Annotated in this window: 95 protein-coding genes and 2 tRNA genes (1 of these 97 only partly in view); 21 read left to right on the forward strand and 76 right to left on the reverse strand. The window is 40.3% G+C overall.

The window, feature by feature from the left end:
* Both obgE and B5D29_RS01825 read right to left on the reverse strand, forming a co-directional pair.
* Positions 1–693, reverse strand: the 5' portion of a protein-coding gene (gene obgE, locus B5D29_RS01820; RefSeq protein WP_078767870.1) for a GTPase ObgE. The gene continues 582 nt to the left of window position 1, outside the view; the window shows 693 of its 1,275 coding nt (coding positions 1–693); it begins with the start codon at positions 691–693; its stop codon lies off the left edge, out of view.
* Positions 694–849: 156 nt separating this feature from the next.
* Positions 850–1,197 carry a DUF5301 domain-containing protein gene (locus B5D29_RS01825; RefSeq protein WP_242941719.1) on the reverse strand — a complete coding sequence of 116 codons (348 nt, stop codon included), beginning with the start codon at positions 1,195–1,197 and terminating at the stop codon, positions 850–852.
* 993 nt (positions 1,198–2,190) lie between these two features.
* Here B5D29_RS01825 and B5D29_RS01830 point away from each other — a divergent pair.
* Complete coding sequence (locus B5D29_RS01830) at positions 2,191–3,651, forward strand: Lsa family ABC-F type ribosomal protection protein (RefSeq protein WP_078767871.1); 1,461 nt, start codon at positions 2,191–2,193, stop codon at positions 3,649–3,651.
* A 236-nt stretch (positions 3,652–3,887) separates the two neighbouring features.
* On the opposite strand, the gene B5D29_RS08825 is transcribed toward B5D29_RS01830, so the two are convergent.
* The 6 genes from B5D29_RS08825 to B5D29_RS01855 form a co-directional block, all read right to left on the reverse strand.
* Complete coding sequence (locus B5D29_RS08825; protein WP_278286410.1) at positions 3,888–4,013, reverse strand: hypothetical protein; 126 nt, start codon at positions 4,011–4,013, stop codon at positions 3,888–3,890.
* Between the two features lie 359 nt (positions 4,014–4,372).
* Positions 4,373–4,449 (reverse strand) — tRNA-Arg (locus tag B5D29_RS01835).
* A 262-nt stretch (positions 4,450–4,711) separates the two neighbouring features.
* Positions 4,712–4,996 carry a 50S ribosomal protein L27 gene (gene rpmA / locus B5D29_RS01840; RefSeq protein ID WP_078767872.1) on the reverse strand — a complete coding sequence of 95 codons (285 nt, stop codon included), beginning with the start codon at positions 4,994–4,996 and terminating at the stop codon, positions 4,712–4,714.
* Positions 4,997–4,998: 2 nt separating this feature from the next.
* A complete protein-coding gene (locus tag B5D29_RS01845) occupies positions 4,999–5,316 on the reverse strand; it encodes a ribosomal-processing cysteine protease Prp (RefSeq protein ID WP_078767873.1) in 318 nt (105 codons plus the stop codon).
* Between the two features lie 12 nt (positions 5,317–5,328).
* Positions 5,329–5,637 (reverse strand): 50S ribosomal protein L21, encoded by a 309-nt coding sequence (rplU, locus tag B5D29_RS01850; RefSeq protein WP_078767874.1) that lies wholly within the window; start codon positions 5,635–5,637, stop codon positions 5,329–5,331.
* Between the two features lie 244 nt (positions 5,638–5,881).
* A tRNA-Val gene (locus B5D29_RS01855) sits at positions 5,882–5,957 on the reverse strand.
* Between the two features lie 122 nt (positions 5,958–6,079).
* On the opposite strand from B5D29_RS01855, the gene B5D29_RS01860 reads away from it, so the two are divergent.
* The 4 genes from B5D29_RS01860 to B5D29_RS01875 are packed head-to-tail and all read left to right on the forward strand — an operon-like array spanning position 6,080 to position 8,673.
* On the forward strand, positions 6,080–6,844 hold the full coding sequence (locus tag B5D29_RS01860) for a type III pantothenate kinase (RefSeq protein WP_242941720.1): 765 nt from the start codon (positions 6,080–6,082) through the stop codon (positions 6,842–6,844).
* A 25-nt stretch (positions 6,845–6,869) separates the two neighbouring features.
* A complete protein-coding gene (locus B5D29_RS01865; protein WP_078767876.1) occupies positions 6,870–8,138 on the forward strand; it encodes an O-acetylhomoserine aminocarboxypropyltransferase/cysteine synthase family protein in 1,269 nt (422 codons plus the stop codon).
* Positions 8,139–8,155: 17 nt separating this feature from the next.
* The gene (locus tag B5D29_RS01870; protein ID WP_078767877.1) at positions 8,156–8,407 is read left to right on the forward strand and encodes a kinase to dihydroxyacetone kinase; all 252 of its coding nucleotides are present in this window, start codon (positions 8,156–8,158) and stop codon (positions 8,405–8,407) included.
* Positions 8,407–8,673: a PqqD family protein gene (locus tag B5D29_RS01875; protein ID WP_078767878.1), complete on the forward strand. Its 267-nt coding sequence runs from the start codon at positions 8,407–8,409 to the stop codon at positions 8,671–8,673. The genes B5D29_RS01870 and B5D29_RS01875 overlap by 1 nt, the downstream gene beginning before the upstream one ends.
* Positions 8,674–8,717: 44 nt before the next feature.
* Here B5D29_RS01875 and B5D29_RS01880 read toward each other — a convergent pair whose 3' ends face one another.
* The 7 genes from B5D29_RS01880 to hrcA form a co-directional block, all read right to left on the reverse strand.
* Positions 8,718–9,341 (reverse strand): CHAP domain-containing protein, encoded by a 624-nt coding sequence (locus tag B5D29_RS01880; protein ID WP_078767879.1) that lies wholly within the window; start codon positions 9,339–9,341, stop codon positions 8,718–8,720.
* Positions 9,335–9,541: a hypothetical protein gene (locus B5D29_RS01885; protein ID WP_078767880.1), complete on the reverse strand. Its 207-nt coding sequence runs from the start codon at positions 9,539–9,541 to the stop codon at positions 9,335–9,337. Before B5D29_RS01885 ends, B5D29_RS01880 begins: the two co-directional genes overlap by 7 nt.
* A 46-nt stretch (positions 9,542–9,587) precedes the next feature.
* Entirely contained in the window at positions 9,588–9,890 is a 303-nt protein-coding gene (locus B5D29_RS01890; protein ID WP_078767881.1) for a hypothetical protein, read from the reverse strand.
* A gap of 193 nt (positions 9,891–10,083) precedes the next feature.
* Positions 10,084–11,241 carry a molecular chaperone DnaJ gene (dnaJ, locus tag B5D29_RS01895; RefSeq protein WP_078767882.1) on the reverse strand — a complete coding sequence of 386 codons (1,158 nt, stop codon included), beginning with the start codon at positions 11,239–11,241 and terminating at the stop codon, positions 10,084–10,086.
* Positions 11,242–11,312: 71 nt separating this feature from the next.
* On the reverse strand, positions 11,313–13,160 hold the full coding sequence (dnaK, locus tag B5D29_RS01900) for a molecular chaperone DnaK (RefSeq protein ID WP_078767883.1): 1,848 nt from the start codon (positions 13,158–13,160) through the stop codon (positions 11,313–11,315).
* Positions 13,161–13,205: 45 nt separating this feature from the next.
* Complete coding sequence (grpE, locus tag B5D29_RS01905; protein ID WP_078767884.1) at positions 13,206–13,739, reverse strand: nucleotide exchange factor GrpE; 534 nt, start codon at positions 13,737–13,739, stop codon at positions 13,206–13,208.
* The gene (hrcA, locus tag B5D29_RS01910) at positions 13,732–14,769 is read right to left on the reverse strand and encodes a heat-inducible transcriptional repressor HrcA (RefSeq protein ID WP_078767885.1); all 1,038 of its coding nucleotides are present in this window, start codon (positions 14,767–14,769) and stop codon (positions 13,732–13,734) included. Before hrcA ends, grpE begins: the two co-directional genes overlap by 8 nt.
* Before the next feature lie 232 nt (positions 14,770–15,001).
* Here hrcA and B5D29_RS01915 point away from each other — a divergent pair, with 232 nt between their 5' ends.
* Positions 15,002–16,903, forward strand: coding sequence for an alpha-glucosidase (locus tag B5D29_RS01915; protein WP_242941721.1), 1,902 nt, complete (start codon positions 15,002–15,004; stop codon positions 16,901–16,903).
* A gap of 42 nt (positions 16,904–16,945) precedes the next feature.
* Here B5D29_RS01915 and B5D29_RS01920 read toward each other — a convergent pair whose 3' ends face one another.
* The 7 genes from B5D29_RS01920 to B5D29_RS01950 form a co-directional block, all read right to left on the reverse strand.
* The gene (locus tag B5D29_RS01920; RefSeq protein WP_159443375.1) at positions 16,946–17,662 is read right to left on the reverse strand and encodes a radical SAM protein; all 717 of its coding nucleotides are present in this window, start codon (positions 17,660–17,662) and stop codon (positions 16,946–16,948) included.
* The gene (locus tag B5D29_RS01925; RefSeq protein WP_078767887.1) at positions 17,655–18,215 is read right to left on the reverse strand and encodes a prolyl-tRNA synthetase associated domain-containing protein; all 561 of its coding nucleotides are present in this window, start codon (positions 18,213–18,215) and stop codon (positions 17,655–17,657) included. The genes B5D29_RS01920 and B5D29_RS01925 overlap by 8 nt, the downstream gene beginning before the upstream one ends.
* A 127-nt stretch (positions 18,216–18,342) precedes the next feature.
* Positions 18,343–20,574, reverse strand: a complete 2,232-nt coding sequence (gene pflB, locus B5D29_RS01930) for a formate C-acetyltransferase (protein ID WP_078767888.1) — start codon at positions 20,572–20,574, stop codon at positions 18,343–18,345.
* Positions 20,575–20,607: 33 nt separating this feature from the next.
* The gene (locus B5D29_RS01935; RefSeq protein ID WP_078767889.1) at positions 20,608–20,988 is read right to left on the reverse strand and encodes a DUF134 domain-containing protein; all 381 of its coding nucleotides are present in this window, start codon (positions 20,986–20,988) and stop codon (positions 20,608–20,610) included.
* Between the two features lie 423 nt (positions 20,989–21,411).
* Positions 21,412–21,657 (reverse strand): hypothetical protein, encoded by a 246-nt coding sequence (locus B5D29_RS01940; protein WP_078767890.1) that lies wholly within the window; start codon positions 21,655–21,657, stop codon positions 21,412–21,414.
* The gene (locus B5D29_RS01945; RefSeq protein ID WP_078767891.1) at positions 21,657–22,259 is read right to left on the reverse strand and encodes a cytidylate kinase-like family protein; all 603 of its coding nucleotides are present in this window, start codon (positions 22,257–22,259) and stop codon (positions 21,657–21,659) included. The genes B5D29_RS01940 and B5D29_RS01945 overlap by 1 nt, the downstream gene beginning before the upstream one ends.
* A 23-nt stretch (positions 22,260–22,282) precedes the next feature.
* Positions 22,283–22,864 (reverse strand): LOG family protein, encoded by a 582-nt coding sequence (locus B5D29_RS01950; RefSeq protein WP_078767892.1) that lies wholly within the window; start codon positions 22,862–22,864, stop codon positions 22,283–22,285.
* Positions 22,865–23,045: 181 nt separating this feature from the next.
* On the opposite strand from B5D29_RS01950, the gene galT reads away from it, so the two are divergent.
* Genes galT through B5D29_RS01965 form a run of 3 tightly spaced genes read left to right on the forward strand, consistent with a single transcriptional unit; the run spans position 23,046 to position 26,625 of the window.
* The gene (gene galT, locus B5D29_RS01955) at positions 23,046–24,533 is read left to right on the forward strand and encodes a UDP-glucose--hexose-1-phosphate uridylyltransferase (protein WP_078767893.1); all 1,488 of its coding nucleotides are present in this window, start codon (positions 23,046–23,048) and stop codon (positions 24,531–24,533) included.
* The gene (locus tag B5D29_RS01960) at positions 24,534–25,331 is read left to right on the forward strand and encodes a histidinol-phosphatase (protein WP_078767894.1); all 798 of its coding nucleotides are present in this window, start codon (positions 24,534–24,536) and stop codon (positions 25,329–25,331) included.
* On the forward strand, positions 25,318–26,625 hold the full coding sequence (locus B5D29_RS01965; protein ID WP_078767895.1) for a glycoside hydrolase family 27 protein: 1,308 nt from the start codon (positions 25,318–25,320) through the stop codon (positions 26,623–26,625). Before B5D29_RS01960 ends, B5D29_RS01965 begins: the two co-directional genes overlap by 14 nt.
* Positions 26,626–26,681: 56 nt before the next feature.
* Here the strand turns inward: B5D29_RS01965 and B5D29_RS01970 are convergent, their stop codons facing one another.
* The 17 genes from B5D29_RS01970 to B5D29_RS02050 all read right to left on the reverse strand — a co-directional run bounded on the left by B5D29_RS01970 (position 26,682) and on the right by B5D29_RS02050 (position 38,154).
* A complete protein-coding gene (locus B5D29_RS01970; RefSeq protein WP_078767896.1) occupies positions 26,682–28,034 on the reverse strand; it encodes a M28 family metallopeptidase in 1,353 nt (450 codons plus the stop codon).
* A 125-nt stretch (positions 28,035–28,159) separates the two neighbouring features.
* The gene (locus tag B5D29_RS01975; protein WP_078767897.1) at positions 28,160–28,633 is read right to left on the reverse strand and encodes a hypothetical protein; all 474 of its coding nucleotides are present in this window, start codon (positions 28,631–28,633) and stop codon (positions 28,160–28,162) included.
* A gap of 4 nt (positions 28,634–28,637) precedes the next feature.
* On the reverse strand, positions 28,638–29,051 hold the full coding sequence (locus B5D29_RS01980) for a hypothetical protein (protein ID WP_078767898.1): 414 nt from the start codon (positions 29,049–29,051) through the stop codon (positions 28,638–28,640).
* A complete protein-coding gene (locus B5D29_RS01985) occupies positions 29,035–29,835 on the reverse strand; it encodes a baseplate J/gp47 family protein (RefSeq protein ID WP_078767899.1) in 801 nt (266 codons plus the stop codon). The genes B5D29_RS01980 and B5D29_RS01985 overlap by 17 nt, the downstream gene beginning before the upstream one ends.
* Positions 29,828–30,094, reverse strand: a complete 267-nt coding sequence (locus tag B5D29_RS01990; protein ID WP_078767900.1) for a hypothetical protein — start codon at positions 30,092–30,094, stop codon at positions 29,828–29,830. The genes B5D29_RS01985 and B5D29_RS01990 overlap by 8 nt, the downstream gene beginning before the upstream one ends.
* Positions 30,087–30,440 (reverse strand): hypothetical protein, encoded by a 354-nt coding sequence (locus tag B5D29_RS01995; RefSeq protein WP_078767901.1) that lies wholly within the window; start codon positions 30,438–30,440, stop codon positions 30,087–30,089. The genes B5D29_RS01990 and B5D29_RS01995 overlap by 8 nt, the downstream gene beginning before the upstream one ends.
* Complete coding sequence (locus B5D29_RS02000; RefSeq protein WP_078767902.1) at positions 30,427–31,380, reverse strand: hypothetical protein; 954 nt, start codon at positions 31,378–31,380, stop codon at positions 30,427–30,429. The genes B5D29_RS01995 and B5D29_RS02000 overlap by 14 nt, the downstream gene beginning before the upstream one ends.
* Complete coding sequence (locus B5D29_RS02005) at positions 31,368–31,874, reverse strand: hypothetical protein (protein ID WP_143406712.1); 507 nt, start codon at positions 31,872–31,874, stop codon at positions 31,368–31,370. The genes B5D29_RS02000 and B5D29_RS02005 overlap by 13 nt, the downstream gene beginning before the upstream one ends.
* A gap of 111 nt (positions 31,875–31,985) precedes the next feature.
* Positions 31,986–32,390: a hypothetical protein gene (locus B5D29_RS02010; protein ID WP_078767904.1), complete on the reverse strand. Its 405-nt coding sequence runs from the start codon at positions 32,388–32,390 to the stop codon at positions 31,986–31,988.
* Complete coding sequence (locus tag B5D29_RS02015; RefSeq protein ID WP_078767905.1) at positions 32,377–32,739, reverse strand: hypothetical protein; 363 nt, start codon at positions 32,737–32,739, stop codon at positions 32,377–32,379. Before B5D29_RS02015 ends, B5D29_RS02010 begins: the two co-directional genes overlap by 14 nt.
* A gap of 2 nt (positions 32,740–32,741) precedes the next feature.
* Complete coding sequence (locus B5D29_RS02020; RefSeq protein ID WP_078767906.1) at positions 32,742–33,092, reverse strand: hypothetical protein; 351 nt, start codon at positions 33,090–33,092, stop codon at positions 32,742–32,744.
* Positions 33,093–33,094: 2 nt separating this feature from the next.
* Complete coding sequence (locus B5D29_RS02025) at positions 33,095–34,093, reverse strand: hypothetical protein (protein ID WP_078767907.1); 999 nt, start codon at positions 34,091–34,093, stop codon at positions 33,095–33,097.
* Positions 34,094–34,110: 17 nt separating this feature from the next.
* Positions 34,111–34,464 carry a hypothetical protein gene (locus B5D29_RS02030; RefSeq protein ID WP_078767908.1) on the reverse strand — a complete coding sequence of 118 codons (354 nt, stop codon included), beginning with the start codon at positions 34,462–34,464 and terminating at the stop codon, positions 34,111–34,113.
* 11 nt (positions 34,465–34,475) lie between these two features.
* Positions 34,476–35,432: a hypothetical protein gene (locus B5D29_RS02035; RefSeq protein ID WP_078767909.1), complete on the reverse strand. Its 957-nt coding sequence runs from the start codon at positions 35,430–35,432 to the stop codon at positions 34,476–34,478.
* Entirely contained in the window at positions 35,429–36,580 is a 1,152-nt protein-coding gene (locus B5D29_RS02040) for a hypothetical protein (protein ID WP_078767910.1), read from the reverse strand. Before B5D29_RS02040 ends, B5D29_RS02035 begins: the two co-directional genes overlap by 4 nt.
* Before the next feature lie 4 nt (positions 36,581–36,584).
* Positions 36,585–37,838, reverse strand: coding sequence for a PBSX family phage terminase large subunit (locus B5D29_RS02045; RefSeq protein WP_078767911.1), 1,254 nt, complete (start codon positions 37,836–37,838; stop codon positions 36,585–36,587).
* A complete protein-coding gene (locus B5D29_RS02050; RefSeq protein ID WP_143406713.1) occupies positions 37,831–38,154 on the reverse strand; it encodes a hypothetical protein in 324 nt (107 codons plus the stop codon). The genes B5D29_RS02045 and B5D29_RS02050 overlap by 8 nt, the downstream gene beginning before the upstream one ends.
* Positions 38,155–38,440: 286 nt before the next feature.
* Between B5D29_RS02050 and B5D29_RS02055 the strand changes: the two genes are divergently transcribed.
* Complete coding sequence (locus B5D29_RS02055; protein ID WP_078767912.1) at positions 38,441–38,752, forward strand: hypothetical protein; 312 nt, start codon at positions 38,441–38,443, stop codon at positions 38,750–38,752.
* A gap of 54 nt (positions 38,753–38,806) precedes the next feature.
* Here B5D29_RS02055 and B5D29_RS02060 read toward each other — a convergent pair whose 3' ends face one another.
* From B5D29_RS02060 to B5D29_RS02075, 4 genes are all read right to left on the reverse strand, one after another.
* Positions 38,807–39,775 carry an ATP-binding protein gene (locus B5D29_RS02060; RefSeq protein ID WP_078767913.1) on the reverse strand — a complete coding sequence of 323 codons (969 nt, stop codon included), beginning with the start codon at positions 39,773–39,775 and terminating at the stop codon, positions 38,807–38,809.
* A 9-nt stretch (positions 39,776–39,784) separates the two neighbouring features.
* A complete protein-coding gene (locus tag B5D29_RS02065; RefSeq protein ID WP_078767914.1) occupies positions 39,785–40,792 on the reverse strand; it encodes a DnaD domain protein in 1,008 nt (335 codons plus the stop codon).
* Between the two features lie 119 nt (positions 40,793–40,911).
* Positions 40,912–41,790, reverse strand: a complete 879-nt coding sequence (locus tag B5D29_RS02070) for a glycerophosphodiester phosphodiesterase family protein (protein ID WP_078767915.1) — start codon at positions 41,788–41,790, stop codon at positions 40,912–40,914.
* On the reverse strand, positions 41,783–42,565 hold the full coding sequence (locus B5D29_RS02075) for a nitroreductase family protein (RefSeq protein ID WP_078767916.1): 783 nt from the start codon (positions 42,563–42,565) through the stop codon (positions 41,783–41,785). Before B5D29_RS02075 ends, B5D29_RS02070 begins: the two co-directional genes overlap by 8 nt.
* 149 nt (positions 42,566–42,714) lie before the next feature.
* Here B5D29_RS02075 and B5D29_RS02080 point away from each other — a divergent pair, with 149 nt between their 5' ends.
* The 4 genes from B5D29_RS02080 to B5D29_RS02095 all read left to right on the forward strand — a co-directional run bounded on the left by B5D29_RS02080 (position 42,715) and on the right by B5D29_RS02095 (position 44,432).
* Entirely contained in the window at positions 42,715–42,984 is a 270-nt protein-coding gene (locus B5D29_RS02080; protein WP_078767917.1) for a hypothetical protein, read from the forward strand.
* A gap of 72 nt (positions 42,985–43,056) precedes the next feature.
* Positions 43,057–43,899 (forward strand): patatin-like phospholipase family protein, encoded by an 843-nt coding sequence (locus B5D29_RS02085; protein ID WP_078767918.1) that lies wholly within the window; start codon positions 43,057–43,059, stop codon positions 43,897–43,899.
* Between the two features lie 10 nt (positions 43,900–43,909).
* Complete coding sequence (locus B5D29_RS02090; protein ID WP_078767919.1) at positions 43,910–44,263, forward strand: NifB/NifX family molybdenum-iron cluster-binding protein; 354 nt, start codon at positions 43,910–43,912, stop codon at positions 44,261–44,263.
* Positions 44,264–44,273: 10 nt separating this feature from the next.
* Positions 44,274–44,432 carry a YitT family protein gene (locus B5D29_RS02095; RefSeq protein ID WP_242941722.1) on the forward strand — a complete coding sequence of 53 codons (159 nt, stop codon included), beginning with the start codon at positions 44,274–44,276 and terminating at the stop codon, positions 44,430–44,432.
* A gap of 119 nt (positions 44,433–44,551) precedes the next feature.
* On the opposite strand, the gene B5D29_RS02100 is transcribed toward B5D29_RS02095, so the two are convergent.
* Positions 44,552–45,094, reverse strand: coding sequence for a QueT transporter family protein (locus tag B5D29_RS02100; protein ID WP_078767920.1), 543 nt, complete (start codon positions 45,092–45,094; stop codon positions 44,552–44,554).
* Positions 45,095–45,442: 348 nt separating this feature from the next.
* Here B5D29_RS02100 and B5D29_RS02105 point away from each other — a divergent pair, with 348 nt between their 5' ends.
* The gene (locus tag B5D29_RS02105) at positions 45,443–46,672 is read left to right on the forward strand and encodes an ATP-binding protein (RefSeq protein ID WP_078767921.1); all 1,230 of its coding nucleotides are present in this window, start codon (positions 45,443–45,445) and stop codon (positions 46,670–46,672) included.
* 296 nt (positions 46,673–46,968) lie between these two features.
* On the opposite strand, the gene thrH is transcribed toward B5D29_RS02105, so the two are convergent.
* Entirely contained in the window at positions 46,969–47,568 is a 600-nt protein-coding gene (gene thrH, locus B5D29_RS02110; protein ID WP_078767922.1) for a bifunctional phosphoserine phosphatase/homoserine phosphotransferase ThrH, read from the reverse strand.
* A 22-nt stretch (positions 47,569–47,590) separates the two neighbouring features.
* Positions 47,591–50,230 carry a glycosyl hydrolase family 95 catalytic domain-containing protein gene (locus B5D29_RS02115; protein WP_078767923.1) on the reverse strand — a complete coding sequence of 880 codons (2,640 nt, stop codon included), beginning with the start codon at positions 50,228–50,230 and terminating at the stop codon, positions 47,591–47,593.
* A 124-nt stretch (positions 50,231–50,354) separates the two neighbouring features.
* Between B5D29_RS02115 and B5D29_RS02120 the strand changes: the two genes are divergently transcribed.
* Positions 50,355–50,696 (forward strand): hypothetical protein, encoded by a 342-nt coding sequence (locus B5D29_RS02120; protein ID WP_078767924.1) that lies wholly within the window; start codon positions 50,355–50,357, stop codon positions 50,694–50,696.
* 283 nt (positions 50,697–50,979) lie between these two features.
* Here B5D29_RS02120 and hpf read toward each other — a convergent pair whose 3' ends face one another.
* Positions 50,980–51,528 carry a ribosome hibernation-promoting factor, HPF/YfiA family gene (gene hpf, locus B5D29_RS02125; protein ID WP_078767925.1) on the reverse strand — a complete coding sequence of 183 codons (549 nt, stop codon included), beginning with the start codon at positions 51,526–51,528 and terminating at the stop codon, positions 50,980–50,982.
* Between the two features lie 171 nt (positions 51,529–51,699).
* On the opposite strand from hpf, the gene B5D29_RS02130 reads away from it, so the two are divergent.
* On the forward strand, positions 51,700–52,890 hold the full coding sequence (locus B5D29_RS02130; RefSeq protein WP_078767926.1) for an MFS transporter: 1,191 nt from the start codon (positions 51,700–51,702) through the stop codon (positions 52,888–52,890).
* Between the two features lie 193 nt (positions 52,891–53,083).
* Here B5D29_RS02130 and B5D29_RS02135 read toward each other — a convergent pair whose 3' ends face one another.
* The 19 genes from B5D29_RS02135 to B5D29_RS02225 form a co-directional block, all read right to left on the reverse strand.
* Positions 53,084–54,613, reverse strand: coding sequence for an oligosaccharide flippase family protein (locus B5D29_RS02135; RefSeq protein ID WP_078767927.1), 1,530 nt, complete (start codon positions 54,611–54,613; stop codon positions 53,084–53,086).
* 14 nt (positions 54,614–54,627) lie between these two features.
* Positions 54,628–55,872 (reverse strand): hypothetical protein, encoded by a 1,245-nt coding sequence (locus B5D29_RS02140; protein ID WP_078767928.1) that lies wholly within the window; start codon positions 55,870–55,872, stop codon positions 54,628–54,630.
* Positions 55,872–56,852: a polysaccharide pyruvyl transferase family protein gene (locus tag B5D29_RS02145; RefSeq protein ID WP_078767929.1), complete on the reverse strand. Its 981-nt coding sequence runs from the start codon at positions 56,850–56,852 to the stop codon at positions 55,872–55,874. Before B5D29_RS02145 ends, B5D29_RS02140 begins: the two co-directional genes overlap by 1 nt.
* 51 nt (positions 56,853–56,903) lie before the next feature.
* Positions 56,904–57,620, reverse strand: coding sequence for a glycosyltransferase family 32 protein (locus tag B5D29_RS02150; RefSeq protein WP_078767930.1), 717 nt, complete (start codon positions 57,618–57,620; stop codon positions 56,904–56,906).
* Between the two features lies 1 nt (position 57,621).
* Entirely contained in the window at positions 57,622–58,818 is a 1,197-nt protein-coding gene (locus B5D29_RS02155) for a glycosyltransferase (protein ID WP_078767931.1), read from the reverse strand.
* A 3-nt stretch (positions 58,819–58,821) separates the two neighbouring features.
* Positions 58,822–59,727: a glycosyltransferase family 2 protein gene (locus B5D29_RS02160; protein WP_078767932.1), complete on the reverse strand. Its 906-nt coding sequence runs from the start codon at positions 59,725–59,727 to the stop codon at positions 58,822–58,824.
* Positions 59,724–60,821 (reverse strand): glycosyltransferase family 1 protein, encoded by a 1,098-nt coding sequence (locus tag B5D29_RS02165; protein WP_078767933.1) that lies wholly within the window; start codon positions 60,819–60,821, stop codon positions 59,724–59,726. The genes B5D29_RS02160 and B5D29_RS02165 overlap by 4 nt, the downstream gene beginning before the upstream one ends.
* Before the next feature lie 10 nt (positions 60,822–60,831).
* Complete coding sequence (locus B5D29_RS02170; protein WP_078767934.1) at positions 60,832–61,950, reverse strand: EpsG family protein; 1,119 nt, start codon at positions 61,948–61,950, stop codon at positions 60,832–60,834.
* Positions 61,951–61,962: 12 nt separating this feature from the next.
* Complete coding sequence (locus B5D29_RS02175) at positions 61,963–63,051, reverse strand: glycosyltransferase family 4 protein (protein ID WP_078767935.1); 1,089 nt, start codon at positions 63,049–63,051, stop codon at positions 61,963–61,965.
* A gap of 158 nt (positions 63,052–63,209) precedes the next feature.
* Positions 63,210–63,977 carry an SDR family NAD(P)-dependent oxidoreductase gene (locus tag B5D29_RS02180; protein WP_078767936.1) on the reverse strand — a complete coding sequence of 256 codons (768 nt, stop codon included), beginning with the start codon at positions 63,975–63,977 and terminating at the stop codon, positions 63,210–63,212.
* 1 nt (position 63,978) lies between these two features.
* Positions 63,979–65,265: an ATP-grasp domain-containing protein gene (locus tag B5D29_RS02185; protein WP_078767937.1), complete on the reverse strand. Its 1,287-nt coding sequence runs from the start codon at positions 65,263–65,265 to the stop codon at positions 63,979–63,981.
* Between the two features lie 17 nt (positions 65,266–65,282).
* The gene (locus B5D29_RS02190; RefSeq protein WP_078767938.1) at positions 65,283–66,053 is read right to left on the reverse strand and encodes an MBL fold metallo-hydrolase; all 771 of its coding nucleotides are present in this window, start codon (positions 66,051–66,053) and stop codon (positions 65,283–65,285) included.
* Entirely contained in the window at positions 66,053–66,679 is a 627-nt protein-coding gene (locus B5D29_RS02195; RefSeq protein ID WP_078767939.1) for a sugar transferase, read from the reverse strand. Before B5D29_RS02195 ends, B5D29_RS02190 begins: the two co-directional genes overlap by 1 nt.
* Before the next feature lie 3 nt (positions 66,680–66,682).
* Positions 66,683–67,924, reverse strand: coding sequence for a DegT/DnrJ/EryC1/StrS family aminotransferase (locus tag B5D29_RS02200; protein WP_078767940.1), 1,242 nt, complete (start codon positions 67,922–67,924; stop codon positions 66,683–66,685).
* A 17-nt stretch (positions 67,925–67,941) separates the two neighbouring features.
* Entirely contained in the window at positions 67,942–69,888 is a 1,947-nt protein-coding gene (locus B5D29_RS02205; protein ID WP_200803067.1) for a polysaccharide biosynthesis protein, read from the reverse strand.
* 446 nt (positions 69,889–70,334) lie between these two features.
* Entirely contained in the window at positions 70,335–71,360 is a 1,026-nt protein-coding gene (spoVAD, locus tag B5D29_RS02210) for a stage V sporulation protein AD (protein ID WP_078767942.1), read from the reverse strand.
* 61 nt (positions 71,361–71,421) lie between these two features.
* The gene (rlmH, locus tag B5D29_RS02215; RefSeq protein ID WP_078767963.1) at positions 71,422–71,901 is read right to left on the reverse strand and encodes a 23S rRNA (pseudouridine(1915)-N(3))-methyltransferase RlmH; all 480 of its coding nucleotides are present in this window, start codon (positions 71,899–71,901) and stop codon (positions 71,422–71,424) included.
* On the reverse strand, positions 71,901–72,686 hold the full coding sequence (locus B5D29_RS02220; protein WP_078767943.1) for an MBL fold metallo-hydrolase: 786 nt from the start codon (positions 72,684–72,686) through the stop codon (positions 71,901–71,903). The genes rlmH and B5D29_RS02220 overlap by 1 nt, the downstream gene beginning before the upstream one ends.
* A 53-nt stretch (positions 72,687–72,739) precedes the next feature.
* Positions 72,740–74,026: a UDP-N-acetylglucosamine 1-carboxyvinyltransferase gene (locus B5D29_RS02225; RefSeq protein ID WP_078767944.1), complete on the reverse strand. Its 1,287-nt coding sequence runs from the start codon at positions 74,024–74,026 to the stop codon at positions 72,740–72,742.
* Between the two features lie 471 nt (positions 74,027–74,497).
* Between B5D29_RS02225 and dusB the strand changes: the two genes are divergently transcribed.
* The 3 genes from dusB to trmL are packed head-to-tail and all read left to right on the forward strand — an operon-like array spanning position 74,498 to position 77,062.
* A complete protein-coding gene (gene dusB / locus B5D29_RS02230; protein WP_078767945.1) occupies positions 74,498–75,463 on the forward strand; it encodes a tRNA dihydrouridine synthase DusB in 966 nt (321 codons plus the stop codon).
* On the forward strand, positions 75,460–76,578 hold the full coding sequence (nagA, locus tag B5D29_RS02235) for an N-acetylglucosamine-6-phosphate deacetylase (protein ID WP_078767946.1): 1,119 nt from the start codon (positions 75,460–75,462) through the stop codon (positions 76,576–76,578). Before dusB ends, nagA begins: the two co-directional genes overlap by 4 nt.
* The gene (trmL, locus tag B5D29_RS02240) at positions 76,562–77,062 is read left to right on the forward strand and encodes a tRNA (uridine(34)/cytosine(34)/5-carboxymethylaminomethyluridine(34)-2'-O)-methyltransferase TrmL (RefSeq protein ID WP_078767947.1); all 501 of its coding nucleotides are present in this window, start codon (positions 76,562–76,564) and stop codon (positions 77,060–77,062) included. The genes nagA and trmL overlap by 17 nt, the downstream gene beginning before the upstream one ends.
* Positions 77,063–77,154: 92 nt before the next feature.
* Here the strand turns inward: trmL and B5D29_RS02245 are convergent, their stop codons facing one another.
* From B5D29_RS02245 to hprK, 10 genes are all read right to left on the reverse strand, one after another.
* Positions 77,155–79,551: an alpha-L-arabinofuranosidase C-terminal domain-containing protein gene (locus tag B5D29_RS02245; protein ID WP_078767948.1), complete on the reverse strand. Its 2,397-nt coding sequence runs from the start codon at positions 79,549–79,551 to the stop codon at positions 77,155–77,157.
* Positions 79,552–79,643: 92 nt separating this feature from the next.
* Positions 79,644–81,566: a GH25 family lysozyme gene (locus tag B5D29_RS02250; protein ID WP_078767949.1), complete on the reverse strand. Its 1,923-nt coding sequence runs from the start codon at positions 81,564–81,566 to the stop codon at positions 79,644–79,646.
* A 39-nt stretch (positions 81,567–81,605) separates the two neighbouring features.
* Entirely contained in the window at positions 81,606–82,409 is an 804-nt protein-coding gene (locus B5D29_RS02255; protein WP_078767950.1) for a glycoside hydrolase family 25 protein, read from the reverse strand.
* Positions 82,410–82,522: 113 nt separating this feature from the next.
* Entirely contained in the window at positions 82,523–83,488 is a 966-nt protein-coding gene (pfkA, locus tag B5D29_RS02260; protein WP_078767951.1) for a 6-phosphofructokinase, read from the reverse strand.
* A gap of 125 nt (positions 83,489–83,613) precedes the next feature.
* Positions 83,614–87,036 (reverse strand): DNA polymerase III subunit alpha, encoded by a 3,423-nt coding sequence (locus tag B5D29_RS02265; RefSeq protein ID WP_078767952.1) that lies wholly within the window; start codon positions 87,034–87,036, stop codon positions 83,614–83,616.
* Between the two features lie 15 nt (positions 87,037–87,051).
* Positions 87,052–87,945, reverse strand: coding sequence for a DNA-binding protein WhiA (gene whiA, locus B5D29_RS02270; protein ID WP_078767953.1), 894 nt, complete (start codon positions 87,943–87,945; stop codon positions 87,052–87,054).
* 16 nt (positions 87,946–87,961) lie between these two features.
* The gene (rapZ, locus tag B5D29_RS02275) at positions 87,962–88,825 is read right to left on the reverse strand and encodes an RNase adapter RapZ (protein ID WP_078767954.1); all 864 of its coding nucleotides are present in this window, start codon (positions 88,823–88,825) and stop codon (positions 87,962–87,964) included.
* 26 nt (positions 88,826–88,851) lie between these two features.
* The gene (murB, locus tag B5D29_RS02280) at positions 88,852–89,751 is read right to left on the reverse strand and encodes a UDP-N-acetylmuramate dehydrogenase (RefSeq protein ID WP_078767955.1); all 900 of its coding nucleotides are present in this window, start codon (positions 89,749–89,751) and stop codon (positions 88,852–88,854) included.
* A gap of 21 nt (positions 89,752–89,772) precedes the next feature.
* A complete protein-coding gene (locus tag B5D29_RS02285; protein WP_078767956.1) occupies positions 89,773–90,717 on the reverse strand; it encodes an ROK family protein in 945 nt (314 codons plus the stop codon).
* A 38-nt stretch (positions 90,718–90,755) separates the two neighbouring features.
* Positions 90,756–91,721, reverse strand: a complete 966-nt coding sequence (gene hprK, locus B5D29_RS02290; protein ID WP_078767957.1) for an HPr(Ser) kinase/phosphatase — start codon at positions 91,719–91,721, stop codon at positions 90,756–90,758.
* 202 nt (positions 91,722–91,923) lie between these two features.
* Here hprK and B5D29_RS08560 point away from each other — a divergent pair.
* The coding region (locus B5D29_RS08560) for a transposase (RefSeq protein WP_143406705.1) at positions 91,924–92,144 on the forward strand (221 nt) is incomplete at its 3' end.

Genomic DNA, 92,144 nt, shown 5'->3' on the forward strand with positions numbered 1-92,144 from the left:
GCGCAGGAACTGATGACCCAAACCAACGCCCTCACTTGCACCCTCGATAAGTCCCGGAATATCGGCAAGAACAAAGCTGTTGCCCTCGCCCATACTTACAACGCCGAGATTCGGCACAAGAGTTGTGAAGTGGTAATCGCCGATTTTCGGCTTCGCCTGTGAAACAACAGAAATAAGACTACTTTTGCCGACTGACGGATAGCCGACAAGACCGACATCCGCAAGAAGTTTAAGTTCAAGGCTAACTTCCCACTCCTCGCCCGGAACACCCGGTTTTGCAAAACGAGGAACCTGACGGGTTGAAGTTGCAAAGTGCATATTGCCCCATCCGCCTTTTCCGCCTTTTGCGGCAACAAAACGCTCCGTTTTGCTCATATCCGCCATAACAGCCTTGCTGTTTGCTTCACGGATGATTGTGCCACGAGGCACTTTGATTTCGAGGTCTTGACCTTTTTTGCCGTTGCAACGACCGCCTTTTCCGCCCTCGCCGTTTGGTGCAGAATACTTTCGCTTATATCTGAAGTCGGCAAGAGTTGCAAGATTGTCGTCAACTACAAAAACAACATCTCCGCCCTTTCCGCCGTCACCGCCGTCAGGACCGCCTGCCGCAACATATTTTTCTCTGTGAAAGGCAACCGCACCGGCACCGCCGTCGCCGCCTTTGATTTTTATTTTCGCAATATCTACAAACATATTATCACCATTTTAATAATGGGCTGTCAATTATGACAACCCCAAAGTTCATGTTCATATATCATTATCATCGGTATCATTATACCAAATATTTTTTATATTATAACAAACACCCACCCCGATTTCAAGGCTTTTGTACCGCAAAAGTATCAAACATCAATAAAGTTCCCAAAACATTTTGTATAAATCACTGTCAATAATATAAATCCCGTTATACGGCTGTTCAATATAGAATTTGCCTTTATCCTTATACACAAAAACAGTAGTCTTTTCTGTTTGGGAATTAATTTCAATCCTTATATAATCATTAACATGAGGGGAATCCTGAACGCTCTCCCTATTCGTTTGTTTGGAATCGGAAAGACCGCTTATCACTTCATCAATCCAAGTTTTATCCGAAGAGTTCACCGTGTTTTCACCGTCAATTACATCAACAGAAACAACATCACTGCTTTGAGGCAATATAATAGGATTTGCTTTTTTACCGCAAGCAAATAAAGTCAATATTCAAGCAACGCAGATTATTACAGAAAAACATTTTTTCATAAATACATTTTCCTTTACTGATTTTCTTTATTATAACATAAAAAAATAAAAATCTGTCAAAGAATTTATAAAGAATTTTTACAATATAAATTGATTAACTCAAACTTTAAACAAACAAAAAAGCCGAGGGTCTTAAAAATTTAAGACTTTCGGCTTTTGGCATCCCCGACCGGAATCGAACCGATGGCCTACTGCTTAGGAGAAGCCCCCGAGGGGCATTTTTGACTCCCTGCAAATCCCCGAAAAACCTTGATTTTACTGGCTTTTCCGAGGTTTTGCTGTCAATAAATTCTCGTCCAAAACCTGCTAATTTTTCGTGGTTTTTTGCCTTCCTTTTAGCAAGGTATTAGCAAATGCAAAGAAATATGGGAATATGAGTTGTATTTATACCGCCGTATTTCAAATTATTTGATGTCAATAGACGGCGGGTAGAAATATTCATAATTTTGGTGTATAATAGGAAATTAAGAGAAAGACAAATTTGAATTTTACGGTCAGTAAGGAATGAGTAAAGTTATATGATTGTATTATAAGCGATTTGTTAAATTTTTATAACCACTTGTATTTGCCTGCAATTTATGGTATAATGTTTTAGAATTTAGAAAGAGGTGGAAAGATGATTAACTTTTCTTGCAAATAAAATCAAAATATGCGGTAGTGCTATACTTTGGCATTATTGTGTCTATTGCAAGAAAGTTATATGTCTATCTTACTCAATATAGTGCTGTTGCCACTTTTGCTTAGTGGTGTTATTATGCTATGACGAGCTGCAAGGATAAACTTTCTTGCGGCTCTTATTTTGTTTTGGAGGTGCTTTATGAATAGTGCAGATCAGATAGTTACACATGATTCACTCCGTATAGTGTCGGTTCCTTTTGGTGAAATCTATACGGAGTAAACATTCACCGAACCGACTTTATATCGTATGACAGGCAAAGGAGGATAATATTTATGTCAATGATTAAAATTGAAAACCTTACGTTTTCATATCCGACAAGTTATGATAATGTTTTTGAAAATGTCAGTTTCCAGGTTGATACCGATTGGAAGCTTGGTTTTGTGGGCAGAAACGGACGAGGTAAAACAACCTTTCTGAATCTTCTGCTTGGGAAATATGAGTATAGCGGAAAAATCCTATCATCCGTACAGTTTGATTATTTTCCTTATCCCGTTTCAGATAAGAATCGTATTACAGAGGATATATTGCAGGAGGTTTGCCCACTTGCGGAAGAATGGGAACTTATGCGAGAACTTTCTTATCTTGATGTTGATGTCGATGTGCTTTGGCGACCTTTTGAAACACTTTCCAACGGAGAGCAGACAAAGGTTTTGCTTGCCGCTCTTTTTCTTAATGAAGGGCATTTCCTACTGATTGATGAACCTACCAACCATTTGGATGCCAAAGCGAGAAAAAGTGTGGCGACATATCTGAAAAAGAAAAAGGGATTCATCTTAGTTTCTCACGATCGTCGCTTTCTTGACGATTGTGTTGACCATATTCTATCGATTAACCGAGCGAATATCGAAGTGCAAAGAGGAAACTTTTCATCATGGATGTCAAATTTTGAGCGACAGCAAGAATTTGAACTGGCTCAGAACGAACGTTTGCAAAAGGACATCAGACGATTACAGCAGTCGGCAAAACGCTCTGCAGTATGGTCTGAACGTGTAGAAGCTTCCAAAATTGGGGCAGGAGATAAAGGTTATGTCGGTCATAAAGCCGCCAAAATGATGAAGCGTTCAAAATCTATAGAAGCGAGACAACAACAGACAATCGAACAAAAATCAGCATTGCTGAAAAATGTGGAAACCGCAGAAGCACTCAAGATACAACCGCTTAATTACCATACAGATTTGATTGCATCATTATCGAATGTAGTAGTTTATTATGATGGCATTTCAGTTTGTGAACCCGTTTCGTTTGAAATAAGACAGGGAGAACGCATTGTGCTTGATGGAAAGAACGGCAGTGGCAAAAGTAGCCTGTTAAAGTTGGTAGTCGGGCAGTCCATAGATTATACGGGTACAGTAACACTTGGCTCTGGGCTTGTAATTTCTTATGTGCCACAGGATACATCGTATTTATGTGGAACCCTTTCCGAGTTTGCAGAAGAAAACAACCTTGATGAAAGTTTGTTCAAGGCAATTCTTAGGAAAATGGACTTTGAGCGTGTACAGTTTGAAAAGGATATTAAAGACTTTTCTGGCGGGCAAAAGAAGAAAGTCCTAATTGCGAAAAGCCTTTGTGAAAAGGCACACTTGTATGTATGGGATGAACCGCTCAACTTTATTGATGTGTACTCACGTATGCAGATTGAACAACTCATAACGGAGTTTGCCCCGACCATGCTCCTGGTAGAACATGACAGTGTTTTTCGAGATACTGTGGCAAGTAAAATTGTGAATATCTAAATTGGTTCTTCCGCAATTTTACGTTTTTCGCTTTAATAAAAATGGAGAATGCTGATTTACACTGGCATTCCAGTATTGAAAAATTACAAAATACGGATAATTGCGTAAGAACCTCTAAATTAAAATAATTGTATGGGTTAATTCCAGCTTTACAGAGACTCAAATTCCAGTTTGTCGGATTTACTCTAAAATTAGCAAAGACCGCTTACAAAAGTGTAGGCGGTCTTTATTCGTGTTCAGATATATTTGATTTTGAACTTTCTTTTCTTGGCTGAAAGCACCTTGCAAAGAATATCATCTACTGCGTCCGTGTATCTGCCTTGTGCTATCAGGCTGTTCTTCAAACGGATAAGTGATTGCAACACTTTACCGCAATTATATAATAATAAAGGACATAGAGGTAGTGTGCGATTGTCGCTTGACCACCCCTAAATGAACGAATTAACAGGGTAACAACCGCCTTGTCCATTAGCAAAAATTTTTTCCGTTTTTTTCTTCAATTAGCAGAGAGGGCATTTTCATTAGCAAAATAGCGAAAATCCTGCTAATTTTTATTAGCAAGCCGTCCACCTGAAAGGCGGACGACATTAGTTCTAATTTCCATTAGCTGACGGTGAATTTGCTAATGAAAATCCGTGAATTTCTCGATTTTTCTCTTTTTCCGTAAAAATGAAAAAACGCCGGAAACCCTTGATTTTACTGGGTTTTCCGGCGGAGTTTTTGGCGTTCCCGAGGTGATTCGAACACCCGACCTACCGCTTAGGAGGCGGTCGCTCTATCCAGCTGAGCTACGGAAACATCTTTAAAATCTATTCAATTATAGGTACAAACTTACTCAATGTCAATCGCCTTTGCCCGAAAGGCGGTCGTTATAACATATTCTTAGGAGGCAGTCGCTCTATCCTACTGAGCTACGGAGACATATTTTGCAAGAAAACGAAATTCAATTCGTTTTGTCATTATCTTTGCGACAATTTTAATTATAATTATATTCTGCCCGATTGTCAACCGAGCAAACAAAAAACATCCGCAATCCTGCGACTGCGGATGAATCTGTCAATTACTGCTCAACTGGGTAAACAGAAACCTTTTTTCTGTCCTTGCCCATTCTTTCGAATCTAACTGTACCGTCTACGAGAGCAAAAAGTGTGTCGTCCTTGCCGATACCTACATTAGTACCAGGGTGGATGTGTGTGCCTCTTTGACGATAAAGGATGTTGCCTGCAAGTACGAACTGACCGTCAGCTCTCTTTGCGCCCAAACGCTTTGATTCGCTGTCTCTGCCGTTCTTTGTAGAACCCATACCTTTTTTATGAGCAAAAAGTTGTACATTAAGCTTAAGCATAATTACACCTCCGATATAGTTACTTTTATGTTTTGAGGATAATCTTTTTGGAGTTCCGTCATATGAAGAACCAAACCGTTGAGAATATCCTGCGCCTTTTCCGGTGATGACTTGATGCGCAATGACATATATCCGTCGGAAGCAGAAGCACGGGCATCAAGTTTGATAACATCCGTGATTGTGTTTGCCGTGAGATAACATGCACTGCTGATGAATGCACACAAAACATCATTGCCCTCGTCGGCAAATCCGGTGTGACCTTTGCATTCAAATCCTGTAAGCATATCACCGCTTTTGAAAAATTCTATTCTGTTAATCATTAAATCAAACAATTAAGCGTTAATCTTTGTGATCTCAACCTTTGTGTAAGGCTGTCTGTGACCCATCTTGCGCTTTTCGTTCTTCTTTGGCTTGTAGGTGAAAACAGTGATTTTCTTGCCCTTGCCGTTCTTAACAACTGTTGCGTCAACAGTAGCCTTTGCGCAATCCTTGCCTGCCTTAAGACCCTTGTCTGTACCAACTGCAAGAACCTGATCGAAAGTGATTTTTGCTTCTGCTTCTGCATCGAGCTTTTCGATGTAAAGAACATCACCTTCAGATACCTTGTACTGCTTTCCGCCTGTTACGATAACTGCGTACATAGTAATAACTCTCCTTCATAAGTCTCGCTACGATAGGCGAACGCACCGAGGTGTATTTCTTACTGCCCATAATATGCGGCTTAATTATTATAGCAGAATAAAGTAAAATGTCAAGAGGTAAATTGAATAATTTATTTATAGGCGAACACAGTTCGCCCCTACGGTGTCGAAACCTTCCCAAGGTTCGAGCACCTAAATCACTCAATAAAAAAACATAGACACTCAAAAGAGTGTCTATGTTTTTTGGTGGAAACAACAGGGCTCGAACCTGTGACCCTCTGCTTGTAAGGCAGATGCTCTCCCAGCTGAGCTATGCTTCCGTGGTCAACGACATTTATTATAGCATAAATTTTTCATTTGTCAATAGAAATTTAATAATTTTTTATTTTACAAAGCGAAACATATATGATAATATATATTAGATACAATTTAAAGTGAGGTAATGACTATGTTACTTGCAGTTGATGTGGGCAATACCAACATCGTGCTTGGCGTTATTGACGGTGAGGAACTTGTCAGTTCAGGCAGGGTTTCCACCAATATATACGAAACAGAAGACGAATGTGCAATGAAGATATATTCTTTTTTGAATTTGCACAACAACATACAAATTGACGGTGCAATCATTTCTTCGGTTGTTCCGGCACTTGTTACCACGCTGAAAAAAGCAATCTACACCGTTTGCAAGGTGAATGCAATAGTTGTCGGTCCCGGAATAAAGACAGGACTTTCGATAAAAATTGATGACCCGGCACAGCTTGGTGCAGACCTTGTTGTGGGTGCGGTTGCGGCAAAAGAAAAATATCCGCAGCCGACAATCATCTTTGACTTGGGCACTGCAACCACAGGCTCGGTGCTCGACAAAGACGGCAACTTCTTGGGCGGAACAATCACAACAGGCGTGAAAACATCCATCAACGCATTAACAGCAGGTGCAGCTTTGCTTCCGCAGATTGACATAGCAGCACCGAAAAAAATCATCGGCACAAATTCAATCGAGAGTATGCAATCGGGATGCGTCATCGGCACAGCGTGTATGATTGACGGACTCATTGACAAATTTGAGCAAGAACTCGGCGAAAAGGCAACGGTTGTTGTCACAGGCGGTCTTGGCAAATCAATAGCAAAAAATTGCAGTCACGATATGATAATTGATGAAAATCTTTTGATTGACGGACTGCGAATTATATATAACAAAAACAAATAATTTCTTTTTAGAGAGGACAATTAAAATGAAGCTTGATACTATTTGTGTGCAAGGCACATACAAACCAAAAAACGGTGAACCACGAGTTATACCGATTGTTCAATCAACAACATTCAAATACGACAGCAGTGCCGAGATGGGCGACCTTTTCGATTTGAAAAAGAGCGGATATTTTTATTCACGACTTCAAAACCCAACCTGCGACAATGTTGCCTCAAAAATAGCGGCTCTTGAGGGCGGTGTGGCAGGAATGCTCACAAGCTCGGGTCAGGCAGCAAACTTCTATGCAGTGTTCAACATTGCACAGGCAGGCGACCACATTGTGTCATCATCTGCAATCTACGGCGGAACATTCAATCTTTTCAATGTCACAATGAGAAAGCTCGGAATTGATTTCACATTCGTTTCACCAACCGCAACAGAGGAAGAACTCCAAGCTGCCATCAAGCCAAACACAAAGGCAATTTTCGGCGAAACAATTTCTAACCCAAGCCTTGATATTTTGGACATCGAAACATTTGCAAAGGTTGCTCACAAGAACGGAATTCCGCTCATCGTTGACAACACATTTGCAACACCTATCAACTGCCGTGTATTTGATTTCGGCGTTGACATTGTTACACATTCAACAACAAAATATATGGAAGGTCACGCATCAACAATCGGCGGTGCAATCGTTGACAGCGGTAATTTTGACTGGACTCAAAACGACAAATATCCGGGACTCACAACTCCTGACGACAGCTACCACGGTGTTGTTTATACCGACACATTCGGCAAAGGCGCATACATCACAAAAGCAACCGTTCAGCTTATGAGAGATTTGGGTTCTGTTCAATCACCAAACGAAGCATTCCTTTTGAATGTCGGTCTTGAATCATTGCATTTGAGAATTCAAAGACATTGCGAAAACGCAAAAAAGGTTGCAGAGTATCTTGAAAATCATCCAAAAATCGAATGGGTTAAGTGTTCAATGCTTCCAAGCGACAGCCAATACGCACTTGCTCAAAAATATATGCCAAACGGCACTTGCGGTGTTGTTTCATTCGGCGTTAAGGGTGGCAGAAATGCGGCAACAACATTTATGGACAGCCTTGAATTGGCAGCCGTTGTTACCCATGTTGCAGATGCAAGAACATGTTGCCTGCACCCTGCATCAACAACTCACCGTCAGTTGACAGACGAGCAACTTGCAGAATGCGGTGTTACACCTGACTTGGTAAGATTTTCCTGCGGTATCGAAGCTGCAGAGGACATCATCGCAGACATCGAGCAAGCACTCAACAAAATTTAACCAAAGGAGATTTTACAATGCTTGAATACAGATACGACACTCAGCTTCTCATCGAGGGCACAGACCTTGACGAGGACGTAATCAACGATTACTTTGTGGAGCACTTCAAGGGCGACTGCCTCATCGCAGTCGGTGACGAGGATTTAATCAAAATCCACTACCACACCAACGAGCCGTGGAAAGTTTTGGAATATTGCAGAAGTCTTGGCGAAATCTACGATATTGTTATCGAAGATATGGACAGACAAGAGAGAGGGCTTAAAGGCTGATGAAAATTAAAAAAGGCTTCACCGTGCGAAACATTGCAGGCTCGGACATTGTTGTTCCAGTTGGCAATGCAGAAAAAATATTCAACGGAATGATTACCCTCAACGAAAGCGGAGCGTTTTTTTGGAACGCATTGCTCAAAGACACCACCGTTGACGAAGTCGTAAAAAAGGTTACTTCCGAATACGATGTTGACGAAGAAAGAGCAAAAGCCGATGTTGAAAAATTCATTGAACAACTCCGAGAAAACAACCTCATAGAAGAATAAGCAAAACAAGTAAGCCCCACCGATTCTATTCGGTGGGGCTATTTTTACGGCTTAATTAATTTTCCTTTTTTGAGTAACGCAAGCATTTTTTCATTTTGTTCGGGTGTACCCTTATAATCTTTGATTTTATTCTTAACGGCAATCTTTTTTCGATAATCAAAATCGCTTTTTGCACCAATCGCCTCCAAAGCATCAACTATGCTCAGACTGTCACCCTTATAGCTCTTAAAGCATTTTACCGTGCTTTTCTTCTTTTTAGGTCGAAGAACACCCAAAAACGAAGTGTAGCTATGCTTGACAAGGGTCATCGGTTCGTGCTTTGCTCTTGGAAAATTTTGGTCGTAAGAATAAAAATACGAGGTTGTTCCCTCGCCCGTCGCAACAGAAATGTGACCGTTTCCGCTTCTTGATGTGAACACGCAAAGGTCGCCCTTTTTCGGAACAAACTCCGCCGTGTTGTCAATCCATTTAAAGTTCTTTGTGAGGTACTCACTCGTTTTGCGTTTGTTGTAATATTCAATTGCATTGCCTATGCTTTCAGGCTTCACCCCGAGAACATTCTTGATATAATGCTTTGCAAGGTCAACACACTGAACTCCGTAAACGCCGTCATAATCAATGCTTTTACCGAGATTTTGGCTCACCCATTTTTCAAATGTCATCAACATTCGCCCTCTTTCTTTTCAAGGTTCATCACAGCGGAAATCCCTGCGGACACCGCCGCAATGAGCAAACCTGTTACTGCAGATTTTACGCTCACCTTGTCATCGGTAAAATTGATATACATCACATTGACCGTGATATAAGCAAGCGCAGACTGAATAAAAGTTCGCCCTGCTCGTTTTAATGTTGTCTTTGTACAAGTCATATTTGTCCTCCTTTAAAATAAAATTCAAGTTGTCACGGCTCATAAATCACTTGTGTGCCTGTTGGTTTAAATATTTTTGCAATTTGTTTTTGGCAATCGGTACGGAGTGGTTTGCACCGAGCTGTTCCAAGCCGTCAAGTGCGGCGGAAAGTCCGTAGCAAATAAGCTGATTTTCTTCCTTTAGCCTTGCAATAGCCTTATCCTGTGCGGTGTTTCGCTCCGACTGCATTCGAGAGTTATTTTTCAGCGAATAAATATATCCTGCAAGCGATTTGCACACACCGAAAACAGTTAAGCAAGCCGTTACCACCGCACCGACGGTTATGATAATTTGCGCCAAGCTGTTCACGCTTTCGCTCCTTTCAAATAAAGGTGCACAGCACCCTCGGGGACAGCTTCTATATTACATTACATAATATGCCCCTGCAACCAAGCGTGTTATTTTGCGGACATCTGATATTCGCTATATGCAACAACAAAAGCATAAAAACGCAAAAAAATAAGACAGAGCCAAAATCGGTTCTGTCTTTTGATTTGAAATTTTATTTTTTCTTGAATTTGTCAAAGAAGCCTTCCTTGCCCTTATTGGCAACATAGGACTTGTCAAATTCTTTAAGTAACTTCTTTTGTTCCTCGGTGAGTGACTTTGGAATATCAACAACGATATGAACATAAAGGTCGCCCCTTGAAACGCTGTTAAGTCGCTGAATACCTTTGCCCTTGAGTCTAAACACTTCGTTTGGTTGTGTTCCCGACGGAACGGAATATTCAACATCACCGTCAAGAGTTGGAATACGCACCTTAACGCCGAGGCAAGCCTCAACAATGCTGATGTGCTTTTCGTAATGAATATCGTAGCCGTCACGGATAAAGTCCTTGTGATCCTCAACAATAACACCAACTCGAAGGTCGCCCGCAGGTCCGCCGTTTATACCGGCATCGCCCAAGCCTCTTGCAGTAACAACCTGATTGTTATCAATGCCGGCAGGAATGTTGATGTCGACCTTTGTTTTTCTGCGAACCTTACCTCTGCCTGCACACTTGGTGCAAGGCTTGTCGATAATTTTACCTGTGCCGTTACAGGTTGGACAAGGTCTTGTTGAGCTGACTTGGAAAAATCCGGAGCCTTGCTGAACGGTAATATGACCGCTGCCGCCACACTGTGTACAGGTTTTTGGACTTGTGCCCTCTGCACAACCTGTGCCGTGACACTTTGAGCAATCCTCTACCTTTGACACCTCAACGGTTTTCTTGCAACCCTTTGCAGCCTCCTCAAAAGAAATGGTAACGGTTGTTTGAATATCTCTGCCTCGTTGCGGAGCATTTGGATTTCTGCCTCCGCCAAATCCGCCGAAGCCTCCGCTGCCTCCGAAGAAACTACTGAAAATATCGCCGAGGTCTATATCGCCGTCAAAGCCGAAGCCACCTGCTCCGCCGCCGTATCCGCCTTGGCTTGCCGCATAATTAGGGTCAACGCCGGCAAAGCCGAATTGGTCGTACTTTGCTCTTTTATCTGCATCGGACAAAACAGAGTAAGCCTCGTTACATTCCTTGAATTTTTCAGCTGCTGATGGGTCGTCCTTGTTCAAATCGGGATGATATTTTTTTGCAGCCTGACGAAACGCTTTTTTGATTTCGTCATTTGTTGCGCCCTTTTGTACACCGAGCACCTCATAGTAATCTCTTTTTTGTTCAGGCATAAATTGATTGCCCTCCTATTATATCACAGAATGGGTGACCGAAGCCACCCCGTCCTGCTTATTGATTTTTATTAGTTGTCGTCAACCTCTGTATAATCAGCGTCTGTGTAGCCTGCGTTGCCACCCTGCTGTTGTGCATTAGGGTCTGCCTGCTGTTGAGCACCTGCCTGTGCATTTTGTGCTGCCTGTGCTGCTTCATATACCTTTTGAGAAACCTCATAGAACTTGTTTGTGAGATCCTCTTGCTTTGCCTTGATAGCGTCTGTGTCGTCGCCCTTTAATGCTTCCTTGAGGTCGTTGAGCTTTGCTTCAAGAGCGCTCTTGTCATCTGCAGAGAACTTGTCTGCATCTTCTGAAAGCATCTTTTCTGTTTGATATACCATTTGGTCTGCGTTGTTGCGGATATCAACGGCTTCTCTCTTCTTCTTATCTTCTTCTGCAAATTGCTCTGCTTCTCTTACAGCCTTCTCAATATCATCCTTTGACATATTTGAAGAAGCTGTGATAGAGATATTTTGCTCCTTGCCTGTGCCGAGATCCTTTGCACTTACATGAACAATACCGTTTTCATCAATATCAAATGTAACTTCAATCTGCGGAACACCACGACGAGCCGGCATAATACCGTCAAGGTGGAACATACCAAGAGTTTTGTTATCCTTTGCAAATTCTCTCTCACCCTGAAGAACATGAACTTCTACTGAAGTTTGGTTATCTGCGGCTGTTGAGAAAATCTGTGATTTCTTTGTAGGAATTGTTGTGTTACGCTCGATGATAACTGTGTTTACACCGCCCATTGTTTCGATACCGAGTGAAAGTGGTGTAACATCAAGAAGTACCAAGCCGTCAACATCGTTGTTGAGAACACCGCCCTGAATTGCGGCACCCATAGCAACACATTCATCAGGATTGATGCCCTTGAACGGTTCTTTACCTGAGAAGCTCTTGATTGCTTCCTGAACTGCAGGAATACGAGTTGAACCACCAACAAGGAGAATCTTGTCAAGGTCGTTCATTGAAAGACCTGAATCCTTCATTGCCTGGCGAACAGGACCCATTGTTGCTTCAACAAGGTCTGCTGTCATTTCGTTGAACTTTGCTCTTGTAAGAGTTGCTTCGAGGTGCTTTGGACCTGTTGCGTCTGCTGTGATGAACGGAAGTGAGATTTGAGCCTGAGTCATACCTGAAAGGTCAATCTTTGCCTTTTCTGCTGCTTCCTTTACACGCTGCATAGCCATCTTATCTGCTGAAAGGTCAATGCCGTTTTGTGCCTTGAAATCAGCAATAAGCCAATCCATAATTCTCTTATCGAAGTCATCACCGCCAAGGTGGTTATTACCTGCTGTTGCAAGAACTTCCTGAACACCGTCGCCCATTTCGATGATAGATACATCGAATGTACCGCCACCGAGGTCGTATACCATAACTTTTTGGTCGTCTTCCTTATCAATACCAAAAGCCAAAGCGGCAGCTGTAGGCTCGTTGATAATTCTCTTTACATCAAGGCCTGCAATCTTGCCGGCGTCCTTTGTTGCCTGACGCTGTGAGTCTGTGAAGTAAGCAGGAACTGTGATAACAGCCTCTGTTACCTTTTGACCGAGATAAGCCTCTGCATCACCCTTAAGTTTTTGAAGAATGATTGAAGAAATCTCTTGTGGAGTGTAGTCCTTGCCGTCAATGTCTACCTTGTAGTCACTGCCCATATGTCTTTTGATTGAAGAAATTGTTTTGTCCGGATTTGTGATAGCCTGACGCTTTGCAACAGCGCCTACCATTCTTTCGCCGTCCTTTGTGAATGCCACAACAGAAGGAGTTGTTCTTGCACCCTCTGCGTTAGAAATAACAACCGGTTCGCCGCCTTCGATTACTGCAACGCAGCTGTTTGTTGTACCTAAATCAATACCAATAATCTTTCCCATAATAAAATATCTCCTTTTCTGAATAATTACTAATTTGGTTTGTTATCAGTTGGCTGTCTTTACCATAGCAGGTCTGATAACTCGGTCGCCGATTTTGTATCCTTTTTGGAAAACATCGGTGATTACATTTTCTTCAAGCCCGTCATCTTCAATGTGCATCACTGCATTATGGAAGTTAGGGTCAAAGCTCTCACCGCTTTCGCCATAGGCTTCAACGCCGATTTTTGAAAGAGCCGACATCAAACCTTCAAGCGTCATCTCAACACCCTTTTTGAGCGCCTCAAAATCTTCCCCGTCTTGGTTAAGTGCTCTTTCGAGGTTATCAATAACAGGCAAAATCTCGGCAACTACATTGCCCTTTGCATTGGAATAAGTTTGTTCCTTTTCCTTTGCCGATCTCGCTCTGAAATTTGCATATTCAGCAGCCGTATAAGCAAGCTGTTTTTTCACATCTGCAAGCTGATCTTCAACGGTTGGCTCTTTTGTTTCCTCAACCTCGGTATCAACTGCCTTTTCTTCTGTTTCGGCAGAAGTGTTTTGTTCTTTATTTTCTTTTGCTTTGGTTTCTTTCTTACTCATATATTACTCCACCCTCCTTTAACAAATCAGAACAGGTTTTTACTATATAATCTATTCTCGGAAGAATAGAGCTATAATCAATTCTCAATGAGCCTATAATGCCGAGAGTTGCAAGCTGGTCATCATAATATTCAAACTTTGCAACCGCTGTGGCTGTGTTTTTAAGCTCGTATATCGGATTTTCTTCTCCGAGGAAAAGAGCGTTTTGAATTTTGCTCTTTGCAATCTGCGTGAGCATATCTTCAAGTTTTGTCTTTTCTGCAAGGAATGTAAGAAGTCCGAACACCGATTCGCCGAATTCCTCTTGCTTGAGCAAATTGTTTTGACCGTAGATTTGAAGTGTGCCCTCGCTCGCTTCTTTGCAAAGTGAGCAAAACGACGACAACACCGGAAGCATATCAAACAATCTGTCACGAAGCACAGGCGCTGTTGACTGAATGAGCGACATATTGATTTCGTTTACCGGAACACCGATAAAAAATTCCCTTGCCAGCACATAAAACAGCCGTCTGAAATTGTCATCTATCCTGCACGGCATTTGAATGACCGAGGACTTAATTTTGCCTCCGACCGTGAGCATAACGAGCATTGCCTTTTTTTCACCTGCGGGAATCAAATCAGCACCCTGCACACAATCATATTCATCCTTGACCGTTGAGAAAAACGAAGTGCATCCCGTTGCCTCTGACAAAAGTTTTGCCGCATCGGCAAGCAATCTTTCGGGGTCGGACGCGTTGACACTCAACACCTGATTTATCTTTTGCTTTTCAAACGGTGTGAGTGGCTTTGGCACAAGTAAATTGTCTACATAATATCTATAAGAAGCGTTTGTCGGAATTCTGCCGCCCGATGTGTGTCGCTGTTGCAAAAATCCAAGCTCACCGAGAGCCGCCATCTCATTTCTTATTGTAGCGGAGGAAACTGCATAAGGAAGCAACCGGCAAAGTGTTTTTGAACCCATCGGCTCGCCTGTTTGAATATAATGATTAATAATCAAATTCAATATATCCGATCTTCTGTTGCCAATCATATCCTCGCCTCCTTTTTGTTTAGCACTCTTTGTGCCCGAGTGCTAACTACATTTATTATATTATATCCCAAAAGTTCATTTGTCAACACTTTTTTTGAAAAAATTTCTAAAATTCACATTTTGTTAGCATTTTATAGTGCGAAGTGCTAATTTGCATTTTTCTTGAAATCCCATTTTGAGTGTGCTACTATAAAGATGTATAAAATTTATATATTAAAGGGGAGGTGTGGGCATGAATAAAATCACGCCAAACACAACATTAAAAGAAGCCATGGTTAACCCTATGGCAAAAGATGTTATAGAAAAACTTTTTCTCGTTTTGCGTTTGCCGACAGATTTAATCAATTCGGGGATTATGGGCAAGCTGAAATTTAAAACGCTCACAACCGCAACAGCCGGACTTCTTGACAAAAAGACCGTGCAAATGGTTTGCGATATGCTCAATCTCGAAAAAGACGAGGTTATCACCGACCAAGGTGAAATGACCGAAAAATGGTGGAAAGAAGCAATCGTTTATCAAATCTACCCTCGTTCATTTTATGACAGCAACGGTGACGGAATCGGCGACTTAAACGGTATTCGTCAAAAGCTCGACTATCTTCAGGATTTGGGCGTAAACACAATTTGGTGCAGTCCGTTTTACGACAGTCCAAACGATGACAACGGCTACGACATCCGTGACTATCAAAAAATCATGGCAGAGTTCGGCACAATGGAGGACTTTGACAAATTACTTGAGGAAATTCACGCAAGAGATATGAAACTCGTTATTGACCTTGTTGTGAACCACACTTCCGATGAGCACAAATGGTTCAAGGAAGCACTCAAGAGCAAGGACAATCCATACCACGATTACTACATATGGCGTGACGCAACCGATGCAGGCATCACTCCGCCGAACAACTGGGTTTCTCTCTTCAAAGGTTCTGCGTGGAACTACTACGAAAATCTCAACCAATGGGCACTTCACCTTTTCACCAAAAAGCAAATGGACTTGAACTGGGAAAACGAGAAAGTTCGCCAAAGCGTGTACGAAATGATGTTGTGGTGGCTTGACAAAGGCGTTGACGGTTTCAGAATGGATGTAATCAACTTCATCAGCAAGACCGAAGGACTGCCGGAAGCAAACGCATTTATGGGCATGCTCACAGGATACAAAGGCGCAGAATACTATTTCTACGGTCCACGCTTGCACGAATTCTTGCACGAGATGAGAGAAAAAACATTCGGCAACTACGATGTTTACACCGTTGGTGAATGTGGCGGTGCGGGAATCGAGATGGACAAAATGCTCACCGCAGATTTCAGAGGCGAGCTTGATACCGTATTTAACTTTGACTTCTTAATCAACCAAGGTCACACTGCATACGACCCTTACGAGCAGGATATGTACAAAGTTATGGAAAACTTTGAAACATTCCAAACAGAGTACACAAATCACTGCTGGCCAACTGTTTTCTTTGAAAATCACGACAATCCAAGAGTCGTTTCAAGAACCGACAGGTCGGGTGCGTACCGTGATGAAATCGCCAAGGTTTGTGCACTTATCGAAATGACTTTGCGTGGAACACCGTACATTTATCAAGGTCAGGAACTCGCAATGGCGAATGTGGAATTTGACTCAATCGAAGAAATGAACGATGTGCAGTCAATCAATTTCTACAAAGACGCAATCAGAAAAGGCAAGAACAGAGAAAAATATTTCAAACTTGCTTCAATCGGTTCAAGGGATAATGCAAGAACTCCGTTCCAATGGAGCGACAGCAAAAACGCAGGTTTTACAACAGGCAAGCCGTGGCTCAAAATCAACAACGACTACAGAGTTTACAACGCAGAGGACGAAGCAAGCCGTGATGACAGCGTGCTCAGTTTCTTCAAAAAAGCAATCAAGCTCCGCAAAGACACAAAGGCACTTGTTTACGGTGATTTCATCCCTGCAACAACAAACAAAGCACCTGTTTACTGCTATTTCAGAGAATACGAGGGCGAAAAATATTACATCGAACTCAATCTCGGCAAAACTCCGCAGCCAAGACCGACAGGCATTTACAATTACGACTTAATTCTTTCCACAAACGAAAACAAAACCGACATTTTGAAGCCGTTTGAGGGCAACATTTACAAGGTAAAATAAACGAAAACCGCCATGGTGCAAACGCATTATGGCGGTTTTATTTTAGTTGGAGTTTTTGATTTTTTCGTTCAAATAATTTTGCAATTCATTAAGTCTGCCCTTATCAAGCGCTTTATAATCTTTCAACGGATTTTCGATTCCGCTTTCCTCATACTTGAAAAAGCCCATTGTGTGGAACGCAAGCAATTCGTATTTTTCAAACTTGAACTGCTTTGTGTATTCCGCATACGCATCCATATCCGCCTCGGTATCGTTTATACCCGGCACAACAACGGTGCGAAGCCACAATCTCTTGCCTTTTTCGGAAGCGTATCTGCCTATTGCCTCGGGAAGCGCAAAATTGCCCTTTGTCCATTTTTTGTATGTTTCAGGCTCATAAAACTTAATGTCAAGGATAATCATATCAGCATTGTCAATCGCAGTTTTGACCTCATCCGTGAGTTCAACAGAACCCGATGTGTCGAGGCAATAGCCGATTTCCTCCGTTTTGAGAAGCGGATAAATCTCGTTGATGAACCTTGCGTTCAAAAGCGGTTCGCCACCAGAAAAAGTTACGCCTCCGCCGTTCTTGAAATACGGTTTGTATCGTCTGACCTTTGCAAAAACTTCAGGCGCTTCCATATCAATTTCACCCTTGTGCCAAGTGTCGGGATTATGACAATAAGCACATCTCAACGGGCAACCCGTAAAAAATATGTCAAATCTCAATCCCTCGCCGTCAACAGCGGCAAGTGACTCAAATGAATGAATGTTAGCCATTATTTTCCTCCTCATAATCAGGCATATCTACAATTATCGGCTCGTGATGTACTGCCGGCAAAAACTTTTCAAGCACATCTTTGGTTTGCATTTTGAGTGATGAAGTGCACACGCAAGGATGACAACCGAGAGTTTCGCTTTCAACAACAGGGCGGTCGATGACAAGTTGAACACGGTTATTCTTATCGTTCATCAATCCCATAATTGAAACAGCACCCGGTTTTATATCCAAAAACTCTTCCATAAAATCAGGAGTGGCAAACGAAAGTCTTGAGCAACCGAGTTGTTTTGTGATGTCCTTTGTTTTAAACACCTTGTCGCCCGGCATCATAAGCATATAAAAATCGGTCTTTTGACGATTGCATAAAAACAGATTTTTGCAAATGATTGTGCCCAAAATCTTATCAATTTCGTTGCACTTTTCCATAGTATTTGCTTCTTCGTGGTCGGTGCGATAATACTCTATTCCGAGTTCATCCAAGAGGTCGTAAACCCTGATTTCTTTTTCTTCTCTGCCCGTCACATCGGCAGGTCTGCCCTTTTGTAATTCCATAACATTCTCCGCAATTTTTATATTGGATATATAATAGCACAATTTAGATTTAAAATAAAGTCCCTGTAACGAAACAGGGACTTTTTTCGGCACGTTTTAAGCCATTTATCAAGATTTTGTCAAGATTTTACATTGACTGGTGGAATGTACGAGCAATAACCTCTTCTTGCTTATCTCTTGTGAGCTTGTTGAAGTTTACTGCGTAACCCGATACACGAATTGTAAGTGATGGGTAAAGAGTTGGGTCTTCCATAGCAGCAATAAGCTTTTCACGGTTCAAAACATTTACATTGAGGTGATGAGCATCCTGCTCGAAGTAACCGTCAAGCATTGTTGTGAGGTGCTCAATTCTGTCATCTTCATCAGTACCGAGTGCATCAGGAGTGATTGAGAATGTGTTTGAAATACCGTCCTGGCAGCAAGCATAGTTGAGCTTTGCAACAGAGTTAAGAGAAGCCAAAGCACCTTCGCAATCTCTGCCGTGCATTGGGTTTGCACCCGGAGCAAACGGTTCGCCTGCTTTTCTGCCGTCAGGAGTTGAGCCTGTCTTTCTGCCGTACATAACATTTGATGTGATTGTAAGGATTGACAATGTGTGTCTTGCGCCACGATAGCAAGGAGTCTTGCAAAGTTCGTGATAGAAATATTCGATAAGGTCCTTACCGATAAGGTCAGCTCTGTCATCATCGTTACCATATTTAGGGAACTTGCCCTCTACCTTAAAGTCGGTGATAATGCCACGGTCGTCCTTTACAGGAGTAACCTTTGCATACTTAATAGCTGAAAGTGAGTCGATAGCAACAGAGAAACCTGAAACACCGAAAGCCATAAGTCTTTCAACATCTGTGTCGTGAAGAGACATCATAAGTCTTTCATAAGCATACTTGTCGTGCATATAGTGGATGATGTTCATTGTGTTTACATACAAACGAGCCATCCAAGAAAGATACTTCTTGTAAGCGGCATAAACTTCATCATAAGAAAGTTCTTTTTCTTCAAATACTTCGCCTACAGGTGCGATTTGGTGACCTTCAATTTCGTCCTTACCGCCGTTGAGAGCCATAAGAAGAACCTTTGCAAGGTTACATCTTGCACCGAAGAACTGCATTTGCTTACCTGTCTTCATAGCAGATACGCAGCAAGCGATTGAATAGTCATCGCCATACATTCTTCTCATAACATCGTCGTTTTCGTACTGAATTGAGTCTGTATCAATAGAAACCTGAGCACAGAACTTCTTGAAGCCTTCAGGAAGTCTGTCTGACCACAATACTGTGATGTTTGGTTCTGCTGATGAGCCAAGGTTGTAAAGAGTTTGAAGTACACGGAAGGAAGTCTTTGAAACCATATGCTTGCCTTCGCCTGTAACGCCTGCCAAAGCCATTGTTACCCAAACAGGGTCGCCTGCAAAGAGGTCGTTGTATTCAGGTGTACGAAGGTGACGAACTAATCTGAGTTTTACAACAAGGTCGTCAATAAGTTCCTGAGCGTGAACTTCATCAAGAACGCCCTCTTCAATATCTCTCTGAATATAAATATCAATAAATTCAGCGATTCTGCCGATTGAGTTAGCCGCACCGTTTTGTTCCTTGATTGCACCAAGGTAACCGAAGTAGAGCCACTGGATAGCTTCCTTTGCTGTTGTAGCAGGCTTTGAAATATCATAGCCGTAACGAAGAGCCAAGCCTTTAAGCTGATTCATAAAGTCGAGTTGCTTTGAAAGGTCCTCAAGATTGTGGATTGTATCCTCATCAAGAACTTCTTTTTCGCCCATCTTTTTCTTGTCGAGTTTCTTCTGCTCGATAAGGTAATCCATACCGTAAAGAGCAATACGGCGATAGTCACCGATGATTCTGCCACGAGCGTAAGCATCAGGAAGACCTGTAAGGATACCTGCATGACGAGCGGCCTTCATTGTGTCTGTATATGCACGGAATACGCCTGTGTTGTGAGTTGTTCTGTATGTGAACTCATCCTTGATTTTTTCTGAAAGCTCATAGCCGTAAGCGTTACAAGCCTGAACTGTGTTTCTGAGACCTGCAAAAGGTGAAACGCCTCTTTTAAGAGGAGCATCTGTCTGCAAACCTACAATAATATCTGTATCTTTGTCAACTACATAACCTGCGTCGTGAGAAAGAATTGAAAGTACTCTTTCTGTATCAACATCAAGTACGCCGCCCTTTTTGTTTTCTTCGATAAGGAGCTCGTTAACTCTCTTCATTGTCTTTTCTGTTCTCTCTGTAGGGCCCTGCAAAAATGAGCTGTCGCCATCATAAGGGGTGTAGTTCATTTTGATGAAGTTTGATACATCGATTTGGTCACACCATACGCCGGTGTTGAAATTTCTCCATGCTTCCATGTTTTGTTTTCCTCCGTAAATTACTTGTTTGTATCATCGAGTCACATTGTCCTTGCACTGCGGATTTGTGCCGTGCTCGCAATTTGTGCAAGCCTTTTGACCGCACCTATGACAGCACAATGTGTAGCTTTTGCACAGTTCCACATCTCCGCCATGGATAACAAGTGACTTTCCGTTAATAATAGCATCGGCAGTTTTCAGCCTTGCCGATTCATAAATTGCAGCAATAGTTGAGCGAGCAACATCCATCTGCTTTGCACATTCCTCCTGCGAGTAGCCAAGCGTGTCCATCAATCGCATAACCTCGTATTCATCGAGCGATAAATCAACTACATCAGCATAATCACCGAAGGGTCTGAATCCCATTGTTTTAGGGTAGGCACAAATGCGTCTTGGCTTCTTTGGTCTAGCCATAAAAACACCTCCGTAACGACAATGCCTTTTTTGCTTCAATGGCATTATACCACTTTATCGACATATGTCAATAACTTTTTTCAACTTTTTTAAATTCTTACATTTGTCATAAAAAATCTTTAAATTTCGAGCAAATTTTAATTAGTTTTTAAACACGCCTGAGGCTGTTGAGAAAGTTTCTGAATTTCGTTTTCTTGCGAGTGGAAGCTGTACGATTGTACCGCCCCCGAGCAAAAAACGGAAAACGCCAAAAAAGCTGTAAGTATCAAACTTACAGCTTTTTTAAAACCCCACCGTCAACACTTCGTGTTGCCACCTCCCCTTGCGTCAATGGGAGGCATAATTCGGTTGATAATAATTGGCGTGCTTCAGGAGCTTTATCGACAGTCTTACCGCAGCATTACACTGCGGTAAATAATGTTATTAATCTACATTGTTATAAACTTCTCTGCCGAAAATTTCAATAATCGTGCCTGTGGTAAACTCTTCTTCCGATTCAACAGGGTTCATCGAATGCACCTTTGTTATGCGATATGTAAGCGCAGTAAACTCTTTGCTGCCGCCGTCTTTTAAAGCATAAACTCTCGGCACAAACAGAACAATCATCACCATTAAACACAAGGCTATAATCAGCCTCTTTTTAATTGAAATTTTGTAATTCTTTTCCATCAGAGTTCCTTTACATAATTACAGATTATGTCACAAATCTTTTCTTTATCCATTTTTGAGGTTGAGAAGCACATTGTGTAGTTTGCCGCTCTGCCCCATTTTCCGTCACCGAGGAAATTATAGTATGATGAGCGCTCTCTGTCCTTTTGTTCAATATAACGGCGAACATTGCGAGGCTTATCCTCTTCATCACTCTGCATAAAGCGTTCGATTCTGTCCTCCATATCTGCACCGATGAAGACAGAAATAACCTCAACATCCTCTTTGCCTTCAAGGATTTTGTCTGCTCTTCTGCCAACGATAACGCACGGACCTTCATCTGTTGCAGATTCAATGACTTTGCGTTGAGCCTCAAGCACTCTGCCCGAATTTACGGCACTGTCGATTGAATACGGGTCCATTACAACGGAAAAGAGGAACGAACGGGTCGGCTGTTCATCGAACATTTCAAAAATTCCGTCCTCAATACCCAAATCCCTTGACCTGTCACGCAGTTCAATCTCGTCATAATAGGCTATGCCGAGTCTTTTGGCTAGCATTTTGCCGATTTCTCTACCGCCGGAGCAAAACTCCCTGCCGATACAAATTGCATATTTTTTCATAGAACATTCCTCCTTGCTCTGTATTATTTTAAATCCTTAACTGTCAAATTGCCCATATCGTCATTTTCGATATAATCAATCATTTCGTCAAACTGCGTTTCGTCAAACACCTTGAAAAGCTGTGAGCAATTGGCTTTGATAAAATCAGTTTTGATAGAATAATTAATTGCATCAATCATATGGTCATAATATCCGTCAATGTTATAAATTGCAATCGGTTTTCTGTGTCTGCCGAGTTGCTTCAAGGTGAGCACTTCAAAGAATTCCTCAAAAGTGCCTGCACCGCCGGGAGTGATGATGAAAGCGTCTGCCAAATCTTCCATAATTCCCTTGCGTTCACGCATAGTTTCGGTGAGAGTCATTTCATCGCAATCCCAATTTACGAATTCATCAAGATTTTCCTTGAAAAACCTCGGCACAACGCCGTGGATAATTCCACCGCCTCTTTTGAAGCCTCTTGAAGCTGCGCCCATTTCTCCCGTGCTGCCTGCACCGAACACAAGGCTGTGACCGTGACGAGCCAAATATTCGCCCATATCCTCAACAGGTGTTATGTATTTTTCGTCAATGGTTTTGCTTGCTGCACCAAAAACACAAATTTTCATATATATCATCCCTTTGTTTACTATACTGATTATATGATAAGAATATCACGAAATTTCAAAAGGGTAAAGTATTTTACATAAAAATTAATAAAAAATTATATAATTTTAGTAATAATTTGTATTGCAATAGTAATTGATAACCTATATAATAATAGCGAAAAATTATGAAAGAGGTCGTATTATGAATATTAACACAGCAGTTAAATCATTGGTTAGATATGCAATTGACAACGAAATGATTGAAAAATGGGACGAAATTTGGGCAATCAACACAGTTTGCCAAGCACTCAATATAGATTCATTTGAGGACTGCGAGGCTGAAAACGCAGAGCTTGAAGACATTTTGGCTTCAATTCTTGACTATGCGGTTGAAAATGGACTTTGCGAGGACAGCGTTGTTTATCGTGACTTGTTCGACACAAAAATTATGGGACTTCTAACTCCGAGACCAAGCGAAGTGATTTCCAAATTCCAATTTTTGTACATCAGAGACAAGAAATCCGCAACAGATTACTACTACAAACTTTGCCAGGACAGCGACTACATACGCAGATACAGAATCAAAAACGACCTCAAGTGGATTACAAAAACAGAATACGGCGACATTGATATTACCATCAATCTTTCAAAACCCGAAAAAGACCCAAAGGCTATTGCGGCTGCACTCAAAATGAAGGCTACTTCATATCCGAAGTGCTTGCTTTGCAAGGAAAACGAAGGATATATGGGCAGAATCAACCACCCTGCAAGACAGAACCACCGCATCATCCCTATGACCCTTGGCGGAGAAAACTTCTTTATGCAATACTCACCGTATGTTTACTACAACGAGCACTGCATCGTTTTCAACGCAGAGCACACACCGATGAAAATCGACAAGTCTGCATTTGCAAAGCTTCTTGATTTTGTTGAAAAGTTCCCTCACTATTTTGTAGGTTCAAATGCCGACCTCCCAATCGTTGGCGGTTCAATCCTCACACACGAGCACTTCCAGGGCGGTAACTACGAATTTGCAATGGCAAAAGCTCCGATTGAAACAAAGGTTACATTCAGCGGATTTGAGGATGTTCAGGCAGGTATTGTTAAGTGGCCGATGAGTGTTATCAGAATCAAGGGCACAGACAAGGCAAGACTTGTTGAGCTTGCAGACAAGGTGCTCACAACTTGGAGAGGCTACACAGACAAGGATTCATTCATCTATGCCGAAACAGAGGGCACACCACACAACACAATCACGCCTATTGCAAGAATGAGAAACGGTCAGTTCGAACTCGACCTTGTTCTCCGCAACAACATCACAACAGAAGATTGTCCTCTCGGATACTATCATCCGCACCCTGAATACCACCACATCAAGAAAGAGAACATCGGTCTTATCGAAGTTATGGGTCTTGCTGTTTTGCCGTCAAGACTTAAGAACGAAATGGCTGTTCTCGGCAAGGCAATGGTGAACGGCGAGGACATTTCCGCAAACGAAACCATCGCTTCTCACAAAGAGTGGGCAGAGATGATTATGCAAAAATACGACATCAACGAAGATAATATTGACGACATTCTCAAAAAGGAAATCGGCATTGTATTTACCTCAATTCTCGGTCAATGCGGTGTTTATTCCCGTGACGAAGAAGGCAAGGCAGGCTTCTTGAGATTTATTGAAAGCGTAAGATAAATGTATAATTTTCACAATCACACCTACCGTTGCGGTCACGCAACGGGCAAGGACGAAGAATATGTGCTTGAGGCAATTAAAAACGGCTACGAGGTTATGGGTTTTTCCGACCACGCACCGTATTTGTTCCCAAAAGGTCACCACAGCGGATACAGAATTCAGCTTGACAAGGCGCAGGATTATGCGAACTCAATAAAGGCGCTGAAAGAGAAATACAAGAGCGTCATAGACATCAAACTCGGCTATGAGCTTGAATACTTTCCTGCTCTTTGGGACGAAGAAATCGAATACCTAAAGGGCTTTGAGTACGATTATTTAATTCTCGGTCAGCATTATACTGACAATGAGTATGAGCCTTTTGCACATTATTCAGGTCACGAAACCGATTCGGTTGCCGTTTTGGACAAATACATTTCGCAAGTCACACTCGGTGCAAAAACAGGTTGTTTCACCTACATTGCACATCCCGACCTCATCAATTTTACAGGCGACAAAGAGGTTTATCTCAAAAAAATGAGGAACTTCATCACCACATTGAAAGAGCTTGACATTCCGCTTGAATTTAACTTTTTGGGTTACACATCGCATCGCAATTATCCAAATCCCAATGTGTGGAAAATCATTGCAGAAGTCGGCAACAGGGTTGTAATCGGACTTGACGCACACAAACCAAATGTTTATTCCGACAAAGAGGACTTGCAAAAAGCAACGGAATTTCTTGCAGATTTAAATATAACGCCAATCAACCTCAACGAACTAAAATTAGTTAATTACAAGGGCGAATATGAGCAATTTTAAACAATGGGCAAAGACTGCTCCGTGTGGCTGGAACAGCTGGGACTGCTTTGGTGCAGGGGTCAACGAAGAACAATTAAGAGCAAATGCCGACTATATGGCAAAAAACCTCAAGCAATATGGCTGGGAATATGTTGTTTGCGACATTCAATGGTATGAGCCGACCGCAGACAGCAACGACTATCACAATTTTGCAGAGCTTGTCACCGATGAATACGGCAGACTTATGCCTGCCGAAAACAGATTTTCAAGCGCCAAGGACGGCAAGGGTTTCAAGCCGATTGCCGATTATGTTCACTCACTCGGACTAAAATTCGGAATCCACATTATGCGTGGAATTCCAAGACAGGCAGTTCACCAAAACCTACCTATATTAGGAAGCAAATACACGGCAAGAGATGTTGCGCATCACTTTTCCGTATGTTCGTGGAACACTGATATGTACGGTATGAAAAACTGCGAAGGCGCACAGGATTACTACAATTCCATCATCAATATGTATGCCGAGTGGGGCGTTGATTTCATCAAATGCGACGACATTGCAGTTACGGAATTCAGAAAGTGGGATAATCCATATTCTGCCGATTACGAAATTGAAATGCTCCGCAAAGCCATTGACAACTGTGGCAGAGAAATCGTGCTTTCGCTTTCTCCGGGACCGGCGCTCCGCAACAAAGCAGACCACCTTTGCAAAAATGCAAACATGTGGCGAATGACAGGCGACTTTTGGGATTTGTGGGAACATCTTTATGTTATGTTTGACAAATGCGAAGAATGGCAGGGAGTACGCAAAACAGGCAACTATCCCGACTGTGATATGCTCCCGATTGGCAGAATTTCAAAGCTGTGTTCATACCACGGCAAGCAAAACAGAATGTCAAACTTCACAAAACCTGAACACTACACCTTGATGTCACTTTGGGGAATTTTCGGCAGTCCGTTATTCATAGGCGGAAATATGCCCGAAAATGACGGCTTCACTCTTTCGCTCCTCACCAACAGCGACTATATGCAAATGCACAGAGAGGCAACAAATTCGCAGTGCGTTGAGAGAAAAGAGAAAAACAACAAGGGTTATATAATTTGGTCGGCACAAGGCAAAAATTGCAAATATCTTGCCGTTTTCAACACCGACACAAAGCCTAAAAAAATAAATGCCGACCTCACACAAATTCTTATGCCAAACACAGAATACACCGTGTACGACATTTGGCAAAAGCAAACAATCGGCACAGCAAAAAATTCACTTACATTAGAGGTTGAACCTCACGGCGCAAGGCTGATAAAGCTACAATAGCAAAACACCACGACAGTAGAAATTCCTACCGCCGTGGTGTTTTTATTTTTAATTGCTTATTTTGCTTTCTTTTGTGGGCCGTTGTATCCGTTTGTTTCTTGGAACTTTGCAATTTTGTCAATTACCGACAATACAACATCAAAGCCCTGACCTACCGTATCTTCGGAGAAGCGTTCAGGCATATCTCTCCAAGTGTGATAATAATATGTAAGCATCGGGTTTTGAGCGGCAAATGTAACCGACTTAATGCCTGCTCTTGTCATAGGAGTTGAGTCGCAACCGCCTACAGGGTTGTGAATGCAACCGTTTGTCTTTGACTGAATACCCATTTCGTTGAAAGTATCCTTGAACATCTTTTCCATATCGGTATCAAATCTAACGCCCTGCCAATCGTCTTTGATAACAACCTCAAAATAGTCCTTATCGGCAACGGAGTCGATATTGATATTCCAAGCGTTCTTTGTCATATCGTCAAAACGGTGTTCCTGCGCAAAGTACATTGAACCACGAAGTCCTGCTTCTTCCGAGCCGATGTTTGCATCAATAATACGGCAGTTCTTTGGCATCTTTTCAGGATGTTCCTTGAAATACTTGATAACAGCATAGCTGATGCCGATACCTGTTGCATTGTCCATAGCGCCACGAGATGCGTTTCTTGGATTAGGGTCGCCCCACATAACAACAAAAAGTGAACCGATAGCTGTCACAATAGGAACAAAGTTCATTGCAAACATAAGATTTTGATAAACCTGTGAAGCAAAGAACTTTTCTGTCCAAGCTGTGCCGGCAAAATCGCAAATATTTGCAACTGACATAAAGATTGAGAAAAGTGCAATAAAGAAAAAGCAAATTGCACCGAAGCCAACCTTGCCGTATGTGGCAATAAGTCCCATAACCGGTTTTGTGTCCTTATACTTATATGCGTGCTCGCTGTGACGCCAACACCAAGATGTATCTGTGTGTCCGGAAAGAATGATTGTGTAGTCATACTTGCCGTCCTCCGGTTCTAAAATACCAAGAGTGTTACGGCTGATTTCCTGTGGGAAGAACATATCAAACCAAGTTTTGTAGAAAAAACAACTCATAACAAGCCAAACGATTGTAATAATGCTCAAAGCGGCAAGTGCATGCCACAATCCGTCAAAATGACAGGCATTTGCAATGATTGCACCGATGCTTATAATAACGCCCGACCAGCCTGCATATGACAAACCGCCGATTGATGAACGAGGCGAAACCGCAAACTCTTCGGTTTTAGGTTCAATTCCGATTTCACGGAGCTTTTCGCCCATATATTCGTGAAGTTTGATTTCACCATCTGTACCCGGCAAACGAGAGCCGATTTTATGAGCTGCATGTTCAACTATGCTCATCGCTTCTCGGGCATACTTTTTGTTTTCTTCTTTCATACAAATTTACCTCCGTAGCATTTAAAAATACTATATATATTCTAACATTAATACAAAGTTTATGCAATATAAATATAAGGATGAAAAAATTTTATACTTCTTCATCCTTATCCATTCTATATATTTTATCTAAAACCTATAACAAGATAGCTTTTGTTGAGTTGGTTCAAATTCGTCATTTCAAACTTTCCTGTTGCACTTGCATTTTTTATTTCAATCTCATCTCCGTCAAGCGTCAAACCGTAGGTACTGCCGTTGATTGTTGCAAATCCAAAATAATTATAGTGCAAATTATTACTATAATCCGACAAGCCAACCGGATAATTTGTTGAAAAAACAATGCACACAGTAGGTTCAAATCCCATATTCAGTGTTATTCTTCTTGTGTCGCTGCCGTTTCCAAGATATGACGCAAAGCCAATCGGATTGCTCCACTCTTTTTTCTGCTGTGCAGTGACATGCTTTGAAATGTTCCAAATGTGCTCGCTGATAGTTTTGTCCAAAATCTCGTTATCTCTGTTAAAATCCTCCATTTTTGGCACATCCGAGCCTATCCATTGATTAAGTTCAAGGTCTCCTGTTTTGTTTGTACTGCCCATAAATTCACCTGCTTTCTGTCATTGTCCACCTGAGATCTCGATTTTCAATCCTGTCCCAAGTGAGTCCCTCATTGTCGATAAAACTCCACGGTTTGCCTGTGCCGTTTAAATAAAAATCAAACGCAAGTCCAAACCAACCGTTAAAAATTTTGCCGACCGTATCAATATCGTATTTTGAAATTATAATTTTTCTGCCGTCAAACCTATATTCAATCCCGTCAAAAGCCTGTGCAATGCTTTCGCTGTCGGGCACATTAAAAACATTCACCGCCGTTGCACCCTTAATTTTGTGCAAATATTCCGACAGCCTTTCAATTTGCTCTGAAACCGCCACGATTTCGGCAAGCACCAAATTATCAGAAGCGTCAATCTTTGCAACCGAATACAGGTGTTTCAATCGGTCAAGCACTGTTTTCATCGGCATTCCTCACTTCAAATTCAAAATTAAACAGAGTGAAAAGCGACAATACATCCCGAACTCTTTGTTCCAAATCGGTTGAAACGGTTTTATCCCTCGTTTTCAAAACGCAAACAAGCTTGGCATTTTCCCTTATGATGTCGCACCCGATTACCTCGTCAAAGGTCATAATTCTGCCCTTCAAAAATTCCACATTTACACCGTTTGCCGGATACATAAGAGCGTCCTTAATCCTCAAACGAAGTGCCTCATCGTTTTCGTCATCGCATCCGCCAATAAAACTCACACGATTTTCAACCATCGCAATACCGCTTGGCGGATTCACCATAACAGATACCTCGCCATACGAGGCATTGTATTCTTCACCGCAAAACAACGCTTCCGCCCTGACGGAAACTGCTGTTTCGCCCGTACGAATAATCCCCTGTTCAAGAGTTTTGTACTGAATATACTTATACCCCTTCTTTGAGCAAACAACACCTTCGGGAATGACAGTGTCTTTTTCTCTGACCCCATCAATCAAAAATGTAATTTCGCCAACCGCCTTGCTCGCCTTTTTTCGCACAACAGAACATTCTGTTGCAATTCGGTCAAGATATTCTCCGGTTGCCGTCATCCACGCCGATTGCCTGAGCAAATATTCGCCCGCAACATACAAATTGAACAATTCGGTTGCAATTGCCTTTAATCTTATTCCCGATTCACCATTCATATCGAGCACTTCGCCCGACTGCTCAAAATATGTTGTTTTCATATTTTCAAGTATTTCGTTATAACTAATCAAAATTCACTGTCACCGTCCTTATTTTTCCGTTCACCGTCACAACAAAGCTCACATCAAATTTGTTTTTTGCAACAGATTTGACAAACACACCGTCAAGCCCTGCAACGCTTTGCCTTGCATATGCCAAAATTTCCGCACAGGATTGCTCCATATTTATTTTTGAGCCAAAATTTTTGTCCGCATAAAACTCGCCTCGCTTGACCGCAAAGCATCTTACGGCATTTTTCAATATGTCGTCAATAACATCATTGTCATTCATTTTGTATCACTCCCCTGCTGTCAATCACCAAGCCGTTGAGAACAATGTCGCCGTTGTTTTTAAGGATAATATAAGCACCGCCGAGTGAAGAAATTTTCACCTCACCGCTTTCAATGTCCTCATCTTTGCTCAATGCCCCAAGCACTACCGCACCGTCATTTGATTCAAGCATAATGACATCCTCATCAACCGGCGGAACGCTTTTGTATCCATACGGAGCATAACTGTCAATGTTTCGCCTTGTGACTGTCGCACCCGCTTCAAGCTGATTGTCCGACAATGTAACCTTGCCTTTTTCGGCAACCTCCTTTTCCGAAGTCGCCACAATTCTTTTACTCATCCACATAGCTCATTTCCTCCAAATCCGGCACATAATTCACTTTTATCACCGTGCGTTCACCCGATGAATCAAAAATATGAGCAACACTGCTCGCAACAGCTCTGTCAAAAATATCAAAGCCCTCAACATCCGCTTTTATTTCATCACACAAATCAATTTCGGCATATCCCTGCATTGCAAGTTCCCATCCGCAATACTCTGCATTTGCAGATGAAAACACGGATTTCAACGCAGTTTCTCTTTGCCAATCGGGCACGGTAGAAATATTGCGAATTTTTCGGGCGGTTATTTTCTTATCACTCATAAGCCTGCTGACTCTGTGATAAATGTAATCGGTGGAATTACTGATTTTATAATCAATCTGCGACAAAGCATCGCCCCTGTTGATAATTCGTTTTGCAGAAATGAGCCGTTTTCTATCAAGATTCACAGTGTTTTTTGTATGCAAAAGAACAAGCTCGTTGTCAGGAGTTACCCTGATTTTTTCACCAGTAGCGGAGTACACAAAGCCATTCATTGCACCATAGAGAGATGTTCCCTTGCTCACCTGATAGCTAATATCACTATATATGCTTCCAAGATTATACTTGAATTCATCACCTGCATTTATCTCAAACAAAGCCATTGCGCTTGGAGAAGTATAAGTAAACGGCTTCGCCTCGCTGTCTGTCAAAAGGCAGGCACTTGAACGGCAATACAAAAAGCACACAATATGGCTTTTGTGCAAGGTTTCTCGCTGGGTGTCAACAAAACCGTTGAACACACATTTTCCGTCAAAAAATGCCTTTGCTCTGTACGCTTCGGGAATTGTTGTGTTATTAATAAAGGTAATCCTCAAGCTGTCGCACGGTGCATCGGCATCTCTGCACAATTCATATGATTTAAGCTGTCCGAGTTCAATCTCGCAATCGTTCAAATCATACAAGGCAAATGTCAAATCAGCCATATTTTTTCACCCTCTCTGACAGCAAAAATATCGCCAATGTCGTTGCATTTTACAATAGACTCAATCTGAACTCCCGTTCTGCTTGCAATGTCAAAAAGATTTTCGTTTTCAAGCGCATATGTATATCCCATGCTATGTTCTTCGCTTTTTGTATTGCACTCTTGCGTGAATTCAAAAGAATACTCCACCCTGTCTTTTCCGCTCGAATACGATATATCAAGCGATGTAAAGAGCATTTTTATAGGCACACTGTTTGGCAAAAATAAATAATCACTGCCCTTTTTATTGAAAACACGCACAAGTTCAAAAGCCTTGACTGCCGAATCTCCGCCGGTCAAATACCCTTTGCCCGAAACGACAACGCAACTTCTGCCGTTTTCCTTGCAAATCTGTTCGTCATAAACCGTATTGTATTTTGTTGTGCCCTTGTTCATAGAAATCTTAATATCCTTTGGATTAATATCGAAATCAAATCCCTTATAGCTCATTTTCATAAACTGCAAATCAATCACCTCTCACATTGTTGTCATATCGTCTTGAATCAAGCATAATGTAATCGCTCAACTCTTCAGCTTCATTGCGACCAATCACATCATTTTCATTTTTCATACATTACTCTCCTTTGTATAGGCAAGCGAAAATGTGAATGTCGCCTTCATTTTGTAACACTCTGCCGAAGAAGCCTTAACAATTGACGAAAGTTTAATTCCGCAAATCTTCTCGCTCATAATTGCCCTGACAATTTTTTCCATATCATCAAAAGCAATCGGAGAACCAAATTCATACGGTACAAAAAGGTCAATGTCAATCGCATATTTCCCAAAAAAGTTTTCATTATCAACACTTATACTTTCCAAATCAAGTTCACCCGGAGAAATTGCAGCAATCTTTTTGCTGATTTTTGTTTGCTTTCTTGCATAAGGACAAGCCTTTATAAAACTGATTCCCTCAAGTTCTTTTTTCGATTTTAACAAATTAAGCAAAGCGTCTGTTTCATCATCCAAATACATCCTTATCCCCCTTTACAGCCTCACGAAGCACCGCCGTATAGTAAAGAATTTCATCACCGATAACAACGGCACTCGATTTGATAAAATAATAATCCGTGCCCATAAGAGTCAAGATGTCATCTCTGCCAAAGCCTGTTACATCAAGCGTAAAAATGCCGATAATATAGTTCTTTTGATTAAATCCTATGTCTGTCGGATAAGCCTCAAATCTGACCTTATCTCTTCTCCACAGCTGTTCAGCCATCACCCTTGAGGTGATGACCGAACCGTTTTTAGTTGTAATTGTACAGCTGTGCGAATACTTTTCTATCATCGGCATAACCGCCTTTGAAAGATTGTTTAACTGCATTATTACACCTCTCTGAAATAAAAACTCTTATCCGCAACCAAATGCGAAATTGATGCACACGCATCATCAAGCAGAGCCTTTGCATTTTTCACGGCATTTCCGTTAGTTGATGAAGTGATTGAAACATCTCCCGCTTTAAAAGACGAAATTTCGCTGTCGCCCGAAGCAAGTGCAATCTGATAATTGGTCTTTGTCGCAACAAAGTATTCAAGGAGTGCCTCGTCGCTTTCGTCATATTCGTTTTCTGCAAACGGGCGCTTATTTATTTCAACAAGAGAAGAATATTTCTTCACTTCATCCTCTGTGAAATTGCCGATTGCACGCAAAATTTCAAGCACTTTTTCTGTGTTCATAATTAAACCTTCGGGTCAATTACAACGCACGCTTCATCAATAATTCTGTTAAAGCCTGCCGTAGCCGTAACTGTTGCTCTTTCGATTTGACGGTCGATAAGTTTGTCAAAGTCTGTAACAACTTCACCAAACTGAACCTTTTCCAACGCAAAGCGTTTGTCAAGTGCAAAAATTCTTTTTTCAAGGAGTTCAGACTTGCTAAACAAAAACTTTGCGCCAAACGGAGTAACAAGATTGCCTGTGCCGTGGAAGTCGTGTCCTGCCGTTGCGTCTTTGAATTCCGGAATGTTAATAATGTCAACAAAAGCCATAGGTCCGGCAATAATCGCATCAAAATTATATGGAGAAAGCAATGCATACAAATTTGCAAAGTCATTGTAACCAATCTTATCCACAGCCTCTGAAATAACATTTCGTGTATCGTCTGTGTCAATTGTTCGAATTACCTGCTCAAGCTGACAAGTATTGATATAATTACCGATTTGCTTGAGCATGATGGCAAACAAATCAAGTCGCTGTGACTTAATAGACTCATATGATGCAACAATAGTTCTACCCGATTTCTTGAGCTTGGTAAGAGAATGCTTTACCTTAATTTCCGTTTCAGGAATAAATGAGCCCTCGTTGATATAATCAATCGAACCATTTCTGTCAATTGATTTACAATAAACAGAGCGATAATCAAGCGAATCAATAATTGTGGTTGTTGCAATCATATCATCAATGATATTGTTTGTGTTGATGGCCGCCTCTACCGAACGCTTGATGTATTCCGGAAACAAGACAGCCGAATCAGATGTCTGGAAGAATTTTGAAACCGGGTCAGAATTTCCTCCCTTTACCTTAATGTCAAATCTCTTGAGCTGACGCTCATATGCGTCAAGACCCTCAAGTTCTGTACCCTTATAATTTTCACTTGGGTCAATTTCTTCAAGTGACTTTGTAAAGCCCTTTTCAGAAGTATAAAGACCCTTATCAAGTCTTAATGTATCAAATGTCACAATTTGTCCTCCTTATATTAAAGTATAATTCCCGCACGGGCGTCCGGTCTGCTAACCCAAAGAACAGTTACATACGGAGCTTCGGCATTTGCAGAATATTGAACATAGCCACGCTTGTTCATAATAAGTTTTGAGTACATTTGCAAAACTTCACCGGCGAATTTAATCTCGGCGTATCCGCTCACCTGAACTGTAAAAAACGAATCATTAACACCGACAACAATGCCCAAAAACGGCTTGCCGACGCCTGCCAAAATAACATAGCCGTTTTCATCAGCCCTTACAAAATCGCCGATTTTAATATCACAATGGCCCATATCTTCAGCCTGCATTGTGATACATTTTGTTTTAAATCCCTTATAAGAAACCATAATTTTTCCTCCTAAATTCTAAATTGCGAAAAGTCATTCGCTTTGCTCTCAACTGCCTGTGCAAGTTGAGGCTTGATTTTTGTTTTTGCTTCGCTTTTCTTCATTCCGTCACGAAAACCAATAAGTTCCTTTGCCGTCATAACAGCAGTAACGGATGAAAAAAGCTTTGAATCCATATCAGGAAATGCTGACTTAAACAAATCAACAACCTCCTTTGAAAGACTCTTTTTGTATTCCTCGCCGAGAGTCGCCTCATCCTTTAGACCCTCGATGTAGGTATTCAATCTGCTTGCTTCCGACTTTGTGAGAGTAACACCGTCACCCGAAGCAATGCTTTTGATAATATCCTGCATATTTTTCTCCTTTGCATTTTCAAAAGATTTGGTAACCCCTGCTTCTCGCTGTGCCGGAACTGCAACAAACGAGAACTCATAGGCATCTCTTGCACCACTCAAAATGTTGAAGCAGAGTTGACCGCCGTAGCTTTTGCCGGGAATATGTTCGCATCTGCCGTGGCGATTGTCCGTGTCACAAATTGAACAAACAGCCTTTTCAACACTGCAAGAAACAGAAACTTCTTTCTTTATTCCCGCATCAATCTCGGCAATAAGTTCTCTGTTTTCATCATTTTTGAGCATATACGCTCTCGCCTTAAGGGTATAGAAATCGTCGCCGTCGGCAGTTTTCTTGCCGTCAACTCTTTCAACCCAAGCGTCAAAAACTCTTGCCTTTTGATTTTCGGCTTTCATAGAATGGTCAAAAATGCCTGTTTTGCCGACAAAATATTCTGCAAGCTGATTGAGAGTGGCAACAGAAAACTTTTCAAAATCTCGGTCAATATCGTTGTTGCAAAGGTCAACATTAAAAATATAAACCTCGTCAGCCGACATTTCTCGTCTTGAGAATTGACCGATTTTTTTCATATCCTCATCATTCGGAGCACTCTTTTGAATCAAAGCATCTGTCATTGATTTACCTCCTCTGCTAATTTGTCTGCTTGAGCATTATAAAGTCGAGCCTGCGCTATTTGAATTTCGTCCTGCAAGGTTATATCCGTCCAACGAACATCAACGCTTTTGTAAACGCCAAGCGTTGCCAAATAAGTCTCACCGATTTTTTTGATAATCGGAGTGATAATTCTGCGATACGCTTTAAGTTCCGTTGTCAAAATATCCGCCTGCTGTTGGCTCATTCTTTCTGTTGTGGACCACGAAAGTCCAAACATATACGGCATAAGTCCCGTCTTTGCAATAATCTGCTCAAGCATTTGACGAACAGGAATTTCGCTGTCGAGAATTTGATTGTCTGCGCCGATTACGCTGACCTTAACATCACCGACCGCCACAAAATCCTTGACGGTTTCGGTACTGCTCATTGCGTCTTTCCACGCTCTCGCCATTTGATTGGCACGCTCCTTTGCAAATGCCTTGTCCAAACTGTCACCCTGCGGTTTGTATGTAACGGCATAACGCAAATTTCCAAGTCGTTGCCAATTTGTGCCTATTGTGTTGTAAATTTTCAGCAAAATATCCGATACAAACGGCAGTCCTCGGAGCAAACTTGTGCCCAAGATTTCTCCCGGTTCGGGATTGAGCACCGAGAACAGAATCCGCTCTTGATGTGCAAACGGCGTTTGACTGTTCATATGACCCGAGCAGAAAATTAAATCCATATCGTTGTCTGCCCTTTTTACACTCACACATCCAAGCTCACCGTTGTACAGAGCATAAAAGCCGTGCTCATCAGCTACCATTTCACCGATTGCAGTGCCATAAGTCAAAAGCTGATTCATAAAATTATCAACAAACGACTGTATTCCGCACTGGTTGCCACTGACATTGACAGAAGAAAAAAATCTGTTCATATCATCATTTAATCTGTCGTCACCGCAGTCCAATTCAAAGCCACCCATAAGACGCACGATTTTGTTAATTGCACTGTCAATAATCGGCACGCCCTCTCTGATGGAGCGATAAACCCTGTTATTTGCTTCAACAAGCGGAGTGTAGTTGCCAAGATACCTAAACGGATGGCAATTCTTGCCCGCCGTTTGAACCGAAGCAGTTGCAACGGCATCGGATGAACCATTATTTTTGTTTTTGCCGAATATACTCAAGGCTTCACATCCTTTCTACTGCAATAGAAAACGCACAGTCATCGCTCCTCATATCAAGAACGGTGTTAACAAAATACCGTATGTCGTCCATTGCGTGATCATTTTCCTTTTTAGGTGCGTCACGTTTTATGTCGTTATCCCAACGATATATCGAAAATTCCCTTATCGTGTCGGTGCAAACGGGAGATATAAATATCTCATTCTGCTTCAAAGCCATACAAACTCTGTTTATGCCGTTGAGCACATCGTTTTCAGCCTTGATGACAGTAAATTCACCGTGACGGCGCACCGTTTCAATAAACGAGGCTGCTGACGGGTCAACTATCAGAGCCGTTATAGATTTGTCCCCGACAAGCTCTTTCAGATGACCGTAATATTCCTCATCCGTCAGCTGAACACCTTTCTCTCTTGATGAATGATAATATTCATTCACCCTGTACCAGCCGTCATCACCTTTGCCCCAAAGCCCAAGCGAAAACGGATTGACAGTGCCGTAGTCACAGCTGAGATAATATTCGCTGAACGAGTCTGCCGTTTTAATATGCTTTTCAGGAGAAAACATCGGATAAACCAAACCGTCTGCGGCAACCCATTTTCCCTCAACAAAGCGTTCGTAGAACGCACCTGTGTAAAGTTTTTGGTATCGACTTTTGATTTTTGGCGAAAGTGACGGATTGTCGTCCATAGTAAAATGAAGATAAAGCATATTCTTTTCATCAGCCTTTTTAATCCACTCATTGTAAAACCAATGAAAAGGATGCTCGGGATTGCAGTTGAACCAAAATCGTGAACCCTCAAGCGAGCACCTTGCAAGCGCCTGCTCAACAAAAGAACGAGGCATCAATGCAACTTCGTCAAAAAGGACACCGCCCAAGGTCATACCCTGAATCAGAGAAGCAGAACTTTCATCCCTGCCACCAAAGATATAAAATCTGTTTTTGACGCTTCCTCTTTGAATTTCGAGCATATTCTTGCTGATTTTCTCCGTAACATTGAAGCCAAGCGATTTAAGCATCGGTATCATCGGAGTAACAACATTTCGCCTGAGCGAACTTATCGTTTTGCCACACAATGCAAATGAAGTGTCGTTGAAAGCATAAAATGCCCAAAACACAAACGACAGCGACATGCAAAGCGTTTTGCCCGACCTCACCGCACCGTCACAAATAATTCCGTTTTTGGCGCTGTATTTACTGCCTGCGCACCACCAATTAAGCGTTTGAAGCTGTTTTTGCGAAAACGGAAAAAACTTAACCATTGCCAACTTCCTCGGCGTTATTTTGCGCACTCTTTTCAAGTGCTTCATAAAAGCTCAAGCCGTTTTCCTGCCTTTCGCCGTTGTTTTCAATCAGCTTTTCAAACGCCTTTATGCGGTCAAAAAACTTGATTTCCATTCCTCCGCCCTTCGGCCGTTTTATCTCGCTCACATTGATGAGTTTCAGCTTCGGGAGTTTCTGCATAATTTCGTCTTCGCTCATAAAAAGAAGTTTCACCGCATCACAGCACGAGCCAAATGCAAGCTCGGTCAACCCCTTTTCAATTTGTTCTTCAAGCGTCATCTTTTTCTTCGCCATTTTTTCACCTCAAGTCGATATTTCGAAAGTGTTTGTTGACCTGTCGTCACAAAACCCTTTCACCTATAGGCTGAAAACGGCGTTTTTATTCACTGTTTCTGTATAATTCGCCCCAAAAATCGCAAAATAAATTTGTTTTTCATCATTTATTCAATCAAACTGTATATCCCTGCAAAACGGTAGGCATTGATTTCAAAGATTTATGAAAAATTCAATAAAATTTTGTACAAGCCTGTTGTAATGTAAAAAATCAAATGATATAATCATAAAAAAGGAGGTGACGCCCGTGAAAGAAAAAATGCAAAACCTTATCGAAAAATTCAAAAAGTTTTGCGAATGGATATGGAGCGAATGCAAAGATTGGCATACGCTTGTGCTGTTTATAATAATTGTTGTGATTATGTATACACCTGTGTGGGGCGGTTACCTCATTCACCTGATATTCAAAAAATCGTGGGGCAGTGTTATGGCAACGGCATACCTTGCTTTCTGGGCAGGTCCGTTCACTCCTTATTTTCCGCTGTGCATTGCAATCACCCTCGGCATAAAAAAGCTGTTTGAAAAAATCAAATCAAAAAGAAAAAAGACAAGTGACTGATCACTTGCCAAATAAGAAAGCCTACTTCGAACAAAGTAGGCTTTTTGCTTTATATTATAGATTTCTGATGTCGTTGCCGATAAAATAGAACGGTATGTATTCTCCTGTGAGTCGGCTTGTGATACGCTTGTCGTATTTTTCCTCAAGCCTGTCAAAGGCATAGTTTGTTGAAATAATAGTCGGCTTGCCGGTGAGCAAACGGGTGTTAACAATATTGTATATTGTTGCAATGCTGTACTGATTGTCAATCTCCGTGCCCAAATCATCAAGCACCAAAAGGTCGCAACCAAGCACCTGATTTTTTGTGTAATTAATATTATCCGTTCTGCCGAATTGTTCGCTTTGCAAATCGTCACAAATATTCTGGCTTGTGCCGTAGCACACGCTAAAGCCCTTGTTAATCACAACATTTGCAATGGCAAGGCTCAAATGAGTTTTGCCAAGTCCCGCACCGCCAAAGAAAAACAAACTCTTGCTGTTGAGCGAAAAATTCTGTGCGTACTTTCTGCAAGTGTCGAGAATTTTTTCTGCTCTTTGACGAGGAACAATCGCATTTTCCATAGGTTGCTCGCTGTAATAGCCAAGTTCGAACTTGTCAAATGTGCACTTGTCAAGCGGTGCAAAACGAGAAACCTCTTTTCGCATCAAATCTTTCAAAACCTGCTTTTGACACGAGCACATCCTGCCGTCAATGACTCCCTTATCCTCACAAGCATTGCAAACAAAATGTGGTTTCATTGCATCCTCGGGATAGCCGTTCGCCTTGAGAAGCCTTGAGCGTTCCTCCACAAGAGCCTCACTTCTTGCTCGAAGTTCCGCAAGTTTTTCATCGGTATTTTGCTTATAGAAGAAAAGCTGGCTGATTTCCAAGCCGATTTGCTGAAGTCCTGCCTGAATTTTTTTAATTTCGGGAATTTCCTCCTTGATCTGCATAGAACGCATATCCGCATCCATAACAGCGCTGTCGTGCCTTTTTTCAAGTATTCTCTTTGCCTTGTTGTACATCTCGTTTGAATAAGCCATAATTATCCTTTATATATCATAATTGTCATTGAGCATTGCACGGCGATTGATTTCATCAATGTCATAGGTTTCATCAATAGCGGATTTGTTCTTCTGCTCTTTCTTTGAATGGAATTCCTTTTCTTCCTCGGCAACAGCCTCCGGAGTAAATATGCCCTTTTTCTTCCAATTTTTGAGCACCGAATCAACATATTTCAATGTTGGCTTGTCGGTGTTCTCTTTCATAATATCGCAGGCAATGGTAATCATCTGCATATCAAAATCTTCGCTCCAACGATTAATCATTTCTCGTTGCTTTATGGTCGGATTTCTGTGCTTGATTCCGCTAACCGCCACAATCTCGCTCCACAATCTGTCTGAAGCCTCAAGCATACGCAATCTTTCATCCGCAGCCTCAAGGGTAACAATTCCCTCTTCGCTCCAATTCTTTGCCATAGTGCCGATATACGAAGTTCCGATTGCTCTGCCCTTTGCTTTTTCGGTCTTGTAATATTCCAAAATAACAAGCACCACATCACACGGAAGCCCGTAATATGTCACCATATTTATGACAAGTTCCTGCTCAATATGGCTGATTGTTCTGCCAAAAACCTCTTGTGCATGATGAATGAGTTCTGTCAACTCTCGATTATCTCTGCACATAGTAACGATGTCGCTCGGATTGAGTTTTGGCACAGGAATTGCCTCTTTAACCTTAACAGTTTTGGCTTCTTCTTTTTTTGGAGGTTCAACAACTGCCATGCTTTCCGCAGGCGGTTGAGCGTTGACAACTCCGTCACACGACAAAACGCCCTCTTCTACCCAAAACTCCAAAAAATCCGTTGCGTCAGCCTCGGTGCATCCAAGTGCTTTTGCAACATATTTGCTGTCGCACGGTGCATTGTTTGACAAAATGAGCAACAATGCCTTCAGCTGATATTCACTTGCAAGTTTTATGTAATCTGTTGCAACTTTTTTAGGCACGGCAACCATTCCGTCTTGCCAAACATTGCCGACAGGTACAATTTGATACAGCATTTTGCCCACCTCTTTTCAAATAAACATAAAAATATTTTACCAAAATTCAGCCGATTATTCAACCACAATATAAGGGGCACTCATCAAAGCGCCCCCACTATATAAATGATATATAATAATTAATATGTTATGCAATCGGTTGTAATCAAATTTACACCGAGGTCGAGCAATTTTTTCATAACTTCAGGGTCGTCAATTGTCCAAGCACCCATAAGCATACCGTCCTCAACGCACTTTTTGATTAAATATGAATCAAGGTCATAATTCTTTTCTTTGTTGCCGTTGAAATCAATTCCGCAATTTCTGATTGATTTTGCGAGTTCAATATCTTCCTCTGTAATTTCCTGAACAAGATACATCATATCGTTGTCGCAAAGTTCACGAAGTTTCTGCAAATTGCTGATTTTAAAGGAAATGAATGTCACCTTAACTTCAGGATACATATTGCAAAGTCTGATGATTTCAGGATAATATTCCTGATTGTTTTCTTCTTTAAGCTCAATAACAGCCTGCATATTGTACTTTTGGCAAATCTGCAAGAACTTCTTAAGTGTACAAATCTTAAGGTCAGGATATTGGTCAATGTTAACGCCATTGTCGGTGGTGGCATCCTTAAGTTCCTCGTATGTTGCCTTTTCAACAAACATACTTTTATCCATCATACGATATGTTGACCTGTCGTGCTGAACAACCCAAACGCCGTCTTTTGCACGATAAATGTCACATTCTGCTGCTGCATAACCTGCCTTGCCTGCCTCTCTAAAAGCCGGAGCTGTATTTTCGGGAGCAGCGGCTCTAAAGCCTCTGTGTGCTATTAAAAAAGTGTTTTCATCTGCAAAATCACTTGCCGAAGAAATAGTGTAATCTTTAACCTTGCAGTATTCGTGCAATGCAACCGCACCGCCTGTTACAACAAGAACAAGCAAAAATGCCAAAATACTCAAAATTATAATCAGCGCTTTTTTGCCCTTGCTCATTTTCTTTTTTGCTTCATTCATTGGATTTTTCCTCCTCGTCCATTTTTGGCTCAAATTTTAATCTTTGACCGTCAACAGGTTCAAAAACATTTTCAAAGCTCCATTTTCCATTTACCCCTTTTGCCATTGCACCAATGACAAAATGAAGCTTTGCAATACCAAAATCAACACTTTTGTCAGAATACGGTTCGTCAACATATCCGCTGAATTCGCCGTTTTCATATCTGAATTTTACAGGTCGTCTGTTAACCGCAGACGGTCCTTTTTCAACAAGCGAAAGTCCATAGGCATATGCCTCCGGCAACTTTTCATCGCAAACTTCAATCATATCTTGATATGATTTGCATTTTTTATGCGTTGCCTTGTACATAGTCTTTTCAACAAGAGAATACCTATCCTTTGGATAACCGATTGTTATAACGGCATACACCCTCTTTTCAGACGGAAGTTTGATTGCCTCATACACCTTGTTCTCGTTGTATGTGCCACTGACCCAACAAGTACCCAAGCCGTGATAAACACACTGAAGCACTATGCTTTCGCCAAAATATCCACAGTTCTCACGAACCTTTTGGCTGTCATCTCCGGCAACAACAATCATACTGAATTTGCCGCTGAAAATACTAAAAAACGGAGTTGCATCGTCTATAAACAAAAGGTCAAGGCCCGCTTCTTCATTTACGGCGTCAACCATTTGTTTGATTACATCCTTTATTTCCTGCGACAAATGCTTTTGCTTGTACGCTCTGCGTGAATGTCGATTTTCTATTGCTTTGATATACTGTTCATTAGTCATAGCATCACCGTGTTCATTATAACATCAAAAACAAAAAATGTATAGTGAATTTTAAACATATGAATATAAAATTAATTTAAAGATTATGCTATTGACATTATGTTTTTCAAATATTATAATGTTTATATGAAATCAAGGAGGGTTTACCTATGAAATTTAAGAAATTTGTTAAAGTTATCAGTGTGATTGCCGCTATCGTGGCGCTTGCAGCTGCTGCATATGTTGCTATCCAAAAGCTCACAGCAAAGAAAAATCCCGAGTATTTTGATGACAACGATTTCTTCGAGTGCGACAACGATATTGAAATCGTAGATGCAACAGAGGAAGCAAAGGCTGAAGAAGAAGCTCCAAAGGCTGAACCAAAGAAAAAGAACGCTCCAAAAAAGAAGACTGAAAAGAAAAAGGCTGACGCTGAATAAGCAATATTATAATAATCAGAGAGCAACGACATAGAATTGTTGCTCTTATTTTTTACTAAAAGGTGGCAGGCTATGTACAATGTAGGTTTAGTTCTTGAAGGCGGAGGCAATCGTGCAATCTACACAAGCGGTGTGCTTGATGCTTTCATTGAAAAGAACATTGAATTTCCGTATGTAATCGGAGTATCGGCAGGCAGTTGCAATGCAACATCGTTCATTGCAAAAAACTACCGCCGTCAGCATGATATAGAAATTGAATATGCAAACGACAAGCGGTATATGGGCATAAGCAATATGCTCAAAGGTCACGGCTTCTTGAACATCGACTGGATTTTCGGCGAGCTTGCATATGAGCTAAAGCCACTTAACCAAGAGGAATTTGACAAAAGCAACACTGTTCTTTGTGCTGTTGCAACAAATGCTCAAACAGGCAAGCCGGAGTATTTTTATCCTAAAAGTATGCGAAACGGCTGTGACGAGCTGAAAGCAAGTTGTTCGCTTCCGGGTGTTACAAAGGGAGTTGAAATCGGCGGAACAACATTTTTTGACGGCGGTCTTGTTGACTCTATTCCGCTTGAAAGAGCGTTTGATGACGGTTGCAAAAAAGCTGTCGTTATCCTCACACAACACAAAAGCTATGTCAAAGAGCCTATGAATCCAAAGGTGCAAAAGATATTCAAAAAATATCCAAAAATCGGCGAAGCGGCTGTGAACCGCCATATTATGTACAACACTCAACTTGAATTCGTCAAGCAATGTGAAGAAAACGGCACGGCATTTGTTATTCAACCGAACACACCGCTTCAAGCCACATCACTTGAACGAGATCTTTCAAAACTCGAGGCAATTTATCAACTCGGCTACAAGCAAGGACTTGAAAGAGCCGATGAAATCAAAAGATTTTTAGCAGAATAGAGGTATAATTATGATTATAGCAGTAACTTACGACAACGGAATGATTAATCAGCATTTCGGCAAAACACAGTATATGAAGATTTACGAAACAGACGAAAGCGGTGAAATCCAAAAGGTTCACCTTGAAAGTATGGGCAAGCACAGCCACCACGGAATCGCAGGCTACATCAAGGAAATCGGTGTAGACACCCTCATTTGCGGAGGCTTGGGACAAGGTGCTGTTGACTCGCTCGAAGCCGCAGGAATCACAATTTACGGTGGCAACACAGGCAACTGCGACTCTGCCGTTATCAAATTTTTACACGGAGAAATGAAGCAGAACAGCCAAGCTAACTGCAATCACCACCATCACCACGACTCATAAGTGACGACTGATGAAATACTTAAAGCAAATCAAAATCAAAAATATTCTTATGCTCACCGTTGCCGGAATAATCAACGCAATAGGCGTCACGATGTTTTTGGCACCCGTAAAATTATACGACAGCGGAATATCGGGCACATCAATGCTCCTCGGTCAGCTGACGCCGTAATGGATGTCGCTGTTCCTTGCCGTTCTGAACATTCCGATATTTTTGTTCGGCACAAAACAAGAAAAAAACTGACAAAAAATGCGTATGCCTGTTCGCTCCAAGCATACGCATTTTTTATTTTATTGCGGTTTTTTAATAATTGTTTTGTGAAGATTGTTTTTGATAATCACAAAATAGAGTGCTGTGCCGAGAACCGCCATAACTCCAAGCTCACCGAGGGCAACACATCCGCCCTGTGTAAGAAAGCCTACGAATTCAAACTTGCCTTCAATAAAGAAATACTCAATTTCCCACCCGATGACAACGCCGTTCCAAATTGCAGGCATAAGCATTGCAAGAAGCGGATATTTGCCGACCTTGACCTCTCTCAAAAAATACATGCAAGTAACCGAACCGAGGGTTGCAAGCGAGCCGAAAATCATATCGAGTGGCAAGCCCTGTCCGATGCTTGCAAGGTTCGAAACAACACAGCCGAGCGTAAGCCCCGGAATTGCCGCAGGAGTGAACAATGCCAAAACATTAAGCGCCTCCGACACTCTGAACTGCACAGCCATTGTTGTTGAGCCGGGCAAAATGATTGTTTGCGCATAAGTCAGCGCAGCGTACATAGCCGCAATTATTGCAGTTTGTGCAATAAAAGCATTTTTCTTTTTGATACTCATTAAATTATCTCCTTAGTTTTGTTTTTATAAGCAGCACAGCGAAAATGCCACTAATATTGCGGGTTTGTGCCAAGTACCGCAATGTTAACCCCCATATTTAACCACCATCGGCTAAATCGCTTATATAGATTAACGGTTGCTATTATAACACACTAAATGAGATTTTCAAGAGTATAATTATAAAAATTTTATTCTATTCAATAAAAAGCTATTCTAATTTCAACAAAACTGCATTCAAAACGATTTTTAACCGAGTTAAGGGGATATTTTTTATCATTTTTGCATTTTTTATCCCCTTAACTTGATTTTTTGCGTTTTATTGCATATAATTATGTTGAGGTGATTAATATGACACTTTTCAAGCGTGAAAACTATTTAAACAAAATCAGAGCTTTTTATGATGACGCGGAAATCATAAAAGTTATAACCGGTGTAAGACGATGCGGAAAATCCTCTCTTATGAAAACCATTATAGAAGAGCTGACTGCTAAAGGCGTCAAAGACGAAAATATTATCTTTTTAGATTTAGACAGCCGTGAATATAGAAAAGTTAAAACCGATGATCAGCTTGATGAATTATTGGAATCAAAATCTAAAGCTGACGGTTTGAAATATATATTTGTTGACGAAATACAAAATGTTAAGAATTTTGAAGAAGTAATAAACGCATATCGTGGTGACGGAGAATTTTCAATTTTCATTACAGGCTCTAATTCATATTTGCTCAGCGGTGAGCTTGCCACCAAATTAACAGGCAGATATATTGAATTCGAGATGTTTCCGCTTAGCTTTGAAGAATATATTGACATAAAAAAGTTTTATGGCAAACCGATTAATACCAACTTAACAATAGAACTAAGCAACTATTTGCTCGAAGGCGGTTTTCCTTTGGCAATTCAATATGACAATCTTGCGGATAAAAGAACTTATGTCAAATCTGTTATAAGTGAGATTTTCGACAAAGACATAAAAACTCGAATTAAAATTAACAATCGAGAAGCATTTATCAAAGTACGAGATTTTATAATCAACAACTACGGTGCAACTATGAGTATCACAAGCTTACAAAACGCTCTTGAGAAAGACGGCACAAAAATAAAGCGTACCACTCTTGACAGGTATATTAAGGCACTTATTGATGCAAAAATCCTATACGAATGCAAACGATTTGATATGAAATCAAAAAAATCACTTACGGGTGAGAAAAAATACTATTTGGCAGACACCTCCTTTTATTTTGCAACCAATACCGACAACAGAATTAACTACGGTCCTGCTCTTGAAAACATTGTTTACATCTATGCAAGAAGCAGAAATTACGAAGTAAGTATAGGAAAAATCGGAAAGTTGGAATGTGATTTTATTTTAAGAGACAACAACCTAAATTACGCTTATGTGCAAGTATCTTACACTATTAATGAAAGTAAAGACACCGAAGACAGAGAATACAAGCCTCTTGAAAAAATCAAAGACAATTATCCAAAATATGTGATTACAACAGATTATTTGTTACAACATCGAAACGGTATAAATCATGTTAATTTAATGGATTTTATAACCAACAAACAATCATTCTGAATTTCGTTTTCTTGCGAACTTTGCTGTACATCGTCAAAACATATTTCGTATAGAACAAAACAAAGTTTTGTAAGTATACTGCATATGTTTTTCCTCTTTCCAAAAAAACACAGATTTTTTGGAAGCCTTATATTTGCTTGTGAGCAAAAACGAAAAACACCAAAAGTACCGCAAACTCGATGTTTGCGGTACTTTTCTTTAAATAATATTATTAAATTAATAGTATTCCGAGATAGGCAAGCCTATCCTACTTAATGTGTATTAATATAATTTTGGCGTGGTTCAGGGGCTTTATCTCATAATGCTTTTTTGATTGCGTCAAGAAGTTCGCTGTATTCCTCGTAAGCAGGAATGTCGGGATAATCGTTCTTGATTGCGTCAGTTGACTTGAACAAAAATCCAGCCTTGCTTGCCTGAATCATACCGAGGTCGTTGAAGCTGTCGCCACTTGCGATAGTGTCGTATCCGATTGACTGAAGCGCCTTGACCGTTGTGAGTTTTGACTGTGGGCAACGCATCCTGAAGCCTGTGATTTCGCCGTTTTCGGCAACCTCAAGAGTGTTGCAGAAAATTGTCGGCCAATCAAGTTTTTTCATAAGAGGTGTTGCGAACTGCTCAAATGTGTCTGACAAAATGATAACCTGTGTAATACTTCTGAGTTCGTCCAAAAACTCCTTTGCGCCCGGCATAAGGTCGATTTTTGCGATAACATCCTGAATTTCTTTAAGTCCCAAGCCGTGCTCCTTTAGAATTTTGATTCTGTAATTCATCAGCTTGTCATAATCAGGCTCATCACGGGTTGTGAGTTTAAGCTCCGGAATACCTGTTTCCTCTGCAAACGCAATCCAAATTTCAGGAACAAGCACGCCCTCCATATCCAAACAAACAATGTTCATAACATATCCTCCATATATAATTTTAAAAATTAACTGTTTGTGACACTCCGGCTTTTAGGTCGAGTGTTTTTTCTGTATCTCCGTATCTAACCTTAATTTTTTGGTCAATATCGGAAGTGATTTTTGCTTCAACAATATTCGAGTCGGCATCCCAAGAAAGGCTGTCAACGGTTGCCCTTGTTCTTGCTCTGATGCCCTTGATTGTGCCCTTTTCAAACCCTGTCGGAAGTGCCGGGAGGAACTCAATCTCACCCTCGTTTGAATAAACAAGCGCCTCGTTGATAATTCCAAGATAGCCGATAGCAAAGTCTGTACAATAACAGCTTCCACGGTCGTAATCGTGATTTGTCATAAGCGAAGCATATCTTATCTTATGATTTTGAAGTTTCAAGAGTGCATCGGTAAGTGCCTCGCTGTCCTTGAGCCTTGCCGCAATGAGCGAACGGTGAACAAGCGCATGCGAAGCCTCGTTTTCACTCTCTCTGTTTGCGATAGCCTGCTCACAAGCCTTTGTGAGTTCCTCGTTATGCTGTGTTTCAAACAGAGGCCATGCACAATAAAGATGGCTCAAATGTCTGTGTTCGTTGTTTTCTTCAAAACTTGTGGTTGCCCATTCTTTGAGAGCACCTGTTTCATCATAAAGATACGGTGGCAACTTGTCCATAAGGTCTTGCCATTTTTCGAAGTTCTCCTCGGGTGCAACATCAGCCATAACAGCCTTTAGCATTTCAAGATTACTTCTGCAAGCCGAAATGTCAATAGCACAGTTTGCGTCTGACGGGCTGTCGTAATTTGACGGATTGTTTTCAGGAGAATATGACGGAACTATGCAATATGTTTCGCCGTCATTCAGCTTTGTTTTGCCTTTTTCGTAATGAATTTTGCCGTCCTTGTCGGTGTAATATTCAGGAGTCAAAAGCTGTGCCCAATAATTTGCCGACTTTGTAAGCGCAGGCAACAATATATCCTCCTCAAGCATCATATAGCCTTGCTCTTTGTATCTTGCAATATCGTCCTTATCAATCGAAAGCACGGACTTCAACTTGTTCAAATCGAACTCATCAGAAAGCGGAATTTGAATATTTCCGTAAGTTTGCAAGGTTTCGTACAAAGGCTCAAGCATCCAAGAAGTGCCTGCATTCCAATACCTGAACGGATACGGATAGCAAGTTTCTGTGATAACCGCCTTGTCGCCATCGGTGTTTACCGGTGCTTGAATAGCGTCTGTAAAGCCGTGAGTTGCTTTTGCGTTTTCCTCCCAATCAGGAAGCTGACGGAGGATGAAATATGTATATCCAATCGGAGATGACGAAAGGTTGCCTGTGTTCATAGAAGAAGTCTGCAAATTTACATTTGCGTCCATCGTGTACTTGCTTCCCCAACCTGTGTTGAACTCGCCTGTCCACATTCCGTAAAGTCTGCTGGTGGAATATCCCGAACAGCAGAGATATGCGTATCTGCCTGCATAATATGAACGCTGTGCAAGTGCGGTAGAAAGTTCTTTCTCACCCTTTTGCTCTTTCAAAAGTTCGTCATTTGATTTGTCGCTGTCCTCAAGTTCAAGAGTAACAGCATCAAACTGTGGCTGATAAATTTCAAGATGATTTTTCAAAGCCTTGTTGTAATCAAAATCTTTCTTGGTGCTGTATTTTTCCTCGATAGCCTTTGCCTGCGCCGTCAATTCGTCAACAAGTTCATAGCTGTCCTTGTCCTCAAATTCGTCAAGGCTTCCCATATCATAGGTTCTGTCGCTGATTGTGATGAGATAAATATTCTGTGCATCGCTGATTTTGATACCGCTGTTTTGACCACGGAAAATATCTTCCTTGTTCTTCTTTTCAAGCTCGATTTTTTCCTTTGTGCCGTCGGTCACAACATATGTAGTTGTGGCATATCCGCCGTTTTTCAGCTCGCTGTTTTCGTAATTTGGATAATGTGCAACAAGCGAAATTGTGTTTGCATTGATGTCAACAACCTTTTTGTATTGCATATCCACTTCGTTGCCGTCACCAAAATTCGCCATGGTCGAAAGGTCATCAAGCGTCAATGTAACATTAAGCTGTGAAGCCTCCGATGATTGCGACAACTTTGTTATAACCGCACCGTCAGCCATTGAGGTGAACGATGTCCTGTCCCAAGTGCCGTTTTCATCCGTAAATCTCACACCAACCTGCGAAGATTCAAAATCTGTGTAACGGATGTAATCTCTTGCACCTTTTCCGTCCATATAAATTCGAAGTTGACCGCCCGGATGAAAACTGTACACATCCAGGTATTCGGCATCATCGGTTATATCCTCGCCGTTAACAATGTTCTGTCTGACCGTTTCAAGTTCGCTTGCCGTGTCAGGACAGGTGCGTGGATTTTTGTTAGGCATAATAAAGTGCATATTCTGAAAAATAAATGTGTCGCTATACGGCGAACCGCTTTCAACAAATCCCTGCAAGCCGTTGCCCGAAAGCATACCCTCACGCCAAGCGTTCGGTTTATTTTTAGATTTATCTTTCAGTTCTTTATAGTCAAGACTGTAAGAAATTTTTTTGTCATCCGTAAATATTTCCTGAACAGCACTGTTTTGTGCCTGCGTTGCACCGCAACCCGCAAGGCTCACGGCAATAGCACCACTGAGCACAAGCGCCGTTATTTTCTTTAATTTCCTCACAGCAATCCCCTTTTTTCATATAATTTATATTTTATTATACCAAAGTAAAAAATGATTTTCAACCTTTACAACCGATAAATGTAATGTTACAATTATAATATAAAGTATAAAAGGAGTAATCGTTATGACACACGAACTTAAATATCAAATTATCGACAAAATCAGAGAGATGATTTCTGCACCGTACTGCTGTCAGGAACTCAAAACAAAGGCTGACGAATACCTTGTTGCCGTCGGCACAACAAGAGAGGACAAAAAGTTCAGAGAACTTGTTGACGAAATCAAGGCAGACATCCTCCCCGTTGACGCAATGGTTGAATTTATGGCTTCACAAAAATTCGACGAAGAAACCGCAAAAGAATTCCTTGCACACGCAAAAGAACTTCAGGCAAAAGGCGAAAAATTCTGCGATTGCCCTGCCTGCTCCGCCGCACAAGAAGTCCTCAAACTCATCATTTCAAAGTAAACACGCTGTAGACTGTTGAGAAAGGTTCTGAATTTTGTTTTCTTGCGAACATTGCTGTACGATGGTACCGCTTGTTCACAAAAAACAAAAAACGCCAAAAATGCTGCAAGTTTGATACTTACAGCATTTTTTTAAACCCCACCGGCAACACTTCGTGTTGCCACCTCCCCTTTTAAAAAATGGGAGGCATAATTCGGTTGATTATATTTTGGCGTGTTTCAGGAGCTTTATCGACAGTCTGAAATACGATGCCCTCACGGACATCGTATTTTTTAAGTTTGAATCAGTCACAAACGAGAACGCCGTAACCGTTTTTACGCTTGTAAACTATCTTTGTTTCGCCGTCAATGCCGATATACACAAAGAATGTGTGTCCGAGCATTTCCATCTGAACGATTGCTTCATCGTCCGTCATTGTGTTTGGTGTGATGTGCTTAACTCTGTTTACATCGACCGAATCGTAATAAACTTGGTCGAAATCGTCCATAGTAACATCTTCATCCAAATCATCAAATGCAGTTGCGATTTCATCAATTCCGCCTTTGCGTTTTTTGTCAACAAAGAAAGTCTTGAGCTTACGAAGCTTACGCTTCAAATCATCAACCGCCATATCAACAACCGGCTCAATGCGGTCTGCTCTCGCTTCACCTCTGATGAAAGAGCCGACATTTTTCACCGTAATATCACATTCGTATTCTCCACGCTCCTTGCTGAGCGTAACATCAAATGTTGCATTATCCGGCAGCATTCTTTCAATTCTCTTGAGTTCCTTTTCAATGCCGTCTTTTGCGCCCTGCTTCAAATCGAAGCCTCTTGCTGTAATGTTAATCATACTTATGCCTCCATTCGAACAATAGTGAGAGAAATATCTTTCCCCCCTATAATCATTATACCCTGTATTATGAGCTAATAAAAGTATTGTAAAATTCCTTTTTTATGATATAATAGAATTGATGTGTGTATGACAAATTCATGCATTATTTTTTTACAAAAAGGTAAAATTATGAAACAGAATTTCAAATCAACCGTCAACGCTTGTTTTTTGGCATACATAGTTCAGGCAATAGTCAACAATTTTGCGCCGTTGCTGTTTGTTACTTTTCAAAAAGAATTTGACATTCCGCTGTCGCAAATTACATTGCTGATTTCTTTCAATTTCACAATTCAGCTTTTGGTTGACTTGCTGTCGGCAAAGGCAATCGACAAAGTCGGCTACCGCACATCAATGGTTCTGGCACATTTTCTGTCGGCACTTGGTCTGGCAAGCCTTGCCGTGCTGCCGTTTGTATTACCAAGTCCGTTTGTCGGACTGCTGATTTCGGTTATGATTTACGCAGTCGGAGGCGGAATTTTGGAGGTTTTGGTCAGCCCGATAGTTGAAGCGTGCCCAACCGATAACAAGGAAAAAGCAATGAGCCTTTTGCACTCGTTCTACTGCTGGGGACATATGGCAGTCGTGCTGTTAAGCACCGTGTTTTTCAATATTTTCGGCATCGAAAATTGGCGAATTGTCGCCGTGATTTGGGCAATATTACCAATAATCAACGGCATTGTTTTTGCAAAAGTACCAATAGCAAACTTGATTGATTCGGGCGAAAAAGGTATGAGCATAAAAGAACTGTTCACATCAAAGGTGTTTATAATTCTGTTCATAATGATGGTTTGTTCAGGTGCAAGCGAGCAGGCAATTTCGCAATGGGTGTCAACTTTTGCGAAAGAGGGCTTGGGAATTTCCAAAACGGTCGGCGACCTTGCAGGACCGCTTTCGTTCGCACTGTTGATGGGCACATCACGAGCACTTTACGGCAAATTCGGCGACAAAATTTCCCAAAAGAAATTAATCCCTATTTCTTGCATTGTGTGTATCGGAGCGTATTTAGTTGTGTCACTTTCACCGATACCGGCGCTGTCGCTGATAGGTTGCTCAATCTGTGGCTTCTGCGTGGGAATTATGTGGCCGGGAACATTCTCGATTTCGTCGGCAATGCTCGCCAAAGGCGGAACGGCAATGTTTGCACTGCTCGCACTCGGCGGCGACCTCGGCTGCAGTGCAGGTCCAAGCCTTGTCGGCTTCGTGTCGTCAATGGCAAAGGATAACCTAAAAGTCGGCATCCTCGTAGCCACAATCTTCCCGATTATCCTACTGCTGAGCACAAACCTCCTCGGCAAATTCTCAACAAAAACCAAAGCCTGACTAAATTTTTATTGATTTCAAAAAATTATAGTTTATTAATTTTTCTTGGTATGTTATAATATGGGAACAAAAGGCACAGTAAATTAGGGCGTTTCAAGAAAAATTTGAGATAAAAAAGCACAACAGAATTGATTTTCTGCTGTGCTTTTTCTCTTTTTTACAACAAAATTAACTGCTCATATGCAATGAACTATTATCTTTTTAACAATCTGTGCACAACCAAATTCTTAAAATATTTAAATTCATCGTTTCTACAAAACACAATCAAAAATACAATATTGGGTAATATTGCAGTAATTATAACCATTATGATAAATTTAATTATTGTAACTCCTCCCGCAAACACAGCAGAAGAAATTAATTGCATAACTACAACAACACATGCTAATAAACTAAATCTAAATAGAAGTTTAAAATAATATGGCTTTACCGGTTTGTTAAATCCATCTCTGTGAATAACTAACGGCATATACCAGCCATTGATACATAATCTGGATATCGGAGTGGCAAATAAGACACCTGCTATCCCCAAAGGATAACTTAAACCGATAGAAAGTACAATATTTAGTCCTGCTACAACTAAAGGGAGATACTTGCCTTGTTTAAACAACCCAAGCGCAGAACGAAATGTAGACATAGTGTTTATATAGCCTTCAATAAAAAACCTAGAAAATAATGCAACAATTGCGATATTGCTTAATAAATAGTTTCCTCCTAACCAAATCTTTACAAACGGATTAGACAATGTAATTAAAGCAATAGCAGAAAACGCATAGAGCCAATAATTCATAAAATCAACTCGTTTAAACATTATGTATCCCGTTTCATCATCGCTTTCCACAAACAGATTTCCTAAACTTGCAGAAATTGCCAAAGTAACTTGCGATAAAACTGCTACAATCGCTTCCTCTATCATTATAAAATTTGATAACAATCCAACCCAATTCAATCCTACAAACGCAGAAATAATAATTGAATCAGATGTATTCAAAATTTTAAAAGATATTTTTTGAAGCATCAGTGCTTTTACATCATCGAAAATTTTCTTTTTTTCTTGTCTTGGTAATTCTTCTTTTAAATTATTAAAAATCGGATAATCCTTTTTTACTCTAACCGCAATTGCAATATTTTGAAAAATAGTGCATAACATTTGAACAATCAAATAAATCGTAAAATTCTTAAATGCTAATAATAAAACAATCTGAATAACAGTTTTTATTAAATTAAAGATAGTACTATAATTTGAAATCACAGAAGCTCTTTGGTCAGCTTGAAGCAAAGAGGACATATAAGCAAAAAACCAATATGACAATACAGAGTTAAACAAAAAAAGCAAATAATAAAAAGTCAAACCTTCAATATCAGGCTTGTTTTTTATTATCACATCTAAAAAAGGTACAATTAATAATCCTATAAAAAGAATAACTGTGCCAATTATTCGATAAACTCTTTTATACAATCTCATTATTTGAGATAATTTAGTATAATCCTTTTCAGCCAACGGTTTATACATACTATAAACCATTGCAGTGCTAAATCCCAATTCAGCTAAAGACAGCATATTAAGTATACTTGAATATAAACCATTAACACTCAAATAATCATTACTTAAACACTTTATAAATACAGTCCGAACAACAAACGCTGTTAGCATAGATAAAATCCTAAACAGCATTCCACTAACCATATTTTTAGCCGAATTTCTTAATCTGCCATCACTCATTTAATTTCCTCAAACTATATTTTAAATATTTTTCTTTTTATTATTTCCTTCCAATCTTTTTTATAATGGTTTAATATAGCGTTTCTTCTGGCTTTTTCAAGATCAATATTTAACAAATAATCACAAACATCTTTATGAGCAAGATTTTCATAATTATCCTTCATATCCTTTATAATATCATTCCAAAAAACTATATGATTACTATCTAATTCCATTGCATTTTTTATAATAAATGTTTTTAATAAATCTAAAAAATCACCTTCAAAGTAAAAACCATATTCAGACAAATCATCTGCACCTTCAGCTATCAGAGCAAGCATTGATCTAAAACATTTTTCACATTCACAACAGTTTTTTGTGTTAAATGAACATACACGCAAAAACATATCCATATCACTTTGATTATGATACTCAACTAATTTCTTAACCTTTGCCTGACGGGATAATTCATAACCATCATGAATAGTACTTATTCCTGCACACTTTATACAATTGTCAATTCTTGGATCTGAAACGCAAATTATATACTGACCAAAAGTGTATGAACTTGCAATATAGACCGTTTCTACAGAAAACTTATAAGCAGCCACCATAGCGCATCCAATAAACGCCATTGAATGTTGAAACCCAAACCACCAAGTAGTATCCTTGTCATTGCAAAACTCTTTATCAACATTCGATGAAATAATAAATCTTGCAAAATTTGATTTTACAAAATACGATTCCAATGACAAAGATGACGCTATTTTTTCAATAGCACTTACATCTGCATCATAGACCTTATTTTCTTCATCAGATTGATTTAGATACCATCCATTTGTATTAAATAAAATTGGTTTCTTATCAATAATTCTTATGGTTGTAGTAGTTGCATCCACACCTCCAGTAAACAACTGCAATGCCTGATTATTAAATACAAAAGAATTCTTTATTCTTTTTGCAGCTATTAACGTGCCACCAAAATCTATGTTTGAATGTAATTCTCTAAAAGCGGTTTTTAACGGTTGAATACAATCATAAAAATCTTCATCTATTTCATCAATCCAAATCACACAATCAACAAGCCAAGAAAACGGTAAAAGATTTAAAAGCAAAGGAACAACTAAAACAGATTTAGGAATATCGGTTACTTCAAATGTATATTCTGTAAAGAAATGATGTTCGGGTAAAAAAAACATCTCTAAACCTTTCGAGAGATTAAAGTATATGTCCACACATTTCCCATTGACCTTTATTTCTGTAATTTGAATACTTTCCATTATCTAAACTCCTCAAATTGTGCTTTCCAACGATTTATTTCATCAAAAGGCATAATAACCTTTGTTTCAAATTCACTATTTATCATTTTATCAAGTTTATCCACTTCGTCAATCATCAAGCAATTCAAATTATTACACGCATTAATTTCTTTTGCTCTTTCGTCAATAGCAATTATTATTGCCCTTTTCTTATGACGCATTGCATAAACGCCACCATGAAGCCTTGTGCCAATATAATCTAAATCAACAGTGTCAAGAATATGTTCATACGCTTCTTTTGTTGGTGAAATAAGTTCAATTTTTTCAGTATTAATAAACTTATTAAAATAATCCAAATCATTATCTCCCTGAATCCAACAATACACTTTTGAATAATTCTTTTGAACAATATCAATCATTTTTTGCTCATTTGGATTTAGCTCTGTTCTTGCAGTTAAAGTAATTACTGCCGTATCCGCTTTCTTTGTTGGAATTGTTTTGCAAAATTCCGGGGTAAGCATCCACATAGTAACACACCCGGTATTAATAGCCTTTAATCCGAGAACTTTCTCAACATATTCCTTGCTACGCTCATCACGAACACTATGATAATATTCATGATTCAATACACTTCTATACAACTTTGTAGTGTATGAATTGGTATAGTCACCGGCGCCCGCACCAACACCAACAGTAATCACACCATTCAGCGGTTTTGAATTCCATTTGTTAATATTCCATTGAGGATAATGTGTTTTCAAATCTTTAACCAAAAGATTTGATCCGCCTGCAAACTTGTAATCACAATTGCTATACATTTGGACAACTGATGAATTTCTCCAAACTGAAAAAGCATTAAAAGCCGGTAAATGTGTTGGCATATTATATACAAATGAATCTTTTAATATCGGCATTAATTCTTTTCTAACGCACTCCATTATAATCGAGTCACCCATATTTGATGTCCCTATCGATGTATCCAATAATTGAATTCTTTTCATTTTTTCTCCTAAACAGAAACAAAATAAAACAAATTTAACCAATGAAAATTTTCATTTTATAATCTTCTTTAATTTTTCAATAGTTTCTGTTCCTATTATTCTACGAATAGCTCTGTTAATCTTAAGCAATTTTGATGATTTATCACTCCAACTCGCATCATACCAATGAATTGAATATGTATTGGGTGTTTTGGTCAATTTACCTGTTAAACTGTCATACGGATTAAAATACTCTGCAGGATAAATATGAATATCACATACCGTTTGTTCACTTCCGTCCAAAAATATACCTTTTGTTTTAAACAAATCTGTTGCAACTTTCGGACATCCTATTTGATTATATGTTCCGTCATCATTTATAAAATTCCAATTTCTATAAACATCAATATGCTCTTTAAAAAACGGCATCCCTGCTTCTGCACCAAAGCCTAACCCCGACGCAACATTTTCATCATTTTCAAATCCCATATATGCCTTATTTTTAAGCAAATTGTCAAGCGGTTTAATAACCTCAACATCGGTATCCATATATATTCCGCCATACTCATAAACAATCATAAGACGAGCGACATCAGAAACGAACGCATACTTTTTTGCTTCATAAGCCTGCTCAACAAAAGGCATGCAATGAATATCAAAATTTGTTTCGTTCCACTCGATTATTTCATAATCCGGACAATACTTTTTCCAGCTGTTTATGCACTTTTGAACACTTTTTGGCTTTTCGTTTCCACCAAACCAAAAATAATGGATTTTTTTTGGAATCATATCAATCTCCAATAAGTTTGTATAACTTTTCTATTTCTTTTGAATTTGTATAATCTGTTTTCTTTGTGTTTTCAATTAATTGATTCTGTAAATCTTTATCATCTATAACTTTTACAATTCCGTCAGCACAGCCCTGATTGTCCATTGGTACTATTACTCCGTCAAAACCGTCTTGTAACTGTGATTTTGATGAAGCATAATTTGTGATAATAACCGGCTTATTAAGAATTTGTGCTTCTCTGACAGCAACACATTTTCCTTCATATCTTGAAGGCTGAACATAAATATCGCAAGCTTTTATATACGGATAAGGATTTTCTTTTTTGCCAAGAATAATAACAGTATCCTCCATATTATATTGTGCGATTTTTGATTTAATTAAATTCTCATCAGCACCGTAGCCAATTATATACCATTTGAAATCTACGCCTTTTGATTTGATAATGCTTGCAATTTCAGGAACATCATCAAAATTCTTCGCTTCACAAAATCTGCCGATAGAAAGTAATTTAATCGAATCACCGGTCATTTCATTTTTCACATTAAATAAGTCTGCTTGTTCTTCAATAAAATCTTTTGATAGAATATTTTCAATCTTTACAATTTTATTTTCAAGAGATGGAAAAGTAGACAAAAAAGCCCTTGTAACATCATCGGAAATAGAAACAATATTATCAAATTTTGACCACATTGCCAATTCAGATTTAACATCTAATTCGATTGTTGAATAATCTGTATGTATCCAGGCAATTTTTTTATCAGCATTTACTTTTTCAGAAACAATGTAGTGAGGCGTTAAAAAACTAATTGCTATATCATAATGTTCATTATTAACCTTAGGCAAATACTTAACTGTATGCTTATGGCTGTATTCAATAGCAACCGCGCTTCTATTTAAAGTGTGTTTTATATCATATAACTTTGCCTTTAATTTTCCACAAAGACGACCCAAAACAACTTTGATTTGACCCTCTTTAAGTGCCAAAACCATAGGCTTCATTATAGCACTATACTGCGAAATTTCAGGCAACAAATTAACTTGCTTGGGTATCAACGGCATCAATTCACCACTGTGTTTGAGTAAAAACAAATCGACTTCATACTTTGAATAATCTATACTATTAAGTAATCCAAGTAATGCTCTTTCTGCACCGCCGATTTCCATTGCGTGTGAAAAAATAAAAATTTTCTTTTTCATAAACTATTTAGCTTTCATTTTAAATGACGAATTTTGCTTTACTTTATATTTAATTAACATTGACAAGGCAACCCCAAAAGGAATTGCCAAAATCGTCTGAAGTTTTTTAGGCGATTTTTTAATAAATTCGTGTTCCTTTGCTATAATTGAACTCGAAACATAATGAACGCAAGTCTTAAACAAATCCAAGCCTGATTGACGCTCCATATCTGCAACTCTAAGAAAAGCAAAACCTTTCGGATTATTAAAATATTGCTTCCACATTGAAAATGATGAACCGTCCTCTTGATAGTCAACAACACAAACCGGCTCATTCATTATCAATAATTCTTTTGTTTCATCAATGATATGATACTTATATACAAGACCGACATACTTTTCTCCCTCAAACTCGGGATATGCCGGAGTTGCTTTTATTACATCTGTTCTATATATTAATTTCTTATCTCCAGAGCCGCCGTTTTTATAATATCCCATTAATGTAGTGGATTTCTTATTTGGAAGTTCCGTTCCTATGACATTACTGCTACCTTTATAAATATCAAGAGCAATAATTCCGGCATATTCATCAGAACCGTTTTTCTGCCAAAAACTAATAATTTTTTCAACCGCATCATCCGGCATATAATCATCTGAATCAATGCAAACATTTAACTCAGTATCAATATTTTCATAAGCAACATTATGGGCAGTATGCATACCGCCGTTTTTTTTATAAATATATTTAATTTCAAAGCCATTTTCTTGCTGTTGCCATGTTTTAATCAAACCCGCTGTATTGTCTGTTGAACCATCATCAACAACAAGCCAAATAAAGTCCTTACAAGTTTGTCTGCAAAGGCTTTCAAAACATTGATTAATTATATATCCCCTATTATATGCAGGAGTAAATATTGTTAATGTTTTCATTTCTGCTCCGATAATTGTAAATAAAATTTAGTTAAATAATCTACTGTTGTTTTAATATCATAACCTGATTCAATAATTTTTTGCTTAGTATTTTCCCGTTTATATGATAACATTGTTTTGATTTTTTCAGCCCATTCTTTTGGAGAATTTCCAAGGCTCATAAATTCAACATTCCCGGTAATATCAACCTCTTTAGGAATTGTGTCCGACAGCAAACATTTCAAACCTGATGCCTGAGCTTCAATTGTAGCAATCCCCAACCCTTCATAAACTGACGGGAAAACAAACACATCAAACAATTGAACAACATCATTTATATCATCTCGTAATCCAAGGAAAAAAACATCATTTTCAATATTAAGTTCTTTTGATTTACTAACTAAACAATCGTATTCTGAACCCTGTCCGGCCGAAACAAATTTTGATTTTATGCCCAAATCATTTAATTCTTTTAAAATGTCCAAAATAAAAGTTACATTTTTATTCTTATCAAGTCTGCCAATATGTCCCAAAACAAACTCATCGTTTTTAATGTTCAAATGATTCCTCAATAAATTTCTTTGATTTTCATTAAAAATATACTTTTCAGATTCTATTCCGTTATTTAATACTTTGTAACAAACTTTTTTGCCAAATAACCATTCACCGGCCTCTTTTGAACAAGCAAATTTGTAATCACAACAATTATTAAATCCAATCTTCAAAAATGATTTTACAATAGCTCTAAAACCAAATCCTTCGCTGCTGCTGTGAGAATGAGCAATAGTGATTAACCCATATTTTTTAGCGATTCTTAAGTGGATATTAGCCGAGCTATCCAAGTGACTATGAATAACTTTATATTCATTGTGTTCTTTAAAAAAACTGTTCCACCATTTTGAATATTCAAAGTGATTTATAACTCTATAATCCGGACAACGATATATTTTTCCGCCTAATGATTCTATTTCATCATCAAAAGCACATTTTTTATTTGTATGTTCGACAAAATCAAAATTAATTTTATTTCTATCAATGTTCCTATAAAGATTCATTATAAAATTTTCAATTCCGCCACGATTCATTTCGTGAACAATCATTAAAACTTTAATCATTTATACTCACTCATACAAAAAATCTAAACTCATTTAACAATATATGTTTAAGTTCATTATCTATAGGCTGATTAATAGCATTACCATAATAAAGAAACATTGTGTAACATGCAATAGCGACTACTTTCATCGGCACACGCCAATTAGGTTTAACCATATTGAACAATCTTGGCAAAGCGATTACAGGAAAAATGTAAAAATAATTCGCAAGACGGGCGAAATAGTTTGCAGTACCAAACAAAGCGATAAACATTATTTCGCCATTAAGAAACGACAAATTCAAACAAATATTATCTTGCCTGTCATATTCATAATACGGATCATTTATTTGTTTTCGAAGTATAAACGACATAACTAACGGAACTAATGTAACTAAAAGTCTAAAAGGATTAACTCCTTCTCCGCTGAACTCTTCAACAGTGTAATCTTTGCCCAAGGATTCGGTTGTTTCCAAAAGTGTACCTAACATTGGACGAAGCAAAATTCCGGCAAAGAAAAATAGAACTATCCACATAACCGTTCTTTTGTCCTGCCAAGGAAGAAAAAACATAAGCGGAACAATTAAATACATGATTGAATACGCATGGAAAGTTTCAGCTATTAATATCCAAAAAACAAACCAAAACCACTTTTTATTTATTGCCTTGTCAACCGCAAGCAAACAAAATGCAACGGCAATACACTGTTTTATTGCAGCAAGCGGAAATGTGAAAACAAGACACATAAATAAGAATATCGACATCAAAAAATCTGTTGAATACTTATGTATAAACCAAATATAAATGCTATATGTAACAATAGCGAAAACCATTAAGAAGCCATTATTAGTAAAGCCTAATGATTTCAACAAAATATTAACAATAGCAAATCCAAAATTTCCGCCAAATGTCCATTCAATATCTGAAAAATCAAAATCTGCATTTGTAGCTTCATACATATTCAGATATGTACCGGTATCATTATACTGTATTCTCAGTCCGGCAAATAGAGCCATAGCAATGACAGCTATAATCCATATAAACTTTTCTTTATAAATATAACCTGTTAATCTTTCATTTTTTCTTGAAAATCTGTCAGAAAAGAAAGCTATTGCCAAGCAAATAACAATTATAGGAATTAGTTTCCACATATATTTCTCCGCTCATAATAATTTTTCAATAGTTTTTTTAACCACTTTTTTCTTATCAAACACCTCGGCAATATGATTATGCGAGGCTTGTCCCATTTTGACCTTTTCGTCATATGGCAGTTCAATGAAACACTTTATTTTTTCGTACAAATCTTTAGCATTTTTCTTTTCAACAAGATAGCCGGTTTTGCCATCAATAACGGCTTCCAAACAACCATGAATATTGCTTGTTATAATCGGTCTGCCCATTGATGCGCACTCAAGATTTGTATTTGCCATACCCTCATGCCATGACGGAAGAACAAAACAATTGCAATCTCTAATAAATGGTCTTACATCATTTTGATAGCCATGGAATTTCAACCAACCTTCATTGATATAATTATCAATAATTTCTTTATAGTCTTCTTCATAGCTACCAAGCACATCAAGATTAAATTTATATCCGTTTTCGTAAAGTTTATGGCACGCATCAAAAAGTTCATTTACACCCTTTTCTGCCATAATTCTACCCATAAATAAAAATTTTGTAACTTCTGATTGGCTTGGATATTCAACAAAACTAAACTCTTCAAGATTGACCCCAGCACCATTTAACAAGAAAGTTTTTTCTCTGGAAACGATTCCTAAATCTACTATTGTATTTAAATTTTCAATATTTTCAAAGAAAACAACTTTGGATTTACTAAATGACATTTTATAAAGTGCAACAACAAGTTTCTTTAATAATCCATCGTTTTGGAATGCGGTTCCCAATCCTGTAATATTATTTGCATATTCAATATGAAGTAATTTAGAAGCAATTGAAGCATAAATATTTGGCTTAATTGTGTAAGTGACAACTAAATCTGGTTTTTCTTTTTTTATCAATCTTAGGTACTTAAAAAATAATAGAATATCTTTTATCGGATTAAGTCCTCTTCTGTCAATAGGCGTTTCAATCAATTTAACGCCAAGTTCTTCTAATTTTTCTACATCTACATCAAACGGTGTAAAGCAAACAACTTCAACATTCTTTTTCAAAAAATCACATAGTAATTCTTTTCTAAACCCATATAAACCACCGGAATTATTTGCCGCCACAACAATTTTCTTAACCATTATCAACTCACCAATTAACTTTTTAATAGCATCTTTTATGTAAAAAATGCTTTAAACTACATCACCTACATTGCTATTTAAAATTAAACAACTACAATTGTAACAATAGTGATTTTAACAAAACAAATCTTTTTATTATGTATTCCGTAATTATCAAATCAAATATATTCTCCTGCTGTAATTCTGAATGTCGAGCCAGTCATCATCGACGAAGAATCTGACATCAAATAAACTAACCCTTCTAAATAATCAGTTCTTTCCAGCATTCTTCCCATAGGAAGGATATCGGATGCTCTTTGTCGCAATTCAGCTTCGGACTCACCTTGTGATATTCTTAAACTAACTTCACCTTCAGTAGGTGTCCAGCCTAAAGTCAAATAATTACATCTTATTTGCTCAACAGCATAATTATGGGCAATATGCTCCATAAGAGTCAACAACACGCCTTTTGAACACGCATAAGCCGCTCTATCTTTTTGCCCACCCCATGCGTGAGCAGAGCCTGTAAGAACAATTGATCCTCCACCACTTTCACGCATATATTTAATTGCTTGCTGACAACAGAAAAAACAAGATTTGAAGTTAACATCCATAACCCAATCAAATGTGTCTTCGTCACAAGTATCAAGCGGAGAAACAGGCGTTACACCTGCATAGTTGAAAAAGCCATCAATTCTTCCAAACTTTTCGTATGCTTTATCAAAAAGATTCTTACAATCATCAATATTTAACAAATCAGTATGAACAAACAGACCATCACTACCGTAGGTACGCATAATTCTTATTGATTTTAAAGCAGATTCTTCATCTCTACCACCAATAACAACTTTTGCCCCCTGACGAGCAAATTCTTCGGATGCGGCACGTCCCACACCTTTTGTTCCACCGGATACAACTATTACTTTTCCTAATAATTTTTTATCCATATTATAATTCCAATGCCTTATCGATATCGAATCCCTTCAATATCATATTGTTACCATTTTCATCAAATACTTTAACTTTTTCGGCATACTCTTTTAATGTATCTGCAAGCTCTTGTTTACTATCACAAACAAGGTACAGTCTTGTTAACACTTGCTTTTCGTTACCAATCCACTCTTCAGGAACAGTATCACCCTCATAAAGCCTTTGAACATTTGCAACAACTCTTGGATCGTTATCCACTTCTTCAAAGCCTTCAATTTCGGCAATTTTACCTTGCTTTAACAAGAACCATTGTGTTGCAGCCCACTTACCTCTTAAATATGTATCATCTGCTTCTTCAAGATCAAGATCACCAGCTGAACCAGTAAGTGCATATCTAATAAGCATTTCTCTTTGATCAAAACCTTGAATTGCTTTAATAAGAAGATGTGGTGCTTCACCTTGAAGTCTAAAACCGGTATCATAAACATAGAATTCACCATTCTCATAAAAACCTGATAGCATAAGAATACCATCTGTGATACCAATTTCCTTAAACATACGGACAGCATTATCGTGCATACGGTCGAAATACTCACTAATATATTTTGACGGATATGTGCCACCCAAACAAACTCTACTTAACCCTGGTTGTTCGTCTGTTGTGTATCTATCATAAATACACGATGCACTGCAAACTCCATCCTTAAATGTATAATACATTCCAAGATCCGGACATTCCATATATTTTTCAACAATAAATCTTTTCTTGTTGGAAGCTTCTAAAGCCTTTTCGACAGCCGGGCGTAATTCTTCCTCGTTATAAACAACGGTCATACCAACTCCGCCACCATTATCAACCGGCTTAATCATTACTGGATACTTAATTTTATCAATATCACTTTGCTTCATTTCAGCATCTAAATAATATTCAGGAATACCATGTATTCCATAACTCTCACAAGTTGCCTTAAATACATCCTTGAATGCAAATACATCAACTATTCTTTGCGAAGCATAGCAAGGCAAGCCAAGTGCATCACAAACCTTACAGTATGACGGAACAAGAATATCAGCTACACCAACAAGTACACCGTCGACCTGCTCATCACGAGCTAATGAAATAAGACCCGGTACATCCATTCCGTCAATATCAGAGCTCTTCCAAGCATATTTTTTTGCATCATCAGTATGTCTACCACTTGCAACAATAGTTTTTATGCCCATATTATTTGCAACTCTAACAAGAGCTGAAGTCTCAGGGTTACCGCCAAGAATCAACAATTTTTTTCCTTCAAATTCTCTCATAAATATATCTCCAAATTTTATAATTCTATTTTTTCACCCATTGCCATAATAACAAAATCCTTATCTGGGCACTGTTCTGTAATTATATTGAAAAACTTCCCAGGATTTCCACCATGGGATGCAAACATTCCATAATGGCAAGGAACAGTAATTCTTGGATTTAATGCTTTGCATAAATCAACACAATCTTGTTCATTAAGATTTCCATATGCACCATTAATCGGTGCAATCATAACATCAATTGAACCAACTGATAAATATTCTTGCGTTCTGTCAAGTCTTAAGCAAGAATCACCAACTTCAAGAATTCTTTTTCCATCGACAGTTACAATAACACCAACTGCATCAGGGGCTCCTGAACCGTGATCACAATTAATGAAATCAATTGAAAAATCTCCGCATTCTTTATGATCACCTGGCTTTACATAATCAATATTTGAATTTGTAATACTTTCACTTTTTACAAGTTCTTCACAATCAACAGATGCATAAAGCTGAGTTTTGTTATTGGACATTAATTCTGGAATGGAATCTACATCATAATGATCCCAATGAGGATGAGTCGTAATAACACAATCAAAAGCAATATCAAATGGAGAAAGAATTTTTGGAAGAAGTCGTTTAAAACCAACATGACCTTCTAATCTTTCTACACATTCAGACAAATAGATATCGATTGCTAGCAACTGTCCAGATTTACTCTTGATAATATATCCAGCTTGACCAACAGAAAATAAATGTGTTTTCCCTAGTGGAGCTGTTAAAACACTAATTACAAAATCATTCATTATACATTAACCTCCTGGTTGTCTGCTTCAAGTCCCATGAATTCCTCCATAGTAGCACTTGTGTCAGAACTTATGCCCTCTCTTTTCAAAACGTTTTTAACTGTCATTATCAGAATTTTAATATCCATTATCAAGCTATAATTATCGACATATTCAACATCCATATTGAATTTGTCTTCCCAGCTAACAGTATTTCTGCCATTCACCTGTGCCCATCCGGACAGCCCCGGTCTTACTTCATGCCGTCTATGTTGATGTTCATTATATCTGGGTAAGTATTTAACCAACAAAGGTCTTGGACCGATTACTGACATATCACCTTTTATTATGTTAAACAATTCGGGTAATTCGTCAAGACTTGAAGTTCTCAAAAACTCGCCGTATTTAGTGAGCCTATCCGCATCCGGCAGTAGATTTCCATCCTTATCCTTTGCGTTAGTCATTGTACGAAACTTGATAAGCCTAAATATCTTTTCATCCTTGCCCGGTCTTTGCTGAGTGAAGAAAGGATTTCCCTTCATAACAAATGTACCAACTATTGTCAAAATCAACATAAGCGGTAATAATATCATCAATGCAAGAAATGATGAAACTATATCAAAAAATCTTTTTATGTACCTATACATAGCTTACCTCGACCAATCAAAGCAATGTTTAATTACCTCAATAATTCTATCCTGCTGTTCGGGAGTCATTTTGTTATCGCTCGGCAAGCAAAGACCTCGGTTGAAAATATCCATTCCCACATCGTTCGCTTCGCCTGCAATATACGCATTTGTTCTCGCTCTGCCGTTGCCGTCTTTTGTAACAAAACCGTTCATTCTGTAAATCGGTTGCATATGCATCGGCTTCCAGATAGGTCTTCCCTCTGCGTTAATCTTTGCAAGTTCATCAAGAATTTCGTGAGGACAAGTTTTGCCGCTCTCGCTGACATAGCAATAATCTCGCTCGCTGCGAACCTGCTTGCACATTGCGTCCTCGTCAATAATCATACAAGACAGCCAAAAATTCGGCTCGCTGTTTTTCTCGTCATAAGGATTCATCTTAACAGGCAAGTCCTTGAACGCTTCCTTATATCGCATATATATTGCCTTTTTCTGTGCAATATGCTCTTCAAGATACGGAATTTGACCACGAACAACGCCTGCTATTACATTCGACATTCTGTAATTATATCCAAGTTCCTCGTGCTGATACCACGGTGCATTTTCTCTCGACTGTGTTGACCACTTGCGAACCTTGTCGGCAGCCTCTTTGCTGTCGGTCAACAACATTCCTCCGCTTGAACCTGTGATAATTTTGTTTCCGTTGAAACTTATGCAGTTGTAAACACCGAATGTGCCTGTCTGCTGTCCTTTGTATGTAGCGCCAAGCGACTCTGCGGCGTCTTCAACAATTACTGCACCGTGCTTATTACAAACAGCCTTAATTTCGTCGATTTTTCCGGGCGTTCCGTAAAGGTGAGCCACAACAACAACCTTTACATCAGGATAAATCTCAAACGCCTTTTCAAGTGCAACAGGGTCCATATTCCAAGTGTCGTATTCTGTATCAATGAACACAGGAACACCACCCTCATAAACAACAGGGTTTACCGTTGCATCAAATGTCATATCAGAACAAAAAACCGTGTCTCCCTGTTTCACACCTGCCAACTTAACTGCAAGGTGCAAAGCCGCTGTTCCTGCGGACAAAGCAACCGCATACTTGCAACCGACCTTTTCACAAATCAGGCGTTCGGTTTCGTTGATATTTTCGCCGATGGTTGACATCCAGTTTGTTTCGTAAGCCTGCGTTATGTATTTGATTTCATCCCCGTGCATTGTCGGGGATGACAACCATATTTTTTCTTCAAAAGGTTTAATTGGCATTTCTGTATCCTCTTAAATTAAACAGTTTTTACAATATTCATTTCCATTGAGTTTAGAGCGTTCTTGTTTACCTCTTCAGGAGCCTTAAAAGTCGGAACAACTGAATGAAGTGCCTCACGAACCAAATCGTTATCGCCTTGTTCACAAGCGTTTCTTAATACCTCAAGTTTTTGTTCCATTTCTTCAAAAGAGATTGGTTCTTCTCTTTCAATAAAGATTAACTCATTATCCGTTGTATCAAGATTATTACCGCCAACCAAAAGTTCTTCATAAAGCTTCTCGCCGGGTCGAAGTCCTGTTTCGATAATCTCAATGTTTTGAACACCCGAAAGTTCAATCATATTTTTTGCAAGATCAAATATTTTCACGGGTTGCCCCATATCAAGAACGAACAGTTCCCCATTGTCAGCCATCGCTCCCGATTGAAGAACAAGTTGTGACGCTTCAGGTATCGTCATAAAGTAACGGATGATTCTCTTATCCGTTAAAGTTATTGGACCGCCGGCAGAAATTTGACGCTTGAAAAGCGGAATAACCGAACCCGCAGAGCCAAGTACATTGCCAAATCTTGTACAAGAGCATTTCAAGTTGCCACGAGTGCTATATCCCTGTACAATCATCTCGCACATTCTCTTGGTTGCACCCATAACATTTGTTGGGTTAACCGCCTTGTCGGTTGAAACCATCATAAAGCGTTCAGCACCGAATTCTTCGCAAAGTTCAAGAACAATCTTTGTTCCGAAAACATTATTCTTAACAGCTTCAAGACAATTATTTTCCATAAGCGGTACATGCTTATGGGCGGCAGCATTAATGACAATTTGAGGATGATATTTTTCAAATACCATTCGCATTGCCTGTCTGTCTGTAATAGAAGCAATTTCAACCTCTAAATCAAGTTCGTTTTTATATATCAGCTTCAGTTCTTGCTGAACATCATAAACGCCGTTTTCGTATATATCCAGAATAACAACTTGTTTAGGGTTCATTTTGGCTAATTGACGGCAAAGTTCACTTCCGATAGAACCACCGCCGCCTGTAATAAGAACCACCTTATTTTTAAAATATGCTTTTGTGTTTTCGTCTACAACTTGAATTTGTTTTCTAAACAGCAAATCTTCAATATCAAATTCACGAAGGCTCGGTTTAGCTCCGACAGTTTGCACCGTTGGATAGTCATAATTCTTTATCTTGCATCCGAATTGTTTATAGAAATCATAAAGCTCTTTTTTCCTTGCCGCAGTTGCTGACGGAATTGCAATCACGATTTCTTGAATTTTGTATTCTTTGATAATTTCAGAAATAGGCTCATTTTTTGAAATTACAGGTATGTCGTGAATTTCACGGCCGATTTTCTCATCATTAGTATCAATAAACAATCTTGGCAAATACGGTGAAGCCAAATTGTTCATTAAATCTTCCGCAAGACTTACACCGGTTTTTCCCGCACCGACTATTGCTATCTTAATTTTACTTGAATCGTCGGTTTTCTTAAGCGTTATTCCTGCAAAATTTTTAAGCAAAAATCTGAGTACTCTGCCTTTTAATGATGTTTCATTGCCGAATTTAAAGCAATAGCGATACATCATTCTCATTGCAAGAGCCAAAAGCAAATCAACGCTCATAAGAGCAACCATAATAGAAAAGGTTAATCTTTTGAACGGTGTCAATACGTCAAATATGTATTCTAACAAGATAAAAAATACGGCACCACCGGCATCGGCAATCAACAACCGAATATAGCACTGTATTCCGCCATATCTCCAAATTTGCCTATAAACATTTCCAATCAATCTGGCTACAAAGATTGAACCAAAAGCTAAAACCGAATTTGCAACTATATCTTTCCAACCAAGTGACAAAAAATTTCTATAAATAAGCAACAGTACTCCATCTGTTACCAAAAACGCAATCAAATCATAAAAGACTAACTGCCATTTTATATTTAATAATTTTTTCATCATTCTCTTTTTTGCCCAACAATCGTGGCATATTCTCCTTATGTTATTTTATATCATCTCTAACAATATCCATTCAACGCATTTTTTGTATTAAATGCGTTGAATAAACACTCCAACTTTACAAATTTTTGTTTCTTAATTTTATGCAAAATACATAGTTTATCTCATTTAAAATTATACACTATATAACATAAAATTACAATATTATTTATTATTTTTTACTGTTTAGTAAACTAAACAGAGAAGATTAGTTATTAATTTGTGCAAAATATGAAAATCAATGCCCACAAGGGGCGCACAACATAAAAAATAAATGCTCAAAAAATCAAACAAACATCGAAATACTGCGTTAAATTTACAGTGAAGGCGGTAAGCCTGCCCTGTAAATTATGCCTTGTCTTTCATCTGTCTCTTTGATTTTTGAGTGCAAAGCAGTGTGCCCCAAATGCTTATTTTTCAAGCAAAACTGCGTGTGCTATGCCCGGGATTGACTGACCCTGCTTTGTTGAGGTCGGCGACATCAGTGCTCCCGTTGCAACAAAAAGCACTTTTTTAAGCGTGCCGTTTTTGATATTTTTCATAATGTGTGAACAAAAAACGCTTGCCGAACAGCCACAACCCGAGCCTCCTGAATTCACATCCTGCTCCGCCAAATTAAAAATCATCGTTCCGCAATCTTTGTGCTGTGTTTCGATGTCAATTTCACTGTCCTCTTGCAAAAGTTCAAACAACAATTTTGAACCTGTCAGTCCTAAATCTCCCGTCAAAATCAAGTCGTAATCTTCAGGTTTTGTCTGTGTGTCGTGCAAAAAATCGGCTATCGTTCTTGCCGCTGCCGGAGCCATTGCCGCACCCATATTGTTTGCATCTTTGATGCCCAAATCCGTTATTGTTCCGATATGAACAGCAGAAATCTTCACCGCATTTTGCAAGTTTTCAGGGTCAATATTTCTTTGATTTTGCACAACCGCACAGCCTGCACCCGTGACCGTCCATTGAGCTGTCGGAGGTCGCTGACCGCCATATTCAAGCGGATAGCGAAACTGTCTTTCGCTGGACGCAAAATGGCTCGAAGCACCTGCAACGCAGATGTTTGCACCTGCCGACACAAGCATTGCCGAATTGCACAAAGTGAGCGCCATTGTTGAGCACGCACCGTACATTCCGATGAACGGCATTTCCAAATCTTTGAGTGCAAAACACGAACCTGTGCACTGGTCGAGCAAATCACCCGTCATAACAAAATCAACATCCTTGGGCGACACATTTGCACTTTCCAAAGCCCTGATTATCGCATCGTGGAGCATCGCACTTTCAGCAAGTTCAAAGCTGTCCTGCCCCATCGTTGTGTCCTCAAAAACCATATCAAAATCGTCACCGAGTGGACCTTCGCCCTCTTTTTTTCCTGCAACACCCGCCGACCCTATTATCAACGGCGGCAATTCAAAAATATATGTTTTTCCGATTTTTTTCATAAAAAAACACCTCGGTAATAGTTTTACCGAGGCATAAATTTATATTATAGAAATATGTGTTTTATTTATGGTATTTACTGTTGTTGAGTATTGAAAATGCACGATAGATTTGTTCCAAAAGGACAACACGCATAAGCTGGTGCGGAAGTGTGAGCTTGCCAAACGACAATTTCAATTTGCCAAGCGACTTGACCTCGTCCGACAGACCGAACGAACCGCCGATGATGAAGGTTATATCGCTGTTCCCTGCAACCGCCGTTGCCTCAATTTTCTTTGCAAAATCCTCGCTTGAAAACTGCGTGCCCTCAATGCACATCGGCACAATAAACGAGCCTTTCGGGATTTTTGCGATAATACGCCGACCCTCTTTTTGCTTGACATTTTCTATTTCCGACTCGCTCGGATTATCGGAGCAACGCTCCTCATTGACCTCAACAACGCTCACCTTTGAATATGTGCCGAGCCTTTTGAGATACTCCTCGCAAGCGTCACGAAGATATTTTTCCTTTAACTTGCCTACCGCAATAACCGTCACCTTAATCATAAAACTATCGGCCTTTCAAAACATTCCTCATCCGAAACACTGAGGCGAAAATCCTTGTTTTGCTCAAATCCCGCTTCGCTCAACGCACAAAGTGTTGCTTGGCGTGCAACATCGGGATTGTTGTTCTCTTTGCTCAAATGTGCCAGCACAAGCCTTGTTGTGCCGTTTTGCACAAGTTCCTTTGCAAATTCACCACACGCAAAATTTGAAAGATGTCCCTTTGCCGACAAAATTCTCTGCTTGAGCTGATAAGGATAAAAGCCGTTTTCAAGCATTGTGACCTCGTGGTTCGACTCAAGATACACCATATCCGTGCCTTTTAGTTTTTCCCTTGCGTCATCGGTCACATAACCCGTATCGGTACACACAGCGATTGACCTGCCGTTCATATTGAAGCGATAGCCAACGCACGCAACGCTGTCGTGACTGTTGACAAACGGCACGATTTCCGCTCCGCCGATTTCCATATTTTCATCAATTTTATAAAGCGGAACACCATCTTTGATTGAACCGCTCGCCTTGATTTTTTCTGCCACATCCTTGTGAGCAAACACAGGCAAATTGTGCTTCGCCGAAAAAACACGCAAGCCTCCGATATGGTCGGTGTGCTCGTGAGTGACAAAAATTCCGTCAAGTTCATCAGGTTCAACACCGATTGAACGGAGCTTTTCGTCAAGTCGCTTTGCGCTCACTCCCGCATCAACAAGAAACTTGCCGCAAGCCGAGGATATGTATATTGAATTGCCCTTACTGCCCGAAAACAGCTGACACGCTTTTGCCATTTTGCTACCCCATTACTTCAAAAAAATCCCCGTCAATGACGAGGATTATTATTTTAACCTGCGGAAGAAACTGTGTTTTCTTCCTTAACCGCAACACGCTTGATGTCTGCGCCGAGTGCCGAAAACTTTTCAACAACATCCTCGTATCCACGCTCAACATAAATCGTGTCCTCAACAGTTGTTACACCCTCTGCAACCAAGCCTGCAATAATCATTGCCGCACCTGCACGGAGGTCGGTTGCTCTGACTGTTGTGCCGTCAAGTCTCGGAACACCGACAATAACAGCCACCTTGCCGTCAACCTGAATATCCGCACCCATACGAAGAAGCTGTTGAACATACTGAAAACGATTGTCCCACACGCTCTCGGACAAAATGCTTGTGCCGTTTGCAATAGACAGAAGCACCGCCATTTGAGGCTGCATATCGGTTGGGAAGCCCGGATGAGGCATAGTTTTTACATTGCATTTTGAAAGTGCCTTAAATCTTGTTACACGAACCGCATCGTCATATTCGATAACTTCTGCACCCGCTTCTTCAAGCTTTGCAGTGATTGATTCAAGGTGCTTCGGAATTACATTCTTAACAAGCACATCACCGCCGCAAGCCGCAGCAGCAACCATATATGTGCCTGCTTCGATTTGGTCCGGAATGATTGAATATGTGCAACCGTGCATTTTTTCTACGCCACGAATTTTGATAACATCGGTGCCTGCGCCTCTTACATCCGCACCCATTGAGTTGAGGAAGTTTGCAAGGTCAACGATATGTGGCTCTTTTGCCGCATTTTCAATAACGGTGAGTCCTCTTGCCTTAACCGCCGCAAGCATAATGTTGATGGTTGCGCCGACAGACACGACATCCATATAAATAGGTGTGCCGACAAGCTTTTCTGCCTTTGCACACACAACACCGTCAATAATATCAACCTGTGCGCCGAGCATCTTGAAACCCTTGACATGCTGGTCGATAGGTCTTACACCAAAATCACAGCCACCCGGAAGCGCAACATCTGCCTTGCTGAATCTGCCAAGCATTGCACCAATCAAGTAGTAGCTTGCTCTGAAATGAGATGTAAGTTCATATGGTATACTTTGATAATTAATATTTGTAGTGTTAATATCCAAGGTGTTTTTGTTGACAACCTTAATCTCTGCACCCATTCTGTTGAGAATTTCGATAATCAGATGAACATCGCTAATTTGCGGGATATTTTCTATTCTGACAGTATCTTCTGCCAAAAGAGCCGCCGGGATAATAGCGACTGCAGCATTTTTAGCACCGCTGATATTAACTTCTCCGAACAATTCGTGTCCACCGTTAATAACAAAATTATCCACGATTTTCCCTCCGTTCATAAGGTAATAAAAAATATATAAATAAAAGTAGAAATCAAATTTATGTAGACGCAATTATGCAATATGCATAATATCGTACATATTGAATTATAACAAATTACCAATGTAATGTGAATAAAAAGTCACTGATTTTTACCAATTTGTAATCTGTTTAAGTCTAAATATATTGTTTTTTAACATTTAAAGTACAATATATAGTGTAGTCATTGATGTATATACACAATTTGCTATATTTTGTATCTCAATAAGTAACAAAAGAGTAACACATTATTACAAATATGTCAATGCCTTTTGCAAGATTTATAACGAATTGTAAAAAGTTACCAAATATTTGCAAAATCATATTTAAAAATTTGATTTTATTTGATTTTACATTATTAATATGATATATTATGAGCGTATTAATCAAGGTAATAAGTGTGAATTAAGAGATTAATTCGGATTGGAAAATTTATGAAAATCGGCGATTTAGAATTTACAAATATTGCATTTTTGGCACCGATGGCAGGAATTGCGGACAGGGCGTTCAGAGAGCTGTGCACGCAATTCGGAGCGGCATACACGGTGACGGAAATGGTGTCGTCCAAAGGTTTGACGATGGGCGACAAAAAAAGCGGAGAGCTGTTGACAATCGGCAATGAGCGTCCGTGCGGAGCACAGATTTTTGGTGACGACCCTGAAATTATGGCTCAAGCGGCGGTCAAATGTCTTGAATACAATCCAAACATAATTGACATAAATATGGGCTGTCCTGCTCCGAAAGTTGCCATGAACGGCGGAGGGGCAAGCCTGATGAAAAAGCCACAACTTGCATACGAAATCACAAAGGCGGTTGTTGAAGCGGTGGAAATTCCCGTAACCGTAAAAATCCGCAAAGGCTGGGATGACGACAACATCAACGCTGTTGAAATGGCACTTCTTGCCCAAAAAGCCGGAGCAAGTGCTGTTGCGGTGCACGGCAGAACACGGCAGCAGATGTACAGCGGAACGGTTGATTACGACATCATTGCAGAAGTAAAAAACGCACTTGACATCCCTGTTATTGCAAACGGCGACATAACCGATGAGCAGACGGCGGCGATTATGCTTGAAAAAACGAATGCCGATGCAATAATGATTGGCAGAGGTGCGCTCGGCAATCCGTGGGTATTCTCACGAATCAACGCTTATCTTTCGGAATGCAGAGTTCTTCCCGAACCGTCAACGATTGAAAAAATGAATGTTATGCTGAAGCATATTCAAAAAATAATCGAATACAAAGGCGAATACACAGCTATGCGAGAGGCTCGACACCACGCAGCGTACTACACAAAAGGTATGCGAGGCGGTGCAAAGCTCCGTGCTGAAATCAGCAAATATGAGCATTTTGAACAGCTCCAAGAGTTGTCATATCGCATAATCAAGGAGGCAAAATTATGATTCTCAAAAACTGCACATTCATCAACGAAGAATTTGAAAAAGAATTCGGCGACATAAAAATTGAAAACGGCAAAATTGCCGAAATCGGAATTTTTGACGCAGAAAATGACGAAGTTCGTGATATGACCGACTGCATCATTCTTCCGGGATTTATCGACATCCACATTCACGGCGGTGCAGGTGCGGATTTTTCTGACGGCACGACCGACAGCATTGACGCAATCAGCACATATCTTGCAAAGCACGGCGTTACTTCGTTTTGCGGAACAACAATGACTCTTTCGCACGAAAAATTGAAAGAAATAGTTAAATCGGCAAGCGGATACACCGCACCGAAGTCGAAACTTGCGGGCATAAACCTTGAAGGTCCGTACATTGCCGAAGCAAAGGCAGGCGCACAAAACAGAGAATTCATCCGCCCGGCAAGCATAAAAGAGGTTGACGAGTTGCTTTCAATCAACGACAAAATCAAGCTGATTACCATTGCTCCCGAAGCAAGCGACACGCAGGATTTTATCACAAAGGAAAAGGGAAATTTGACGATTTCTGTCGGTCACAGCTCGGCAAACGCACAGCAAACAAGGGAGGCTATTGCAAGCGGTGTTGCACACGCAACGCATCTTTACAACGCAATGACCCCTATGACACACCGTGAAGCCGGAATTGTCGGCACGGTGCTTGACAGCGACATCACGGCGGAGCTCATCTGTGACGGCGAGCACATCTGTCCTGCCGTTTTGCGAAACACATTTAAGATTTTGGGCGAGGACAGAGCCTGCGTAATCAGCGATTCAATGCGTGGTGCGGGTCTCGGAATCGGCGAATACGAGCTTGGCGGTCAGATGACCTATGTCAAGGACGGCTACAAGGTGGCAAAACTTGAGGACGGCACAATCGCCGCTTCAATCACCAATGTTTTTGACGAGTTCAAAAATTTGCTTGAATTCGGAATTGATTTCAAAACTGCACTCAAATCCTGCACAATCAACCCGGCAAAGGTTATCAAAGAGGATAAAAATATCGGTTCAATCGCAGTCGGCAAATGCGCCGATTTGATTGTCACCGATAAAAATTTCAGTATAAAAGAGGTTTACATCAATGGAACACTCGCTTAACATCGTGCTTATAGAGCCTGAAATTCCGCAGAACACAGGCAACATCGCAAGAACCTGCGCCGCAACGGGAGCAAGGCTACATCTTGTAGGTCCTATGGGCTTTCACATCACTGACAAGCAGGTGAAAAGAGCAGGTCTTGACTATTGGGACAAGCTGGACATCACATTTTACGACAGCACCGAGGAATTTTTTGAGAAAAACAAAGGCGGAACATTTTATTATTTTTCCACCAAAGCCGAGCAGGCGCACTCGGATGTTGAATATCCAAACAACTGCTACCTTGTTTTCGGCAAGGAAACAAAAGGCTTGCCCGAGGAATTGCTCAAAGCAAACCACGATTGGTGCGTGCGTATGCCGATGAGGGGCATCATCAGAAGCCTGAACCTCTCAAACGCCGTGGCAATCGGCACATACGAGGTGCTCCGCCAATGGGATTACCCCGAATTAGTCCAAAAAGGCAAACTCCACAATTTGGAATGGTAAAATAGGCGAACACAGTTCGCCCCTACGGTTTAAAATACACACCCCGAAGCGAATTCGCTTCGGGGTATGTTTTCGTATCAACAACGGCTCAATTATTCTTCATCGGTTGAGTCGTCTTTTTTCTTTTTGTTCGGCTTATTCGGTTTTTTGCCTTTAAGCACAAACTTGGAATACACAAAATATCCCGCCACGCTGCCCACAACAAAAATGGCAATAATCATAATGATAAATACAGGAATACTCATAGGAACGAATGCTTTAACCTCCGTGTTCAAATTATCGGGCAAGACATAAAAGCCGTTGCCGTTGTTTTGCTCGTAGCCGACTCTGATGACGGTTGCGCTGTACGGTGCAAGTTCCGCCTCAAATGTGCCGTCCTCAAATTCAAGTTCTGTCTGTCGAGGTGCTACGGTCTGCTTTTTTATGCTGTTGAATACCGACTTGAAATCGCTTCCGACACTTTGCTGTGACACCGCAGAAACCTCATCAAATCCGCTCAAATTGACGCTGATTTTTTCGTGATTGCCTGAAGTGTTCACAAGTTTTATATAAAGCGTGCGTGAAGTTTCGTCAATGGTTACGCTCTGAAAAACTCCGTCGCTGTCGCTGTTCAGCGTTGAATTGACATAATTTTTGCCGACATTATTTGCAAAAATAAGCTGTGTGTAATAGCTTGGCGTGTACGCCAAATCATTGCCGTCAAACCAAACAAGGCTTTGGTTTTTGCTGTTTGCACCGATTTTTGAAAAAATCGGCGAATAGCTTGCCATTTTAACAACCGAGCTGTTTTTTTCAAGACCCGTGATGAACGAAGCCTCCTGCGAAGCGTTGAACATGTTATTATTCTTCACATCGTTGCCCTTGGTGTATGCCGAACTGCGGTACTCGTCAAGGATTACCCCTACACCGCTTTGATTGTAGCTGTCATATCGGGTAACATTTTGCGAAAGCGTATTGTCTTTTAAATCAACAACCTTTTCGTTTGCAAGTCCGCTTGAATATGACGAATTAATCTTGTTCCAAGCGGTGTCAAAATCCTCTCCGTCAGACGAATAGCCTGTTGAGGCAATCACTACAATGTCGGGATATTTTTCGTTGATAATCTTCTTCAACGCATCAAAATTTCTCCAATAGGTTTCGCCGTAATTGTCACCGCCGATTTGCAAATATTTGAGATTAAACGGCTGTTCACTTCCGTTTGCACTTCGAAGAGAAGCCCAATAACCTGCGGTGCTGTCGGCATTTGCATATTCAATCAAGTCCAGAACATCCTGTGCGTAATTGATGAAATCATCCGTGCCCGGTGTGAGCGCAATGCTGTTGACATACTTGTTGAAATCGTCAACGCTCTTCACCCCAAGAGAATTTATGTACTCCGTTCTCGCCTTGACTTCGCTTTTTTTGAATCCGCACTCATTTGTGAGATAAGCCTCCCACTGTTCATCGGTCATATAAGTTTTGTCGAGAGCCTGCGAATAAGCCTCGTATTCGCCGTTTGTTTGGCAGGCAATGCCTGCACCCACCACGGCAACGGGAACTGCGTTCAAATCCCTTGCAAGCTGAAAATACTCATGATAGCCAAGCATATTTGAATTGTTTGCAAAATAACCCTTTGAACTGTTGTTATACACGCTGACCGACTGCCTGCGAAGCGCCGGCTCGCCGATAGTGTCTTTCCAATTATAACCGTCATTGTTTTCGGCTGTGCAATCGCCCGGGAACTTGAGGAATGACGGCTTCAAATTTTTGAGAGCATCAAACATATCCGCACGGAGAGAAGCATATTTCCACTCGCCGTCACCAAGACCGAAGCTGTCGTCCGGAACAAGGGTGACATAATCGATACAAATTGAACCTGTGCCGTTGAAACTGATTCCGAGTCCGCCGTTTTCGGTTGCCATTGACTTAACTTTTACGCTGACCTTTGTCCACGAATTTTTGTTTGTGCCGTTGATGTTCAGCTGAACGGGGTCGGAATTGTTCGATTTTGAATCAAAAAACACACCGATTTTGCCCTGAAAATCAACATTGAGCAGATAGCACGAAAAATAATATGTTGTGCCTTTTTTGAAGCTCATTCCTGATTTTTCGGCAACCTTTGAGCTGTAATTTCCCTTGCCGTCAAAGAGTTTTGTATAACCCTTATTGAGCATTTTTCCCGATGATTCAACCGTGATTGTTTCGTAAGTCGGATTGTTTTGATTGATAGGATTTTGGCTCGACACAACAGGCGAAACGCCGTTGAACTCCCACGCATATTCGGGATTGTCCTTGTATTCAAACGAATTGTTGTTGACCATATTTGACGACAATCCGCCGTCAACACCAAACGAAGCGTCATCAATGCTGACGCCGTACAAAGTCGGCGAAATTTCCGCACCGATGTCGCCCTTTGAGATATTGAGAGTTGAATTCGCCTTTGCAAAAACAGGACTTGCAAACGCAAAAACAAATATTATTGATAATAAAACAGAAACTACTTTTTTCATACATTTCCTCGCTAATCACATATATGGTAATTATAGCACAACATACGCAAAAAGAAAAGAGGCGAACAGGATTAACCTGTTCGCTTTATTTCTTACTTTGTTTTTACTTTTTTAGTATTACTCCACGGTGAATATACTTTTTTGCCCGAAATGGTTTTGTATGCTCTGACACGAACATAATAAGTTTTCTTTGATTGAGCGGTGGTTACAGTCTTTGAGCTATACTTTGCCTTAACAGACTTTGTCTTATAATTCTTTGAGAAATTCTTATATGTAGACCACATCACTTGATAACCCGAAGCACCTTTTACCTTGCTCCAATAAGCCTTGATTTTTTTCTTTGAAGTTGATTTTGCGGAATTCAACTTTGGCTTTGCAATTGATGTGTACTGCGAAACAACAGCACCAAACGGAGCATAAGTCTTTTCGCTGTCGTCAATTTGATAAGCACGAACCTTGAAGTTGTACTTTTTATTTGACGCAAGCCCTGTCACCTTGCAAGCGTTTGTGTTTGGATTTGTGATATTTTTATAAAGCACATACTTCTTTGATGAAGCATCGTACTTGAACACTTCATAGCCGTTTGCGGCAGTTTGCTTGTCCCAAGTGAGAGTGACAAAGTTATTTGCATATGCCGAAGCTCTTGGATTTACAGCGCCGACAGCAGTTTCAATTTTAACTGCATCACTGTATGCGCCCATATAATTTATTCCGTTTACATTTGTGTAAGCAGCAATATGAATGTTGTTTACAGAACCCGGCATAAGACCTTTTATGCTTGCTCTTTCTGAAGGATAAGTGCCGAGATTTGTCCATTTGCCGTTCTTTTGAATTTGAATAATATATCCGCTTGCACCGTTAACGGCAGACCAAGACAATTCCGCACTGTCTGTTTTTACATTTGACGGTCGAACGTCACGAACAGTATCCGGAACAATGTTGAATTTCTTTGTAAGATTCAACAATCCCTCATAAGTTCCCGCACCGAGAACATTTACGGTTGCTGTGCCGATTGATGAATTGTTTTGATATGTGGCAACATAATCAAGACCGTCAACAAGAATATTGTCACCATAAGTTACGGTGTAAGACGGAACAACCTCAGAGCCGGTGTAAACCTGATTTGGAATGTCGGAAATTTTAACAGATGACGAAATATCACCGCCATACATAAAGTTGCAATCGAATCTTTTACCTTCAATTCCAGGAATTCTGCCTGTTGAGGTGTATTGCCAAATTTTAAAGTCGCCTGTATAATCTGTGCCCTGATAATTGAATTCTTTGCTTTTCTCGGGATACTCATCGTTTACATATGGTTGGTTTACATAATGAGCAAGCCAAACATCATAGCCTGCGTTTTCTATAACCTCGTGGTCAATATTTTTTATGAGGAAAGTTTTGTTTGCATAGACCATAACATCATAGCCCGCACTTTTGATTGTGTTGCAAAATGCAAGTGTGATGTCGGTCATTTTTGTTTTATTGAGTTCACCATTTTTCCAAGCGGAATCAAGTCTGCCTGTCTTTACTCCTGCAAATTCATAGTCAAAAACAATAGGCAAATCAAGGCTGTAGCCTCTTACAATATTAAGAATATAATTAGCCTCCTGCACAGCCTCTGCGGTTGTGATTGCCTGCGAATAAATATATGCTCCGACAGGGATTCCGTAAGCCTGTGCACCTCTGATATATTCGGCAAATTTGCTGTCTCTCACAAGTGTACCTTCGTCACCGTAGCCACGATAAGCCGCACGCAAAATCGCAAATTCAACGCCTGCGTTTTTAATCTCCGACCAATCAAGTGTGCCGTTGTGATACGAAACATCAATGCCGTGTTGAATTTTCATATTTGCAAATCTATCCTGATGGGTGTAAGTTTTATAAACATACTTCCCCTTTTTCAAAGTTTCTTCCATAAAAATGCTTCCGCCTGTAAATGCCGATGCCGTAATCGGTGTGACAAGCATTGTGCCTGCAAGAAGCAATGACATAATTTTTTTAATAGATTTTTTCATTTAATCTCCCTTTTTTGCGGACATTATCCGCCGTGTGATTTATTTTTTAATGTACCAATAGTTTTCGTCTGTCTTTTTGCTAATTCCGCTGACCTTGCCTTTGTCGCTGAACTGCCACAAATCATAATCACCGCTGTAAGACACGGCACCGTTATAATCGGCAACCCATATGTAAACGGAATTTGAAAGTTCGCTCATTTTGAAATTGCTTTTGAACATAAAAGAAGAGGCATAAAGTCCGCTTTGATAGCCTGCGTCCTCAATTTCTTTGCAAAAAGTATTTATGAGCTTTACATTTTGTTTTTTATCAAGCTGTGCAGAATAGAGTCTGCCTGTGTGTTTGCCTGATGAGGACGGATATTCAAAATCATAAAAAACAGGCAAAGAAATGTCGTATTTTTTTATGACATCAAGGGTGGCTTGCGCCTCTTCCCTTGCCTCTTCTTCATTGACCGCCTGGGTGTAAAAATACACCCCGACAGGTATACCGACCTTGTTTGCACCTTTTAGGTTTTTTTCGGCATTTTTGTCGATACAGACATTGCCTTTTTCATATCCACGATAGCCGACTCTTATAATTACAAAATCGACCTCGTTTTTCAGTTTTTTCCAATTGATTTTGCCGTTGTGGTGCGAAACATCCACTCCGTAGGCGGCTTCCTTGTCTATCCCCAAAAGCGGATTTGGCAATTTTCGACCCGTGTGCGACACGGAAATTGACACCAACGCCACAATCAAAGCAAGCAAAACCGCTGTGACCGACACAATCAGCTTTTTTCGCTTTTCCTTTTGTTTTTTGGAAATGCGGGTTTTTTTTCGTTTTTTCTTTTTTGTTGCTGGCATATATGCTCCTTTGTGGAAATTATATCATAGAAAAGAACAAATTTCCACAGGAAAATTAAGACAAAAACTGCCGCAAACAAAAATGCTTACGGCAGAGCTTTTTACATTTTATGTTAGATTGATACCTCGTGAGCGATATTGTAAAGGTTCATATCAATAGTCTTTGTCATATTAAGTGCTTCAAAGATGTCATAATCAACAACATCTTCCTTTTGAGCCGCAACAACTCTGTTACCAATGTTATTCATAAGAAGCTTTACTGCATAGTTGCCCATACGGGTAGCCATAACTCTGTCCTTAACAGTCGGATAACCGCCACGCTGTGTGTGACCGAGAACAGTTGCTCTTGATTCAACGCCTGTTTCAGCCTGAATATGCTTTGCAAGTTCGTGGACATCAACTCCGCAACCCTCTGCAACAATGATGATGAAGTGCTTTTTGTCAGTTCTTTGGGTCTTTCTCATTCTCTCGATAACATGCTTTTCGATGTCAACTTCAACTTCAGGAATAAGGATTGAAGTTGCACCGCAAGCGATACCCGCATTGAGTGCAAGATAGCCTGCTCTTCTGCCCATAACTTCGATAACCGCACATCTGTCGTGAGATTCTGAAGTGTCACGAATTCTGTCTACCATATCCATAATAGTGTTAAGGCAAGTGTCGTAACCGATTGTGTAATCACAGCAAGCAATATCATTGTCGATAGTGCCCGGAACGCCTACGCAAGGAATTCCTCTTTCGCTGAGGTCACGAGCGCCACGGAATGAACCGTCACCGCCAATAACAACAACACCCTCAATGCCTTTTTCACGGCAGGTGCGTACAGCTTTACGCATACCCTCTTCTGTAGCAAATTCTGTGCTTCTTGCAGAATAAAGGATTGTACCGCCACGGTTGATAATGTCAGACACCGAACGCAAATCCATCTCTATAAAATCACCGTTGATAAGACCGTTGTAGCCTCTTACAACACCGTAAACTTTAACTCCGTTTTCACACGCTGTTCTTACAACTGCACGAATGGCAGCATTCATACCCGGTGCGTCGCCTCCGCTTGTTAAAACTGCGATAGTTTTCATAATATTTTCCTCCGTTCAAAAATACAAATATATAATTGAATTTATAGCTGATTAACAATGAGCAAAAGCCCACATAGTAAATCTATTTTACTGAATATTATATATAATGTCAAGTGTCAAAAATACTAAAATCTAACGGCAACATTGCCCTCACCTAGTATATTTTTTAAGGTTTTTACAAGATTATCGTCATATTTTACAAAATTATATGATTGAGCCTTGATGTACTTCTTTTCGTCATCAAGGTAATAATACATAGGAAAATCACCCTTGTAATCCTGCAAAATTCCTTTAACCCTTGCTATGTTTTCATCGTTTTTTGACTTGAATTTAAGGAACAGTCCCGTTCGTTTTTGCTTTGAAGCCGTACCGATTTGCGAGTTGTCAACCGTCGGTTTGACAACTGCATTGACAAGAATTTTAGGCTCTTTTTCCTCCTCGATTGACACAGTTCCCGACACCGCAACAACATTATTAGGTGTAATCATTTCGCCGTATTTTGCAAAAATTTTTGGGAACAGCACAATTTCAACCGTGCCGTACAAATCTTCAAGCGTCACAAAAGCCATACTCATATTGCTTGTGCGTGTTTGCTTGACAGAAATGCGTGTGACCGTTCCGCACAGTTTGACGCTTGAGCCGTCCTTAATCTGCGACATTTCCTTGCCTGCTTCAAGCACATCATAGGTTCGCACGCAACCTGATTTTTTCACATAACCGTCATATCTGTCCATCGGATGCCCTGACAAATACAGCCCCGTCATTTCCTTTTCCATTTGCAAAAGTTCGGATTTTGGGAACTCGTCAACTCTCGGAAGTTCAAAGTTATCGCTGAAATCATCACTTATATCGAACAGTCCGACCTGACCGTACATTGTGCGACGATATTTTGCTTCGATATTTGTAAGAATTACGGGCAATGCGCTGAGCATTTGTCTGCGATTTGCACCCAAACCGTCAAACGCACCGCATTGTATGAGAGCTTCGACTGCACGGCGGTTGAATTTTCCGCCTTGAAGCCTTGTACAAAAATCAAATATATCTTTGAATTTGCCGTTTTTTCGTTCTTTGATTATATCCTCAATGAAATCGTTGCCAAGATTTTTGATGCCCAACAGTCCGTAATTAATCACCCTGTCGCTACCTGCCGTAAAGCCTTTCATCGAGCTGTTTATATCGGGCGGAGCAAGGCGAATACCGAGCCGTTTGCACTCTGCGATATAGCGTGCCACCTTGTTGGAGTCATCCAAAACAGAGGTGAGGAGTGCCGCCATAAACCTTGACGGATGATATTTTTTGAGATAAGCACAACGATATGCCACAAGTGCATAGCACGCTGCGTGGGATTTATTAAAAGCATATGATGCAAAGTCGCTCATTTTGTCAAAAATGCCGTTTGCAACATCGCTTGAAATTCCGTTCTTTGCACAACCGTCAACAAAGGAAGCTCGCTCCTTTTCCATAACATCATGCTTCTTTTTGCTCATTGCACGGCGAACAACATCCGCCCTGCCGAAGCTGTAACCCGCAAGTTCACGAAATATCTGCATAACCTGCTCCTGATACACCATACAGCCGTAGGTATTCTTTAAAATCGGCTCAAGCATCGGTGTGTCATAGGTGATATCCTGCGGATTGTTTGAATTGTGCACAAAGGTGTCTATCTGACTTGCCGGACCCGGTCTGTAAAGCGAAGTTGCGGCAATCAAATCCTCCAAACCTGTTGGTTTCAGATTGGTCAGCATCTGCTTCATTCCCGATGATTCAAACTGGAATATTCCCTCCGTTTGACCTCGTGAAAACAGCTTATACACCTCGGCATCATCAATCGGAATTGTGTTTATATCAACTCCGCTTGCCTTTGCCGCATCATCAATCACGGTGAGTGTGCGAAGCCCCAAAAAGTCCATTTTCAGCAGTCCGAGTTCCTCAAGAGTGGTCATAATATACTGCGTAACAACCAAATCATCATTCATTGCCAGCGGAACATAAGACGACACAGGGTCGTGGGTGATAACCACGCCTGCCGCATGAGTTGATGTGTTCCTCGGCATACCCTCAACCTTGCGTGCAATCTCAACAAGTCGCTTGATTTGGGAGTCCTCCTCCATTGCATTGCGAAGTTCCTTACTTTTTTGCACCGCCTCGTCAATGCTGATGTGGAACGATTTTGGAATCATTTTTACAACAGAATCAACCCTTGCATACGGCATACCCATAACTCTTCCGACATCACGCAACGCCGCCTTTGTTTGAAGCGTTCCGAATGTCACAATCTGCGCAACATGGTCTGCGCCGTATTTTTGGGTCACATAATCTATAACCTCGCCCCTGCGTTCATAGCAAAAATCTATATCAAAATCGGGCATAGACACACGCTCGGGATTGAGAAAACGCTCAAAAATGAGGTCGTATTTCATAGGGTCAAGGTCAGTTATTCCGATACAGTAAGCGGCAATTGAACCTGCGCCCGAACCTCTGCCCGGACCGACGGGAATATCCCTGCTCTTTGCAAATCGAACAAAGTCCTGAACTATCAAATAATAGTCCGTGTAGCCCATTTTATCCACGGTTTCAAGCTCGTATTCAAGGCGGTCAATATACGATTGCGGAACATTTTTTCCGTAGCGTTCGTACAAACCGTCATAGCACTTTTGCCTGAAGAATTCAAAGTGGTTCATATTATTCGGCGTTTCAAAATACGGAAGTTTCGTGTTGCCGAATTCAAAATCAAAATTGCACGCATCGGCAATTTTTTGAGTGTTTTCAATTGCACTCGGAGTGTCGTGAAACAACTCCGACATCTCGCTTTCGCTCTTCAGATAAAAATCATCGGAATGAAATTCAAGCCCCGTGTCCTCGCCCAAAATATGGTTGGTGGCAATGCAAATGAGCACCTGCTGAATTTCCGCATCCGCCTGTCTGACATAGTGAACATCGTTTGTTGCAACAAGAGGAATGCCCGTGTCTGCCGACAACCTTTTCACTCCGTCAACAACAATTCGTTCCTCGTCAAGTCCGTGATTTTGCATTTCAAGATAAAAATTGCCGTCACCGAAAACGGAATTGAACCACTCGGCAGTTCGCTTTGCACCGTCATAATCCCTCGCCAACAAAAGCTGTGGGATTTCGCCCGCAACACAGGCAGACAGGCACACAAGACCGTCGCTGTATTTTTCGAGCAAATCACGGTCAATCCTCGGCTTAAAATAAAAGCCCTCGGTGTACGACAGCGACACCATTTTTATAAGATTTTTGTAGCCAACCTCGTTTTTTACAAGCAAAATGAGGTGGTTATATTTGCTGTCAAAATTTTTATCCTTATCGTACCTACTGCGTGGCGCAACATAAACTTCACAGCCTATAATCGGCTTGATGCCCTGCTTTTTGCACTCACGATAAAAATCCACGGCACCATACATATTGCCGTGGTCGGTTATGGCAAGGGAAGTCATCCCCAGCTCCCTTGCACGACTGACAAGCTCGCCCAAACGGCAAGCACCGTCAAGCAAGCTGAACTGCGTGTGCAAATGAAGATGAGTGAACATACAATTACCTCGTTATTATATTTCCTCCGCTATCTTAACAAGCCTTGAAAGCCTGTGATTAACTCCGCTTCTGCTAATCGGCGGGTCAAACATTTTGGCAAGCTCATTGAGAGATAAATCTGGGTTTTCCATTCTTATTTCAGCCATTTGGCGAAGCGGCTCCGACAGCGAATCAAGTCCCTTTTCCCTCTCTATTTTCATAATTGCGGCAATTTGCGGAGAAGCCGCCGCAACAGTTTTTTCAATATTGGCAGCGTCACAATTTGCCTTTCTGTTCGCAGTGTTGCGGATTTCCTTGACTATTTTGACATTCATCATATCAAACATAGACTTGCCTGCGCCCATAATATAAAGGCAATCCTCAATTTCCTCGCTGTCCTTAAAATATATGATATTGTAGCCTTTTCGGTGAGTGACTTTTGGTGCAAGTTCTTTTTCCTGCAAGCAAGTCACAAGACTTTTTGACAAATTCATATACGGCACGGAAAACTCAAGATGATAGTCTTTTTCAGGTGAGGACACCGCACCGCAAGCCAAAAATGCGCCTCTCAAAAACGCACTTTGACATTCCTCGCAATCAAAATTTGAAAAATTGATGCGAAGCGAAGTTTCAGCCTTGTCGTGTGCAAAATACGACATTATCCTTGCAACATTTTCCGCCTTTTTCACGGAAGCGGTATAAATCTTGCCCGACGGAGAAGCCTTTATCACCGCCTTGATTGAACAAAGTTCTTTTAGCAAAGAACAATAAAGTTCCGCAGTTGCCCTGCTTTTTGACTGAAAAACAACTTCTCTGAACGAAAAGCTCTTTGAAAAAAGAGCCATTCCGTAAAGGAGACTCTTTTTGCAACAATTATTTTTAACCTGTATTTCTACAAGTTCTTTTTTTACATCGGATGAAAAGGACATTGTTGCCGTACCTCTGTTATTTTCTGTTTATATCTCTGTGGTTAACGGTCACATTGTCCCACTTGCGAGAGAAGTAATCCTTGAGTGCTTCCGCAAAAACAACACTTCTGTGATTACCGCCCGTACAGCCGATTGCAATAACAATCTGGCTCTTGCCCTCTCGGATATAAAGAGGGTTGAGATAATCGAGCAAACTCTTGAGTCTTTCAAAAATCTCGTGAGCCTCCTCAAAGCTGAACACATAGTCCTTAACCTCTTGGTCAAGACCTGTCTTATTTCTCATAGACTCAATCCAATAAGGATTTGGCAAGCATCTTACATCAAGCACAAAATCCGCATCGTTAGGAATACCGTGCTTAAAGCCGAATGACATAACATGGAGGTTCATAACTTCCTTGTCGTCACCGAGAAGAATTTGGGCAAGACGCTCACGGAGCTGATTTGCCGTCAAATCGGATGTGTCAATCACATATCCTGCTTTTTCCCTTACAGGCGCAAGGATTTCCTTTTCATAATTAAGCGCATCTTCGATAGAGCCGTTGAACTTATCGGCATATGGATGCTTTCTTCTTGTGAGCTTATATCTGCGGAGTGCAACATGATTTTTGATATCAAGATAAATTGTTCTTACTGTGTAGTCGTTGCTGTCCATAAGATTTTGCACATTTTTTCTGAACTCATTGTACACACCTCTTGAACGAACATCGGTTACAATCGCAATTTTGTTGTATGAATCTGATTTTTCAATAAGAGAAATAAATGTACTGACAAGTTCTGCCGGCATATTATCGATACAATAATATCCAATATCCTCCATAAATCCCATTGCGGTTGATTTACCTGCTCCGGATACACCTGTAAGCAATACTAAGTCTTTCATTTTCAATTCTCCTATCTAAAATATATTTATTCTGTAACTCGGACTTCCATTTCCAAGTCAATGCCTTTTTCGGCTTTCACCGTGTCGGCAACTTTTTTGCACAAATCAAGGACATCCTTGCAAGTTGCGCCACCCTTGTTGATGACAAATCCTGCATGCTTTGTGCTGACCTCTGCACCGCCTACGCTTGTGCCTTTAAGTCCGCACTGCTCAATGAGAGTGCCTGCAAAATTATCCTTCGGTCGTTTGAATGTTGAGCCTGCTGACGGATATTCAAGCGGTTGCTTGTCACGGCGACGACTCATATAATCATCCATTTTGGCTTTGATTTCTTCCTTATCCGCCTTTTGCATTTTGAAATACGCACCTGTAATGATACAGCCGTTTTCATAATAAGCGGAATGGCGATATGCAAGTTTGAGGTCATCTCCCTCCAAACTGCCCTTATTGCCGTCTTTGTCAATATGGTCACAACGGAACATCACATTTCCGAGTTCTCCGCCGTACGCACCTGCGTTCATAAACGCACCGCCGCCGCACGAACCCGGAATGCCATAGGCAAATTCCAAACCTGTCAATCCGTTTTCAAGAGCAAATCTGCACACCTTCATAAGCGGTGCGCCCGCCTCGGCAAAAATCGTGGTGTCGCCAAGCAATTTGACCTCGCCGAACTCCTTGCCCAAAAGAATAACAACTGCGTCTATGCCATCATCAGACACAAGCAGATTTGAACCGTTGCCGACAGTCAAATATCTTACGCCCTGTCCGTTACATTCCTTTATAACCTCGGATATTTCTTCCTCGCTTTTTGGTAACACCATAAGTTTTGCAGGACCGCCGATTTTAAAAGTGGTGTGCAAAGCCATAGGCTCGTTTTCAACAACGGAAATACCCTTGCTTTTCAAATTTTCAAAAACTGTATTCAATTAGTTTCACCCTAATTTTTATTAGTCGCCCAAAATTGCGGCACCGATAATACCTGCGTCATTGCCAAGCTCTGCCTTGCAGATTTTTGACTGAATCTTTGAATAAACGCTGTATCTTTCGCTTTCAACATATCTGCGGATCGGGCGCAAAAGTGTTTCGCCCTCGTTGCAGATACCGCCGCCGATACAAATAATTTCAGGCTGGAAGATATTTACAAGATTGATAAGACCGCAAGCCACATACTTGCAATACTTGTCAACAACCTTGATACCTGCAATGTCGCCTCTGCGCATTGCGTCAAACGCTGTTCTGCCCGAAACCTTGCCTTCTTCCTTTGCAAGCTCGTGCATAACAGAATCAGGATATTCTTCCATAGCTCTCTTTGTTTGATTGATAAGAGCAGTAGCTGAAGCATAAGCCTCCCAACAGCCCTTTCTGCCACAAGTGCAAGGTTCACCGTCAACAACAATAACTGTGTGACCGCACTCACCGCCTGCATTGTTTGCGCCTGAAACAATTTTGCCGTCAATAATGATACCCGAGCCTACGCCAGTACCCAAAGTTACGGCAACAAAATCCTTTGCACCGTGTCCACAGCCTGCAACAGCCTCGCCGAGAGCGGCACAGTTTGCATCATTTTCAACAAAAACATTGTCGCAACCAAGTCTGTCAATAAGCATTTGCTTTGCAGGAACATGGTCAAATCCGAGGTTGTTTGCATATTCGATAACACCGTCTGAATTAACAGTACCCGGAGTGCCGATACCTACCGACTTGATGTCGGCAATAGTAATTCCCGCTTCTGCCATTGCTTCCTTTGACACCCTTGCAATGTCATCAAAAATCTCATCCGGTGTGCGAGGAATTGCAGTAGGAGTTTTTGCCTTTGCGACCATCTTGTAATCATCATCAACAACTGCCGCAACAATGTTTGTTCCACCTAAATCAATACCAATTCTGTACATAACTTATCCCCTTATATTTCAAAAAAATTCCTTTGCTTTTATGAGTTTGCCCAAAGCTCGAGTTCCTTATCGGTAGGCTCAATGTCATCAATGCCGAGATTGTGCATAAGTTCTTTTGCACCGTTGTAGCCCATCTTCTTTTGACGGTTGTTCATCGCTGCCGTTTCAACAATTACCGCAAGGTTTCTGCCAGGGGTAATCGGAACGGTGATAACAGGAACTTTGATACCCAAAAGTCTTGTGTACTCGTTGTCAAGTCCCATACGGTCGTATGCCTTTGTTGCATCCCATTCCTCAAGCTGAACAACCATATCAATCTTCTCTTTCGGCTTAACCGCACCCATACCGAAAATACGGCGTGCGTTGATGATTCCGATACCACGAAGCTCAATAAAATGACGAATGTTGCTTGGCGAAGAGCCCTCCAAGGTATTATAGCTGACCTTTCTGATTTCGACCGCATCATCTGCGATAAGTCGGTGACCACGCTTGATAAGCTCGATAGCCGTTTCGCTCTTGCCTGCACCGCTTTCGCCCACAATCAAAACACCCTCGCCGTAAACTTCAACAAGAACACCGTGACGGGTAATTCTCGGAGCAAGCTCACGGTTAAGCTCCGCAATAAGCGCTGCCAAAAACGGTGATGTTTCCTGATGAGTTTTAAGAAGCGGAACATCATGTTTTTCACAAGCGTCAATCATACACTGCGGAATTTCAAGTCCTCTTGTAACAACCGCAGCCGCCGGATGAAGCGACAGCCATTTGCCGAGTGCTTCCTCCTGCTCCTCGTCAGACATATTCTGCAAAAATCCGAGTTCTGTCCAACCCAATATTTGAATACGAAGCGGGTCAAAATAATCCGTGTATCCCGTCAGCACAATGCCCGGTCTGTTGACCTCGTTTGTGACGATGTGCACATCTTCGGCAGGCTTTGAAAGATGGATTATTTCCAGCTCAAAATCTTCAATTATCTTTTTCAAGGTAATATAATACTGCTCAGCCATTGCTTCACACCTCATTAAAAGCTTAATCAAATTATATTATATAGTATATTTTAGCATTAATCAAGAAAAGATTAAAAATAAATTAATTAAATATGTAGCGTTACAATAGATGTGACACCAAAAAGATATAGAAAAAGCGATTGAGAAAAGATAGAATAAGAATAACCACAAACCCACGCTATCAAGAAAGGACTCAATCGCCATGAATAGTATAACACAAAACAAGAGATATTGTCCACACCAAATAACAACAAGAATACACGCAGTAAAATTGTACCGACAAAGTAAAGATATAGATTTTGTATGTCGAAGGTATCACATATCAAAATCATCATTAATGCGTTGGAACAGGAAATACGATGGAACAGTCAAATCACTAACCGATAAGTCTCACAGACCGATTTCAAAGCATCCAAATGCTCA

This window comes from Eubacterium coprostanoligenes (assembly GCF_900167205.1).
Classification (GTDB): domain Bacteria; phylum Bacillota; class Clostridia; order Oscillospirales; family Acutalibacteraceae; genus Eubacterium_R; species Eubacterium_R coprostanoligenes.

Bases quoted from the DNA above. Each gene is read 5' to 3' on its own strand.
- B5D29_RS02165 (WP_078767933.1), bottom strand. From the start codon at position 60,821: ATGATTAAAGTTTTAATGATTGTTCACGAAATGAATCGTGGCGGAATT.
- B5D29_RS02150 (WP_078767930.1), bottom strand. From the start codon at position 57,620: ATGATTCCAAAAAAAATCCATTATTTTTGGTTTGGTGGAAACGAAAAG.
- B5D29_RS01975 (WP_078767897.1), bottom strand. From the start codon at position 28,633: ATGGGCAGTACAAACAAAACAGGAGACCTTGAACTTAATCAATGGATA.
- B5D29_RS02100 (WP_078767920.1), bottom strand. From the start codon at position 45,094: ATGAGTATCAAAAAGAAAAATGCTTTTATTGCACAAACTGCAATAATT.
- B5D29_RS02245 (WP_078767948.1), bottom strand. From the start codon at position 79,551: ATGAAAAAAGTAGTTTCTGTTTTATTATCAATAATATTTGTTTTTGCG.
- grpE (WP_078767884.1), bottom strand. From the start codon at position 13,739: ATGAGTAAGAAAGAAACCAAAGCAAAAGAAAATAAAGAACAAAACACT.
- B5D29_RS01915 (WP_242941721.1), top strand. From the start codon at position 15,002: ATGAATAAAATCACGCCAAACACAACATTAAAAGAAGCCATGGTTAAC.
- nagA (WP_078767946.1), top strand. From the start codon at position 75,460: ATGATTCTCAAAAACTGCACATTCATCAACGAAGAATTTGAAAAAGAA.
- B5D29_RS02130 (WP_078767926.1), top strand. From the start codon at position 51,700: ATGAAACAGAATTTCAAATCAACCGTCAACGCTTGTTTTTTGGCATAC.
- B5D29_RS02175 (WP_078767935.1), bottom strand. From the start codon at position 63,051: ATGGTTAAGAAAATTGTTGTGGCGGCAAATAATTCCGGTGGTTTATAT.
- B5D29_RS02195 (WP_078767939.1), bottom strand. From the start codon at position 66,679: ATGTATAGGTACATAAAAAGATTTTTTGATATAGTTTCATCATTTCTT.
- B5D29_RS01860 (WP_242941720.1), top strand. From the start codon at position 6,080: ATGACTATGTTACTTGCAGTTGATGTGGGCAATACCAACATCGTGCTT.
- B5D29_RS02105 (WP_078767921.1), top strand. From the start codon at position 45,443: ATGACACTTTTCAAGCGTGAAAACTATTTAAACAAAATCAGAGCTTTT.
- B5D29_RS02285 (WP_078767956.1), bottom strand. From the start codon at position 90,717: ATGTACAGAATTGGTATTGATTTAGGTGGAACAAACATTGTTGCGGCA.
- B5D29_RS02020 (WP_078767906.1), bottom strand. From the start codon at position 33,092: ATGAACACAGAAAAAGTGCTTGAAATTTTGCGTGCAATCGGCAATTTC.
- B5D29_RS02085 (WP_078767918.1), top strand. From the start codon at position 43,057: ATGTACAATGTAGGTTTAGTTCTTGAAGGCGGAGGCAATCGTGCAATC.
- B5D29_RS02265 (WP_078767952.1), bottom strand. From the start codon at position 87,036: ATGTTCACTCATCTTCATTTGCACACGCAGTTCAGCTTGCTTGACGGT.
- B5D29_RS01990 (WP_078767900.1), bottom strand. From the start codon at position 30,094: ATGAATGACAATGATGTTATTGACGACATATTGAAAAATGCCGTAAGA.
- B5D29_RS02035 (WP_078767909.1), bottom strand. From the start codon at position 35,432: ATGACAGATGCTTTGATTCAAAAGAGTGCTCCGAATGATGAGGATATG.
- B5D29_RS02145 (WP_078767929.1), bottom strand. From the start codon at position 56,852: ATGAAAAGAATTCAATTATTGGATACATCGATAGGGACATCAAATATG.
- B5D29_RS02065 (WP_078767914.1), bottom strand. From the start codon at position 40,792: ATGCTGTATCAAATTGTACCTGTCGGCAATGTTTGGCAAGACGGAATG.
- B5D29_RS02205 (WP_200803067.1), bottom strand. From the start codon at position 69,888: ATGATGAAAAAATTATTAAATATAAAATGGCAGTTAGTCTTTTATGAT.
- B5D29_RS02170 (WP_078767934.1), bottom strand. From the start codon at position 61,950: ATGTGGAAACTAATTCCTATAATTGTTATTTGCTTGGCAATAGCTTTC.
- B5D29_RS02050 (WP_143406713.1), bottom strand. From the start codon at position 38,154: ATGGCGAAGAAAAAGATGACGCTTGAAGAACAAATTGAAAAGGGGTTG.
- dusB (WP_078767945.1), top strand. From the start codon at position 74,498: ATGAAAATCGGCGATTTAGAATTTACAAATATTGCATTTTTGGCACCG.
- B5D29_RS01970 (WP_078767896.1), bottom strand. From the start codon at position 28,034: ATGAAAGAAGAAAACAAAAAGTATGCCCGAGAAGCGATGAGCATAGTT.
- rapZ (WP_078767954.1), bottom strand. From the start codon at position 88,825: ATGAAAGACTTAGTATTGCTTACAGGTGTATCCGGAGCAGGTAAATCA.
- B5D29_RS01940 (WP_078767890.1), bottom strand. From the start codon at position 21,657: ATGGAAAAGAATTACAAAATTTCAATTAAAAAGAGGCTGATTATAGCC.
- B5D29_RS02060 (WP_078767913.1), bottom strand. From the start codon at position 39,775: ATGGCTTATTCAAACGAGATGTACAACAAGGCAAAGAGAATACTTGAA.
- trmL (WP_078767947.1), top strand. From the start codon at position 76,562: ATGGAACACTCGCTTAACATCGTGCTTATAGAGCCTGAAATTCCGCAG.
- B5D29_RS01935 (WP_078767889.1), bottom strand. From the start codon at position 20,988: ATGGCTAGACCAAAGAAGCCAAGACGCATTTGTGCCTACCCTAAAACA.
- B5D29_RS02070 (WP_078767915.1), bottom strand. From the start codon at position 41,790: ATGAATGAAGCAAAAAAGAAAATGAGCAAGGGCAAAAAAGCGCTGATT.
- B5D29_RS01965 (WP_078767895.1), top strand. From the start codon at position 25,318: ATGAGCAATTTTAAACAATGGGCAAAGACTGCTCCGTGTGGCTGGAAC.
- B5D29_RS02080 (WP_078767917.1), top strand. From the start codon at position 42,715: ATGAAATTTAAGAAATTTGTTAAAGTTATCAGTGTGATTGCCGCTATC.
- B5D29_RS02045 (WP_078767911.1), bottom strand. From the start codon at position 37,838: ATGGTTAAGTTTTTTCCGTTTTCGCAAAAACAGCTTCAAACGCTTAAT.
- rplU (WP_078767874.1), bottom strand. From the start codon at position 5,637: ATGTACGCAGTTATCGTAACAGGCGGAAAGCAGTACAAGGTATCTGAA.
- B5D29_RS01885 (WP_078767880.1), bottom strand. From the start codon at position 9,541: ATGACTTGTACAAAGACAACATTAAAACGAGCAGGGCGAACTTTTATT.
- hrcA (WP_078767885.1), bottom strand. From the start codon at position 14,769: ATGATTGGCAACAGAAGATCGGATATATTGAATTTGATTATTAATCAT.
- B5D29_RS01865 (WP_078767876.1), top strand. From the start codon at position 6,870: ATGAAGCTTGATACTATTTGTGTGCAAGGCACATACAAACCAAAAAAC.
- B5D29_RS02120 (WP_078767924.1), top strand. From the start codon at position 50,355: ATGACACACGAACTTAAATATCAAATTATCGACAAAATCAGAGAGATG.
- B5D29_RS01950 (WP_078767892.1), bottom strand. From the start codon at position 22,864: ATGAAAATTTGTGTTTTTGGTGCAGCAAGCAAAACCATTGACGAAAAA.
- B5D29_RS02180 (WP_078767936.1), bottom strand. From the start codon at position 63,977: ATGGATAAAAAATTATTAGGAAAAGTAATAGTTGTATCCGGTGGAACA.
- B5D29_RS01845 (WP_078767873.1), bottom strand. From the start codon at position 5,316: ATGATTAACAGAATAGAATTTTTCAAAAGCGGTGATATGCTTACAGGA.
- B5D29_RS01925 (WP_078767887.1), bottom strand. From the start codon at position 18,215: ATGGAATTACAAAAGGGCAGACCTGCCGATGTGACGGGCAGAGAAGAA.
- B5D29_RS02185 (WP_078767937.1), bottom strand. From the start codon at position 65,265: ATGAGAGAATTTGAAGGAAAAAAATTGTTGATTCTTGGCGGTAACCCT.
- rpmA (WP_078767872.1), bottom strand. From the start codon at position 4,996: ATGCTTAAGCTTAATGTACAACTTTTTGCTCATAAAAAAGGTATGGGT.
- pfkA (WP_078767951.1), bottom strand. From the start codon at position 83,488: ATGAAAACTATCGCAGTTTTAACAAGCGGAGGCGACGCACCGGGTATG.
- B5D29_RS02090 (WP_078767919.1), top strand. From the start codon at position 43,910: ATGATTATAGCAGTAACTTACGACAACGGAATGATTAATCAGCATTTC.
- B5D29_RS02015 (WP_078767905.1), bottom strand. From the start codon at position 32,739: ATGCAGTTAAACAATCTTTCAAAGGCGGTTATGCCGATGATAGAAAAG.
- B5D29_RS01920 (WP_159443375.1), bottom strand. From the start codon at position 17,662: ATGGCTAACATTCATTCATTTGAGTCACTTGCCGCTGTTGACGGCGAG.
- B5D29_RS02135 (WP_078767927.1), bottom strand. From the start codon at position 54,613: ATGAGTGATGGCAGATTAAGAAATTCGGCTAAAAATATGGTTAGTGGA.
- B5D29_RS02220 (WP_078767943.1), bottom strand. From the start codon at position 72,686: ATGGCAAAAGCGTGTCAGCTGTTTTCGGGCAGTAAGGGCAATTCAATA.
- thrH (WP_078767922.1), bottom strand. From the start codon at position 47,568: ATGAACATTGTTTGTTTGGATATGGAGGGCGTGCTTGTTCCTGAAATT.
- B5D29_RS02010 (WP_078767904.1), bottom strand. From the start codon at position 32,390: ATGTATTTGGATGATGAAACAGACGCTTTGCTTAATTTGTTAAAATCG.
- B5D29_RS01870 (WP_078767877.1), top strand. From the start codon at position 8,156: ATGCTTGAATACAGATACGACACTCAGCTTCTCATCGAGGGCACAGAC.
- B5D29_RS02255 (WP_078767950.1), bottom strand. From the start codon at position 82,409: ATGCCAGCAACAAAAAAGAAAAAACGAAAAAAAACCCGCATTTCCAAA.
- B5D29_RS02030 (WP_078767908.1), bottom strand. From the start codon at position 34,464: ATGGTTTCTTATAAGGGATTTAAAACAAAATGTATCACAATGCAGGCT.
- B5D29_RS02075 (WP_078767916.1), bottom strand. From the start codon at position 42,565: ATGACTAATGAACAGTATATCAAAGCAATAGAAAATCGACATTCACGC.
- B5D29_RS01960 (WP_078767894.1), top strand. From the start codon at position 24,534: ATGTATAATTTTCACAATCACACCTACCGTTGCGGTCACGCAACGGGC.
- B5D29_RS01875 (WP_078767878.1), top strand. From the start codon at position 8,407: ATGAAAATTAAAAAAGGCTTCACCGTGCGAAACATTGCAGGCTCGGAC.
- spoVAD (WP_078767942.1), bottom strand. From the start codon at position 71,360: ATGAAAAAAATCGGAAAAACATATATTTTTGAATTGCCGCCGTTGATA.
- B5D29_RS02190 (WP_078767938.1), bottom strand. From the start codon at position 66,053: ATGAATGATTTTGTAATTAGTGTTTTAACAGCTCCACTAGGGAAAACA.
- pflB (WP_078767888.1), bottom strand. From the start codon at position 20,574: ATGGAAGCATGGAGAAATTTCAACACCGGCGTATGGTGTGACCAAATC.
- B5D29_RS01980 (WP_078767898.1), bottom strand. From the start codon at position 29,051: ATGAAAACAGTGCTTGACCGATTGAAACACCTGTATTCGGTTGCAAAG.
- B5D29_RS01880 (WP_078767879.1), bottom strand. From the start codon at position 9,341: ATGTTGATGACATTTGAAAAATGGGTGAGCCAAAATCTCGGTAAAAGC.
- B5D29_RS02160 (WP_078767932.1), bottom strand. From the start codon at position 59,727: ATGAAAACATTAACAATATTTACTCCTGCATATAATAGGGGATATATA.
- B5D29_RS01830 (WP_078767871.1), top strand. From the start codon at position 2,191: ATGTCAATGATTAAAATTGAAAACCTTACGTTTTCATATCCGACAAGT.
- dnaJ (WP_078767882.1), bottom strand. From the start codon at position 11,241: ATGCCTGAACAAAAAAGAGATTACTATGAGGTGCTCGGTGTACAAAAG.
- B5D29_RS02140 (WP_078767928.1), bottom strand. From the start codon at position 55,872: ATGGAAAGTATTCAAATTACAGAAATAAAGGTCAATGGGAAATGTGTG.
- B5D29_RS01995 (WP_078767901.1), bottom strand. From the start codon at position 30,440: ATGTGGATGAGTAAAAGAATTGTGGCGACTTCGGAAAAGGAGGTTGCC.
- galT (WP_078767893.1), top strand. From the start codon at position 23,046: ATGAATATTAACACAGCAGTTAAATCATTGGTTAGATATGCAATTGAC.
- B5D29_RS02250 (WP_078767949.1), bottom strand. From the start codon at position 81,566: ATGAAAAAATCTATTAAAAAAATTATGTCATTGCTTCTTGCAGGCACA.
- whiA (WP_078767953.1), bottom strand. From the start codon at position 87,945: ATGTCCTTTTCATCCGATGTAAAAAAAGAACTTGTAGAAATACAGGTT.
- B5D29_RS02155 (WP_078767931.1), bottom strand. From the start codon at position 58,818: ATGAAAAAGAAAATTTTTATTTTTTCACACGCAATGGAAATCGGCGGT.
- hpf (WP_078767925.1), bottom strand. From the start codon at position 51,528: ATGATTAACATTACAGCAAGAGGCTTCGATTTGAAGCAGGGCGCAAAA.
- B5D29_RS01945 (WP_078767891.1), bottom strand. From the start codon at position 22,259: ATGAAAAAATATGCAATTTGTATCGGCAGGGAGTTTTGCTCCGGCGGT.
- B5D29_RS02000 (WP_078767902.1), bottom strand. From the start codon at position 31,380: ATGGCTGATTTGACATTTGCCTTGTATGATTTGAACGATTGCGAGATT.
- B5D29_RS02200 (WP_078767940.1), bottom strand. From the start codon at position 67,924: ATGCCAATTAAACCTTTTGAAGAAAAAATATGGTTGTCATCCCCGACA.
- dnaK (WP_078767883.1), bottom strand. From the start codon at position 13,160: ATGGGAAAGATTATTGGTATTGATTTAGGTACAACAAACAGCTGCGTT.
- B5D29_RS02095 (WP_242941722.1), top strand. From the start codon at position 44,274: ATGAAATACTTAAAGCAAATCAAAATCAAAAATATTCTTATGCTCACC.
- B5D29_RS02005 (WP_143406712.1), bottom strand. From the start codon at position 31,874: ATGAAAATGAGCTATAAGGGATTTGATTTCGATATTAATCCAAAGGAT.
- hprK (WP_078767957.1), bottom strand. From the start codon at position 91,721: ATGGCTGAGCAGTATTATATTACCTTGAAAAAGATAATTGAAGATTTT.